This window comes from Bailinhaonella thermotolerans (assembly GCF_003594875.1).
GTDB classification, from domain to species: Bacteria; Actinomycetota; Actinomycetes; order Streptosporangiales; family Streptosporangiaceae; genus Bailinhaonella; species Bailinhaonella thermotolerans.
The window spans coordinates 1-112112 of record NZ_QZEY01000003.1 but is presented as its reverse complement, the minus strand read 5'-3'; the positions used below and the strand labels follow the sequence as shown (position 1 = coordinate 112112).

At 73.0% G+C, this 112112-nt stretch carries 109 protein-coding genes, 3 tRNA genes and 1 riboswitch (1 of these 113 running past the window's edge); of the genes, 46 read left to right on the top strand and 66 right to left on the bottom strand.

The genetic code is table 11. The annotated features are described in order from the left end of the window. From groL to D5H75_RS09765, 6 genes are all read right to left on the bottom strand, one after another. On the bottom strand, positions 1-421 hold the 5' end (the start) of the coding sequence (gene groL, locus D5H75_RS09790) for a chaperonin GroEL (protein WP_119926093.1). Its footprint begins 1205 nt before the window's first position; the window shows 421 of its 1626 coding nt (coding positions 1-421); its start codon is at positions 419-421; the stop codon falls past the left edge of the window. 296 nt (positions 422-717) lie between these two features. Then, a complete protein-coding gene (locus D5H75_RS41395; RefSeq protein ID WP_202638010.1) occupies positions 718-2391 on the bottom strand; it encodes a serine/threonine-protein kinase in 1674 nt (557 codons plus the stop codon). A 205-nt stretch (positions 2392-2596) separates the two neighbouring features. Beyond that, positions 2597-2797 (bottom strand): cold-shock protein, encoded by a 201-nt coding sequence (locus tag D5H75_RS09780; RefSeq protein ID WP_119926092.1) that lies wholly within the window; start codon positions 2795-2797, stop codon positions 2597-2599. A gap of 261 nt (positions 2798-3058) precedes the next feature. Further along, positions 3059-3334 (bottom strand): MoaD/ThiS family protein, encoded by a 276-nt coding sequence (locus D5H75_RS09775; protein ID WP_119926091.1) that lies wholly within the window; start codon positions 3332-3334, stop codon positions 3059-3061. 210 nt (positions 3335-3544) lie between these two features. Further along, the gene (thrC, locus tag D5H75_RS09770; RefSeq protein WP_119926090.1) at positions 3545-4825 is read right to left on the bottom strand and encodes a threonine synthase; all 1281 of its coding nucleotides are present in this window, start codon (positions 4823-4825) and stop codon (positions 3545-3547) included. A gap of 16 nt (positions 4826-4841) precedes the next feature. Further along, positions 4842-4984, bottom strand: a riboswitch (SAM riboswitch). Positions 4985-5090: 106 nt separating this feature from the next. Then, positions 5091-5651: an RNA polymerase sigma factor gene (locus D5H75_RS09765; protein ID WP_119926089.1), complete on the bottom strand. Its 561-nt coding sequence runs from the start codon at positions 5649-5651 to the stop codon at positions 5091-5093. 103 nt (positions 5652-5754) lie between these two features. Here D5H75_RS09765 and D5H75_RS09760 point away from each other — a divergent pair, with 103 nt between their 5' ends. Further along, entirely contained in the window at positions 5755-7203 is a 1449-nt protein-coding gene (locus tag D5H75_RS09760; RefSeq protein WP_119926088.1) for an alpha,alpha-trehalose-phosphate synthase (UDP-forming), read from the top strand. Between the two features lie 86 nt (positions 7204-7289). Here D5H75_RS09760 and D5H75_RS09755 read toward each other — a convergent pair whose 3' ends face one another. From D5H75_RS09755 to D5H75_RS09745, 3 genes are read right to left on the bottom strand one after another with little or no spacing between them, the layout of a single operon-like run. Then, positions 7290-7955: a hypothetical protein gene (locus tag D5H75_RS09755; protein ID WP_147425103.1), complete on the bottom strand. Its 666-nt coding sequence runs from the start codon at positions 7953-7955 to the stop codon at positions 7290-7292. 49 nt (positions 7956-8004) lie between these two features. Beyond that, positions 8005-8856, bottom strand: coding sequence for a trehalose-phosphatase (gene otsB, locus D5H75_RS09750; RefSeq protein ID WP_119926086.1), 852 nt, complete (start codon positions 8854-8856; stop codon positions 8005-8007). Positions 8857-8860: 4 nt separating this feature from the next. Then, positions 8861-9202: a DUF3263 domain-containing protein gene (locus D5H75_RS09745; RefSeq protein WP_119926085.1), complete on the bottom strand. Its 342-nt coding sequence runs from the start codon at positions 9200-9202 to the stop codon at positions 8861-8863. Between the two features lie 128 nt (positions 9203-9330). Between D5H75_RS09745 and D5H75_RS09740 the strand changes: the two genes are divergently transcribed. From D5H75_RS09740 to D5H75_RS09720, 5 genes are all read left to right on the top strand, one after another. Beyond that, the gene (locus D5H75_RS09740; RefSeq protein WP_119926084.1) at positions 9331-10140 is read left to right on the top strand and encodes an SAM hydrolase/SAM-dependent halogenase family protein; all 810 of its coding nucleotides are present in this window, start codon (positions 9331-9333) and stop codon (positions 10138-10140) included. 109 nt (positions 10141-10249) lie between these two features. Next, entirely contained in the window at positions 10250-10987 is a 738-nt protein-coding gene (locus D5H75_RS09735) for a hypothetical protein (protein ID WP_119926083.1), read from the top strand. Then, complete coding sequence (locus D5H75_RS09730) at positions 10981-12588, top strand: S8 family peptidase (RefSeq protein WP_119926082.1); 1608 nt, start codon at positions 10981-10983, stop codon at positions 12586-12588. The genes D5H75_RS09735 and D5H75_RS09730 overlap by 7 nt, the downstream gene beginning before the upstream one ends. Positions 12589-12733: 145 nt before the next feature. Beyond that, entirely contained in the window at positions 12734-13159 is a 426-nt protein-coding gene (locus D5H75_RS09725; protein WP_119926081.1) for a Zn-ribbon domain-containing OB-fold protein, read from the top strand. A 41-nt stretch (positions 13160-13200) separates the two neighbouring features. Then, entirely contained in the window at positions 13201-14367 is a 1167-nt protein-coding gene (locus D5H75_RS09720) for a lipid-transfer protein (protein WP_242454178.1), read from the top strand. Positions 14368-14443: 76 nt separating this feature from the next. Here D5H75_RS09720 and D5H75_RS09715 read toward each other — a convergent pair whose 3' ends face one another. The 5 genes from D5H75_RS09715 to D5H75_RS09695 form a co-directional block, all read right to left on the bottom strand. Continuing rightward, a complete protein-coding gene (locus tag D5H75_RS09715) occupies positions 14444-15463 on the bottom strand; it encodes an ABC transporter ATP-binding protein (protein WP_119926080.1) in 1020 nt (339 codons plus the stop codon). Continuing rightward, entirely contained in the window at positions 15447-16484 is a 1038-nt protein-coding gene (locus tag D5H75_RS09710; RefSeq protein ID WP_242454177.1) for an ABC transporter ATP-binding protein, read from the bottom strand. Before D5H75_RS09710 ends, D5H75_RS09715 begins: the two co-directional genes overlap by 17 nt. Before the next feature lie 21 nt (positions 16485-16505). Then, complete coding sequence (locus D5H75_RS09705; RefSeq protein WP_119926078.1) at positions 16506-17462, bottom strand: ABC transporter permease; 957 nt, start codon at positions 17460-17462, stop codon at positions 16506-16508. Further along, positions 17455-18381, bottom strand: coding sequence for an ABC transporter permease (locus tag D5H75_RS09700; RefSeq protein WP_119926077.1), 927 nt, complete (start codon positions 18379-18381; stop codon positions 17455-17457). The genes D5H75_RS09705 and D5H75_RS09700 overlap by 8 nt, the downstream gene beginning before the upstream one ends. Positions 18382-18581: 200 nt before the next feature. Continuing rightward, positions 18582-20207: a peptide ABC transporter substrate-binding protein gene (locus tag D5H75_RS09695; RefSeq protein ID WP_202638009.1), complete on the bottom strand. Its 1626-nt coding sequence runs from the start codon at positions 20205-20207 to the stop codon at positions 18582-18584. A gap of 588 nt (positions 20208-20795) precedes the next feature. Here D5H75_RS09695 and D5H75_RS09690 point away from each other — a divergent pair. The 8 genes from D5H75_RS09690 (at position 20796) to D5H75_RS09655 (ending at position 28214) form a co-directional block, all read left to right on the top strand. Beyond that, on the top strand, positions 20796-21716 hold the full coding sequence (locus D5H75_RS09690) for an ABC transporter permease (RefSeq protein ID WP_119926075.1): 921 nt from the start codon (positions 20796-20798) through the stop codon (positions 21714-21716). A 1-nt stretch (position 21717) separates the two neighbouring features. After that, on the top strand, positions 21718-22512 hold the full coding sequence (locus D5H75_RS09685; RefSeq protein WP_242454176.1) for an ABC transporter ATP-binding protein: 795 nt from the start codon (positions 21718-21720) through the stop codon (positions 22510-22512). 264 nt (positions 22513-22776) lie between these two features. Beyond that, complete coding sequence (locus D5H75_RS09680; protein WP_119926074.1) at positions 22777-23295, top strand: YbhB/YbcL family Raf kinase inhibitor-like protein; 519 nt, start codon at positions 22777-22779, stop codon at positions 23293-23295. 73 nt (positions 23296-23368) lie between these two features. Then, positions 23369-24787 (top strand): ABC transporter substrate-binding protein, encoded by a 1419-nt coding sequence (locus tag D5H75_RS09675; RefSeq protein WP_119926073.1) that lies wholly within the window; start codon positions 23369-23371, stop codon positions 24785-24787. 1 nt (position 24788) lies between these two features. Next, positions 24789-25856: an ABC transporter ATP-binding protein gene (locus D5H75_RS09670; protein WP_119926072.1), complete on the top strand. Its 1068-nt coding sequence runs from the start codon at positions 24789-24791 to the stop codon at positions 25854-25856. Between the two features lie 97 nt (positions 25857-25953). Continuing rightward, entirely contained in the window at positions 25954-26871 is a 918-nt protein-coding gene (locus D5H75_RS09665) for a carbohydrate ABC transporter permease (protein WP_119926071.1), read from the top strand. Between the two features lies 1 nt (position 26872). Further along, positions 26873-27892 carry a carbohydrate ABC transporter permease gene (locus D5H75_RS09660; protein ID WP_202638008.1) on the top strand — a complete coding sequence of 340 codons (1020 nt, stop codon included), beginning with the start codon at positions 26873-26875 and terminating at the stop codon, positions 27890-27892. 73 nt (positions 27893-27965) lie between these two features. Next, positions 27966-28214 (top strand): hypothetical protein, encoded by a 249-nt coding sequence (locus D5H75_RS09655; protein WP_119926070.1) that lies wholly within the window; start codon positions 27966-27968, stop codon positions 28212-28214. A gap of 95 nt (positions 28215-28309) precedes the next feature. Here the strand turns inward: D5H75_RS09655 and D5H75_RS09650 are convergent, their stop codons facing one another. Next, a complete protein-coding gene (locus tag D5H75_RS09650) occupies positions 28310-29638 on the bottom strand; it encodes a KamA family radical SAM protein (protein WP_119926543.1) in 1329 nt (442 codons plus the stop codon). A 321-nt stretch (positions 29639-29959) separates the two neighbouring features. On the opposite strand from D5H75_RS09650, the gene plsX reads away from it, so the two are divergent. The 4 genes from plsX to D5H75_RS09630 all read left to right on the top strand — a co-directional run bounded on the left by plsX (position 29960) and on the right by D5H75_RS09630 (position 36591). Then, positions 29960-30988, top strand: coding sequence for a phosphate acyltransferase PlsX (gene plsX, locus D5H75_RS09645; RefSeq protein ID WP_119926069.1), 1029 nt, complete (start codon positions 29960-29962; stop codon positions 30986-30988). Between the two features lie 121 nt (positions 30989-31109). Beyond that, positions 31110-33464 carry an HAD-IC family P-type ATPase gene (locus tag D5H75_RS09640; RefSeq protein ID WP_202638007.1) on the top strand — a complete coding sequence of 785 codons (2355 nt, stop codon included), beginning with the start codon at positions 31110-31112 and terminating at the stop codon, positions 33462-33464. A 10-nt stretch (positions 33465-33474) separates the two neighbouring features. Next, positions 33475-35193: an arginine--tRNA ligase gene (gene argS, locus D5H75_RS09635; protein ID WP_119926067.1), complete on the top strand. Its 1719-nt coding sequence runs from the start codon at positions 33475-33477 to the stop codon at positions 35191-35193. 75 nt (positions 35194-35268) lie between these two features. Then, entirely contained in the window at positions 35269-36591 is a 1323-nt protein-coding gene (locus tag D5H75_RS09630; RefSeq protein ID WP_119926066.1) for a hypothetical protein, read from the top strand. Positions 36592-36610: 19 nt separating this feature from the next. On the opposite strand, the gene D5H75_RS09625 is transcribed toward D5H75_RS09630, so the two are convergent. The 5 genes from D5H75_RS09625 to deoC all read right to left on the bottom strand — a co-directional run bounded on the left by D5H75_RS09625 (position 36611) and on the right by deoC (position 41622). Further along, positions 36611-37501: an LLM class flavin-dependent oxidoreductase gene (locus D5H75_RS09625; protein WP_119926065.1), complete on the bottom strand. Its 891-nt coding sequence runs from the start codon at positions 37499-37501 to the stop codon at positions 36611-36613. Between the two features lie 682 nt (positions 37502-38183). Continuing rightward, positions 38184-39044 (bottom strand): aldehyde dehydrogenase family protein, encoded by an 861-nt coding sequence (locus tag D5H75_RS09620; protein ID WP_119926064.1) that lies wholly within the window; start codon positions 39042-39044, stop codon positions 38184-38186. Further along, positions 39037-39234, bottom strand: coding sequence for a hypothetical protein (locus D5H75_RS09615; protein WP_119926063.1), 198 nt, complete (start codon positions 39232-39234; stop codon positions 39037-39039). The genes D5H75_RS09620 and D5H75_RS09615 overlap by 8 nt, the downstream gene beginning before the upstream one ends. After that, positions 39224-40654, bottom strand: coding sequence for an aldehyde dehydrogenase family protein (locus tag D5H75_RS09610; protein WP_119926062.1), 1431 nt, complete (start codon positions 40652-40654; stop codon positions 39224-39226). Before D5H75_RS09610 ends, D5H75_RS09615 begins: the two co-directional genes overlap by 11 nt. 5 nt (positions 40655-40659) lie before the next feature. Beyond that, a complete protein-coding gene (deoC, locus tag D5H75_RS09605) occupies positions 40660-41622 on the bottom strand; it encodes a deoxyribose-phosphate aldolase (RefSeq protein WP_202638006.1) in 963 nt (320 codons plus the stop codon). A 423-nt stretch (positions 41623-42045) separates the two neighbouring features. On the opposite strand from deoC, the gene D5H75_RS41390 reads away from it, so the two are divergent. The 3 genes from D5H75_RS41390 (at position 42046) to D5H75_RS09600 (ending at position 45577) form a co-directional block, all read left to right on the top strand. Continuing rightward, on the top strand, positions 42046-42183 hold the full coding sequence (locus D5H75_RS41390; protein WP_202638005.1) for a hypothetical protein: 138 nt from the start codon (positions 42046-42048) through the stop codon (positions 42181-42183). 138 nt (positions 42184-42321) lie between these two features. Continuing rightward, positions 42322-42489: a hypothetical protein gene (locus D5H75_RS41385; RefSeq protein WP_202638004.1), complete on the top strand. Its 168-nt coding sequence runs from the start codon at positions 42322-42324 to the stop codon at positions 42487-42489. A 211-nt stretch (positions 42490-42700) separates the two neighbouring features. Continuing rightward, the gene (locus D5H75_RS09600) at positions 42701-45577 is read left to right on the top strand and encodes an ATP-binding protein (protein ID WP_277949926.1); all 2877 of its coding nucleotides are present in this window, start codon (positions 42701-42703) and stop codon (positions 45575-45577) included. A gap of 97 nt (positions 45578-45674) precedes the next feature. On the opposite strand, the gene D5H75_RS09595 is transcribed toward D5H75_RS09600, so the two are convergent. From D5H75_RS09595 to D5H75_RS09560, 8 genes are all read right to left on the bottom strand, one after another. Continuing rightward, positions 45675-46241 (bottom strand): TMEM165/GDT1 family protein, encoded by a 567-nt coding sequence (locus D5H75_RS09595; RefSeq protein ID WP_202638075.1) that lies wholly within the window; start codon positions 46239-46241, stop codon positions 45675-45677. A gap of 293 nt (positions 46242-46534) precedes the next feature. Next, a complete protein-coding gene (locus tag D5H75_RS09590) occupies positions 46535-47581 on the bottom strand; it encodes a UDP-N-acetylmuramate dehydrogenase (RefSeq protein ID WP_119926060.1) in 1047 nt (348 codons plus the stop codon). Between the two features lie 21 nt (positions 47582-47602). Beyond that, the gene (locus D5H75_RS09585; protein ID WP_119926059.1) at positions 47603-48031 is read right to left on the bottom strand and encodes a MaoC family dehydratase; all 429 of its coding nucleotides are present in this window, start codon (positions 48029-48031) and stop codon (positions 47603-47605) included. Beyond that, positions 48028-48477 carry a MaoC family dehydratase N-terminal domain-containing protein gene (locus D5H75_RS09580; protein WP_119926058.1) on the bottom strand — a complete coding sequence of 150 codons (450 nt, stop codon included), beginning with the start codon at positions 48475-48477 and terminating at the stop codon, positions 48028-48030. The genes D5H75_RS09585 and D5H75_RS09580 overlap by 4 nt, the downstream gene beginning before the upstream one ends. Before the next feature lie 303 nt (positions 48478-48780). Then, positions 48781-48945, bottom strand: a complete 165-nt coding sequence (gene rpmG, locus D5H75_RS09575; RefSeq protein ID WP_119926057.1) for a 50S ribosomal protein L33 — start codon at positions 48943-48945, stop codon at positions 48781-48783. Between the two features lie 78 nt (positions 48946-49023). Then, positions 49024-49097: transfer RNA gene (locus tag D5H75_RS09570), tRNA-Met, on the bottom strand. A gap of 281 nt (positions 49098-49378) precedes the next feature. Next, positions 49379-49732, bottom strand: a complete 354-nt coding sequence (locus D5H75_RS09565) for a hypothetical protein (RefSeq protein ID WP_147425102.1) — start codon at positions 49730-49732, stop codon at positions 49379-49381. Between the two features lie 408 nt (positions 49733-50140). Continuing rightward, positions 50141-50216 (bottom strand) — tRNA-Thr (locus tag D5H75_RS09560). A 62-nt stretch (positions 50217-50278) separates the two neighbouring features. On the opposite strand from D5H75_RS09560, the gene D5H75_RS09555 reads away from it, so the two are divergent. Then, complete coding sequence (locus tag D5H75_RS09555) at positions 50279-50581, top strand: GNAT family N-acetyltransferase (protein ID WP_119926055.1); 303 nt, start codon at positions 50279-50281, stop codon at positions 50579-50581. A 169-nt stretch (positions 50582-50750) separates the two neighbouring features. Here the strand turns inward: D5H75_RS09555 and D5H75_RS09550 are convergent, their stop codons facing one another. Both D5H75_RS09550 and D5H75_RS09545 read right to left on the bottom strand, forming a co-directional pair. Continuing rightward, complete coding sequence (locus D5H75_RS09550; protein WP_119926054.1) at positions 50751-51284, bottom strand: hypothetical protein; 534 nt, start codon at positions 51282-51284, stop codon at positions 50751-50753. Between the two features lie 111 nt (positions 51285-51395). Continuing rightward, positions 51396-51680, bottom strand: coding sequence for a hypothetical protein (locus tag D5H75_RS09545; RefSeq protein WP_147425101.1), 285 nt, complete (start codon positions 51678-51680; stop codon positions 51396-51398). Positions 51681-51844: 164 nt separating this feature from the next. On the opposite strand from D5H75_RS09545, the gene D5H75_RS09540 reads away from it, so the two are divergent. Next, entirely contained in the window at positions 51845-52672 is an 828-nt protein-coding gene (locus D5H75_RS09540; RefSeq protein WP_119926052.1) for a helix-turn-helix domain-containing protein, read from the top strand. A 93-nt stretch (positions 52673-52765) separates the two neighbouring features. Here D5H75_RS09540 and merB read toward each other — a convergent pair whose 3' ends face one another. The 3 genes from merB to D5H75_RS09525 all read right to left on the bottom strand — a co-directional run bounded on the left by merB (position 52766) and on the right by D5H75_RS09525 (position 55098). Then, on the bottom strand, positions 52766-53428 hold the full coding sequence (gene merB / locus D5H75_RS09535; RefSeq protein ID WP_119926051.1) for an organomercurial lyase: 663 nt from the start codon (positions 53426-53428) through the stop codon (positions 52766-52768). Between the two features lie 19 nt (positions 53429-53447). Then, positions 53448-54317, bottom strand: a complete 870-nt coding sequence (locus tag D5H75_RS09530) for a CPBP family intramembrane glutamic endopeptidase (protein WP_119926050.1) — start codon at positions 54315-54317, stop codon at positions 53448-53450. 91 nt (positions 54318-54408) lie between these two features. After that, positions 54409-55098 carry an HAD family hydrolase gene (locus D5H75_RS09525; protein ID WP_119926049.1) on the bottom strand — a complete coding sequence of 230 codons (690 nt, stop codon included), beginning with the start codon at positions 55096-55098 and terminating at the stop codon, positions 54409-54411. A gap of 134 nt (positions 55099-55232) precedes the next feature. Here D5H75_RS09525 and D5H75_RS09520 point away from each other — a divergent pair, with 134 nt between their 5' ends. Continuing rightward, positions 55233-56453 carry a helix-turn-helix domain-containing protein gene (locus D5H75_RS09520; protein ID WP_119926048.1) on the top strand — a complete coding sequence of 407 codons (1221 nt, stop codon included), beginning with the start codon at positions 55233-55235 and terminating at the stop codon, positions 56451-56453. A 184-nt stretch (positions 56454-56637) separates the two neighbouring features. Then, positions 56638-56967, top strand: coding sequence for a hypothetical protein (locus D5H75_RS09515; protein ID WP_119926047.1), 330 nt, complete (start codon positions 56638-56640; stop codon positions 56965-56967). Positions 56968-57030: 63 nt separating this feature from the next. Here the strand turns inward: D5H75_RS09515 and D5H75_RS09510 are convergent, their stop codons facing one another. Further along, a complete protein-coding gene (locus tag D5H75_RS09510; RefSeq protein WP_202638003.1) occupies positions 57031-57807 on the bottom strand; it encodes a 3'-5' exonuclease in 777 nt (258 codons plus the stop codon). A 640-nt stretch (positions 57808-58447) separates the two neighbouring features. Here D5H75_RS09510 and erm point away from each other — a divergent pair. Beyond that, positions 58448-59206: an ErmE/ErmH/ErmO/ErmR family 23S rRNA (adenine(2058)-N(6))-methyltransferase gene (gene erm / locus D5H75_RS09505; protein WP_119926045.1), complete on the top strand. Its 759-nt coding sequence runs from the start codon at positions 58448-58450 to the stop codon at positions 59204-59206. A gap of 156 nt (positions 59207-59362) precedes the next feature. Here the strand turns inward: erm and D5H75_RS09500 are convergent, their stop codons facing one another. Next, positions 59363-60157, bottom strand: coding sequence for an APH(3') family aminoglycoside O-phosphotransferase (locus D5H75_RS09500; protein WP_119926044.1), 795 nt, complete (start codon positions 60155-60157; stop codon positions 59363-59365). A gap of 302 nt (positions 60158-60459) precedes the next feature. On the opposite strand from D5H75_RS09500, the gene D5H75_RS09495 reads away from it, so the two are divergent. Continuing rightward, complete coding sequence (locus D5H75_RS09495) at positions 60460-61077, top strand: hypothetical protein (protein WP_119926043.1); 618 nt, start codon at positions 60460-60462, stop codon at positions 61075-61077. Between the two features lie 63 nt (positions 61078-61140). On the opposite strand, the gene D5H75_RS09490 is transcribed toward D5H75_RS09495, so the two are convergent. The 5 genes from D5H75_RS09490 to D5H75_RS09475 all read right to left on the bottom strand — a co-directional run bounded on the left by D5H75_RS09490 (position 61141) and on the right by D5H75_RS09475 (position 66147). Further along, the gene (locus D5H75_RS09490; RefSeq protein WP_119926042.1) at positions 61141-63531 is read right to left on the bottom strand and encodes an ATP-binding cassette domain-containing protein; all 2391 of its coding nucleotides are present in this window, start codon (positions 63529-63531) and stop codon (positions 61141-61143) included. A 137-nt stretch (positions 63532-63668) separates the two neighbouring features. Then, complete coding sequence (locus D5H75_RS41380) at positions 63669-63827, bottom strand: hypothetical protein (RefSeq protein ID WP_202638002.1); 159 nt, start codon at positions 63825-63827, stop codon at positions 63669-63671. Positions 63828-63885: 58 nt separating this feature from the next. Continuing rightward, a complete protein-coding gene (locus D5H75_RS09485; RefSeq protein WP_119926041.1) occupies positions 63886-64242 on the bottom strand; it encodes a VOC family protein in 357 nt (118 codons plus the stop codon). A gap of 256 nt (positions 64243-64498) precedes the next feature. Next, positions 64499-64981 (bottom strand): hypothetical protein, encoded by a 483-nt coding sequence (locus tag D5H75_RS09480; protein WP_119926040.1) that lies wholly within the window; start codon positions 64979-64981, stop codon positions 64499-64501. Between the two features lie 200 nt (positions 64982-65181). Next, positions 65182-66147: an aldo/keto reductase gene (locus D5H75_RS09475; RefSeq protein ID WP_119926039.1), complete on the bottom strand. Its 966-nt coding sequence runs from the start codon at positions 66145-66147 to the stop codon at positions 65182-65184. A 284-nt stretch (positions 66148-66431) separates the two neighbouring features. Here D5H75_RS09475 and D5H75_RS09470 point away from each other — a divergent pair, with 284 nt between their 5' ends. From D5H75_RS09470 to D5H75_RS09460, 3 genes are all read left to right on the top strand, one after another. After that, the gene (locus D5H75_RS09470; protein ID WP_119926038.1) at positions 66432-66797 is read left to right on the top strand and encodes a MerR family transcriptional regulator; all 366 of its coding nucleotides are present in this window, start codon (positions 66432-66434) and stop codon (positions 66795-66797) included. A 185-nt stretch (positions 66798-66982) separates the two neighbouring features. Further along, positions 66983-67798 (top strand): MurR/RpiR family transcriptional regulator, encoded by an 816-nt coding sequence (locus D5H75_RS09465; RefSeq protein ID WP_119926037.1) that lies wholly within the window; start codon positions 66983-66985, stop codon positions 67796-67798. Next, complete coding sequence (locus D5H75_RS09460) at positions 67795-68931, top strand: MFS transporter (RefSeq protein ID WP_147425100.1); 1137 nt, start codon at positions 67795-67797, stop codon at positions 68929-68931. The genes D5H75_RS09465 and D5H75_RS09460 overlap by 4 nt, the downstream gene beginning before the upstream one ends. Before the next feature lie 132 nt (positions 68932-69063). Here the strand turns inward: D5H75_RS09460 and D5H75_RS09455 are convergent, their stop codons facing one another. Then, positions 69064-69636, bottom strand: coding sequence for a hypothetical protein (locus tag D5H75_RS09455; protein WP_147425099.1), 573 nt, complete (start codon positions 69634-69636; stop codon positions 69064-69066). A gap of 273 nt (positions 69637-69909) precedes the next feature. On the opposite strand from D5H75_RS09455, the gene D5H75_RS09450 reads away from it, so the two are divergent. Next, complete coding sequence (locus D5H75_RS09450) at positions 69910-71082, top strand: PP2C family protein-serine/threonine phosphatase (RefSeq protein WP_119926034.1); 1173 nt, start codon at positions 69910-69912, stop codon at positions 71080-71082. 42 nt (positions 71083-71124) lie between these two features. Here D5H75_RS09450 and D5H75_RS09445 read toward each other — a convergent pair whose 3' ends face one another. From D5H75_RS09445 to D5H75_RS09430, 4 genes are all read right to left on the bottom strand, one after another. Then, positions 71125-72048 carry an RNA polymerase sigma-70 factor gene (locus D5H75_RS09445; protein WP_119926033.1) on the bottom strand — a complete coding sequence of 308 codons (924 nt, stop codon included), beginning with the start codon at positions 72046-72048 and terminating at the stop codon, positions 71125-71127. 170 nt (positions 72049-72218) lie between these two features. Next, positions 72219-72962, bottom strand: a complete 744-nt coding sequence (locus D5H75_RS09440) for an SDR family NAD(P)-dependent oxidoreductase (protein WP_119926032.1) — start codon at positions 72960-72962, stop codon at positions 72219-72221. A 207-nt stretch (positions 72963-73169) separates the two neighbouring features. Further along, a complete protein-coding gene (locus D5H75_RS09435; protein WP_119926031.1) occupies positions 73170-73457 on the bottom strand; it encodes a hypothetical protein in 288 nt (95 codons plus the stop codon). 459 nt (positions 73458-73916) lie between these two features. Beyond that, positions 73917-73998 (bottom strand) — tRNA-Tyr (locus D5H75_RS09430). Positions 73999-74196: 198 nt separating this feature from the next. On the opposite strand from D5H75_RS09430, the gene D5H75_RS09425 reads away from it, so the two are divergent. Further along, entirely contained in the window at positions 74197-74691 is a 495-nt protein-coding gene (locus D5H75_RS09425) for a YajQ family cyclic di-GMP-binding protein (protein WP_202638073.1), read from the top strand. Between the two features lie 132 nt (positions 74692-74823). Here the strand turns inward: D5H75_RS09425 and D5H75_RS09420 are convergent, their stop codons facing one another. Both D5H75_RS09420 and D5H75_RS09415 read right to left on the bottom strand, forming a co-directional pair. Continuing rightward, complete coding sequence (locus D5H75_RS09420; protein ID WP_119926029.1) at positions 74824-75489, bottom strand: response regulator transcription factor; 666 nt, start codon at positions 75487-75489, stop codon at positions 74824-74826. Continuing rightward, the gene (locus D5H75_RS09415; protein ID WP_202638001.1) at positions 75477-76967 is read right to left on the bottom strand and encodes a sensor histidine kinase; all 1491 of its coding nucleotides are present in this window, start codon (positions 76965-76967) and stop codon (positions 75477-75479) included. The genes D5H75_RS09420 and D5H75_RS09415 overlap by 13 nt, the downstream gene beginning before the upstream one ends. Before the next feature lie 351 nt (positions 76968-77318). On the opposite strand from D5H75_RS09415, the gene D5H75_RS09410 reads away from it, so the two are divergent. The 4 genes from D5H75_RS09410 to D5H75_RS09395 all read left to right on the top strand — a co-directional run bounded on the left by D5H75_RS09410 (position 77319) and on the right by D5H75_RS09395 (position 81299). After that, positions 77319-77834 (top strand): hypothetical protein, encoded by a 516-nt coding sequence (locus D5H75_RS09410; RefSeq protein ID WP_119926027.1) that lies wholly within the window; start codon positions 77319-77321, stop codon positions 77832-77834. 392 nt (positions 77835-78226) lie between these two features. Further along, a complete protein-coding gene (locus tag D5H75_RS09405) occupies positions 78227-79282 on the top strand; it encodes an efflux RND transporter periplasmic adaptor subunit (RefSeq protein ID WP_119926026.1) in 1056 nt (351 codons plus the stop codon). Then, positions 79279-80103, top strand: coding sequence for an ABC transporter ATP-binding protein (locus D5H75_RS09400; RefSeq protein WP_119926025.1), 825 nt, complete (start codon positions 79279-79281; stop codon positions 80101-80103). Before D5H75_RS09405 ends, D5H75_RS09400 begins: the two co-directional genes overlap by 4 nt. After that, entirely contained in the window at positions 80100-81299 is a 1200-nt protein-coding gene (locus D5H75_RS09395) for an ABC transporter permease (protein ID WP_119926024.1), read from the top strand. Before D5H75_RS09400 ends, D5H75_RS09395 begins: the two co-directional genes overlap by 4 nt. Before the next feature lie 141 nt (positions 81300-81440). On the opposite strand, the gene D5H75_RS09390 is transcribed toward D5H75_RS09395, so the two are convergent. Further along, positions 81441-82115: a TetR/AcrR family transcriptional regulator gene (locus tag D5H75_RS09390; protein ID WP_119926023.1), complete on the bottom strand. Its 675-nt coding sequence runs from the start codon at positions 82113-82115 to the stop codon at positions 81441-81443. A gap of 169 nt (positions 82116-82284) precedes the next feature. Between D5H75_RS09390 and D5H75_RS09385 the strand changes: the two genes are divergently transcribed. Next, positions 82285-83172 (top strand): MBL fold metallo-hydrolase, encoded by an 888-nt coding sequence (locus D5H75_RS09385; RefSeq protein ID WP_119926540.1) that lies wholly within the window; start codon positions 82285-82287, stop codon positions 83170-83172. 148 nt (positions 83173-83320) lie between these two features. Here D5H75_RS09385 and htpX read toward each other — a convergent pair whose 3' ends face one another. From htpX to D5H75_RS09330, 11 genes are all read right to left on the bottom strand, one after another. Next, the gene (htpX, locus tag D5H75_RS09380; RefSeq protein ID WP_119926022.1) at positions 83321-84178 is read right to left on the bottom strand and encodes a zinc metalloprotease HtpX; all 858 of its coding nucleotides are present in this window, start codon (positions 84176-84178) and stop codon (positions 83321-83323) included. 105 nt (positions 84179-84283) lie between these two features. After that, positions 84284-85762, bottom strand: coding sequence for an NADH-quinone oxidoreductase subunit N (locus D5H75_RS09375; RefSeq protein WP_119926021.1), 1479 nt, complete (start codon positions 85760-85762; stop codon positions 84284-84286). Next, complete coding sequence (locus D5H75_RS09370; RefSeq protein WP_119926020.1) at positions 85759-87246, bottom strand: complex I subunit 4 family protein; 1488 nt, start codon at positions 87244-87246, stop codon at positions 85759-85761. The genes D5H75_RS09375 and D5H75_RS09370 overlap by 4 nt, the downstream gene beginning before the upstream one ends. Continuing rightward, entirely contained in the window at positions 87243-89051 is a 1809-nt protein-coding gene (locus D5H75_RS09365) for an NADH-quinone oxidoreductase subunit 5 family protein (RefSeq protein ID WP_119926019.1), read from the bottom strand. Before D5H75_RS09365 ends, D5H75_RS09370 begins: the two co-directional genes overlap by 4 nt. Beyond that, on the bottom strand, positions 89051-89434 hold the full coding sequence (gene nuoK / locus D5H75_RS09360) for an NADH-quinone oxidoreductase subunit NuoK (protein ID WP_119926018.1): 384 nt from the start codon (positions 89432-89434) through the stop codon (positions 89051-89053). Before nuoK ends, D5H75_RS09365 begins: the two co-directional genes overlap by 1 nt. Next, positions 89434-90375: an NADH-quinone oxidoreductase subunit J family protein gene (locus tag D5H75_RS42815; RefSeq protein ID WP_242454104.1), complete on the bottom strand. Its 942-nt coding sequence runs from the start codon at positions 90373-90375 to the stop codon at positions 89434-89436. Before D5H75_RS42815 ends, nuoK begins: the two co-directional genes overlap by 1 nt. Next, positions 90372-91685 (bottom strand): NuoI/complex I 23 kDa subunit family protein, encoded by a 1314-nt coding sequence (locus D5H75_RS42810; RefSeq protein ID WP_242454103.1) that lies wholly within the window; start codon positions 91683-91685, stop codon positions 90372-90374. Before D5H75_RS42810 ends, D5H75_RS42815 begins: the two co-directional genes overlap by 4 nt. A gap of 209 nt (positions 91686-91894) precedes the next feature. Next, entirely contained in the window at positions 91895-92851 is a 957-nt protein-coding gene (locus tag D5H75_RS09345; protein ID WP_119926017.1) for a complex I subunit 1/NuoH family protein, read from the bottom strand. A gap of 60 nt (positions 92852-92911) precedes the next feature. Continuing rightward, entirely contained in the window at positions 92912-93481 is a 570-nt protein-coding gene (locus tag D5H75_RS09340) for an NADH-quinone oxidoreductase subunit C (protein WP_119926016.1), read from the bottom strand. 23 nt (positions 93482-93504) lie between these two features. After that, positions 93505-94251: an NADH-quinone oxidoreductase subunit NuoB gene (locus D5H75_RS44735; protein ID WP_340137757.1), complete on the bottom strand. Its 747-nt coding sequence runs from the start codon at positions 94249-94251 to the stop codon at positions 93505-93507. Between the two features lie 171 nt (positions 94252-94422). Continuing rightward, on the bottom strand, positions 94423-94794 hold the full coding sequence (locus D5H75_RS09330) for an NADH-quinone oxidoreductase subunit A (protein WP_119926014.1): 372 nt from the start codon (positions 94792-94794) through the stop codon (positions 94423-94425). A 130-nt stretch (positions 94795-94924) separates the two neighbouring features. Here D5H75_RS09330 and D5H75_RS09325 point away from each other — a divergent pair, with 130 nt between their 5' ends. The 5 genes from D5H75_RS09325 (at position 94925) to D5H75_RS09310 (ending at position 100305) form a co-directional block, all read left to right on the top strand. Further along, positions 94925-96412, top strand: a complete 1488-nt coding sequence (locus tag D5H75_RS09325; protein ID WP_119926013.1) for a polysaccharide deacetylase family protein — start codon at positions 94925-94927, stop codon at positions 96410-96412. 52 nt (positions 96413-96464) lie between these two features. Further along, on the top strand, positions 96465-96545 hold the full coding sequence (locus D5H75_RS44570) for a putative leader peptide (RefSeq protein WP_422673641.1): 81 nt from the start codon (positions 96465-96467) through the stop codon (positions 96543-96545). Positions 96546-96916: 371 nt separating this feature from the next. After that, positions 96917-98764: a 2-oxoacid:acceptor oxidoreductase subunit alpha gene (locus tag D5H75_RS09320; protein ID WP_119926012.1), complete on the top strand. Its 1848-nt coding sequence runs from the start codon at positions 96917-96919 to the stop codon at positions 98762-98764. Next, positions 98757-99803, top strand: a complete 1047-nt coding sequence (locus D5H75_RS09315) for a 2-oxoacid:ferredoxin oxidoreductase subunit beta (RefSeq protein ID WP_119926011.1) — start codon at positions 98757-98759, stop codon at positions 99801-99803. Before D5H75_RS09320 ends, D5H75_RS09315 begins: the two co-directional genes overlap by 8 nt. A 148-nt stretch (positions 99804-99951) precedes the next feature. Further along, positions 99952-100305, top strand: a complete 354-nt coding sequence (locus tag D5H75_RS09310) for a hypothetical protein (RefSeq protein WP_119926010.1) — start codon at positions 99952-99954, stop codon at positions 100303-100305. Positions 100306-100344: 39 nt separating this feature from the next. On the opposite strand, the gene D5H75_RS09305 is transcribed toward D5H75_RS09310, so the two are convergent. Further along, entirely contained in the window at positions 100345-101733 is a 1389-nt protein-coding gene (locus D5H75_RS09305) for an NAD(P)H-quinone dehydrogenase (protein ID WP_119926539.1), read from the bottom strand. A 94-nt stretch (positions 101734-101827) separates the two neighbouring features. Between D5H75_RS09305 and D5H75_RS09300 the strand changes: the two genes are divergently transcribed. The 3 genes from D5H75_RS09300 (at position 101828) to D5H75_RS09290 (ending at position 104855) form a co-directional block, all read left to right on the top strand. Further along, positions 101828-102280, top strand: a complete 453-nt coding sequence (locus D5H75_RS09300; RefSeq protein ID WP_119926538.1) for a gamma-glutamylcyclotransferase family protein — start codon at positions 101828-101830, stop codon at positions 102278-102280. A 143-nt stretch (positions 102281-102423) separates the two neighbouring features. Beyond that, the gene (locus D5H75_RS09295) at positions 102424-103227 is read left to right on the top strand and encodes a purine-nucleoside phosphorylase (protein ID WP_119926009.1); all 804 of its coding nucleotides are present in this window, start codon (positions 102424-102426) and stop codon (positions 103225-103227) included. 17 nt (positions 103228-103244) lie between these two features. Beyond that, positions 103245-104855 (top strand): phospho-sugar mutase, encoded by a 1611-nt coding sequence (locus D5H75_RS09290; protein ID WP_119926008.1) that lies wholly within the window; start codon positions 103245-103247, stop codon positions 104853-104855. A 255-nt stretch (positions 104856-105110) separates the two neighbouring features. Here the strand turns inward: D5H75_RS09290 and D5H75_RS09285 are convergent, their stop codons facing one another. From D5H75_RS09285 to D5H75_RS09260, 6 genes are all read right to left on the bottom strand, one after another. After that, a complete protein-coding gene (locus D5H75_RS09285) occupies positions 105111-105686 on the bottom strand; it encodes a PH domain-containing protein (RefSeq protein WP_202638000.1) in 576 nt (191 codons plus the stop codon). Next, positions 105683-106774 (bottom strand): adenosine deaminase, encoded by a 1092-nt coding sequence (locus D5H75_RS09280; protein WP_119926006.1) that lies wholly within the window; start codon positions 106772-106774, stop codon positions 105683-105685. Before D5H75_RS09280 ends, D5H75_RS09285 begins: the two co-directional genes overlap by 4 nt. A gap of 43 nt (positions 106775-106817) precedes the next feature. Next, on the bottom strand, positions 106818-108989 hold the full coding sequence (locus tag D5H75_RS09275) for a hypothetical protein (protein ID WP_119926005.1): 2172 nt from the start codon (positions 108987-108989) through the stop codon (positions 106818-106820). Between the two features lie 69 nt (positions 108990-109058). After that, positions 109059-110726 (bottom strand): hypothetical protein, encoded by a 1668-nt coding sequence (locus D5H75_RS09270; protein ID WP_119926004.1) that lies wholly within the window; start codon positions 110724-110726, stop codon positions 109059-109061. A gap of 98 nt (positions 110727-110824) precedes the next feature. Continuing rightward, entirely contained in the window at positions 110825-111214 is a 390-nt protein-coding gene (locus D5H75_RS09265) for a cupin domain-containing protein (RefSeq protein ID WP_119926003.1), read from the bottom strand. Between the two features lie 4 nt (positions 111215-111218). Further along, positions 111219-111872, bottom strand: a complete 654-nt coding sequence (locus tag D5H75_RS09260; protein ID WP_119926002.1) for an AMIN-like domain-containing (lipo)protein — start codon at positions 111870-111872, stop codon at positions 111219-111221. 55 nt (positions 111873-111927) lie between these two features. On the opposite strand from D5H75_RS09260, the gene D5H75_RS42590 reads away from it, so the two are divergent. After that, on the top strand, positions 111928-112112 hold a 185-nt coding region (locus D5H75_RS42590), incomplete at its 3' end, for a hypothetical protein (protein WP_206781953.1).

Sequence of the window (112112 nt, the reverse complement as noted above, 5' to 3'; positions counted from 1 at the left end):
TGGTCTCCACGTCCTTCGCGATCTTCGAGAGCTCCTCGGAGACGCGCTCGACGGCGGCCTCGATGCCCTTCTTCAGGGCCATCGGGTTCGCGCCGGCGGCGACGTTCCGCAGGCCCTCGCGCACCAGCGCCTGGGCGAGCACGGTGGCGGTGGTGGTGCCGTCACCAGCGACGTCGTCGGTCTTCTTGGCGACTTCCTTGACGAGCTCGGCGCCGATCTTCTCCCACGGGTCCTCGAGCTCGATCTCCTTGGCGATGGAGACACCGTCGTTGGTGATCGTGGGGGCGCCCCACTTCTTCTCCAGGACGACGTTGCGGCCCTTGGGCCCGAGGGTCACCTTGACGGCTTCCGCGAGCTGGTTCATACCGCGCTCGAGACCGCGCCGGGCGTCCTCGTCAAACGCGATCATCTTGGCTGCCATACGGACAGACCTCCCAGATACAGGGTGGCTTGCACGGATCGAGCCGACGCCCGCGACGGCATGTAGGCCCCGCGCTCGCCCCGGCACCATTCGCCGGAGGATCGCTCAGAGGCCCCATCGCCTCGATCCCAGGTTTGTCACTCTCGCTATGAGAGTGCCAACGAACTGTTTAGCACTCTACCCCTTCGAGTGCAAGTGGGGAGCCTTCTAGCAGCGGTTTCACCCTGGGCATACCGAAAGATGGAGCCCGCCCCCATACGTCGGGGACGGGCTCTTCGACGGGGTCAGCCGCAGGGTCAGCCGCGGGCGGGATCGACCGACGGGAGGTCCGCGCCGGGCGGGTCGTCCTCCGAAGGCTCCTCCGGCTGCTGGCTGGGCGGCGGCGAAGGGGCGGGCGGGGACGGGGTGGGCTCCTCCTCCGGCGGGGAGGAGGGGTCCGGCTCGGGCGGGGCCTCCGTCTGGGGCGGCTGGGGCGTGGGGGTGGCCTCGGCCGTCGCGCCGGACTCGCCCTCGCCCGGCTGGGCCGGCTCGGGCCGCCCGTCGCTCTCGACCTGGGGGTCGGGGTCGTCCACCGGGAGCTCCGGCGCACCGCCGTTGTCGACGTGCCGCGTGTTGCCTCCGCCGCCTCCGCCGCCTCCGGACGCGCCTCCGCGCTCGCTGAAGGCGCTGAGGAGGAAGCCGGTCACGCTCACCGCCGCGATCACCAGGGCGACCGCGATCAGGCCGAGCCGCAGGACCCGGCCGCGGCCGCGGGGCGGCGGCGCCTGCGCCGGGGGGAGCGCGGGGATCGGCTCGGCCGCCGGGGGGATCGCCGGCGGCCTGGGGCCCCGGCCGCGCTTCTGGGGTCGCTTGGCCTTCAGCGCCTCCACGCCGGCCCGGGCGCCGCCGGGGTCCGCCGCCTCCTGGGGCCGGGTGTCCCCGCCTCCGGCGCTCCGGGGCGCGGTGTCCCGCGGATCGGTGTCCCGGTCCGCCGAGGGAGCCTGCCCATGCCGTACCGCAGCGGCGTCGGCCTGCGCGCCGTCGCGGGGCGGCGGCACCGGCCGTACGGCCGGCACGGGCATCGCGGCCGTGGCCGGGCCGCCCTCCCCGGCGTCGGTCAGGACGGCGGTGCGCGCGGGCGACGGACCGGCGGGCACGGCGGGCGCGGAGCGGGTGAGCGGCGAGGCGAGCGCGGCGCGGACGGCCGAGGCCATCTCGGCGGCTGAGGGGTACCGGTCCTCAGGGGCCTTGGCCATGGCGCGCTCCACGACCTCGCGCACGGGCGCGGGCAGCGTCTCCGGCAGCGGCGGGGGCTCCTCGCGCAGGTGCATGAGCGCGATCTGCACCGGGTTCTCGCCGTTGAACGGCAGCCGGCCGGTCAGGCACTCGTAGGCCAGCACGCCCAGGGAGTACACGTCGGCGACCGGGGTGATGTCGCCGCCGGTGATCTGCTCGGGCGAGCAGTACGCGGCGGTGCCCACGACCATGCCCATCGTCGTGAGCCGCGTGCCCTCCAGCGACCTGGCGATCCCGAAGTCGGTCAGGACGACCCCGCCCGACGGCCGCACGATCAGGTTGGCGGGCTTGACGTCGCGGTGGACGATCCCCCGATCGTGCGCGGCCTGCAACGCGTCGGCGGCCTGCGCGACGATCTCCATGGTGCGGCGCGGGTCCATGGGCCCGCCGTCGCCGACGACGCGGCTCAGCGACTCGCCCTCGACGTACTCCATGACGAGGTAGGGCATCTCGTCGCCGCCGTAGTCGTACACGGCCACGACGCCCGGATGGCGCACCCCGGCCATCGCGCGGGCCTCGTGGTGGAACCGCGTCTTGAACGCCTGGTCCTCCGTGAGCAGCGGCAGCAGCAGCTTGACCGCGACGACACGGCCCAGCACCAGGTCCTCGGCGCGCCAGACCTCGCCCATGCCGCCGGCGCCGACGCGCGTGTCCAGCCGGTAGCGCCCGGCCAGCACGGTCCCCTTTTCGATCACTGACCCCCGCTCAGATCGAATTCACCGGACATTAAGGGAAGCCAGTATTCCGCATATCGCCCCCGCCCCGCCGGGGCATCCCGACCTTCGGTACGGCAGCGCGGCGGCCCGCCGTACGGCCTGGCGGAGGGGCGGGCCCGGGTCGCCGAAGGGCCCGGCCCCGGGGGGAACCGGGACCGGGCCCTACGCGTGTGCGACGCGGGTCTCAGACGGCGCGAACCGCTTCCGCCTGGGGACCCTTCTGACCCTGGGTGATCTCGAACTCGACCCGCTGACCCTGCTCAAGCGAACGGTAGCCGTCCGCCAGGATTGCGGAGTAGTGGACGAACACGTCCTTACCACCGTCGACCGCGATGAAGCCGTAGCCCTTGTCCGCGTTGAACCACTTGACGGTGCCCTGCGCCACTTCACTGACTCCTCATTGCTGGGCTCCGGACCTAGCCCATGCTCCTGCCAGGCCCGTGATCGTCGCTCCCGCACGCACAGGTCTTCGCTGCGCAGGTCGAGCTACGGCGACCGCAATCGACCATACCTGGGCGTCCCCTTGACGCAATAGACCTTGTCGCAAACTCCCGGATGATCCGAACCAGACCCAACCACCCCGGTGTTTGCTCTGACTTGACCCTTTACGCAGGTCAGGAGCGAGATTCGAGCCGCGGGGAGGAGGTCAGCCGCCGGCGACCGCCGGGATCACCGAAATCTGCGACCCCGTAGGGGTTGCCGTGTCCAGGCCGTCGGCGAACCGGACGTCCTCGTCCCCGACATACACATTGACAAAACGTCGGATTTTTCCGGACTCGTCGAGAATACGAGCGCCGATCCCTGGGTAGTCGGCGTCGAGCTTCGCCAGCACCTCACGGAGCGTCGCGCCCTCGCCGGGGACCTCGGCGGCCCCTCCCGTATAGGTGCGCAGAATTGTCGGAATGCGAACTACCGTGCTCATTGTTTCTCCTCGAAGCTCACTGCTCATGATCTGGTGGGCCGCCCCCGCCCCGCCGTGCGGCGCGGGCCGCCCGGCGGGCCGTCCGGCAAGCCCTTCCGGCGGGCCGTCCGCCGGGCCGCCGCAGCGGACGGCCTCAACGCACGGCCTCAGCGGACGGCCTCGGCGGACGGCCTCGGCGGAGGCCTCAGCCGGCCGTACGGCGCGGGCGGTTCAGCCCCGGTCGTCGAAGGCCGCGCGGAACGCGTCCACGGAGGGCCGGATGACGGCCGTGGGCCTGGCGAACTCGGCGACCGCGTCCAGCGTCTTGAGGCCGTCGCCGGTGTTGAGGACGACGGTCTCGGCGTCCGGGTCGAGCACGCCGGCCTCGGTCAGCTTCCTGAGCACGCCCACGGTCACGCCGCCGGCGGTCTCGGCGAAGATGCCCTCGGTGCGGGCGAGCAGCCGCATCGCGTCCACCACCTCGGCGTCGGTGACGTCCTCCACCGCCCCGCCGGTCCGGCGCACGATGTCCAGGACGTACGGCCCGTCGGCCGGGTTGCCGATGGCGAGCGACTTGGCGATCGTGTCGGGGCGGACGGGCTGGACCACCTCGTGCCCGGCCTTGTAGGCGCTGGAGACCGGCGCGCACCCGGCGGCCTGGGCGGCGAAGATCCGGTACGGCTTCTCCTCGACCAGCCCCAGCTTGATCAGCTCACGGAAGCCCTTGTCGATCTTCGTGAGCTGGGAGCCGGAGGCCACGGGGATGACGATCTGGTCCGGCAGCCGCCACCCGAGCTGCTCGGCGATCTCGTACGCCAGGGTCTTGGAGCCCTCGGCGTAGTACGTGCGCAGGTTGACGTTGACGAAGCCCCAGCCCTCGCCCAGCGGGTCCCCGATGAGCTCCGAGCAGAAGCGGTTGACCTCGTCGTACGAGCCCTCGATGCCGACCAGGTCGCCACCGTAGACCGAGGCCATCACGATCTTGGCCTGCTCCAGGTCCGCGGGGATGAACACGCAGGCCCGGAGCCCGGCGCGGGCGGCGGCGGCCGTGACGGCGCCGGCGAGGTTGCCCGTGGACGAGCACGAGAGCGTGGTGTAGCCGAAGGTGCGCGCCGCCTCCAGCGCGATCGCCACCACGCGGTCCTTGAACGAGTGCGTGGGGTTGCCCGAGTCGTCCTTGACGTGCAGCGACCTCAGCCCCAGCTCCTTGCCGAGGTTGCGGGCGCGCACGAGCCGGGTCCACCCCGGCGCGAGGTTCGGCTTGTCCGCCACGTCGGCGGGCACGGGCAGCAGGTCGCGGTACCGCCAGATGTTGGCCGGGCCCGCCTCGATCGCCTCCCGGGAGACGCCGCCGAAGTCGTAGGACACCTCAAGCGGCCCGAAACACTCCAGACAGGCGTAGCTGGGGCCGAGGTCGTACGTCTGCCCGCATTCGCGGCAGGAGAGGCCGACGGCGGATCCGAAGGGCGCGACGGCGGCGGCGGGCTGGACGGCGGGGTTGGCTAGTGCCATGGGTGCGAGGCCTCTCTCCTCATCTTTGCCCTGCGACCACCTTGGTCACGGGCCGGAATTGGCACCTGTCCCGGCCGGCCTCGCACGTCGCGAGCCGTCATGACCGGGAGGGTTGCCGGGGCTTCGCAGGGCCGGTCCCTCCACCCCTCTGGATGAGCAATATGAAGTTGTGGAAAGTTACTTTAGCGGACCATTCCCCCCTCCGCCGCCCCCGTCCACCCCCTGAGACACCCCTCGGGCGTACGGCGGGCCGGGGCGGGCGCCGCTAGTCGCGGAAGGCGTAGGCGTCGCCGAGGGCGGCTCGGATCTGCTTTCGGGCCTGGTGGATGCGGGATTTGGCGGTGCCCAGGGGGATGGAGAGCTGGGCGGCGACCTCGTTGTAGTCGAGCTGGCAGATGTCGCGGAGGACCAGGGCCTCGGCGAGTTCGGGCTTCTCGGACTCCAGGGCCTCCAGGGCCTCCAGGAGGTCGAGGCGGCTGCCGGCGATGACGCTCACGCGGCGGGGGTCGGGGCGCAGCTCGGGGAGTTCGCCGGCCTGCTCCACGCTGCGCCGCTTGAGCGTGCGGTAGGTGGTGCGGGCGCAGTTGGCCGTCACGATGTGGAGCCAGGTGCTGAAGCGGGAGCGGCCCTCGAAACGGGAGATGTTGCGCGCCACCGCGAGGAGCACGTCCTGGCACGCCTCCTCGGCGTCCATGCGGTACGGCAGCAGCCGGGCGCAGTGACGCAGCACGTGGGGCTCGATGTCGCGGAGCAACTCGCCGAGGGCCTGGTGGTCGCCCCGGGCGGCGCGCACCGCGAGCTCTTCGGTCTGCTCGTCGAATGCCATGTGGTTTCCGCACCCTTGACTGTGACGTGGAACCGCAATCATACGGCCGTGACGCGCTGATCTCGCGGGGGCGGACGGGCTCGGCAGCCTCTACTCTTCCGGCATGAGCGCAATCCTGGTGGCGTCCAATCGGGGTCCGGTGTCGTTCAGCCTGTCCGAGGGCGGGGACCTGACCATGCGGCGCGGGGGCGGCGGACTGGTGTCGGGACTGGCCTCGGTGGCGGCCGACACGGACTTCCTCTGGGTGTGCGCGGCGCTGTCCGAGGCCGACCGGGACGCGGCGGCGCAGGCCCCGGGCGGGCGGCTGGACCGGGCCGGGCACGGCACCGGGCCCGTGCGCATGCTGGACATCCCGGCGGCGACGTTCCACCGCGCCTACAACGCGGTCGCCAACTCGACGCTGTGGTTCGTCAACCACCTGCTCTATGACACCCCGAACTCCCCGAACTTCGGCATGCGCTTCCGCCGCGAGTGGGAGTCCTACCGCGCCTACAACCGGGCCTTCGCCGAGGCGCTGGCCAAGGACGCCGCCGCCGACGCGCGCGTGCTCGTGCAGGACTACCACCTCACGCTGGTCCCGGGCATGCTGCGCGCCGTGCGGCCCGGCCTGCGGGTCGCGCACTTCTCCCACACGCCGTGGGCCCCGCCGGAGTACTTCAGCCTGCTCCCCGACGACGTGAGCGCCGAGATCCTCACCGGGATCCTGGGCGCGGACCACGCCGGGTTCCTCACCGCGCGCTGGGCCGGCGCGTTCATGGACTGCTGCGAGGCCCTGCTCGGCGCCGAGGTCGACCGCGCGAGCCGTACGGTGACCCACGAGGGGCGCACGACCCGGATCGGGGTGCACAGCCTGGGCGTGGACGGCGAGGCGATGCGGGCCCGGGCGCGCGAGGCGGACGTGGAGGCGCACCTGCGGGCGCTGCGCGACAAGGTGGGCGACCGCCGGCTGATCGTGCGCATCGACCGCACCGAACTGTCGAAGAACATCGTCCGCGGGCTGCTGGCCTACCAGGAGTTCCTGACCGCGCATCCGGAGTGGCACGGGCGGGTCGTGCACGTGGCGTTCGCCTACCCGTCGCGGCACGACCTGCCGGAGTACCGGGAGTACACCGCGGCGGTGCAGCGCTGCGCGAAGGAGATCGAGGACGAGTTCGCCACCGAGGACTGGGACCCGCTGATCCTCAACGTGCACGACGACTACCCCAGGTCGCTCGCGGCGTACCGGCTGGCCGACGTGCTGCTGGTCAACCCCATCCGCGACGGCATGAACCTGGTCGCCAAGGAGGGCCCGGTGCTGTCCGAGCGCGGCTGCGCCCTGGTCCTGTCCCGCGAGGCCGGCGCCGCCGACGAGCTGGCCCGCGACTCGCTCCTGGTCAACCCCTACGACGTCTCGGGCACGGCCGAGGCGCTGCACGCGGCGCTCGCCATGCCCGCCGAGGAGCGCGAGTTCCGCTGCCGCAAGCTCGCCGTCGCCGCCACCGCGCTCCCTCCGCGCCGCTGGTTCGCCGACCAGCTCGCCGCCCTCGACGCCCTCTCCCCGCTCCCCCGCTGAGAGCCGCTGAGAGCCGCTGAGGGCCGGGGACGCGCCCCCGCTCTCCGGGGACGCGCCCCCTCTCTCCGGAGGCCGGGCCCGCACGGCTACCAGCGGGCGCGGGCGAGGATGCCGGGAAGGGCGGGGTTCGCCCACTTGTCCACGACGAGGATCTGGGACCTGGGCAGGAACCACTCGCGCTGCGCGTACGTCAGCTTGACCTTGCCGCCGTTCGGCGTGACGCACTTGAAGCGCCACTCGCGGTGGTGGGCCTTCTTCGCGCCGATCGGGCGCAGGGCGGCGACGCGGGGCCTTTCGTCGGCCATCTCCAGGTAGCGCCGGTCCCGGGAGCACTCCATCATCCCCGAGCTGGGGTAGTAGGGCCGGGAGGGCTTGTAGGCGTTGCCCTCGTGGCCGTGCCGGATCGCCGAAGGCCCGTGCAGCCAGAACCCCGGGCACTCGTACGCCCTGGGCACGCACCGCCCGGTGATCACGTAGGCCGACCCGGCCTGCTTGACCACCCGCCACGCCGCCGGGATCGACAGCCGCATGCCCCGGTACGACACCGTCTTCGCGGCCGCCCCGCCGTACGCCGACGAAACCGGCGACGCGGACGGCGCGGACGACGACGCCGGTGACGCGGCCCGCGCGGCCGGGGCGCCGGCGGAAGCGGAGACGCCGGCGGCGGCCGGGCCGGACAGGGCCCCCGCGACCAGCGGGACCGCCGAAACGGCGATCACCAGGCCGCGTGCGCCCCCGAGAAATCGTGCCATCGTGCCAACTCCCTGATCCGATGAGAACGGTCAGGGGGACGCTAGACGGTCAGACTTGCGAACCGCTTGCCGGCGGCAGACGGCCGGCGAGCGCGCGCAGGAAGTCCACGACCCCGGCGGGGCCGTCCACGATCAGGTCGGACCGTTCGGCGAGCCTGGTGACCTCGGCGGAGCCGCTGCACACCTTCACGCCGGGGATCCCGTCCCCGCGCAGTGAGTCGATCGCGTCGAACGCGGCGAGGTCCCCCAGGTCGTCCCCGGCGAACAGCACCGACCGCGCCGACCGCTCCCTGGCGAACGCCCGCAGCGCCGCGCCCTTGTCCATCCCGGCGGGGCGCGCCTCCAGCACGAACCGGCCCGGCTCCACGATCAGCCCGGCCCGCTCGGCGAGGTCGTGCACGGCGGGCGAGACGCGCTCCAGGGCCGCCTGCGGATCCGCCGCCCGCCGCGTGTGCACGGCGAGCGAGCGGCCCTTGTCCTCGATCCAGACGCCGTCCGGCGCCCCGGCCCGCGCGAGCGCGTCCGGCAGGCCCTCGCGGACCTTCTGGACGCCGGGGGGCGGTGGCGGCGCGACGACCTCGCCGTCCTCCCAGCGTTCCTGGCCGTAGTGGCCGAGCACGATCAGGCCGGGGACGTCCTGGAAGGGGCCGTACTCCACGGCGGTGGCGGCGGGCCGGCCGGTCAGGATCACCACGGCGCACACGCGCGGGGCGAGCAGGCGCAGCGCGCCCGGCGCGGCGGGGTGGGCGCGGGCGGAGTCGGGGTCGGGCACGATCGGCGAGAGCGTTCCGTCGAAGTCCAGCCCGATCAGGGCGCCCGAGGGGTCGCCGACGATCTTCTCGAGTCCGTCCAGGCCCTGCTGGGTGCGGAGCCGGAACGAATCTCCCAGCGGAGAACCCACGGGCTCAGCCGCGGATGCCGAGGCGGCGGGCGGCCCGCTGCCGCTGCCGCGTGGCCCGCAGCCGGCGCAGCCGCTTGACCAGCATCGGGTCGTGGGCCAGCGCCGCGGGCCGGTCGATCAGGATGTTGAGAAGCTGGTAGTAGCGGGTCGCCGAGATCCCGAAGGACTCGCGGATCGCCTGCTCCTTGGCGCCCGCGTAACGCCACCACTGGCGTTCGAAGGCGAGGAGCGCGAGATCCCGCTCGGAGAGGCCGTCTCCGACGACCGGCTCTCCCGTCACGGTATCGCCCCCAAGAACGGTGGACTCGGGGACAGCGTCGTCACCCGGGGCCGACGCAATGTCCATGATTTCTCCTCCGTCGGTTTGGTCACGCGCCAGTAACATACTGGAGACTCGGCGATCGCGGAGGGCGGTCGCCGTGGTATCCGGCAGGGAAAGAGTGTTCACAGAGCTCGCGAAGCCGTACGCTCGTCATGGTGACGCCCTGTATCTCGTTTCTCACCGACTACGGCCTGGAAGACGGCTTCGTCGCCGCCTGTCACGGTGTGATCATGAGCGTGTCCCCCGGCGCCAGGGTGCTGGACATCACCCATCTCGTCCCGCCCGGTGATGTACGCCGAGGCGCCGCGGTGCTCGCCCAGACCATCCCGCACCTACCCTGCCGTGTCCACATGGCGATCGTGGACCCGGGGGTGGGCACCGCCCGGCGGGCCATCGCCGTCGAGGCCGGTGACCACGTGTTCCTGGGACCCGACAACGGCCTGCTCTCGTGGGCCGTGGCGGCGGCCGGCGGCGCCCGCGCGGCCTACGAGCTGACCAACGACCGGCTGCACCGCAGGCCGGTCTCCGCCACCTTCCACGGCCGCGACATCTTCGCGCCGGTCGCCGGGCACATCGCGGCCGGGATGGCGCTCTCCGAGGTGGGCACGCCGGTCCCGGTGGACCGGCTGATCACGCTGCCCGCGCCGACGTCCCGGCTGCGCGACGGCACGGCCGAGGGCGAGGTGCTGTGCGTGGACCGCTTCGGCAACGTGCAGACCTCGATCACCGAGGGCGACGTGAGCGCGATCGGCGCCCAGCCCGGCGTGACGCTGATCGTGACGCTCGGGCGGCGGCAGCTCAGCGTGCCGCTGCGCGAGACGTTCGCCTCGGTCCCGCCGGGCGAGCTGGTCGCGTTCGCCGACTCGGCGGGCCTGATCGCGCTCGCGGTCAACGCCGGGGACGCGGCGCAGCGGCTCGGGCTCCCCCCGGGCGCGCACGTACGCCTCGCGGTCGCGCCCTGACACCTCCGCGTGTCCGCGTTCGGAAGATCGTGTTGACTCTCCCATGGCACAATGGAGGGGCAAACCAACGCCCCCGAGCCGACCGGCCTCGCGGGAGGAGGTCGGTGTCGTGGCTGAGGCGGTGCTGCCGATCGACCCGTTCGGCCACCGGCGAGTCGGAGTCCGGTCGCGTCACGCGGTCCTGCTGATCGTGACGGTCGCCGTGATCGGGGCCCTGATCGTGCTGGCGGGCGGTTCCGACCGCGCGAGCGGCTCGGTGCGCGAGCGCTGGCGCACCTGGCCCGTCGACGCGATCTTCCCCGCCCAGGTCCCGGGCACCACCCGGTCCGGCGCGTCCACGTCCTACACCCGGCTCGGCGTCGCGTCCGAGGCGCCCTGCCGTACGGCGCTGCAGCCCGCGGCGGCGGTCGCGCTGGCCCGGATGGGCTGCGTGAGCGTGCTGCGGGCCACCTACGCCGACATCACGCAGACCTACGTCGTCACCACGGGCATCGTGGTGCTGGCCGAGGAGCCCGCCGCCCGCGCCGACCTGCTCACCGGGATGGCCGGGGCGCCGCCGGAGCGGACGGGGCCGGCGCGGCGGGCGGACCGGCGCACCACCGTGCGGCCCGCCCCGATCCCGGGGAGCGTGGCCGAGGAGTTCCGGGACGGCCGGAACGTCACCGGGGGCGTCGCCCACGGGACGCACCGCTACGTCGTGCTCACCGCCGCGGGGTACGCCGACGGCCGCGACTACTCCCCCGCCTACGCCGCCGACACGCGCCTGTCGGACCTGGCCGTCTCCGTGGCGTCCTCGTTCTACCACCGCATGACCGCGCCCGCCTGCCCCGGGGACCGCCCATGCTGACCCGCCGGGCCCGGAGCCTCCTGCTGGTCCTGCCCGCGAGCGCCTGCCTCGCACTGTCCGTGGCCGCGCCGCCCGCCTCGGCCCTGCCCGACCCCCGGCCGGGCCGTACGGCGGGGCCTCCGGCGGCGGAGGGCGGCGCCGCGCCCCGGAGCGGCGCGGGCGAGCCGACGATCTCGGCGACGACGGAGGCCGGCGGCTCCGGCGCCCCCGGAGCCGAGCGCGCGGAGGGCGCGGAGAGCGCGGAAGGCGCGAAGGGCTCGGGCGGCGCGGCGCGGTCCCGGGAGCCGGGCGCGGAGGCGCGGCGGTCCCCGGACCCCGCCTCGGCCGGGACGGGCGTGGGACGGGCGGAGCGGTCGCCGTCGCCGGGGTTCGGGGCGGAGGCCCCGGTCCGCGAGACGCCGATCCGGCCCCCCGTCCCCGAGGCCCCGGAGCCGGGCCCCGGTGAGGAGTCGCCGTCGCCGGGCGCGCCGGTCCAGGGCGGGGCGGCGGCCTCGGAGGAGGTCGCGGCCTCGATCCGGAGCCGGCAGTGGGCGCTGCGGCGGCTGGAGGTCGAGCGGGTCTGGCAGTACGCCCGGGGCGACGGCGTGACCGTGGCGGTGCTGGACACCGGCGTGGACGACCGCCACCCCGACCTGGCCGGGCGGGTGGTGACCGGGCCCGACCTGACCGGCGTGAAACGCGAGCGCGGGCCGCACTGGGGGCGGCACGGCACCTCGATGGCCAGCCTCATCGCCGGGCGCGGGCACGGGCCCGGCAACTCCCTGGGGGTGCTGGGGGTCGCGCCGTCGGCCACGATCCTGTCCATCCGGGTGACGCTGGAGAACGGCGACCCCGAGCGCGACAGCGAGGCGGTGCAGCGCGGCAGCCGGGACGCGGTGGCGCGCGGCATCCGGTACGCCGTGGACCACGGGGCGCAGGTCATCAGCATGTCGCTGGGCGGCGGGCGCAGCGTTTACGACGGGAACGCGGCCGAGGAGGAGGCCGTGCAGTACGCCCTGGCCAAGGGCGCGGTCCTGGTGGCCTCCTCAGGCAACGACGGCGCGGACGCGAACCGCCGCAACTTCCCCGCGGCGTACCCGGGAGTGATCGCGGTCGGGGCGGTGGACCGGGACCTGAAGCGGGCGCCGTTCTCCAACCGGCAGAACCACCTGTCCGTGGTGGCCCCGGGGACGCAGATCGTCAGCGCCGACGGGGCCGGCGACTACGTGGTCGGCGACGGGACCAGCTCGGCGGCGGCGCACGTCGCGGGCATCGCGGCCCTCCTGCGCGGGCGCTACCCGGACCTGACCGCGCCGCAGATCCGGCGCGCGATCGAGCAGGGCACGACCCGCCGTCCCAAGGGCGGCCACAACGCGGAGTACGGCCACGGCGTGGCGAACGCCTGGCTGGCCCTCCTCATGGCGCACAAGGCGAGCACCGGCAGGTCGATCGTCCCGTCCGCCGCCGCGCCCTCCCCCGCCCCGGTGGCCGAGTACTTCGGCGGCGGCCCCCTGGAGTACGAGCAGCCGCTGCACCGCGCCGCGGGCTTCCTCCTCATCGTCCTGGCCGTCTGCGTCGCGGTGGGCGGCGTCCTCACCCTCCGCCGCCGCCCCCACGACTGACGGCCGGCGCGGCACGCCCTCGTCGCGCCGGTCACGCTCCTGCCACCCCGCCGCGCGCCGACGGCGGCGGCGGGATCGGCGGGAGGCGGGGAAGGGGACCTGCGAGGCGAGCCAAGCAAGCGCTTGGCGTGTTATAGATGTACGCATGGATGCCGAGCACGCGGTGGACGGGTGGTTCGTCGTCGATGCGGGCGGGGACGCCCACCTGCTCGGGGCGCGGTGCGCCGCCTGCGGGAACGTCTCCTTCCCGCGCTTCGAGGGGTTCTGCCGGAACCCGGGGTGCGAGGGGACCGAGCAGGAGGAGGTACGGCTGTCGCGGCGCGGCCGCGTGTGGTCGTACACGAACGCCGGCTACCCGCCGCCCCCGCCGTACGTCGCGGCCGAGCCGTACACCCCGGTGACCCTGGCGGCCGTGGAGCTGGCCGGCGAGGGGCTGGTGGTGCTCGGGCAGGTGGTGCCGGGCATCGGGGTGGACGAGCTGCGGGTCGGCATGGAGATGGAGCTGACCTGCGGGCCCCTCGCGGACGGGCCCCTGGTGTGGATGTGGCGGCCCGCGGCGGCGGCGGCGTGAGGACGGAGGACCGGGTGAGCGTGCGCGTCATCGGGGTGGGCATGCACCCCTGGGGCAAGTGGGGCAGGCCCTTCACCGAGTACGGCGTGGCCGCGGCGCGCGCCGCCCTCGGCGACGCCGGGATCGCGTGGACCGACGTGGACTTCCTGGTCGGGGCGGACACGATCCGCAACGGCTACCCGGGGTTCGTCGCCGGGAGCACGTTCGCCCAGGCCCTCGGCTGGAGCGGCGCCCGCATCGCCTCCTGCTACGCCGCGTGCGCCTCCGGGGCCCAGGCGATCGACATCGCGCGCACCCGGATCCTGGCGGGGCTGTGCGACGTCGCGCTCGTCGTGGGGGCCGACGCCGCGCCCAAGGGGTTCTTCCGCCCCGTCGGCGGCGACCGCCCCGACGACCCCGACTGGCTCCGCTTCCGGCTGCTGGGCGCGACCAACCCGGCGTACTTCGCGCTGTACGCGCGCCGCCGCATGGCCCTGTACGGCGCGACGCCGGAGGACTTCGCCGCCGTCAAGGTCAAGAACGCCGCCGCGGGGGCGCTGAACCCCGACGCCCGGTACCGCAAGGCGGTGACCGCCGCGGAGGTCGCGGCCTCCCCCGTGGTCGCCGACCCGCTGCGGCTGCTCGACATCTGCGCCACCTCCGACGGCGGCGCGGCCGTGGTGCTCGCCTCCGAGGACTGGGCACGGCGGCACGCGGGCCGCGACCGGGGGCCCGCGGTCCGGATCGCGGCGGTGTCCACGGTGACCCCGCGCTTCCCGAACACCGTCCTGGAGATGCCGAACTTCGCCACCGACTCCTCGGCCGCCACGACGCCGCCGGAGCGGCCGTTCCGGGCCTCGATCGCGCACGCGGCCTACGAGGAGGCCGGGCTGGGGCCGGGCGACCTGTCGCTGGCCGAGGTGTACGACCTGTCCACGGCGCTGGAGCTGGACTGGTACGAGGACATCGGCCTGTGCGGCGAGGGCGAGGCCGAGAAGCTGCTGCGCGCCGGCGACACCGCGCTCGGCGGGCGCGTCCCGGTCAATCCGTCCGGCGGCCTGGCCTCCTTCGGCGAGGCCGTGCCCGCCCAGGCCATCGCCCAGGTGTGCGAGCTGACCCGGCAGCTCCGCGGCGAGGCCGGTCCCCGCCAGGTCGAAGGCGCCCGCACGGGCATCGCGGTGAACCAGGGCCTGTTCGGCCACGGCAGCGCCACCATCCTCACCCGCTGACCCCCGGGCGCCGGAAAGACGGAGACCCCGCCACCGGGCGGTGGCGGGGTCTTCGGTGCTTCTCGTCTCGCGCTCGTCAGCCGGCCGCGTGGACCACGTCGTGGGCCTCGGCGAAGTGGCAGGCGCTCGGGTGAGCCGAGCCGGGGCGGATCTGGAGCAGAGGCTCCTCCTCGGCGCAGATGTCCTGCGCCTTCCAGCACCGCGTCCGGAACCGGCAGCCCGACGGCGGGTTGGCCGGGGACGGCGGGTCGCCGGCGAGCACGATGCGCTCGCGGCTGTCCCGCTCCTCGGGGTTGGGCACGGGCACCGCGGACAGCAGCGCCTGGGTGTACGGGTGGGTCGGGCCGTCGTAGATCTCGTTGTCCCGGCCCAGCTCGACGATCTTGCCCAGGTACATCACGGCGACGCGGTCGGAGATGTGGCGGACCACCGACAGGTCGTGCGCGATGAAGATGTAGGACAGGTTGAACTCGTTCTGCAGCCGCTCCAGCAGGTTGATGACCTGCGCCTGGATCGACACGTCCAGCGCCGACACCGGCTCGTCGCAGACGATGATGTCGGGGCGCAGGGCCAGGCCGCGGGCGATGCCGATGCGCTGGCGCTGACCGCCGGAGAACTGGTGCGGGTAGCGGTTGATGTGGTCGGGGTCCAGGCCCACGACCTCCAGCAGCTCCTGCACCTTCTTGCGGCGGTCGCCCTTCGGGGCCACCTCCGAGTGGATCTCGTACGGCTCGCCGATGATGTCACCGACGGTCATACGCGGGTTCAGCGAGGTGTACGGGTCCTGCATGACCATCTGGATGTTGCGGCGCATGGCCTTGAGCTCCTTGCCCCGCAACTTGGACATGTCCTGGCCGTTGATCTTCACCGAGCCCGAGGTCGGCCGCTCCAGCGCCATGAGCAGCTTGGCCAGCGTGGACTTGCCACAGCCGGACTCGCCCACGATGCCGAGCGTCTCGCCCCGGCGCAGCTCGAAGTTCACGCCGTCCACGGCCTTGATGGCCCCGACCTGGCGCTTGACCACCACGCCCTGGGTCAGCGGGAAGTGCTTGACCAGGTCGCGGACCTCCAGCACGACGTCACCCTGCGGTGCCATCGAGGACCTCCCTCCAGTAGTGGCAGGCGCTGCGGCGCGAGCCGTCCACCTCGTAGAGCGGCGGAACGTCCGTCACGCAGTTGTCCCTGCGGTACGGGCACCGGGGGTGGAACGCGCAACCCGACGGCATGCGGAGCAGGTTGGGCGGGGTGCCCTTGATCGCGTAGAGCTCCTGGCCCTTCTGGTCGACCCGGGGGATCGACTCCAGCAGGCCCTTGGCGTACGGATGCGCGGGGTTCGCGTAGAGCTCGTGCACCGAGGCGTGCTCCACGATGCGCCCGCCGTACATGACCGCGATCTTGTCGGCGACGTCGGCGACGACGCCGAGGTCGTGGGTGATCAGGATCAGGCCCATGTTGCTCTCGCGCTGGAGCTCGGCGAGCAGCTCCATGATCTGGGCCTGCACGGTCACGTCGAGCGCGGTGGTCGGCTCGTCCGCGATCAGGATCTCCGGGTCCAGCGCGATCGCCATCGCGATCATGATGCGCTGGCGCATACCGCCGGAGAACTGGTGCGGGTAGTCGTTCACGCGCTGCTTGGCGGCCGGGATCCGGACCTTGTCCATCAGCTCGATGGCCTTCTTCTTGGCCTCGGCCCGGGAGGTCCCGCGGTGCACGCGGAACATCTCGCCGATCTGCCAGCCCACCGGGAACACCGGGTTCAGCGCGGAGAGCGCGTCCTGGAAGATCATCGAGATGCCGGCGCCGCGGATCTTGCGGCGCTCGGCCTCGGGCAGCTTGAGCAGGTCCACACCGCGGAAGCGGATCTCGCCGCCGGTGATGCGCCCCGGGGGCATGTCGAGGATGCCCATGATGGTCTGGGCCGTCACGCTCTTGCCGGAGCCGGACTCGCCGAGCACCGCGAGGGTCTCCCCGGCGTCGACGCTGTAGGTGACGCCGTTGACGGCCTTGGCCACGCCCTGGCGGGTGTGGAACTCGACCAGCAGGTTGTCCACCTCGAGCAGGGAGCCGGAGTAGTTCCGACCGGCCTCCCCCGCCGGCCGGGACTGCGTGGAAATCATCTCAGTCATGTGGTTCCCGTCCTACCGGAGCTTCGGGTCCAGCGCGTCGCGAACGGCGTCGCCCAGCATCACGAACGTCAGCACGGTGGCGCTGAGGAACGCGGCCGGGAAGAGCAGCGCGTGCGGTGCGGTGCGCAGGTAGTTCGCGTGCTCGGAGATCGCCAGACCCCACGAGATGACCGGCGAGCGCAGGCCCACGCCGAGGAACGACAGGGTCGCCTCGACGCCGATGTAGCTGCCGACCGTGATCGTGGCGACCACGATGATCGGGGCGAGCGCGTTGGGCAGCAGGTGCCGGAACACGATGCGCATCGGGCTGGCGCCCAGGCCGCGGGCGGCCATCACGTAGTCGGAGTGCTTGACCGCGAGGATCGCCGACCGCGAGATGCGCATCAGGATCGGCCAGCCGAGCAGCGCCATGACCAGGATGACGATGACCATGATGCGGAGGCGGCTGGGGTCGCTGCTGACGGGCGCGAGGGTGGACAGCACGATGATGGCGCCGAGGACGTAGGGCAGGCCCAGGAAGATCTCGGCGAACCGCGAGATCAGGGTGTCGGCCCAGCGGCCCAGGTAACCGGCGACGATGCCGAAGAGGCCGCCGATGAGGGTGGACGCCAGCGTGGCGAGCACGCCGACCAGGATCGAGGTCCGCGCGCCGTAGATGGTGCGGGCGAAGACGTCACGGCCCTGGATGTCGATGCCGAAGATGTGCTCCGAGCTCGGCGGCTGGAGGCTCTTCTTCAGGTCGGCCCACTCGGGGTTCACCGAGGTGAAGAGCTGCGGGAACGCGGCCATCACCAAGATGACCAGCAGCAGCACCGACGAGATGATGAACAGCGGCTTGCGGCGCAGTTCGTGCCAGGCGTCGGACCACAGGCTGCTCGGCTTGCCGACGGGCGCGGTGGCCTGACTCTCGGTGGTCGCCTGGGCGTCCGTCGTGACGGGTCCCGGCTGGAGGGCGGTCGGGTCACTCATAGCGGATCCTCGGGTCGAGCACGGCGTACAGCAGGTCCACGAGCAGGGTGGCGAGCAGGTACACCAGCACCAGCACCGTCACCATGGGCACCACGGCCGTGGCATCGTGCGTGATGATGCCGCGGTAGATCGTCTGGCCCACACCGTTGATGTTGAAGATGCCCTCGGTCACGATCGCGCCGGCCATGAGGGCGCCGACCTCGGTGCCGAGGAAGGTCACCGCGGGGATCAGCGAGTTGCGCAGCAGGTGCACCCCGACGACCCGGCGGCGCGGGAGGCCCTTGGCGACGGCCGTACGGACGTAGTCCGCGCGCATGTTCTCGGCGATGCTCGCGCGGGTGAGCCGGGCCGTGAAGGCCACCTGGAGGCTCGCCAGCACGAATCCTGGGACTATCAGCTCGCTCCATGGCATCTCTGGCGACACCGTGGGCCGGATGATCCCGAGCTGGAGGCCGAGCGTGAGCTGGAGCAGGTAGCCGATGACGAAGACCGGCAGCGACATCAGGAACAACGTCGAGATCATGACGAGGTTGTCCAGGAAGCCGCCCCGCTTGAGACCGGTCAGCACACCGGCGCCGATGCCGATGATGATCTCAATGGACAGTGCCACGACCGCGAGCTTGACCGTGTTGGGCCAGACCTCGGCCATGGTCTCCGCGACGGGCACGCCGCGGAAGTCCTCCCCGAAATTCCCTTGCAGGAGGTTGAGGAGGTACTTACCGTACTGAATGATCAGCGGGTCATTCAGGTTGTAGAGCTCCGTCATCCGCTCGATGTAAGCGGGGTTGCAGGGACGTTCGCCACAGCGGCCGGCGAAGGGGTCGCCTGGGAGATTCCACACCAGGAAGTGGATGAGGAACGTTGTCCCGAGGATGACGGGGATGAGCTGCAACAAGCGCCGTAAGGTGTATCGGCCCATGTGCATCCTCCTGTAGACGACATCGGTGTCGTGAGCAGGCCCCTCACGGCTCCCGGTGCGCTCAAGGTACGCCTCGGGAACGGGTTGGGGTAATGGACTGAAGCGGGGCGTAGGGCCGCGGCGGCGATCGGCCGCCAACAGCCCTGAGGCCGGTCCCCCGTAGAGGGACCGGCCTCTGGGTTATTTCACGTTACCGGTCGTCAGGACTTGTTCAGCTCGACCGACGTGACGTCCAGCTCACCGAACGGCGTGACCTTGACGTTCTTCACGTTCGGGGAGTGGCCGGCCTGGAGGCCGTAGTACCAGAGCGGGATGGCGTTCATGTCCTCGGCGAGCATCGCCTCGGCCTCCTGGTAGAGGGCCTGCGACTTGGCCGGGTCGACCTCCTTGTCCGCATCCTTCAGCTTGGCGTCGAGCTTCTTGTTCGAGTACAGACCGTCGTTGGAGGACGCGCCGGTCTTGTACAGCGGGTTCAGGAAGTTCTCGATGTGCGGGTAGTCCGCCTGCCAGCCGGTCCGGTAGATGCCCTCCATCTTGTGGTCGTTGATGGCGGCCCGGAACTCGTCGAAGGTCGGGTACGGCGTGGCGACCATCTTCACCTCGCCGCCGAAGGTCTGCGTCACCGAGTTGGCGACGGCCTCGGTCCACTCCTTGTGACCACCGCGGTCGGCGTTGTAGAAGAGCTTGAGCTCGGCCGGCGGGGTGAAGCCCTTCTGCTTCGCCTCGGCGAGGAGCTGCTTGGCCTTCTCCGGGTTGTACGTGCAGAACTCACCGCACGCGCCGTCCTTGGCGCCGGTCACGCCCGGGGCGACCCAGCCCTTGATGGGCAGGCGGCCCTTGTTGAAGATCTTGTCGGTGATCGTGTCCCGGTCGATCGCCATGGAGATGGCCTTGCGCCACTCGGCGTTGCCCCAGATCTTCTTGTTGTACATGGGGAAGGTCACCGACTGGAAGACCATCTGCTGGCCGCTGATCGCGCGCTCGCCGAGGTCGGTCTTCCACTTGTCACCCGAGAGGGCGGACGGCGGGATCGACTCCATGAAGTCCAGCTTGCCGGACACGAGGTCGGCGTAGGCCGAGTCCTCGTTCTGGTAGATCTTCCAGTTGAGCTTGTTCACCTTGGCGGCACGGGCGCCCTTGTACTCGGCGAACTTCTCCTCGTGGATGTACTGCTGGTTCTTCCGGTCCACGAACTTGAACGGACCGTTGCCGATCGGCTTCTTCTTGAACGCCTCGGGGTCCTTGAAGAAGGAGTCGGGGAGCGGCGAGAAGGTCGTGTAGCCCAGCTTGACGGGGAACACCGACACCGGGTGCGACAACGTCACCTCGAAGGTGTAGTCGTCGATGACCTTCAGGCCCTTCATCGTGGAGGACTTGGGCTCGGGCGCCTTCTGCGGGCCGTCGCCGTCCGGGTCCTCGGTGAAGACGTCGGAGAAGCCCTCGATGTCCGCGAACCAGGAGCCGTTCTGCATGCCGTTCTTCGAGTGGGCGCTCCAGTTCCAGGCGTCCACGAAGTTCTTGGCCTTGACCTCGGTCCCGTCGTGGAACTTCCAGCCCTGGTTGAGCTTGATCGTCCAGACCTTGGAGTCCTTGGACTCGATCGCGGAGGCCACGGCGTTCACGGGCTCGCCGTTGCGGTCCGGGTCGTACTCGACCAGACCGGTGAAGAGCGAGTCGAGCACCTTGCCGCCACAGACCTCGTTGGCGTCGGCGGGGATGAGCGGGTTCTCCGGCTCACAGCCGAGGACGTTGATCGCGTCGGCAGCCGCCTTGCCACCGCCGCCACTCGCGCCGCCGCCACCACCGCACGCGGCGACAGCGGTCATCAGCACTGCGGCGCCGGCGAGGTACCGAGCACCTCTGGAAACGCGCATTGTGGGTTTTCCTCCCTCTAAGGTGGGCATTGGCGCTGTACAGCGGTCGCCCGATGCATCCCCTGCGAGGCCCCCGATCGGTCGGCCCCCCAAGTCATGCACGATGGTTTGACCGGCTGGCGCCAGGCCAGTCGATCGCAACTGTCCCTCACCGCGTCTCACACCGTAGTCTCCGGCATGTTGCAGTTCGGTCACGCGTGCGTCGTTGGGGCGTCACACGCATACCCCCGGCTATGCCGGAAAGTTGCACAAACTGTACATAAGGCACGAAATGCCCCGACACAGGGTCCACGTGACTTGCGTCACTCTCGCCTGACTCCGCCGCGCGTCGATCTCGCGGCACAGTCCATGCTTACGGCTCCGGCCCCCCTTTGGCGTGCCGTACACGCGGGTGGTGGGCTACCGTTGACCGGACCATTCCGGGCCGCCGGAAACCCCGGTGCCGCCGGGGGAACCGGTGTTGTGCCGAGCCGTTCACGGCTGGCTCACCGAGGGCCGGGAAAACTAGCCCATTAACCTGGATCCAATAGAGTCAACGCCATGAGCCAGCCGGAATCCGCGGTCGCGGACGCCCAGGCGGGCGGCGCCTCCCCGCTACCGGAGGAGCCGCTGGCCGAACTAGCCGCGCGCTACGGCCTGCGCCGCGCCATCGCACGGCCGCCCCTTGGACAGTACCTCCGCCAGTTGTGGGAGCGCCGTCACTTCATCCGCACGTACGCGACCTCGCGAAACGTGTCGAAGTACAGCAACTCGGCGCTCGGCCAGCTATGGCAGGTGCTGACCCCGCTCCTGAACGCCGGCGTCTACTACGTGATGTTCGGCGTGATCCTCGGAGCGCAGAACGGCATCCCGAACTACCCGGCGTTCCTCATCACCGGGATCTTCGTCTTCACCTACACCCAGCGCTCGGTGCTCGGCGGCTCCCGCTCGATCTCCAGCAATCTGGGCCTGGTGCGGGCCCTGCACTTCCCCAGGGGCGCGCTGCCCATCGCCTACACGGTCCAGGAGCTCCAGCAGCTCGCCGTCTCCATGTGCGTGCTCATGGTGCTCGTCGTGGCCATCCCGCCGCACGAGACGATCACGATCGCGTGGCTGCTCATCCCGGTCGTGCTGCTGCTCCAGACGATGTTCAACATCGGCGCGGCGATGGCCATGGCCCGGGTGGGCGCGATGGTCCGCGACACCAGCCAGCTCCTGCCGTTCGTGATGCGCTTCTGGCTGTACGCCTCGGGCGTCTTCTTCAGCATCCCGCAGAAGCTGGAGAAGTTCCCGGAGTGGATCCAGGTCGTGATGCAGTTCAACCCGGCCGCGACCTACATCGAGCTGATGCGCGACATCCTCATCGAGTCGCACCGGCCGGCGCCGTACATCTGGCCCTTCGCGATCTTCTGGGCCGTGTTCGGGCTGGCGGCGGGCTTCTGGTACTTCTGGCGCGCCGAGGAGAGGTACGGCCGTGGCTGACGTGAAGGTGGCCCCGTTGACCGAGCAGGAGAAGCAGGAGCGGAAGGCCGAGCGCAGGCCGACTGTCATCGTCGACGACCTGCACATCGTCTACCGCGTGTACGGCGCCGCGAGCGAGCACGAGAAGGGCAACGCCGCCAGCGCGCTCATGCGCATCGTGCGCCGCCAGGGCCGCCCGCAGATGACCGAGGTCCACGCGGTCAAGGGCGTCTCGTTCGTGGCCTACCACGGCGACGCGATCGGCGTGATCGGCCGCAACGGCTCGGGCAAGTCCACCCTGCTCCGCGCCATCGCCGGCCTGCTGCCCCCGCACAGCGGCGCGGTCTACACCGACGGCCAGCCCTCGCTGGTGGGCGTCAACGCCGCGCTCATGCGCGACCTGACCGGCGAGCGCAACATCGTCCTCGGCTGCTACGCCATGGGCCTGACCCAGCAGCAGGTCAAGGAGAAGTACGACGACATCGTGGACTTCTCCGGCATCGGCAAGTTCATCAACCTCCCGATGCGGACCTACTCCTCGGGCATGGGCGCGCGGCTGCGCTTCGCGATCGCCTCGGCCAAGAGCCACGACGTCATGCTGATCGACGAGGCCCTGGCCACCGGCGACCGCGAGTTCAAGCGCAAGAGCCAGAAGCGGATCAAGCAGATGCGCGAGGAGGCGGGCACGGTCTTCCTCGTCGCCCACAACCTCGACGTCATCGAGGAGACCTGCAACCGCGTCATCTGGCTCCACGACGGCAAGATCCGGATGGACGGCGACCCCCACACGGTCATCGAGGCCTACAACAACGCCTGACGAGGACTCCCGTACGGCGAGACGCCCGCGCCCACCGCGACGCACCGCGGAGGACGCGGGCGTTCGCCGTACCGGGGATTCCCGCGGTCGCGCGCGAGGGCGAACCTCAGCGTGATCGCCGTCCAGGCTCGGGGAAAGGGTCTCGATCTCGGCTTCGGCGTCGTGCTCACACGGCCGTACAAGGGGGGAAGCTGGCCTCCGCACGGCCCGGGGCGCGATGATTGGGGGGATCATTCGCCGTACCCGAGCCAACGGAGGTTCACCGTGTCCGCGCGGCCGCCCATTCCCTATGAGTTCCTGCCCCAGGTGCCCTCGCTCACCGTCGAGAGCGACGACGTGCGCGACGGGGCGAGGCTGAACGACGCGCAGGTGTACGAGTTCGGCAACACCTCGCCGCACCTGCGGTGGTCGGGGGCTCCGGAGGGGACGCTGAGCTACGCGGTGACCTGCTACGACCCCGACGCGCCCACGGGCAGCGGGTTCTGGCACTGGGTGCTGTTCGACATCCCCGCGAGCGTGACCGAGCTGCCGGCCGGGGCCGGGAGCGGTGACATGAAGGGGCTGCCCGAGGGCGCGATCCACGCGCGCAACGACTACGGCGCCAAGGAGTTCGGCGGGGCCGCCCCGCCGCCCGGGCCGGCGCACCGGTACATCTTCGCGGTGCACGCGCTGAGCGTGGAGAAGCTGGGCCCCGACTCCGACACCTCCCCCGCGGCCGTCGGGTTCAACATCACCGCGAAGACCCTCGCCCGGGGTTACGTCGTCGGCGAGTGGGGCCGTTAGAGCGTTATCGCACAAGGTCTTTTTGCGGCCGGGGTTCCGTCCTACCGTCGAAGGGGACTAGTGGAGGTCCCCCATGAACCCTGCGCCCCCACCTCCGTCCCGCCGGCACGTCCTCCAGGCCGGCGGCCTGACCGCCGCCGGGCTCGCGCTCGCCGCCTGCGCCAGTGAGACCGAGGGTCCGCAGGCGCGGCGGACCGGCGCGGCGGGCACCCCGGCGCCGCGGACCACGTTCACCGAGCCGCGCACGAAGCTGTCGGGCACGCTGTCGATCCTGTTGTGGTCGCACTTCGTGCCCAGCCACGACAAGTGGTTCGACGGCTTCGTGCGCGACTGGGGCCGGCGCGTCGGCGTCAACGTGCGCGTCGACCACATATCGGTCAACGACCTGCCCGCCCGCATCGCCGCCGAGATGCAGGCCAGGCAGGGGCACGACCTGCTGCAGGACATCAGCACCCTGTCGCGGTACGAACCCGGCGTCACGGACCTCTCGGACCTGGTCCAGGAGGCCGACCGCCGCTGGGGCAAGCAGCTCGACCTCTGCCGCAGGTCGAGCTTCAACCCCAACACCGGCAAGTTCTACGCCTACTCCCCCGGCTGGTCGCCCGACCCCGGCGACTACCGCGTCTCGCTCTGGCAGCCCGCGGGCTTCCCGAACGGTCCCGAGACCTGGGACGACCTGCTCAAGGGCGGGTCGGAGATCAAGAAGTCCAAGAACATCCAGCTCGGCCTGGGCATGTCCCAGGAGATCGACTCCAACATGGCCGCGCGGGCGCTCCTGTGGTCGTACGGCGCGAGCGAGCAGGACGCCCAGGAACGCGTCGTGCTGAACAGCGACGAGGCGGTCGCCGCGGTCGAGTTCATGACGCGGCTGTTCAAGGGGAGCATGACCAACGAGGTCTTCTCCTGGAACGCCTCCTCCAACAACCAGGGCCTGGTCGCCGGGCGCCTGTCGTACATCCTGAACTCGATCTCCGCCTGGCGCACGGCCCAGGGCGCCAACCCCAAGGTGGCCGACGACATCGGGTTCGTGCCGGCGCTGCGCGGGCCGAAGGCGGCGCTGGCGGCGCAGCACGTCATGTACAACTGGATCGTCCCGAGCCACGCGAAGGCGATCGACGCGGCGAAGGAGTTCCTCCTCCACTACACGGCGAACTTCGCGTCCGTGACGTACCACTCGAAGCTGTACGACCTGCCGGGCTGGCCCTCGCTGGTGCCCCAGCTCTCCGGCTGGCTGGACGCCGACCCGTTCGGGGCCCGGCCGGCGAACAAGCTCGCGCTGCTCAAGAACGCCGTGGACTGGAGCGTCAACATCGGCTACCCCGGACCCGCGAACCCCGCGGTGGGCGAGGTGCTGGGCACGTTCGTGATCCCGAACATGATGGCGCGGGCGGCGCGCGGGGAGGCGACGCCCAAGCAGGCGGTGGCCGAGGCGGACCGGCGGATAAGACAGATCTTCGAACGCTGGCGCTCGCGCGGCCTGGTCGGCGGGTGAGATGGCGAACCCCACCGGCAAGGCCGCTGCCGTCGAGGTCAGGAACCTCGTGAAGGAGTACGACGGGGGCCGGGTGCGGGCGGTGGACGGGGTGAGCCTGCGCAGCGAGGAGGGCGAGTACCTCGTGCTGCTCGGCCCCAGCGGGTGCGGCAAGACCACGCTGCTGCGCACGATCGCGGGGCTGGAGCAGCCCACCGGGGGCGAGGTGCTGATCGGCGGCAACGTGGTCAACGGCCTGCCGCCGCGCGCCCGCAAGATCGCGATGGTGTTCCAGTCCTACGCGCTCTACCCGCACAAGACCGTCGAGGCCAACATCGTGTTCCCGCTCAAGGCCGAGGGCATGAAGCGGGCGCGGCGGGCCGAGCGCGCGCGCTGGGCGGCGGAGCTGCTGGGCATCGGCGGGCTGCTGGACCGCAAGCCCCGGCAGCTCTCCGGCGGCGAGCGCCAGCGGGTCGCCCTGGCCCGCGCGCTGGTGCGCCAGCCGCTGGTCTTCCTGCTCGACGAGCCGCTGTCCAACCTGGACGCCAAGCTCCGCGCCACCGCCCGGGACGAGCTCAAGCGCTTCCAGCAGGAGGTCGGGACGACCACGGTCTACGTCACGCACGACCAGACCGAGGCGATGGGGCTCGGCGACCGCATCGCCGTGCTCGACAAGGGCCGGCTCCGGCAGGTGGGCAGGCCCATGGACGTCTACGACGATCCCGCCGACACGTTCGTGGCGACCTTCATCGGGTCGCCGCCGATGAACCTGGTGCCGCGTGACGGCCGCCTGGTCGGGTTCCGGCCCGAGCACCTGCTGCCCGCCGAGGTGGTGCCGGCCGCCGACCGCGTCGGCGTGCGGCTCGCGGTGGACCGGCTGGAGTACCTGTCGGGCGACCGGCACGTGTACGGCACCGCGAGCGGGATCGGCGAGCCCACGCGGGTGATCGCGCGGCTCCCGGCGACGGTGCTGACGCCGATCGAGGCCGGGCGGACGTACGGCTTCGCCGTGCGCGGGGAGAAGCTGCGGTTCTTCGACGCCGCCTCGGGCGAGCGCGCCGAGCCCGAGCGCATCGAGAGCCCGTCATGAGGGGCGCGACGAGGGCCGGTGGAGGCGCGGCGCGGGCCGGTGGAGGCGCGGGGACGGCCGGTGCGGGACGGGCCGGTGGAGGCGGGGTGAGGGCGGGATGAGCGCGGCGAGCGGGTCGCACCGGGCGGGCCGCCGTACGCTCGCGGACCGGGACGGGTTCCTGGCCTGGGTGTTCCTGCTGCCGTCGGTGGTCTACATCGTGGCGCTGGTGGCGGTGCCGTTCGGACTGGCGATCGCGCTGGCGTTCTCGGACGTGACCGTGGGCGACCCGTCGTACGACTGGGTGGGCTGGCAGAACTTCGAGCGGAACCTCGGCGACCCGGTGTTCTGGCGGGCGCTGGGGAACACGTTCCTGTTCACGGGCGTGTCGATGCTGCTGATCGTGGTGTTCGGGAAGGTCCTGGCGAACATCCTGGTCGCGGACTTCCGGGGCAAGTGGCTCGTGCGCTTCCTGGTGCTGCTGCCGTGGACGACGCCGGTCGCGCTGTCCACGATCGCGTGGCTGTGGCTGCTGGACTCGATCTACTCGCCGATCGACTGGACGCTGCGGCGGCTCGGGCTGATCGACGCGAACCTGAACTGGCTCGGGGAGCCGACGCTGGAGATGGTGTCGGTGATCGCCGTGCACGTGTGGCGGCTGACGCCGCTGGCGGCCGTGATCGTGATGGCCGGGCTCGTGGCGATCCCCCGGGACCTGGACGAGGCGGCGCGGGTGGACGGGGCCGGGTTCTGGCGGCGCATGTTCGAGATCACGGTGCCGCTGACGCTGCCGGTGATCGCGGTGGCGGCGCTGTTCGGCGCGATCTTGACCTTCACCGACATGACGGTGGTGTACGTGCTGACCCGGGGCGGGGCGACGCACTCCTCGGAGGTGCTCGCGAGCTGGGCGTACGTCCGGGGGATCGGCGGCGGCGACGTCGGGCAGGGCGCCTCGATCGCGTTGTTCCTCTTCCCGATCCTGCTCGCGGCCGCGATCGCGATCCTGCGGTCCGTCCGCCGCATGGAGGTGCTCTGAGATGGCCGGCGCTGATCTGCCCGGTAAGGCCGGCGGCGAAGGGGGCCCCGGCGCGAGCCGTACGGCGGGCGCCGCCGCGAACGCCGACGGGGGCGGGGGCGGGGGCGACGGCGCGGGCCGTGTGGCGACGGTGGAGGCGCGGGGGCGGGTGGCCCCGGACGGGCGGTCCGCGCGGCGGTACGCGGTGCGGCACGTGTTCGCCCGGATCGGGGTGTACGCGCTGGCGGTGGTCGCGGCGCTGTTCTGCGCGACGCCGTTCCTGTGGAGCGTGATCACCGCGTTCAAGCTGAACCGGGACCTGGTGGACACGGAGAACAACCCGTTCGTCTACAACCTGCCGCCGACCGCGGACCACGTGCTGTACCTGTTCACGGACACCTCGTTCACGCGGTTCGTGCTGAACACGCTGTGGGTGGGGGCGCTGGTCGTGGCGATCACGCTGGCGCTCGCGCTGCCTGCGGCGTACTCGCTGGCGCGGCTGGACCGGCCGTGGGCGGGGTGGATGGGGGTGACGATCTTCTTCGTCTACCTGGTGCCGCCGTCGCTGCTGTTCCTGTCGCTGTCGCGGCTCGTCGTGGAGCTGGGGCTGCAGGACTCCACATGGTCGCTGGTGCTGGTCTACCCGACGATCACCGTGCCGGTGTCGGTGTGGCTGCTGATGGGGTTCCTCAAGGCGATCCCGCGCGACATCGAGGAGCAGGCGATGGTGGACGGGTACAGCCGCGTGGGGGCGTTCCTGCGGGCGGTCGCGCCGCTGGCGTTCCCGGGGATCGTGGCCGTGGTGGTGTTCGCGTTCACGCTGACGGCCAGCGAGTTCATCTACGCGCTGGCGTTCGTCTCCCCCACGGCGCAGAAGGTCATCAGCACGGGCGTGCCGACCGAGCTGGTACGCGGGGACGTGTTCTTCTGGCAGTCGCTCCAGGCGGCGACGGTGATCGTGGCGGTGCCGATCGCGTTCGTGTTCAACCTGTTCCTGGACCGTTTCATCGCCGGGTTCACGATGGGCGCGGTGAAGTCCTAGGAGTCCCCTGGGACACGGGACGAACGAGGCGGAAATCGATGCGTCTCGAACACGTGTGCACTATGATTCGAACGTGGATTCGACCCGCCGGGGGAGCGACGGGACGGCTCACGTAGCCGCCGACGAGGGCAGCGAGGAGGGGACCGCCAAGATGATCACACAGGAACTCGAGAGCGCGATCGACCTGCTGGCCGCCGAGGATCCGGGCGAGGTGCCCATGCCCGTCCTCGCCGAACAGGTCATCGAGCTCCACCGCCAGATGGCCCGCCTGCAGGCCCAGATCGCCCGCCGTTCCGCCGTCCGCTGGAAGCCCCGCCCCTGATGTGCCCGAGGGCCCGGTGAGGCGTCTCCGGGTAGGGGAGACGCCTCACCGGGACTCGAAACGCGGGGTGCTTCGGGCGAGCCGCCGGGGCCCGCTCACGCCTCGTGGGGGAAGGCGTCGGCGAAGGCCGGCTTGAGGTCGGTCAGCCAGACCGCCGACGGGTCGTACTCCGCGAAGAAGGGCCGCCCCACGAGGGCGGGGTCGCGGGCCTGGATGAAGTGGAGGACGAAGACCCTGCGGCCCATGACCTCGGCCACGCCGTCCACGCAGACCTTGCCGGGTGTGGCCGACATGGACGGCCCCCTGACCGTCCGGCACAGCCCCGACACCTGGGCGTACGCATCGCGGAAGATCTCGTACGCCCGGGCCAGCGGGACCGCGAAGTAGTCCTGGGGCCCGGTGTCCCGCTCGACGAACATGTAGTACGGCACCATGCCCATCGCGTGCTGACGCCGCCACATCGACGCCCAGGTCGCGGGGTCGTCGTTGATCGTGCGGATCAGCGGGGCCTGGGTGCGGACGACCGCGCCGGTGCCGTTGATCCGGGAGACCGCCCGCCGCACCATCTCGGGCTCCATCTCGCGCGGGTGCGAGAAGTGCGCCTGGAAGGCGAGGTTCTTGCCCGCGGCGACGACCCGCTCGAACAGCCGCAGCGTGTCGTCGGCGTCGGGGTCGGTGACGAAGCGCTGCGGCCACCAGGCGAGGGACTTGGTGCCGACGCGGATCGACTCGATGTGCTCGATCTCCAGCAGCGGCTCGACGTACCGCCGCAGCACCGGCTCACCCATGATCATCGCGTCGCCGCCGGTGATGAGCACGCTGCTGACCTCGGGGTGGTCGCGCAGGTAGGCGGTGAGGCGGGCCACGTCGTCACCGGCCATCTTCAGGTCCGGCTCGCCCACGAACTGCGCCCAGCGGAAGCAGTACGTGCAGTAGGCGTGGCAGGTCTGCCCCTGCTTGGGGAAGAAGAGCACGGTCTCGGGGTACTTGTGCTGCACGCCCGGCATCGGCTCCTCGCCGAGCTTGACGGTGTTGAGTTCGAGCTGCCCGGCCGGGTGGGGGTTGAGGCGCATCCGCACCTCGCGCACCAGCGCGTTGATCTCCGCGGCGGGGGCGTCCCGGCGGAGCAGGTCGGCGATGCGCGCCACGTCGGCGGCCGGGAGCATGTCCCGCTGGGGGAAGACGAGGCGGTAGATGGGGTCGTCGGGGGCGGCGGACCAGTCGATCAGCTCGTCCACGACGTAGGAGTTGGCGCGGAACGGCAGTACGGTCGCCACCGCGCGGATCGCCAGCCGCTCCTCGGCGTCGAACCCGGCGCGGGCCACCAGGTCGTCCAGATGTTTCGTCGTATAGGCCCGGAACTTCCGGCTGCTCGGGCCGCTTTCGGGGGCCGGCCGGTTTCCGGGCGCGCGTTCGAAGAGCAAGGTCACTAGGCGTCTCCTCGGGGGGTCCGATGGGGTCCTGAGCACGGGCGGGGTGCGTTCCCGCCCGGACGGCGCGGCCCGGCGGCGCACTCGGGTAAACCGACCGGGGCCGACGAGCGTCCTTCTACTCCATATACCCCAGACGTCCTTTTCGGCTGACTGGTTCCACCGATCCGGAGATTTCCGAAACGAACCGAAATCCAGGTGAGATGGAGCTGTAATCGATCTTGCGGTGGTTTTCACGGCTTTCCGGGAGGTTTCCAGGGGGTTTCCGGGTTCCCGTCGCGCATACCATTCGGTGACGTTCTGAAGAGGTGGTCGATGGACTGGAGCCCGACGAGCCTCCCTATCGCCGTGGACGCCATGGGCGGCGACCACGGCCCGGGCGAGGTCGTGGCGGGAGCCGTGCTGGCGGCGCGGGAGCACGGCCTGCCGATCGTGCTGGTCGGCGCCCCCGGCCCGGTCTCCGCCGAACTGGCCAGGCACGGCGCGTCGTCGGAGATCCCGATCGTGCGCGCGGAGGAGGCCCTGGAGATGGACGAGGGCGCGCTGGCGAGCCTGCGCCGCCCCCGCTCCAGCATCGCCGTCGCCTGCCACCTCGTACGCCGGGGGGACGCCGGCGCCGTGGTCTCGGCGGGCTCGACGGGCGGCGTGGTCGCCACCGGCCGCCTGCGCCTGCGCGGCCAGCCCGGGGTGCTGCGCCCGGCCATCGCGGTGGTCCTGCCGACCCGGCCGCGCGGCACGGTCCTCGTGGACGCGGGCGCGAACGCCGACGTCAAGCCCGAGATGCTGGTCCAGTTCGCCCACCTGGGCGCGGCCTACGCCGACGTCGCCCTGGGCGTACGGCGGCCGCGCGTGGGGCTGCTGACGATCGGGTCCGAGCCGGGCAAGGGCAACAAGCTGATCCGGCGGGCGCACGAGCTGCTGTCGGCGGCGAACGTGGACTTCGCCGGGAACGTCGAGGGCACCGACGTGATGGCGGGCTCCGTGGACGTGATCGTCACCGACGGGTTCACCGGGAACATCGTGCTCAAGACCCTGGAGGGCGGGGTCAGGTACGCCTTCGGAGAGCTGCGCGACACCCTCTCCGAGGGACGGCTGTCCCGGCTCGGCGCGGCGCTCCAGCGCAGGCGGCTGCGGGAGCTGACCCGGCGGCTCGACCCCGAGGAGCACGGCGGCGCCGCCCTGCTCGGCCTGAACGGGACCGTGGTGATCGCGCACGGCTCGTCCTCCGCGGCGGGGATCGCGGCGGCGTGCCGGCTGGCCGGGCGGCTGGTGGAGAAGCGGATCGTCGAGCGCATCGGGGAGCGGGTCTCGGCCGACGCGCGTAGTCATCGCCGGTGGTCATGAGACTCAAGGACCAGTCGCGGATGGTCCTTGCGAGTGACGCGCGGGCCGGGCTCCTCTCGTTACGCTGAGCTACCCGGGGATCGCCGAAGTCCCGGGGAACAGCGGATCTGTCGGGGGGCACGTGAGCACGGTCACCGAGCGCGATGTCGGTCTGAGCGGGGCGGAGGCCGCCCGCCGGGCCGCGGCCGGGCAGGCCAACGAGGTGCCCCGGCGCACCAGCCGGTCGCTGGGCGCGATCGTGCGGGCCAACGTCTGCACCCTGTTCAACGCGGTGATCGGCGCGCTGTGGGTGCTGATCCTGATCTTCGGGGACTGGAAGGACGGCCTGTTCGGGCTGATCGTCATCGTCAACACCGCGATCGGCGTCGTGCAGGAGCTGCGCGCCAAGCGCACCCTAGACCGGCTCGCGGTGGTCAACGAGGCCCCGGTCCGGGTGCGCCGCGACGGCGCGGAGCGCGAGATCCGGCCCAGGGAGGTCGTGCTGGGCGACCTGATCCTGCTCGGCCCCGGAGACCGGCTGCTCGTGGACGGCGAGGTCGCGGGCGCCGACGGCCTGGAGGTCGACGAGTCGCTGCTCACGGGCGAGGCCGACCCGGTGCACAAGCGGCCCGGCGACGAGGTGCTCTCGGGCAGCTTCGTCGTGGCCGGCGGCGGGTCCTACGTCGCGACGCGCGTGGGCCGCGACGCCTACGCCGCGAAGCTGACCGAGGAGGCGAGCACGTTCTCGCTGGCCCACTCGGAGCTGCGCGACGGGGTCGCCAACTTCATCAAGTACATCACCTGGCTCGTCATCCCGATCGGCGCGCTCCTGACGCACAGCCAGATGCGCCGGGACACCACGTTCTCCGACGCGATCACGAGCACGGTCGCCGGGGTCGTGACGATGATCCCCGAGGGCCTGGTGCTGATCACCAGCATCGCGTTCGCCGTCGGCGTCGTGCGCCTCGGCCGCCGCCGCTGCCTGGTCCAGGAGCTCCCGGCGATCGAGGGGCTGGCCCGCGTGGACGTGCTCTGCGTGGACAAGACGGGCACGCTCACGGCCCCCGGCATGGACCTGGGCGAGGTGCGGCCGCTGCGCGACGACGTGGACGTGAAGGCCGTGCTCGCCGCGCTCGCCGCCGCCGACCCCCGCCCCAACGCGACCCTCCAGGCCGTCCGGGACGCGTTCCCCGACGGCCCCGGCTGGGTCTCGGTGGCGAACGTGCCGTTCTCCTCGGCCCGCAAGTGGAGCGGGGCCGAGTTCGAGGGCCACGGCGCGTGGCTGCTGGGCGCGCCCGACGTGCTGCTGGACCGGGGCGACCCCGGCTACGACGAGGCCGCCGCGCTCGCCCGCACCGGCCTGCGCGTGCTCGCGCTCCGCGAGGCCGCGCCGGGAAGCCTGTCCGCCGACACCCCCAGGGCCGCCCGGCCCGCCGCCCTCGTGGTCCTCAAGCAGCGCGTACGGCCCGAGGCCGCCGACACCCTGCGCTACTTCTCCAGGCAGGGCGTCACGGTGAAGGTCATCTCCGGCGACAACCCCGAGTCGGTCGCGGCCATCGCCGGGTCGCTGGGGCTGCCCGGGGCGGACCGGCCGATCGACGCGCGCTCCCTGCCCGAGGGCGACCCGGAGGCGTACGCCGAGGTCCTGGACACCCACTCGGTGTTCGGCCGGGTCACGCCGCGGCAGAAGCGCGAGTTCGTCCAGGCGCTGAAGTCCCGCGGCCACACCGTCGCGATGACCGGCGACGGGGTCAACGACGTCCTCGCGCTCAAGGACGCCGACCTGGGCGTCGCGATGGGCACGGGCAGCGGGGCGACCAAGTCGGTGGCCCAGGTGGTGCTGCTCGACGACAGCTTCGCGACCCTGCCCCACGTGGTGGCCGAGGGGCGGCGGGTGCTGTCCAACATCGAGCGGGTGTCCGGCCTGTTCCTCACCAAGACCTTCTACGCCATCGCGCTGTCGCTGATGACCGGGGTGGCCGGGCTGGCGTTCCCGTTCGTGCCGCGCCAGTCCACGCTGGTCAACGCGCTGACGATCGGGATCCCCGCGTTCTTCCTGGCGCTGGCCCCGAGCGACGAGCGCTCCCGCCCCGGGTTCGTGCGCCGGGTGCTGCGCTTCGCCGTGCCCGCCGGGCTGATCTCGGCGGCGGCGATGTTCCTGGCGTTCACGTTCGCGCACAACGGCGAGCGCTCCCTCGCGCAGGACCGGACCGCCGCCGTGATCGCGCTGTTCATCGTCACGTGGTGGGTGCTGGTCCTCATCGCGCGGCCGTACAACTGGTGGCGGCTGACGCTGCTGGGGTCGATGGCCGGGCTGTTCGCGGTGACCATGGCGATCCCGGGCATCCACGAGTTCTTCGCGCTCTACACCGACGACCGTGGGAACGACCTGGTCGCCCTGGGGTTCGGGGTGCTCGGGGCGGCTCTGCTCACCGCCGTGGTGAAGATCGCGCAATGGGCCGGGATACGGGTGCTTCCAGGTTCCGCGACGAAATAGGCTTGGGCGCATGTCTGACCCGCAGCTCGTTCTCACCGAGCGGGTCCAGCGCGCGCTGGGCGCCGCCTTCGGCGAGGAGTACTCTTCCGCAGATCCGCTCATCCGGCCGTCGCAGTTCGCCGACTACCAGGCGAACGTGGCGCTGAGCCTGGGCAAGCGGCTGCGACGGGCGCCGCGGGAGGTCGCCGACGAGATCGTGTCCCACCTCGACGTCGCCGACGTGTGCGCGAACGTCGAGATCAGCGGCCCCGGCTTCCTCAACCTGACGCTGCGCGACGACTGGATCGCCGGCGAGGCGACCCGCGAGCTGCGCGAGGGCCTCCGGGCCGGGGGCGAGCGGCGGACCGTCGTGATCGACTACTCCGCGCCCAACATCGCCAAGGAGATGCACGTCGGCCACCTGCGCACGACGATCGTGGGCGACGCGCTGGCGCGGATCCACGAGCGCCTCGGCGACCGGGTCATCCGGCAGAACCACCTCGGCGACTGGGGCACCCAGTTCGGCATGCTCATCGAGTACATGCTGGAGATCGGCGAGGACGTCGCCCGCGCCCAGCTCGCGTCCGGGGAGATCAACGAGTTCTACCAGGCCGCCCGCAGCCGCTTCGACGCCGACAAGGAGTTCGCCGACCGGTCCCGCCGCCGCGTGGTCCTGCTGCAGGGCGGCGACGAGACGACGCTCGCCCTGTGGCGGGAGTTCGTGGACGACTCCCTGGCGTACATCAACCGGGTCTACGACAAGCTCGGCGTGACGCTGACCGACGCGGACCTCGCGGGCGAGAGCAAGTACAACCCGATGCTCGCCGACACGATCGAGGAGCTGGAGGCCAAGGGCGTCGCCGTCGAGAGCGAGGGCGCGATCTGCGTCTTCCCGCCCGGCTTCACCGGCCGCGACGACCAGCCGCTGCCGCTGATCGTCCGCAAGAGCGACGGCGGGTACGGCTACGCCACGACCGACCTGGCCGCGATCCGGCACCGCGTCCGCGACCTGCGCGCCGACCAGATGCTCTACGTCGTCGGGGCGGACCAGTCGCTGCACTTCCAGATGGTCTTCGCCGCCGCCCGCGAGGCCGGCTGGCTGACCGGGCAGCGGGCCGAGCACATCCAGATCGGCATGGTGCTGGGCCGGGACGGCAAGCGGTTCCGCACCCGTAGCGGCGAGTCGGTCAAGCTGATGGACCTGCTCGACGAGGCCGTCGAGCGCGCCGGCAAGGTGCTGGCCGACCGCGACTACGACGAGGAGACCCGCAACGAGATCGCGCAGGCGGTCGGCATCGGCGCGGTGAAGTACGCCGACCTGTCGGTGAACCACGCCAGCGAGTACATCTTCGACTTCGACCGGATGCTGGCGCTGACCGGCAACACCGCGCCCTACCTCATGTACGCCGCGGTGCGGGTGCGCTCGATCTTCCGCCGGGGCGGCTTCACCCCGGAGGACGCCCGCGGCCCGATCGTGGTCGGGGCCCCGGCCGAGCGCGCGCTGGCCAAGCAGCTCCTGGCGTTCGGCTCGGTGCTCACGCAGGTCGCCGAGACGAGCGAGCCGCACCGGCTGTGCGCCTACCTGTTCGACGTGGCCCAGGCGTTCGCGACGTTCTTCGAGGAGTGCCCGGTCCTCAAGGCCCCCGACGAGGCGACCCGCGACTCGCGGCTGGCGCTGTCGGCGCTGACGCTGGACGTCCTCGTCACCGGCCTCGGCCTGCTCGGCATCACGGTCCCCGAGCGCATGTGATCGGCGCGCCGTCCGGGCACCCGGACGGCGCGTTATCACTGTGTCGCGCCAAGTCCTGGTTAAGCTTGCAGGTCAATGGAACTCATCGCGCCCGCGGGCGTCGCCGGGGTACGGCGTCACGCGGAGATCGTGCTGTCGGACCTCGGCCGTGACCACGGCATGCCTCCCGAGGTGCCCGGATTCTGGCTCGGCCCCGCGATCGAGGCTCTCCAGGCGCTGATCAACGGCGGCGACGCCGCTGAACCGCTCCGGGAGGCCCTGGAGCTGGACGAGCGCCGCAGCGTGCTGCTGCTCTGCCTGGGCCTGGCCGTCGCCGGGAAGGGCGAGCGCATCCGCGCGTCCTGGCTGGGCACCGCGTTCGGGGAGCTGTCGGCCGACGCTCCCGTCACCCGCGCCCAGCGGGCGATCTGGCTCGCCTGCGCGCGCGGGGCGTACGGCCCGGCCGGCAAGGCGTTCATCTTCAAGCGGCTCACCGCGGCGACGGCGGACCTGCCGACTCCACTCGGCGCGGGCCCCGCCCGGTGGCTGGCCGCGCTCGCGCCGTACCAGCCGGGCGAGGGCATGGTCAACGTGCCCCCGGAGCTCCGCGGGGTGCCCGCGATCACCGAGCAGGCCGGGGCCGCGCTGCGCCTGGCCCGCATGCGCGCCCAGTGCGAGCGCCTGCACGCCCTGAACCACCCCCGGGCCGGCGTCACGCCTCCCGCGCCCGACGAGCCCGCCACCCCGGTCATCCGGGAGCTGGGCGTGGAACGGATGGAGGCCGAGCCCGCGGACGTCGTGCGCATGCTGGTCTCGGCGCGGGAGGGCTGGGACGAGCCCCTGAAGCCGCTGGCCGACCTGCTCCTGGACGACACGGTCTCCGGCGAGGGCCTGCGCCACGACCCGCAGACCGCGAGCCTGGCCATGAAGATCGCCGCCCCGGCCGTGGACACCGTCGCCGAGGCCCTGGCCACCGCCGCGACCGCCCCTCCCCCGCGCGAGGTGACGGTCTCCATCTCCGGCTACCCGATCACGATCCGCCCCGGCGGGCCCGACCCGGAGGAACTGGCCGACGCGCAGAACCAGTACCTCGCCGAGCGCGTCTCCGGGCAGCACCCGCCGGTCCTGCCCATCGCGCTCACGGCGGCCGGCGCCCTCGTGGTCCTGGTCGCGATCCTGCTGGTCAACTGGATCGGCATCGTCGCCGGCGTCGCGCTGGCGGCGACCGGCGGCCTGCTGATCTGGCGTCACACGGCCCAGGAGCGCACCCGGGCGGACCACGTGGCGGCCGAGCTGGCCGACATGCGGGAACAGGCGCACGCGGCCGCCGAGGCCCTGGACTCCTACGCCTGGCACGCCCAGGACCGCACCGAGAAGGCCCAGGCCGACCGCGCCGCCATCAAGTCGCTCCACCCCTGACCGGCTCGCGCGGCCCGGGTCAGGCGGCGCGTTCGGCGGCCACCCGGGCGCGGACCTCGGGGACGACCTCTTCGGCGAAGCGGCGGAGCTGGGTCTCCTGGTCGCCCTCGGCCCACAGGACGAAGGTGTCCATGCCGTACGCCACGGCCAGGTCGGTCAGCTCGTCGGCCCACTGCTCGGCGGGCCCGTTGAGGAAGCCGCCGCCCGGGCCGTCGGTGATGGTCCCGTTGACGTTGTAGACGCGCCGGATGTCCGCGGGCTCGCGGCCCGCCGCCCGGGCCGCCTCGTCGATGACCGCGTTGAGCCCGGGCAGGCGCTCGGGCGGGGCCCAGGACGAGGACGGGACCCAGCCGTCGGCGGCGCGGCCGGTGAGCTCCAGCGTCTTGGGACCACCGGCGCCGAGCCAGATGCCGATCGGGTGGGCGGGCCGGGGCCCGGGCTGGGCTCCGGCGAGGCGGTAGTGCTCGCCCTCGAAGCGGAGACCGCGCTCGGCGCCCCAGATCCGGCGGATGACCTCGATGGCCTCCGCGAGGGCCCTTCGCGCCTCCCCGGGGGTGCGGCGCGGCCCGCCGTACGCCTCGATCGCGTCCCAGAACGCGCCCGCGCCGAGGCCGAGCTCGAACCGGCCGCCGCTGAGCAGGTCGAGGGAGGCGGCGGTCTTGGCCAGCACGGCAGGCTGGCGCAGCGGCAGGTTGGCCACGTCGGGGAAGACCCGCACGCGCTCGGTGGCCGCCAGGATCATGGGCATCAGCGCCCACGTGTCGACGTACCGCCGCTGGTACGGATGGTCCTGCACCCCGATCAGGTCGATCCCCAGCCGGTCGGCCAGCCGCGCCGTCGCGAGCAAGGGGTCCGCCGCGTTGGGAACGAGGAAGTACCCGAACTCGATGTCCCTGCCGTAGTCGCCCATCGTGAGCTCACCTGTCCTCTCCCCCCGCACAACCCCGCCCCCACCCCGCCTCTTCCCACCGCCCCCACCCCGCCTCTTCCCACGCCCCTCCTCGCCGCTCGCTTTACCCCCGTTCTCTCGCGACACCTCTGCCCGGCCTCCCCACGGCACGCTCCCCGCGACGCCTCACCGCGTGCCCTCTCCCCGCGGCCCTCCCCTCGCCGTGATCTTGCACTTTTGAGCACAAGGTGTGCGCAAAACCGCATGATCACCATGAGAGGCGGTGCCCGTCGTCCCGGGAGGGCTTGCCGTACGGCTGGCGCCGGGCTGGACGGCAGAGTCACTGGTGTCCGCGCGGACCCCTCGCGGGCAGTCCGCGCCGACATGGAGCAGCCCCGGCGTGCCTGGCTCCCCGTCACCCGCGCCAGGCACCGACCCTCGGGACCGGCGCGCCAGAACACCCCCGAAGACCGCCCCGCCCCACACCCTCACCGTGATCATGCGGTTTTAAGCGCAACGTGTGCGCAAAACCGCATGATCACGGCGAGGAGGGCGCGGGGAACGGGAGGGCGCGGGGAACGGGGGGCTGAGGCCGGGAAGGGCTGAGGCCGGGAAGGGCTGAGGCCGGGAAGGGCTGAGGCCGGGAAGGGCTGAGGAATGGGAACGGGCCGTGGAGGTTTCTCCACGGCCCGTGTCCGGGGGCTTACATGCCTACCGGGTGCCAGACGGTCTTCGTCTCCAGGAAGGCCATGAGGCGCTTGGTGTCGGGGGTGGCCAGCCAGTCGGTGGCCGGCGGGAGGGGGCGGAAGACCCGCTTGAGGTTCTCCGCGGCGGCCTCCTCGCAGGCCGCGGCCAGGTGCTCCGGGACGCCGGTGAGGTCGATGGCGTTGACGTCCATGTGGGACGCGAGCCACGGGGCCAGCTCGGCGGCCTGCCCGGTGAGGATGTTGACCACGCCGCCGGGCAGGTCGGACGTCGCCAGGACCTCGGCCAGGGTGACCGCGGGCAGCGCCGTACGGCCGTCGGCCACGACGACGCAGGTGTTGCCGGTGACGATCACCGGGGCGATCACCGAGACCAGGCCGAGCAGGCCCTGCGGCGCCATGACCGCGACGACGCCGGTCGGCTCGGGGGTGGAGAAGTTGAAGTAAGGCCCCGCGACCGGGTTCGACGAGCCGGCGACGGCCGAGACCTTGTCCGACCACCCGGCGTACCAGACGAGGCGGTCGATCGCGGCGTCCACCAGCTCACCGGCGCGCTCGGCCGAGACGCCCTCGGCGGCGACGGTCTCCGCGACGAACTGCGCGTGCCGCCCCTCCAGCATCTCGGCGATCCGGTAGAGGATCTGGCCCCGGTTGTACGCCGTGGCGCCGGACCAGCCCCCGAAGGCCTTGCGGGCCGCGGAGACGGCGTCGCGGGCGTCCTTGCGCGAGGCGTGCGCCGCGTTGGCGAGGAAGTCGCCGGTCGAGGAGGTCACGACATAGGACCTTCCGCTCTCGGAACGGGGAAATTTCCCGCCGATGTACAGCTTGTACGTCTTGCGTACGGCCAGGCGCTCACTCATCCCCGGCCCCCTTCCAGTAGATCGAGCCGGGTGACGTCACGGGAGCGTCGGCCGGGTCCGTGCAGCGCCGGGTGCTGATGCCGTACGGCACCGCCCGCATCCGCCGCGGGCGCGGGTAGCCGGCCGGGCGCGGCGGGAGCGTCGCCCGGGCGTAGCCCACGCGGCGGACGCGCCAGAGGTCACACGTCAAGGTAGGCCTCCAGCCCGTGACGGCCGCCCTCGCGCCCGAACCCGGACTCCTTGTAGCCGCCGAACGGCGAGGCCGGGTCGAAGCGGTTGAACGTGTTGGCCCAGACGACCCCGGCGCGCAGGCGCTGCGCCATCCACAGGATGCGCGAGCCCTTCTCGGTCCACACGCCCGCGGACAGGCCGAACGGGGTGTTGTTGGCCTTCTCGATCGCCTCGGCGGGCGTGCGGAAGGTCAGCACGGACAGGACCGGCCCGAAGATCTCCTCGCGGGCGATGCGGTGCGACTGCGCCACGCCGGTGAACAGCGTCGGCGGGAACCAGTAGCCGCGGTCGGGCAGCTCGCAGGGCGGCGACCAGCGCTCGGCGCCCTCCTCCTCGCCGGCGCGGGACAGCTCGCGGATCTTGTCGAGCTGCGCGGCGGAGTTGATCGCGCCGATGTCGGTGTTCTTGTCGAGCGGGTCGCCCAGGCGCAGCGTGGCCAGCCGGCGCTTGAGGGCGTCCAGCAGCTCGTCCTGGATCGACTCCTGGACCAGCAGGCGGGAGCCGGCGCAGCAGACGTGGCCCTGGTTGAAGAAGATGCCGTTGACGATGCCCTCGACGGCCTGGTCCAGCGGCGCGTCCTCGAACACGATGTTGGCGGCCTTGCCGCCCAGCTCCAGCGTGAGCTTCTTGCCGGTGCCGGCGAGCGTGCGGGCGATCTGCTTGCCCACCTCCGTCGAGCCGGTGAACGCGACCTTGTCCACGCCCTCGCGCCCGACGAGCATGCGGCCGGTCTCGCCCGCGCCGGTGATGATGTTGACGACGCCCGGGGGCAGCTCGGCCTGGCGGCAGACGTCGGCGAACAGCAGCGCGGTCAGCGGCGTGGTCTCGGCCGGCTTGAGCACGACGGTGTTGCCGCAGGCCAGCGCGGGAGCGATCTTCCACGCCAGCATGAGCAGCGGGAAGTTCCACGGGATGACCTGGCCGGCCACGCCCAGCGGGCGCGGGTTCGCGCCGAAGCCGGCGTGCTCCAGCTTGTCGGCCCAGCCCGCGTAGTAGAAGAAGTGGGCGGCGACCAGCGGCACGTCCACGTCGCGGGACTCGCGGATGGGCTTGCCGTTGTCGAGGGACTCCAGTACGGCGAACTCGCGGGCGCGCTCCTGGATGATCCGGGCGATGCGGAAGAGGTACTTCGCGCGCTCGCGGCCGGGCATGCGGCCCCAGACCCCGTCGTAGGCGTCCTGGGCGGCGCGGACCGCGCGGTCCACGTCGGCCTGGCCGGCGTACGAGATCTCGGCCAGGACCTCCTCGGTGGCGGGGTTGACGGTCTTGGCCCGCTCCTCGCCCTGGGCCTCGACGAACTCGCCGTTGATGAACAGGCCGTACGACGGCTGGATGTCGACGATGTCGCGCGACTCGGGCGCGGGTGCGTATTCGAACATGTCGATCAGTCCAGGGTGAAGTGGTCGGGGCCCGCGTAGCGGCCGGTGGTCATCTTCTGCCGCTGCATCAGCAGGTCGTTGAGCAGGCTGGACGCGCCCAGGCGATACCACTCGGGGGTGAGCCAGTCGTCGCCGGCGACCTCGTTGACCAGCACCAGGTGCTTGATCGCGTCCTTGGTGGTGCGGATGCCCCCGGCGGGCTTCACGCCCACCATCTCGCCCGTGGCGGCGCGGAAGTCGCGCACGGCCTCCAGCATGATCATGGTCACCGGCAGGGTCGCGGCGGGCGAGATCTTGCCGGTGGAGGTCTTGATGAAGTCCGCCCCGGCCATCATGGCCAGCCAGGACGCGCGGCGCACGTTGTCGTAGGTGACGAGTTCGCCGGTCTCCAGGATGACCTTCAGGTGGGCGTCGCCGCACGCGGCCTTGATGCGCGCGATCTCCTCGAACACCCGCATGTAGCGCCCGGACAGGAACGCGCCGCGGTCGATCACCATGTCGATCTCGTCGGCCCCGGCCTCGACGGCCAGCTTCGTGTCCTGGACCTTGACGTCGAGGGAGGACCGGCCGCTGGGGAAGGCGGTCGCCACGCTGGCGACCCTCACCCCGGTCCCCTTGAGGGCCCGGACGGCCTGCGCGACGAGGTCGGGGTAGACGCAGACCGCCGCCACCTTGGGCACGGACGGGTCGGCCGGGTCGGGCCGCACGGCCTTGGCGCACATCGCGCGCACCTTGCCGGGCGTGTCCGCCCCTTCGAGCGTGGTCAGGTCGACCATGGAGATGGCCAGGTCGATGGCCTGAGCCTTGGCTGAGGTCTTGATGGACCGAGACGCGAGCGTGGCCGCCCGCTGCTCGGCGCCCACCTGGTCGACGCCGGGGAGACCGTGGAGGAACGCGCGGAGCGACGTGTCCGTGATCTCGGCGTCGGCAAGGGGCGAGGTCGTCGTGGTTGACACGTTCACCAGCATCGCCGACGCGACCCCCTCAAGCCAAACGAAGGCACCCCCGTTCCGCCCCGGACCTGCCCGTTTCGCGGTCGGCGTACCTCCTTCGGGAGGGCCCGGCGGGCTCCGCCGTACCCGCTCCGATCCGGGGCCCGAGCCACGGGACGGAGGGGCGTCCGCGCCAGGGTCCGAGCCGGGTCCGAGCCGGGTCTGAGTCAGCGTCTGAGCCGGGTCTGAGCCGGGTCTGAGCCGGGTCTCAGGGGCGCTCGGTGCGGATGCTTAGACGCCGGCGGGGGTCCTGAGCCGGGTGCTTAGGCGGGGAGGGTCCGCCGGGGCCTCATGAGGCGGCGCAGATAAGGCATCCGCCCAATGTGGGGGCGGGGGTCTTAGCAGCACTCTTGAGGGTGTCGGCAGAGAGCCGGCGAGAACCTCCAAGGGAGACACCAGATGAACCCCGAGCTCGACTACCTCGCGTCGAAGAACCGCGTCGAGGACCTCCGCCGCGAGGCGGCGCAGTACCGCAAGGCGGAGAGCGGCCGCGACGGCCGCCGCCGCGGAGTCGTACGGCGGCTGCTCGGCCGCTGACCCGCCGCCCGAGCCGCGGGCAGGCGGGCAGGCGGGCAGGCGGGCAGGCACAGCGCAAGCGCCGGCCGGCACCACAGGCGGCACCCACCCGAAGCACTGAAGAACCGCCCAAGAGGCACTGACAAGAAGGAGGACGCCATGTCACCGGAATTCCACCTCAGTCTCATCTCCGAGCGGTCGGACCGCCTCGTCCGCGAGGCGGCCCACCACCGGCTCGTCACCGAGGCCCGTTCTCACAGCGGGAGCACGCGTCCGGCCAGGAAGGTCTCCCTGCGCGCCCTGCTGCGGCGCCCGTCGGCGATGTGACCCGGGCCATGAACCCGCAGTACGGAAAACCACGGAATCCCTGTCACCGCCGCCGTGCCCGGCTATAGGGGCGCACCTGGCGCGCATCCTCCCTCGCGCGCGAGGTGTTCCCCTATAACCGGGCACGGCGGTCGGCCGTCGTACGGCGCCCGCCTCGTCCCGGCCAGAAATCAGGCGAATCCAGGACAAGGTGCATGACATGCTGGAAGGCGTGATTGCGCGACGTGCGATAAGTCCCGTCTTCGTGGGTCGTGAGGCCGAGCTGAGCGTGCTCGACGAGACCTTCGAGCGCGCCTGCGAGGAGGGCGCGGCGGCCGTGCTGCTCGGCGGCGAGGCCGGGGTCGGCAAGACGCGCGCCATCGGCCGGTTCGCCGAGGCCGCGACCACGCGCGACGCCCTCGTCCTCACCGGCAACTGCGTCGAGCTGTCCACCGAGGGCCTGGCCTACGCCCCCTTCACCGCCGCGCTTCGCCAGCTCGTGCGCGACGTGGGCGTGGAGGACGTGGCCGCGCTGCTGCCCGAGGGCGCCAGCCGCGACCTGGCGCGGCTGCTGCCGGAGTTCGGCCGCCCCGACGACGACGGCGAGACCGACACGGCCCGCGCGCGCCTGTTCGAGCAGATGCTCACGCTGCTGGAACGGCTGGCCGAGAAGCGCCCCGTCGTGCTGGTGATCGAGGACGTCCACTGGGCCGACCGGTCCAGCCGCGACCTGATCGTCTTCCTCACGCGCAACCTGCGCACCGCCCCCGTGATGCTGATCGCGTCCTTCCGCTCCGACGAGCTGCACCGCGCCCACCCGCTGCGGCCCGTGCTGGCCGAGCTGGGCCGGCTGGACACCGTCGTACGCGTGGACCTGCCCCGCCTCAGCCGCGACGAGGTGGCCCAGCAGATGGCCGCGATCCTCGAACGCGCCCCCGCCAGGTCCCAGGTGGACTCGGTGTACAGCAGGAGCGAGGGCATCCCGCTGTTCGTCGAGGCGCTGATGGAGGCCGACGAGGACTGCCTGCCGGCCTCGCTCCAGGACCTCATCATCGGCTCGATCGAGAAGCTGCCCGAGCCCGCCCAGCACGTCCTGCGACACGTCTCGGCCGCCAAGAGCAGCAAGGTCGGCCACCGGCTGCTCGCCGCCGTCACCGGCCTGGCCGGGCCCGACCTGGACAACGCCCTGCGCGCCGCCGTCACCGCGAACGTGCTGGTGGCCGACGCCGAGGGGTACGCCTTCCGGCACGCCCTCATGCGCGAGGCCGTCCACGACGAGCTGCTCCCCGGCGAGCGCGCGCGCCTGCACGCGAGGTTCGCCGAGGAGATCGCCAAGGACCGGAGCCTGGTGCCGCACGGCCGGGGCTCGATCGAGATCGCGCACCACTGGTACCACGCGCGCAACGACGAGCGCGCCCTCGTCTCGGCCTGGGAGGCGGCGGAGAAGGCCGCCCACGCCCTGGCGTACAACGAGCAGGTCCAGCTCCTGGAGCGGGTGCTGGAGCTGTGGGAGAAGGTGCCGGACGCGGCCGAGCGGCTGAACGTGGACCACACGGCGGTGGTGCTGGAGGCGCTGGAGGCGGCGTTCGCGGTGGGCGAGGTGGAGCAGGGCCTGAAGTTCGCCAAGGGCGCGCTGGCCGAGCTGGACCCCGAGCGCGACCCCGAGCGGGTGGCGCAGGCGCTGGTACGGCGGGCCACGCTGAGGAGCTTCAAGGGCAGGCCCGGCGAACTGGAGGACCTGCGGCGGGCCGAGAGCCTGGTGCCCGAGCCGACGCCGCCGCGGGCGTTCGTGCTCTCCCGGCTCAGCACGTTCCTGTTCCTGGCCAGCAAGGACATCGAGGAGGGGCAGGCCCTCAACGACGAGGCGCTGCGGATCGCGCGGGCGCACGGGGACCGGCAGCTCGAGGCCGAGCTGCGGATCAACGAGGCGCTCGCCGAGTCCTACCTCGGGGACCTGGAGGCATCCCTGCGGATCCTCCGCGAGGTGCAGGCCATCGCCCTGGCCAACGACTTCCACCGGGCGACCCTGCGCGCCATGCTCAACATGACCGACGCCCTCAACCACCTCGGCCGCTCCGAGGAGGCCATCGCGCTCGGTGAGGAGGCGGTCGCCCTCGCCCGCCGGTACGGCCGCTTCCGGCACCAGGGCGTGTGGCTCCTGGGCAACATCGCCGAGGCGTACGACGCGCTGGGCCGCTGGGACGAGGCCCTGGAGCTGACGCGGTCGGCGCTGGCCACCGTCCCCATGCGCGCGGTGCGCGGGCACATGCACCTGCTCCAGGCGGACATCGCCCTCAAGCGGGGCGACGACGAGACCGCCGAGCGCATCCTCCAGGAGGTCGGGACCGTCCTCGGCAAGGCCGACTCGGCGGCGCAGGAGATCATCCCGCACGCGCGGATGCAGATCACCCTGCACCTGCTACGCCGCGAGCTCGACGCCGCGCTGGAGATCGCCCGGGAGGTCCTGAGCATTCCTCATCTCACCGCCAAGGCCGCCCTGACCTGGCCCCTCCTGCTGGTGTCCGAGCGCGCCTGCGACGTGGCGGGGGACCACCCCGCGGTGCCCGCCGTACGCGAGCGCATCGCCCACCTGGCCCCGCGCATGTTCATCCAGGGCCCGGCGGCCGAGGCGTACCGCCTCCACCACGCGGGCGCGCACGACGAGGCCGCCGCCGCGTGGGAGGCCATGAAGCGCCCGTACCCGCAGGCCAAGTCGCTGCTCGCGGCGGCGGCCACCGCCGCCCGCGCCGGGGACAGGGAGGGCGTCCTCGTGCGGCTGCGCGCCGCGTGCCGCCTCGCCGAGCCCCTGCGGGCCCGGCCCCTGCTGGACGAGATCGAGGACCTGGCCCGCCGTACCGGCGTCACCCTCGCGGACCCCGAGGGCGCGGACCGGGCGGACCGGTTCGGCCTGACCCCGCGCGAGCTGGAGGTGCTCCGCCTGGTCACCGAGGGGCGCACCAACCGCGAGATCGCCGAGGAGCTGTTCATCTCCGCGAAGACCGCGAGCGTGCACGTCTCCAACATCCTCACCAAGCTCGGCGTCTCCACCCGGGTCGAGGCCGCCGCGGCGGCCCACCGGGGACGCCTGTTCCCCGCGCCCGCCGCGTAGCCCGCCGCACGGCCCGGTCGCGCGGGGCTCTGCTCAGGCCGTACGGCTCAGGCCGTACGGCTCAGGCCGCGAGGCGCGGGCCGTACGGCGGCGCGGGTCAGATGAGGGCCTCGGCCAGGATGAGGACGCCGAAGACCGCGAAGCCGACGGCGGCGCCGATCTTGATGGTGCGCTCGGGGAGGCGCTTGCCGAGGTAGCGGCCGACCACGATGGCCAGGGCGTCGGCGGCGACCATGCCCACGGTGGAGCCGAGCCAGGTGCCGAACGCCTCCTCGCGGGCGGCGAGGGTGATGGTGGCGAGCATGGTCTTGTCGCCCAGTTCGGCCAGGAAGAACGCGATCGTGACGGCGATCAGCGCGGACCGGGTGGCGCGCTGGGCCTTCTTGCTCTCGTCGTCGTCGAGCGAGTCGCCGCGCAGGGTCCAGGCGGCGAACCCGAGGAACGCCAGCCCGGCCGCGATGGCCACCGGCTTCTCGGGGATGAACCCGCCCACCGCGCCGCCCAGGGCGACGCTCACGGCGTGGACGACGGCCGTGGCGATCGTGATGCCGGCGAGCACCGGCAGCGCCCGGAACCGGGTCGCGAACGTCATCGCCATGAGCTGGCTCTTGTCGCCCAGCTCGGCAACGAAGATCACGCCCAGGCTCAACCAGAAGGCCTGCAAGATTCCCACTCCCGTCCGGGCCGGCCGGACCGGAAGCGGTGGCGCCCAGACGGCATGCTCCGGCCCGGCGACCCACGCAAAACACATGGTCACCAGGCCGAAGGTCTCGTCCGCCACGGCGGGCTCACGCGGCCGGGCGCCGAAGCGCCAGTATGTCGACCACGCGATCGGGGACTACTCCCCCTCGGTCTCTGAAATCCTAACGCCCCCGGGCGGCGGCTTCTTCCCCCGATCCCCACCGATCTCCGGCGTTTCAGGCAGGGGCGCCGTGACGCGGATGGCGGCGCCAGGGGTCAGAGGGAGGCGCCGATCATGATGGGCTCGTTGACCAGGGTCACGCCGAACTTCTTGGCGACGCCGTCCCTGACCTCCCGGGCCAGGGCCAGGATGTCGTCCGCCGTCGCCTCGCCGGTGGGGTTCGTCAGGGCGAGGGTGTGCTTGGTGGAGATGCGAGCCTTGCCGCGTTCGTAGCCCTTGGGGAAGCCGGACTGCTCGATCAGCCAGGCGGCGGGGACCTTGATCTGGCCGCCGGGCAGCTCCCAGCGGGGATGGCCGGGGGCCCGGAGCTCCAGGTCGGCCGCCTCGGCGGCGGACAGGACCGGGTTGGTGAAGAAGGACCCCGCGCTCCGCGTGTCCGGGTCCGCCGGGTCCAGGACCATGCCCTTGCGCCGCCGTACGGCCAGCACGGCCTCGCGGGCCGCCGCCAGCGGGACCCGGTCGCCCAGCTCGACCCCCAGGTGCCCGGCCAGCTCCGCGTAGGCGATGGGCTGGGACGCGGCGCCGGGGGTGAGGGCGTAGGTCACCGAGAGGACGGTGTAGCGGTCGGAGCCCTTGAAGACGCTGTCGCGGTAGGTGAAGCGGCACTCCTCGGCGGTCATGCGCAGGACCTCGCGGGCCCGCCGGTCCACGACCTCCACGCTCTCGATGGTCTGGGAGACCTCCTGGCCGTAGGCCCCGACGTTCTGGATCGGGGTCGCGCCCACGCGGCCGGGGATGCCCGACAGGCACTCCACGCCGGCCAGGCCCTCGCTCACGCAGCGGGCCACGAAGGCGTCCCAGTCCTCGCCCGCCTGCGCCGTCACGAGGACCGCGCCGTCGCGCTCCTGCGACGTGATTCCCCGGGTCGAGACGTGGATCACGGTGCCGGGGAATCCGGTGTCGGAGATGACGAGGTTGCTGCCTCCGCCGAGGATGAGCACGGACTCGCCCGCGTCGTCGGCCTCGCCCACCGCGCGGACCACCTCGTCGGGGGTGGTCACCTCGACGAAGCGGCGCGCGGGGCCGCCGACCCGCATGGTGGTGTACGGCGCGAGCCGTACCCGATCCGAGAGAACAGCCATTGTCGCAGCGTATCTGGACGCTCAGGCGAGCTTGACGACCGCCCGGGCCTTGGACAGGACGCGCGAGTCGCCGGAGTACGCCTTGAGGGCGACGACGACCTTGTTGTCGCCGAGCTTCTCCTCGACCACGCCGCTGATGGTGATCACCGCGCCCTGGTCGTCGTCGGGCACGACCACGGGAGCCGAGAAGCGCACGCCGTAGTCCACGACCGCGCCGGGGTCTCCGGCCCAGTCGGTGACGAACCGGCCGCCCTGGGCCATGGTGAACATGCCGTGCGCGATCACGTCGGGCAGGCCCACGGACTTGGCGATGCGCTCGTTCCAGTGGATGACGTTGAAGTCGCCGGACGCGCCGGCGTACATCACCAGGCTGAGGCGGCTCACCGGGAAGTCGCGGGCGGGGATCTCCTGGCCGGCCTCGACCTCGTCGTACTTCACCGTGGCGGTCACGCGGCGCCTCCCCGCTCGACGATCGTGTTGAAGGCGGTGCAGACGAGCTCGCCCGCCTCGTCCCGGACCTCGCTCCGCAGCGTGAGGAACTCGTTGCGGCCCACGCTGCGGATCTCGACGACCTCGGAGCTGGAGCTGAGGACGTCACCGGCGTGGATGGGACGGGTGTACTCGAAGCGCTGCTCGCCGTGGACGACCATGGCGAAGTTCAGGCCCAGGTCGGGGTCGGCGAGCACGGCTGCCGCGCTGTTCATGCTGAACACGATGGGGAAGGTGGGCGGGGCGATCACGTCGGGGTGCCCGGCGGCCTTGGCGGCCTCGCGGTCACGGTAGATCGGGTTGTCGTCGCCGATCGCCGCCGCGAACTCGCGGATCTTGACGCGGCTGACCTCGTAGGGCTCGGACGGAGGGAATTTCCGCCCGATGAAGTCGCGGTTGAGTGCCATCGTCCCCGCGCACTCCTTCCGGGTCGAGAGGGGGTGACGGGGCGACGGTAACAGAGCGGCCCGGCCACGCCGCGCCCGCCCCCGCCGAGGTGAGACGCGAGTCACAGCGCGCGGGCGGCGGAGACGGCCAAGGGCCGCGGGTGAGGCGCCCGGCAGACGGCGGGTGAAGCGGCCGGCGGGCCGTGCCGGAAACGGCAACAGAGCGCGGGCCTGTGGCCACGCGCTCTTGTATTGCCAGGTCCGGGGGTACGGCTCGCGCGCCGAGTGCGGGGCGCGCCGGGGAGCCGGGCCGGACCGGAGGTGCTAGCGGGTCTCGCGGTGGGGCTGGTGCGTACGGCAGTTCGGGCAGTACTTCTTCAGCTCCAGGCGGTCCGGGTCGTTGCGCCGGTTCTTCCGCGTGATGTAGTTGCGGTGCTTGCACTCCTGGCAGGCCAGCGTGATCTTCGGCCTAACGTCGGTGGCAGCCACGTGGGAGTGCCTTTCTGACTTGGGACTGATGGACACACCCAGCCGCGACCGCCGCACTGGGCGGTCGGGCGTGGGTAGTAGCGGAGGCCGGACTTGAACCGGCGACACAGCGATTATGAGCCGCTTGCTCTGCCTGACTGAGCTACTCCGCCATTACACGGCCGATAAGAAGACCGGCCAAGTAAGGATACCGGACTGCGGTGAGTGCCCTCGCACGCGCGGGCACCGGGCCTCCGGTACGGATGCGCTCACCAGTATGCCTGATCCGAGCAAAGTAAACGAAACCAGCGCCCGCCCCATTCCCGTCCCACCGCGATCACGCCTCCGGCACGCGCCGGCGCCGCATCGGCGGGACCGATCGCGGCGGCCAGGTCATCGCGCGTCCGACCTGGCACGCCCCCGGGCCAGGGCACCGGGGGCGTGTCACGGGCGGTCAGCAGTTCTTGAACCCACGGGGGTAGAACGGGCTCTTGCGCAGGGCCCGGTAGTTCCAGGTCCGCGAGGATCCTCCGGGGATGTACTTGCAGGCCATGTCAGGCTTGTTGCGGATGTCGATCTTCTTGCGCGACCCTCGCGAGCCGCAGTTGGTCCAGGTGTACTTCCAGTACCGCCACGCGCCGCTCGTCCAGGTCTTGACGCTTCCCCCGCAGTCCGCGGCGACCGCCGAGACCCTCGCGGGTGAGGCCGCGCCCGCGGCTCCCGCCTCCGCGGCCGTGCCCGTCAAGAGTGTCAGGCCGCCGGCCACCGCGGCGACCATGGCGGCTCCCCGCCTACGCCCCGTCCGCATGACTTCTCCTCTCCTCTTGGCCGCCTGGCCGGATGCCCGCCGGCCAGGTGCTTCGAGGATGCGGGGAGACGACGGCCCCGCGCATCCGACGCCCCGCTGATCTTCATCCGCCTCGGCGCGTAAAACGGATCCGCCTCAAGGAGTAACCGGCGCCCGAGATCGGCACCGGGCCACCGCGACATCGCCCGCACCGGCGGGCGCGAGCGGCGGGCACCGATTCCGGCGTCGCGGCCGCGCCGGGATCGATCACTTCGCTGATGCGCCCGGCATCGGAGCGGGGTCAGGAGTCGCCGGCCCCCGCGTGATCTTCCTTCCAGCGGGTTCCCAAAGGCGGCGGGGACTGTCTCCCGAATATCTCCCGATCAAGCGAGAAGGCCGGTCCGATAAGATCGGAACCGGCCTTTGAAGTGGAGCCCCGTTACGGAATCGAACCGTAGACCTTCTCCTTACCATGGAGACGCTCTGCCGACTGAGCTAACGGGGCGGGCGTTTTTCAGCGCGCTCCATGAGCATACACGGGCCAGGGCACAGAGCGGTAATCGATCTATGGAGCAGGGGGAACCGGTGGAGCTGGACGTCAGGGACGATCCTTCCCGCTTCCGATACGAGGGGTGCGTCGGCCCGGATCTGGCCGGATTCATCCAGTACGCGGGCATGCAGGGGGCCCGGGTGTTCATCCACACGGAGGTGGACCCGGCCTTCGAGGGCAAGGGCGTGGGCGGCCGGCTGGTCCAGGGCTCGCTGGACGACCTGCGGGCGCGCGGCCTCGGCGTGGTGCCGCGCTGCCCGTTCGTGAAGTCGTGGATCGAGCGCCACCCGGAGTACGCCGACCTCGTGCGCGAGGGCTGAGACCGCCGCGCGGGGCCGGGGCCCCGACCGGAACGCACCGGGCGGCCGCCGGGGGCCCACAGCCGAGGGCCACGGCCGAGGGGCGCCGCCCGGGACCGGGGCCCGTTCAGGGTGTGCCGCCCGGGGCCCGTTCAGGGTGTGCCGCCCGGGACCGGCGCCCGGGGCTCGTTCAGGGTGTGGGGAGGGTGCCGGCGAGGTCGTCGGCGCCCTCGCCGTACTGCGACGGCAGGTTCGAGCGGATCTGGTAGCGCGTGAAGTAGTAGCCGTCGCGGCCCGGGCGGGGCTCGGTGAGCCGGACCTCGGCGGGGAAGCCCTCGGAGGGGCAGTCGGGCACGCACCAGGTGCCGCTGAGCCTTCCGGTGCCCTCGGCCTCGTCCGGGCCCCACACGCGCCAGGTGATGTGGTTGAGCGTGCTGAACTCCGAGACGACGAGGCTGGACGGCGAGGCGTCGGCCCGCCCCGACTCGTTGTCGTGCAGGTTGAAGACGCGGACGGTCCCCGTCGCGGTGACCGAAGGGCTCGCGGTCGGCCCCGCGCCGCCGGTCGGGACGGGGGCGGCCGAGGTCGCGGACATGGTGGCGGACGCCGTCGGCGTCGCCTCCGGGACCCCCTCGCCCCCCGACCCCGGGCGCCCCGATCCGCAGGCCACCAGGCCCGCGAGGCAGAGGCCCGCCCCCGCGATCGCCGTGCGCTTGTCGAACATCTGGCTCCCCCCGTGGTTGCCTGTTCCAGGAGCAGTGGTTGCCTGTTCCAGGAGCAGTGTCCCCGGTCCAGAGCCCCGGGGTCGGGGTATTTCCGCAGGTCGCGGCGGCGCTCAGAGGTTGTTGACCTGTTTGGTCCTGATGGTTCCGTACACCGGCAGGCCCTCGGTGAGCACGCGCTCGGACGACTCGGCCATGCGCCCGTCCACCGCGCCCACCGCCTCGGCGATCGCGAGTGAGGCGCAGACCTGGGCGATGTCGGTGTAGATGCGCGCGACCTCCAGCGGGGAGGCGTCCCCGGCCTTCTGCACCTTCTCGATCGCGCGCGCCACGTAGGACTTGGCGAGCACTCGCAGGTCTTCGTCCTCGCCGCCGTGCCTCGCCATCATCTCCCCCATCGCCCACGTGAACGCCGGAAGGCGGGCCGCCGTACCCGCCGATTCCGAGGGTATAAGGGGCATGCCTCGACTTGTCAGTGGTTTCCGGGGCGCGTGGTGCGTTTCCGGAAGATGATCGCGAATGACGGCTTGGCGGCGCCGCCTGGTGGTAGAACTCCCTATGTATGGAGGACCGTCGCGAACTTCTGCTGGAGCTCGGCGGGCTGATCCGGCGGCTGCGCAAGGACGCCCGGCTGACCGGTAAGGAGCTGGCCCACCGGGCGGGTGTGGCGCAACCGACCATCTCCAAGATCGAGACCGGCCGGATGCTGCCGAGCCCGGAGACCGTCACCCAGGTGTCCGAGGCGCTGCGGCTCGGCGACGACGAACGCCGCAGGCTGGCCCGGGTGCTGGCGCGCGTGCAGCAGGAGGTGGCCAACCTCGGGACCGGCCTGGCGGGACGCGAGCGGGCCCTCGGCGTGCGCGCGGCGGCCGCGTCGCTCCTGCGGTCCTTCCAGCCCACGGTCGTGCCCGACCTGCTCCAGACCGCCGAGTACGCCCGCCACGCGCTCACCGCCGTACGGCCGGCCGACGACGAGGACCTGGCCCGCGCCGTCGCCGCCCGGGTCGAGCGCCAGAGCGTGCTGTACGAACCCCGGCACGAGTTCCACTTCGTGCTGGCCGAGTCCGCGCTGCGCGCCGGTCCGCCCGGGGCCATGGTGTCCCAGCTCCACCGCCTGGCCACGCTGGCGTCCCTGGACCACGTGCGTCTGGGCGTGCTCCCCTGGGACGCCCGCGTGCCCGCCGTGCCGCTGCACGGGTTCACCCTGTACGACTCGTCGGCGGTGCTCCTGGAGACCTTCACCGGCGACGCCACCCTCACCGCCGAGGACGAGGTCAGGGCCTACGGCGAGGTGTTCACCGCCTTCGCCGCGGCCGCCCGCTACGGCGACGAGGCCCGCCCCCTCCTGGACCGCATCGACCACCACCACCGCGCCCTCCTCGGCCGCTGAGAGCCCCCGGCCGCCGACCCAGAAGCCCTGCCGCTCGCCGACCCCGGAGCCGGCCGCTCGCGGGGCCCGGGGCCGGTCACTCCTCGGGGCCGGTCACTCCTCGGGGAGCCCCCAGAACCGGCCGCGCAGGCCCGCCTCCCGGAGGTACTCGGCCGCCTGGGTCGGTTCCCGGCGGCGGTAACCGCGGTCGAGGCGACCGGCGTACCAGCCCCGGGCGAGCCGCCACAGCGTGGACACGTCCATGACGTACCCGCGATCGTTCCCGGTGCGGGCGAGCCACTCGTCCACGCACGCCTCGCCGCAGAACAGCCGCTGGTTCCCGCAGGTGCGGACCACGTCGTCCCACATCCGGGACACGGGCACGAGGAAGTGGGCGACCTGGTTCCCCGAGGGCGGGGCGTCCCGGCCCACCGACCACGCGTGCGGCGCCCCGCAGCCGGGGCAGCGCGTCGAGACCAGCACCTCGGGGTCGCCGGGCAGCAGGTGGGGCATGGCGAACGAGTCCCAGGCGCATCCGCCCCACCACAGCGTCCAGGCCCCCATGACCGCGAAGCCCAGCGGGACGGACGAGAACGGATGCGCCATGACCACCTCGTCGCCCGGCCCCAGCACGAGGTGCCGCCCCTCGTGCAGCGCCCGCAGCCCGCTCCGCGCCTCCCCGGCCCCGAACCGCTCCGCGAGCACGGAGAACTCCGGCGCCCTGCCCGTCAGGGCGAAGGAGGTGTAGACGGCCAGGCGGAGGTCCTCGGTATCCATGCCGCCATTGTCGGACGAATCACCAGCGGCCCTGAATCAGCATGTCCACATAGACGAGATTGACCACGACGTGGACGAGGATGACCGCCCAGATGTTGCGGTAGCGGGCCCAGAGGTAGCCCTGCATGAGACCGAAGACGCCCTGCACCGCGACCATGCTCGCCAGGCCGAAGCCCACGTCCGACCAGTCCAGGCGCGTCGTGTGCATGAGGGCGAACAGCAGGGACGAGCCGAGGATCGCGGGCCACCGGCCGTACAGCGTCTCCAGGCGGGTCTGCAGCCAGCCCCGGTAGAAGATCTCCTCCAGCACGCTCGCCGTCAGCAGCGTGACCAGGGAGGCCACGGCGAGCGTGACGGGGTCGGGCAGGTCCTGGGTCAGCGGCGTGGCCAGCGGGCCGAAGTGCGACAGGACGAACCAGGCCGCCATCGCCGGCAGCGGCGCGAGCCACACGACGGGCCGGGGGATCGCCCGGGCGCGCGGGCCGCCGCCGCGCGACAGGCGGAGGACGACCAGCGGCACGACCAGCAGGAGCAGCAGCTTGGCCAGGGGGTACCAGTCCTGGCCCGGCCGGCCCGCGACGACCGCCGAGAACACCGCGGCGGCGCCCACGAGCGCCCAGGCCTCCCGCGCGATCCGTTGCCTGGGCAGGCCGGCCAGCGGGAGCGGCGGCTCGGCGCGCGGCGGCACGAGCCGGGTGAGCACGATCGCCGCCAGCGGGGGCAGGATCGCGGCCAGGAGCGGCACTCCGGCGGCCCCCGGGTCCGCCGAAGGCTTGATCTCGGTGTGCCCCGTCGCGAGCAGCCAGGCGTAGGCGGCGGCGAACGCCGCGAGCCCGGCCGCCACCGCGACGGGCCTCCCCCGGCCCGTGCGCACGTCCATCACGGTCATGCGACCATCCTCGGCCGCGGCCCGGCCCGTCGCATCGGCCTGCCGGAGGGACCCCGGATCAGTCTTTCGATGTACGGCCCCGGGGGCCGGGTCAGACCGAGATCGCCGCGAGGAGCGCGTCGGGGTCGGTCAGGTCGGGCAGCACGACGTCCGGGTGGGCCAGCGTGAGCTCTTCCACGTCGCTCTTGCCCGAGGCCACCGCCACGACCTTCGCCCCGCCGTCCCGTCCCGCCCGCACGTCCGCCGGGGTGTCCCCGATCAGGACGGTGGTCGTGCGGTCGAAGACGCGGCCGAGGCGTTCCCTGGCCCGGCGCTGGGCCACCCCGACGAGGTTCGCGCGGACCCGGTCGTCGTCGCCGTAGGCCCCGACGTCGAAGTCGATGTGCCGCTCCAGGCCGAAGGTGCGCAGCTTGATCTGCGCCGCGACGCGCGGGTTGCCGGTCAGGACGGACTGCACCACCCCCGGCATGCCGTCGAACGCCGTGAGCGCCTCGGCCGCGCCCGGCAGCACCCGGCCGCGGGCGCGCATCTCGTCGGCGCGGGCGGTGTATCCCTCCGCCTGCGCCACCACGAACCGCTGGAAATAGTCGCCCGGGTCGTCCAGGCCGTACATCTCCAGGGTCTCCAGGAAGATCTCGGGCTCGGTCCGGCCCGAGACCGGTGCGATTTTCTCCACCTCCGTTCCGGTGATCTGTTCGAACGCCGATCGGAAGACGTCGCTTCCGACCCCTCCCGTCTCGATCAGCGTGCGGTCGATGTCCCAGAGAATGAGCCGATTCATCGTTACGTACCGTCTCCGCCGAGAGGATCTCTCTTCAAGACTCGCACAGCCGGGGGCGTATCCCTTTACTGTGGTTGGGGCAGCCCGGAGCCGACCCCCCCTTTGTGCTGGAGGAGCGGACGGAGCGAAATCACATGACCACCACGGCCACCGAGATCCCGATCGGCGAGCGCGTCAGGTTCTATCGGCAGGCCCAGCAGAAGAAACAGGCGGTGGTGGCCGGCCTCGCGGGCATCACCGAGGACTACCTGTCGCAGATCGAGCGGGGTGTCCGCACCCCCACCGTGCCGTTGCTCCACCGGCTGTCCCGCATCCTCGACGTGCCCGTCGCCGCGCTGTTCGGCGAGCCGTCGTTCGAGCCCGACAGCACCGTCCACCCCATCGGGGCGGTCCTCCAGCGCACACTCACGTCGTACCACGCGGTCAACGGCGACCACGACGCGGCCGAGCTCGGGCTGCTGCGGACCCGCCTCGGGGAGGCCTGGACCACCTGGCAGACCTCGCGGGCCAGGTTCAGCGAGACCGCCGCCCTCATCCCCGAGCTGGTGGCCGACGTCCAGTCCGCGACCCGGTCCTTACGCCGGCACGACGACGCGGGCGTGCGCCGGGAGGCGTGCCGGCTGGCCGCCGACATGTACTTCCTGCTGCGCACGTTCACCAAGCGGATCGGCCGCCCCGACCTGGCGCTGCTGGTCGCCGACCGGGGGGTGTCGGCCGCCGAGGACGCCGACGACCCGCTGCGGGTGGCCGCGGCCAAGTGGAACCTGGGCCAGATCCTGCTCTCGCGCAACGAGCCGGAGAGCGCCGAGGAGCTGGCCATCTGCGGCGTGCGGGAGCTGCGGCGGGCGCTGCCCGAGCAGACCCCGGACCGGGCCGCGCTCGAAGGGGCCCTCTGGCTGGTCGCCGCGGTCGCCGCCGCCCGCAACGGCGACTGCTGGACCGCCCGCGACCGGTTGCGCGACCAGGCCATGCCGGCCGCCGAGGTCTCCGGGGACGGCAACGTCTTCTGGACGGTGTTCGGGCCGACCAACGTCATGCTGCACTCGGTCAGCGTGGAGATGGAGGCCGGGGAGACCGCCGAGGCGCTCCGGCTGGCCGACCGGGTGGACCTGGCCTCCTCCCCCTCGCTCGAACGCCGCACGACCTTCGCGATCGAGGTCGCCCGCTGCTACGAACTCCGCCGCGAGGACGCCGCGGTGTTCCTCCACCTCCTCAACGCCGAGTCGACCGGGCCCGAGGACCTGCGTTACAACGTGATGGCGCGCGATCTCGTCCGGGGTCTGCTCAAGAGGGCCCGCCCCACCTACGCTTCGCAGGTCAACGGCCTGGCCGGGCGGATCGGCCTCTACGCCTGAGCCTGTCCGGGACCCGCCCGAGCCCACCGCTCGGGCGGTTCCGGAGGGTGGGAGCCCCTCGACCACCCGAGCTGACAGCACGGGTCGCCGGGCCGGACCTCCCGTAGCGTCTTCCCTGGAACGCCGCACCGTTCCCCCCGTAAGCGCACGACGGCATCTAGCGAGGGACGGACCTCCGTACGGTATGACTGACGGAAAAGAGGACCAGATCACGGCCGCGGCCGTGAACGAGGTCTACGAGTGGGAAGTCCTGGTGTCGCGCGGCCCGGGTCCGGAGGAGCTGGGCCCCTGCGGGACCAGCCGATTTCAGGCGATAGCGGTCGCCCAGGTCACAGGCCAGCTCCGGGACCTGCCCGCGGGGACCCGGGCGCGGGCCCGGATCAGGCGGCGGCTGTTCACGTTCGCGGTGCCACCGCGCGAGGAGCCCACCCGCGAGATCCTCACGGCGGAGCTGGGCGCGGACGGCATCGTCATCTGGACCCAGGTGCCGCCCCCGTCCCCGCCCGCGGACTAGACCGCCGCACTGGGCTCCGAGCGTACGGCCGGGGCCGGGCTCGGGCCGTACGGCTGGGCGGGGTCACGCGGTGTCCTCGGGCAGGGGGTCGTCGGTGGCGATGCGCTGGAGCAGGGCGAGCGTGGCCCGGCAGTCGCCGAGTGCGGTGTGGTCGCCGGCCGGGAGCCGGTGGCGGCGCCAGTCTCCGAGCTCGTCGTCCCACTCGCCCTGGTAGCGGGACCAGGCGCCCATCGCGCAGCGCCAGGCGGCGACCTGCTGCTTGGCCCAGGTGACCCCGGTGCCCTCGCCGCGCACCCGGTCGATCTCGGCGATCAGCAGCGGCCTGTCGTAGTCGCGGTTGTAGACGACCACGCCGCGCCGCCGCCCGGCCAGGGCCTTGGTCACGGCGGGCAGCACCTTGGCGAACGGCGGGGCGCCCGCCACCGTGTCGTCGGTGATGCCGTGCAGGGCGGTCGTCTCGGGCGGGATCGGCACGCCGGGATCGACGAGGGTGTCGAGCAGCACCTCGCCGCGCATGTCGATCGCGGCGATCTGCACGACGCGTGAGGTCGAGGTGTCCAGGCCGGTCGTCTCGGTGTCGAGTATCACGGCGTCGGAGTACAGCAGCCGGTCTGCCCAGCGAATCGCTTCGCGGCGGGCCCTTTCCGGATCGCGATAACCGTCGGCCGGGAAAAGCCAGGCGGTCTTGAGCACGCCCCCGGTGCGCCATTCGACGACGCCCGCGGCCGGGCCGGAGGCCTGCAGGCCTTCGTCGGTGAGCTCTTTCCGGGTTCGCAGGTGGGCGGGCCTGCTTTTGAAGGTGTACCGCGGAAGTCCGGACGGATCCGACGAGATGATCATGGAGCCGGATATAACACCGGGCACTGACATTTTCGCTCCGCCCCCGCCGTCTTTTTCCGCTTTCCCGACCGTTCCGCGACCCCTTCGTCAACGCGCGGAATATCCGATCCGGCGGAGCGGGCCGGGGCCGAGCGGGGGCACCTGGGGCCGTTCCGGCCGAAAACCGTTTGGGGCGCGGCTGGGCGCGGCCTAGCATCGGGGGCATGGCAGCCATGTGCGCGTCGGCCTCCGGCGCCGCCTTCATCCGCATCCGCGAGGTTCCCGCCCTGGTCCGGGCCGGCCTCGCCTGACCGCCGTCCGCGCGCTGATCGCGTCTTCACATCGCGCGGCGTGCTGATCGCGTCTTCGCCGCGCGTGGAGCGCTGATCGCGTCCTCACGGCGCGTGGAGCGCTGATCGCGTCCTCACGGCGCGTGCCGTGCTGATCGCGTCTTCGCCGCGCGTCGAGCGCCTTCACCCGCGTGTGGTCGCGCTCTGAGCGCGTCTTCGCCGCGTGTGTGGCCGCGCCTCCCGTCCAGGGCCTTCGAGTGAGTTGTCCCAGACCTCCTCGGACGGGCCGCGGCGTGCCTTTCCCGTGCTCACGGCGAGCCCCCGCCGCCCGTCCGCCCACCGGCCCCGGCCGGACGCGAAGGACGGACCCAGTGAACCGGCGCTCTCTGTCGCAGAACTTCCTCAACGACCGCAGGACCATCCACCATCTCGTGCGCGTCGCCGCCCCCGCCCCCACCGGCCTCGTCGTCGAGGTGGGCGCGGGCGACGGCCGCGTCACCGCCGTGCTCGCCGCCCGCGCGGGCCGCGTCGTGGCCCACGAGCTCGACCCGGCCCTCGCCGTACGGCTGCGCGAGCGCTTCCGCGGTCACCCCAACGTGCGCACGGTCCAGGGTGACTTCCTGCGCTCCCGGCCGCCCCGGGAGCCGTTCGCGGTGGTCGGCAACATCCCCTACGCGTCCACCTCGGCCATCGTCCGCTGGTGTCTCGCGGCGCGGTCGATGACCTCCGCCACCCTGATCACGCAGGCGGAGTACGCCCGGAAGCGCACGGGGGCCTACGGCCGCTGGACCAAGGTCACGGTGGAGAGCTGGCCGTTGTTCTCCTGGCGTACGGCGGGGCGCGTCTCCCGCCACCTGTTCACCCCGGTCCCCCGGGTGGACTCCGCCATCCTGCGGCTGGACCGCCGCGCCGCGCCCCTCCTGCCCGCGTCCGGCATGGCGGCGTACCTCCGCCTGGTGGCCCTGGGCTTCACCGGCCGGGGCGGCTCCCTCCACGCCTCCCTGCGGGAACTCCACCCCCGCCCGGCCCTGGACCTCGCGTTCCGCCGCGCGGGAGTGCCCAGGAACGCCCTCGTGGCCCACGTCCACCCCGACCAGTGGATCACCCTCCACCGCTCCCTTCACGGCTGACCCCCGTCGCCTTCTGCGAGAGGCACGGCGGCGGGGGTCGCCGGGAGTCCGTCGAGCGCTTCCCCACCGGGTTCGCGCTGCCGGTGCTGGAGTACGCCTGGGACGCCGGGGCCGTGCGCGACCGGGCCGCCTCCGCCGTCCTCAGCCGGAACTCGCCTAGAAGAACTCGTCCAGGAGGCGGTAGAACGCGATCTTGGACGGGTCCGGCGCGACGCCGTAGCGGGCGAGGAAGCGGTCCGCGCACGCCGGGCCGTACTGGGGGTTGAGCTCGCCGGACGTGAGGCTCCTGGTCATCAGGGCGAGGTCCTGGCAGCGGTCGGCCACGCCCGCCCGGCCCACGTCCACGACGCCCGTCACCCGCAGCGTCTCCGGGTCGAGGAGGACGTTGGGCAGGCAGAGGTCGCCGTGGCAGACCACGAGGTCCTCACTCGCGGGCGTCGTCGCGGCGAGCTCGGCGACAAGCCTGTCCGCGCTCCAGCCCGCGCGTTCGTCGTCGAGGTCGTCCAGGTCCACGAGGCCGGCCTCGGCGATCTCGCGCGCCTCGGGGACGGTCACCGCGAGGGTGCGGTCGAACGGGCACGTTCCGGCCGGGATCGTGTGGAGGTCGCGGGTAAAGCCGGCCAGCGCGTCCACCAGCGCCCCGTGCCGCTCGCGGGGCCAGTCGTCGGCGGCGGTACGGCCCGGCACCACGGTCGTGACCAGCCACGCCACGTCGTCGTCGGCGTCCTGCTCGACCACCTCGGGCACAGGAACGCCGCTCGCCCGCAGCCAGGCCAGCCGCTCGGCCTCGCCCCGCAGCGACAGCCCGGCGTGGTCCCGGTTCCCGTCGGCCTTCACGAAGTACGACGGGGTTCCCGTGAGCCGCCACACCCCCGCCCCGGACCTCCCGGCCTCGACCGGCTCCCACTCGTGCCCCGAGTACCGCCGCCGCAGCCGCTCAATGTGGATCATGGTCCCACCGTACGCCGGGACCGGGACGGGCCTCCCACGACCGCGTGGCCCGGCGCGGCGGGCTGAGGCCGTACGGCGGGCTCCGGCCGTACGGGGGGCGGGGGTGCTTTCGGGGAGCGGTGTCATCGCCGGAGGTCATCGCTCGGGCATGGGCGCGCGACACGGCGCGCGACGGGGGCGGTGCGTGACGTTCGGTGGCGTAGGGTGACCAAAGTTCCCATCACCGCCGGTCCCGGGGCAGTCGCGTCCGCCGCCCGTGCCGGGCCTGTCCGTCCTGCCCTCAGCGAGGAGTGCTTTCGCCCGTGCCCGTCGTCGCCCTCCGCGGAATCCGGCCCTACACACCTCCCCGCGGCCCCGTCCACGTGCCCGGGTGGCCCGGCTGGGCCTACCGCCTGGACACCCCCAGCCTGTGGCGCGTCGCCGCGCCGGGGACGGCGGCCCCCTGTCACCTGTTCCAGGCCCTCGCCTGGTGCCCCCGCGTCGAGGAGCTCCTGCTCGAACGCTGGCCCGAAGGCACCCGCGACCAGCGTGGCGCCGGCCTCGGGGGCCGGCTGAAGGAGGCGCGGGCCCGGGTGCGCGTGGGCGACGACTCCCTGGTGGTCCCGCTGGCCGCCCTGGCCGAGGCCGCGACCTGGGACGCCTTCCCGGCCGCCGTCGGCCACCGCCGCCGCGTCCCGGCGCCGGCCGCCGCCCATCGCGGGGTTCCGCTGAGCCCGCGGATCGGGCACATCCTCGGCGCCGTGGTCCTCCACCAGGCCGTGAACCTGCCCGGCGCGGAGGCCCACGCGCACGACCTCGCCGCGACGACGCCCCGGCCGGCCGAGCCCGCCCCGCACCTGGCCCGCCGCCTCACGGCCAGGTTCGCCGGGATCCGCCGCCACGACCGCCCGGTCCCGGCCCTCGGCCGCTCCCTCCACTGAACCGGGGGGAACGCGAGGCCGGGGCAGGGGCCGGGGACGCCGGGGGCCGGGCGGGAGGCGGGGTCAGGCCTTCACGTAGGCGGCGAGGTGCTCGCCGGTGAGGGTGGGACGGGTGGCCACCAGCTCGGCCGGGGTGCCCTCGAAGACGATCTTCCCGCCGTCGTGGCCGGCACCCGGGCCGAGGTCGATGATCCAGTCGGCGTGGGCCATGACCGCCTGGTGGTGCTCGACGACGATGACCGACTTGCCCGAGTCGACGAGGCGGTCCAGCAGCCCGAGCAACTGCTCGACGTCCGCCAGGTGGAGACCGGTCGTCGGCTCGTCCAGGACGTAGATCCCGCCCTTCTCCGCCATGTGGGTGGCCAGCTTGAGGCGCTGGCGCTCACCGCCGGACAGGGTGGTGAGGGGCTGGCCGAGGCTGAGGTAGCCGAGGCCGACGTCGGCGAGCCGGTCGAGGATGGCGTGCGCCGCCGGGGTCCGCGCCTCGCCGGAGCCGAAGAACTCCAGGGCCTCGGTCACCGGCATCGCGAGCACCTCGCTGATGTCGCGCCCGCCGAGGCGGTACTCCAGCACCGACGCCTGGAACCGCTTGCCCTCGCACTCCTCACACGTGGTGGCGACCCCGGCCATCATCGCCAGGTCCATGTAGATGACACCGGCCCCGTTGCAGGCCGGGCAGGCGCCCTCGGAGTTGGCGCTGAACAGCGCCGGCTTCACCCCGTTGGCCTTCGCGAACGCCTTGCGGATCGGGTCGAGCAGGCCGGTGTAGGTCGCCGGGTTGCTCCGCCGCGACCCGCGGATCGGGCTCTGGTCGATCGACACCACGCCCGCGCCGGGCGGGATCGAGCCGTGCACGAGCGAGCTCTTGCCCGAGCCCGCGACGCCGGTGACGACGACGAGGACCCCGAGCGGGATGTCCACGTCCACGTCGCGCAGGTTGTTCGCCGACGCGCCGCGGATCTCCAGGGTGCCGGTGGGCTTCCGCACGGTCTCCTTGACGGAGGCCCGGTCGTCGAAGTGCCGCCCGGTGATCGTGCCGCTGTTCCGCAACCCCTCGACGGTGCCCTCGAAGCAGACGGTGCCGCCCGCCGTACCCGCGCCGGGGCCCAGATCGACGACGTGGTCGGCGATCATGATCGTCTCAGGCTTGTGCTCCACGACGAGCACCGTGTTGCCCTGGTCCCGCAGGCGCAGAAGCAGGTCGTTCATCCGCTGGATGTCGTGGGGGTGCAGGCCGATGGTGGGCTCGTCGAAGACGTACGTGACGTCGGTGAGCGCGGAGCCGAGGTGGCGGATCAGCTTGGTGCGCTGCGCCTCGCCGCCCGAGAGCGTGCCCGCGGGCCGGTCGAGCGAGAGGTAGCCCAGCCCGATCTCCACGAACGAGTCGAGCGTGTGGCGCAGCTTCGCCAGCAGCGGCGCGACCGACGGCTCGTCGAGGCCGCGCACCCACTCGGCGAGGTCGCTGATCTGCATCGCGCAGGCGTCCGCGATGCTGATCCCGTTGATCTTGGAGGAGCGGGCCGTCTCGTTGAGCCGGGTGCCGCCGCAGTCGGGGCAGGCGGTGAACGTGACCGCGCGCTCCACGAAGGCGCGGATGTGCGGCTGCATCGCCTCCTTGTCCTTGGCCAGCATCGACTTCTGGATCTTCGGGATCAGACCCTCGTACGTGATGTTGATGCCCTCGACCTTGATCTTGGTCGGTTCCTTGTACAGCAGGTCACGCAGCTCGGTCTCGGTGAACTCCCGGATCGGCTTGTCCGGGTCGAAGAACCCGCAGCCCGAGAAGATCCGGCCGTACCAGCCGTCCATGCTGTAACCGGGGATCGTGAGCGCGCCCTCGTTCAGCGACTTGCTGTCGTCGTAGAGCTGCGTCAGGTCGAAGTCGGTGACCCGGCCCATGCCCTCACAGCGCGGGCACATGCCGCCGGTGATGGTGAACTCGCGCTTCTCCTTCACCTTCTTGTCGCCGCGCTCGATCGTCACGGCGCCCGCGCCGCTTACCGAGGCGACGTTGAAGGAGAACGCCTGCGCCGAGCCGATGTGCGGCCTGCCGAGGCGGCTGAACAGGATGCGCAGCATCGCGTTGGCGTCGGTGGCCGTGCCGACCGTGGAGCGGGGGTTGGCCCCCATCCGCTCCTGGTCCACGATGATCGCGGTGGTCAGCCCTTCGAGCACGTCCACCTCGGGCCGCGACAGCGAGGGCATGAAACCCTGGACGAAGGCGCTGTACGTCTCGTTGATCATGCGCTGCGACTCGGCGGCGATCGTGCCGAACACCAGCGAGCTCTTGCCCGAGCCGGAGACCCCGGTGAACACCGTCAGCCGGCGCTTGGGGATCTCGACGCTGACGTTCTTGAGATTGTTCTCTCGCGCGCCGTGCACGCGGATCGTGTCGTGAGTGTCGGCGGGGTGCGGCTCAAGCGACCGGTTGTCGGTCCCCGGGGCCATGCTCATCGTGTCTCCATCGGTAGGGGGCCGCCTTCACGGCGTCTTCGGCGTCGCCCGGCTCGATATGACCGGCTTCGAGAGTATGTCCGATTCACCCCCACCCCGTCCCGCGAACCGCCCCCGCCCGCCGTACGGCACGCGCCTCATCCGCGCCCGTCACCCGCCGCGCGGCACGCCACGCCGCCCCGCGCGCCCGCCGTACGGCCTGAGCCGGAGACCTCGCGCGCCGCCGTACGGCGGGCCCCCGGCGCGCCGTACGGCATGACCTCGCGCGCCGCACGGTGGGACCTCGCGCGTCGCACGGTGGGACCTCGCGCGCCGTACGGCCTGAGCCGGGGCGGCCGAGCGGGAGGCCGGCGGTCAACTGTCCTGGATCAGCCCGAGGACGTTGCCGTCGGGGTCGGTGAAGGTGGCCACGCGGCGGCCCGGGGAGACCTCGCGGGGGGCCTCCTTCACCTTGGCTCCGGCGGCGGTGACCTCGGCGAGCTTGGCGTCGATGTCGGCGACGTGCCAGTACGCCACGGGCGAGTCCATGTCCTGGCCGACGCCGCTCGGCACCAGCCCGATCTGCTGGCCCGCGGCCTCGAAGCCGACGTAGTAGGGCGAGTCGGCCTGCGGCTCGACGCCGAGCAGCGCCTGGTACACCGCCTTGGCCCTGGCGAGGTCGGACACGGGGTGCAGCACGGTCAGGATGCCCTGCGTGGAAGAGGTGCTCATCGTCACTCCTGAGGTCGTGGGCCTCAGCGGCCCGTCCACTTCACGCTAGGCGCGGCCCGGGAGCCGGCGCTTCTCGATTCCTGATCGGTTGTCCCCATATTTCGGTCAACCGTTCCGGCCTGATTCATGTGACCGAAAACGCCGGGCATCGAGGGGCCCATGGCGGAGGCGGACACGCGGGGCGGCCATGGGCGTTCCGAGGCAACCCCCGCCTCCGTGTCTTATCGGGAGGGGCCTCCGGTTCCGGAGGAGGCCGTCATCCCTCGCCGCGACCCGGCCCCCAGCCCTGGTGCGGAGGCTGCGGCATCGTCCGGGGGTCGTACTGCTGCGGCGGGTACGCGTGCTGCGGGGCCGCGCCCATCGCCGGCGCGGGCTGCGGCTGCGGCCCCGCGGCGTGCGGGGTGTGGACGGCGGGGCCGGCCTGGGCGTTTCCTGCCCGAGCCGGCTCCGGGCGCTGGAACTGCCCGAGCGCGATCGCGGCGCCGATGAATCCCAGCCCGAGCATCCCGCCCGTGGTCGCGACCGCGAATTCGTTGAGGTCGGGCCCGCCGCCGTTGATCCCGCCGCTCAGTTCGCAGACCGACCGGCCGCCCGACCCCGCCGGCTCACATCGCATTCGGACGTTGCCGGTATTGAGCTGGATATCGTTGTCGACGTCGTCCATCGACCAGAGCGTCACCACCGTCAGCAGGCCGAGTCCGACAACGACGAAGAACCCCCGCAGGACTTTCAAAAACATGCGGCGACTGTAACCCGCGCCGTCGACCTCACAAAGCCTCACGCCCGCCCTCGGCACAAACCATTCCGGGGTCTTCGACTTCGAATTCCATTTGTCAGCGAATTCGCCGGCCAATTGTCAGGCCGGGCCGGGGGCGGGGTGAGGCAGGACGGCTCCGTCCAGGTGGGCGAGGCCTGGCCGGTTCACCCAGATGGGCGAGGTCAGACCGGTTCGTCCAGGTGGGCGCGGAGGGCGGGGTCCAGGGTGAGGGCGGTGGCCGCGAGCACCTCGTCGAGCTGGGCGACCGTGCTCACGCCGACGATGGGGACGATGGGGATCTCGCCGGTCATGAGCCAGGCGAGGACGACCTGGTTGGGGGTCGCGCCGAGCTCGGCCGCGACCTCCCGGAGGCGGGCGAGACGGGCGGTCGTGCCCGGGTGGTCGTAGTAGCCGGCGAGGGGCCGGTCGGGGTTGGTGTACGCCCCGGCGAGCAGGCTGTTGTAGACGAAGAGGGTCAGTCCCTCGGCGGCCACGTAGTCCAGGACCTCCTCGGTGACCTGCTGGTGGCCGCCCTCGATCAGCCGCGCCCCCGGGCGGGGGCGCAGGTAGGAGTGGCGGAGCTGGAGGCAGGACGGCCTGGCGTGGGCCGGGGCGAGGGCCCGCGCCCGCTCGGCGCGCCAGGTCCGGTGGTTGCTCAGGCCGACGGCCTTCACCGTGCCCGCGTCCACGAGCTCGGTGAACGCGCCCACCGTCTCCTCCAGCGGTACGGACCTGTCCTCGACGTGCGCCCAGTAGACGTCGATCCGGTCGGTGCCGAGCCGCCGCAGCGACCCCTCCGCGCCCTTCCTGATGGCGGCCGCCGACAGGCCCTCGATGTGGTCGAGCGTCCGATCGCCGGGGATCGTGGGCCGCGCCCCCACCTTCGTGCTGATCACCATGCGGTCGCGCGCTCCCCGGCTCGCGAGCCAGCGCCCGACCACGGTCTCGCTCTCGTCTCCCGTGGCCCCGTCCAACCAGAAGGCGTAGTTGTTCGAGGTGTCGATGACCGTGCCGCCGGCCTCGGCGAACCTGTCGAGGATGGCGAACGACGTCTCCTCGTCCACCCGCGTCCCGAACGGGAGCGCGCCCAGGGCCAGGACCCCGCCGGTGACGGACTTCTCGCTGTTGCCGATCGTGATCTGTCGCATGGACGGAAATCCTGCGACCTGGAGCGCGCTCCAGGTCAAGCGCCCGGTCCCGCCCGGTTCTCCGCGTTCCCCGATTCGAGCCCGGGCACGCGGCGGGCGCGTCGCGGCGAGGGCTCCCGGCAGGCGATCACGGCGCGGGCCGCGGCAGGGGTTCGGCAGGGGTGGGGCGGGAGGCGCGGCGGATGTCGCGGCGAGGGGGTAGGCCGGACGCGCGGGGCGAGGGCGACGGATCACCGGGGCCGGCCGCTTGACCTGGAGTGCGCTCCAGGTGACATCCTTCCGTCGTGAGCGTCTACACCCCCGCGCAGGTCGCCGACGAGACCGGGTTCAGCATCGACACGCTGCGCTACTACGAGCGCATCGGCCTGCTGGAGCCGGTGTCCAGGACCGCGTCCGGCCGGCGGAGGTTCAGCGAGGACGACGTCGCCTGGCTGGGCTGGCTCCGCTGCCTGCGCGACACCGGCATGCCCATCGCCGACATGCTCCGCTTCGCCGAACTCGCGCGCGGCGACGACTCCACCATCCCCGAGCGCGTCGCCCTCCTGGAGGCCCACGAGCGCCGCGTCGAGGAGCACATCGCCGACCTGCGGGCCAAGCGCTCCCGCATCCGCGACAAGATCGCCTACTACCGCTCCCTCGGCCCCGCCTGACCCACTCAGGCACGGCCCCGCCTGACCCCCTCAGGCACGGCCCGCGCCGCCGTACCCCTCCGGCGGCCGGCGCACGGCCGGACCCGCCGCCGGACGCGCTCTCCCCGCCACCCTGACCCCGGTCACGACCGCCCGGGAGACCCTTGCGCGTTCCTGGAATTACGTTCCATATATATTCATTCCTTATGGAAGAGAATTCCCTTGAGGCGCGGCTGCGGGCGGCCGGGGCCGGGATGCGGGCCAGTGAGCGGCGGGTCGCGGAGCTGATGGTGCGCCTCGCGGCGGAACTCCCGGAGCTGGGGATCGGCGAGGTGGCCGAGCGCGCGGGCGTCTCGCCCTCGACGGTCGTGCGGGCCTGCCAGGCCCTGGGGTACGCCGGGTTCCAGGGGGTCCGGCTGGCGGCGGCACGGGCGAGGCCGCGGCCGGCCGCCCCCGACGGGCACCTGGCGACGGCGGCGCAGGTGGCGCGGGCCGCCGTGGACGCGCTCGGGGCCACTGTGGACGAGGCGGCCGTCCAGGCCGTGGCCGGGGCGCTGGCCGGGGCGCGGCGCGTGCTGGTGTCCGGGGCGGGCCTGTCCTGGCCGGTCGCCCAGGACGCGGGGCTGCGGCTCAGCGCCATCGGGGTGGACGCCGTGGCCCCGGCCGATCCCCTGGCCGCCGGGGTGCTGGCCCGCCGCTTCGGCCCCGAGGACGCGTGCCTGCTGGTCAGCCACACCGGCGGCACCCGGTCCGTGGTGGACGCGGCGCGTGCGGCGCGTGAGCGCGGGGTCACCGTGGTGGCGCTGGTGGGCTTCCGCGCGACGCCGCTGGCCGGGCACGCCGACCACGTCCTGGTCACCGGAGGCCACGACCCGGCGTTCCGGCTGGAGTCCACGGCCTCGCGGGTCGGGCAGTTCGTGGTGTTCGACGCCGTCTGCCTGGCGCTGATCGACCGGCTCGGCGAGCGCGCCCGCGAGGCGCTGGACGCGTTCGCCGCCACCTCCGCCGAGGCCGCCTGGTGAGAGATCCGGCGCGACGCCTGATGGTCCTCGGCGCGCTCTCCCGCGCCGGATCGGTCGCGCCCGCGTTCCTGCTGCTCCTGGCGCTGCGCCGGTTCGGCCCCGGTACGACGACGTCGCTGCTGCTGGTCGCCGTGGGCGCGGGCACGGTCGCCGCCGGGTGGGCGGCCGGGCTGCTGGCCGATCGGGCGGGGCCCCGGCGGACCGTCATGCTCGCCTGTGGGGGCACCGCCCTGCTGTCGGCCGCGGCCGCCGCCTGCCCCTGGCCCGCCGCGTTCGTGGCGCTGGCCGCGGCGGCCTCGTTCACCGGCGGATGCGTCCGCCCCGCCGTGATGACCTGGCTGATGGAGGCCGTGGAGCCGGAGCGGCGGATGAGTGCGGCCGGCTGGGCCTACTGGGCGCACAACGTGGCCGCGGCCGTCGCCCCGGCCGCCTCCGGGCTGCTGCTGGCCGCCGGCACGGCCGTGCCGCTGGTGGTCCAGGCCGTGGCCGCGCTGGGCTGCCTGGCGCTGGCCCGCGCCGTGCCCGTGCCGTCCGGCGTGCGGCCCGGGCGCGCGGGCTCCGCCGTACCGGACGGGCGGACGCGGGGGCTGGCTCCGTTCCTGCTGGCGGCGTTCCTCGTCGCCGTCGTCTACCTGCAGAAACAGGGCGCCCTGCCGCTGGCCCTGACCGGCGCGGGCTGGGACAGCGCCGCGATCGGGGCGCTGCTGGCCGTCAACGGCGTGGTCGTGGTGGCGGTGCAGCCGCTGGCCGGGCGCCTGGTGCCCCGCGTGGGCACGACGGCCGCGTTCGTGGCGGCGGCCCTGCTCGTGGGGGCCGGGTTCGCCGCCCACGGGCTGCCCGGCGGCTTCGCCGTCCAGGCCGCCGCCGTGGTCGTGTGGTCGCTGGGCGAGGTGCTCCAGGCTCCCACCGCCGTCGCCCACCTGGCCAAGATCGCCCCCGCGGGCCGCGCCGGCGCCGCGCAGGGCGCCTACAGCAGCACCTGGAACCTCGGCCTCGTCCTGGGCGCCCCCGCGGGCCAGGCCCTCCTGGCCGCCGCCCCCGCACACCTGTGGACGGCCTGCCTGGCCTGCGGCGTGACCGCCGCCGCCCTCCACCTCCGCACCGCCCGCTCGGCCTCACCCGACCCGCCCTGACCGCGTGCCCGCCCCGGCGGCCCGGCGGTGCGGGCCGAACCGCCGCCGCGTCAGCCGTACGGCGAGCGCGGCCGTACGGCGGTGGTGCGGCCGTACGGCGGGGCGGGGCGGGGCCGGGGGGTGGGACGCGGGTCAGCCGTAGAGGAAGATCTTGCCGTACTGGTACTTGGTGTCGCCGTTCTCGTTGCCGGAGTGGATCCGGCCGGTCATGATCTGGCGCTGGTCAACGTCGGCGTGGCTGGCGTGGGAGCTCTCCCGCATCGGCCCCGTCCACGTGTGCATGTCGATGTAGACCTGCCTCCCCCGCCAGGTCATCGTGCCGGGGCGGTACCGGGTGATCCCCTTCTCGTCCCCGGTGTGCCACCGGCCGACCAGGACGTGGTTCCACGGCGCCTGGTACGTCGAGTAGTCCTCCCGCTGGCCGAGGCTCCAGTCCCCCACCGTCACCTGCGCCTCCTCCCCGTTGAAGAGGACGCGGCTGCAGTAGTACGTCGTGTAACCGTTCTCGTCCCCCTTGTGCGCCCGCCCGGTCAGCACCTGGTTCCACGGGCACGTGAAGTCCACCCCCGCCGACTCCTTGAACGTCGAGGTCGTCGCGAGCCGGATCGTCAACGTCACCGACGCCGCCGCGGGCCCCGCCGGCAGCAGTCCCGCCAGCACCACCCCCGCCATCAGGGCCGAACCCTTCTTCCCCCACCCACTCATGCTCATCGCCCTCCATCCGCGCGGGTATCTCGTCCTCGGCCCATGTTGATCGCTACGGCCCCACCCCCTCGTCCCCCTCCGGGCCGAACCCCCGTCCCCCGCGAGGCGTACGCCGCCGACCCGGCACCTCGGCGGCGAGTGCGTGGACGGCGGCCCGCCCGGCTCGCCCGGCTCGCCCTGATCGTCCGCGGGCGCCTTCCTCCAGGTCGCGCCGCGATCTGGTGAAGGCCGCGCGGCGTGGGGAAGGACTGTCCCCGAGCGAAGGAGACGGATGTGGCCGGGGAGTCGTTCGGGCTGGGTGAGGTGCTGGTGGCGGCCGAGAACGCCTCGCCGGTGCAGTCGGTCGCGGTGGTCGCCCGCAACCTGCGGGACCGCTTCGACGCGAGCGACGTCTCCTTCCTCTTCGTCGATCTGATCGGCCAGGAAGTGGTCCGGCTGGCCGATCAGCGTGGGTCCGAAAGCGGGCACACCGCGGAGCGGTTCCGGCTGCGCGGCAGCGTGTACGACGATGTGCTGCGCAGCCAGCGGCTGTACCGGGAGAGCCGGCGCGACGGCCAGGAGCGCGTGCTCGCCCCGGTCACCAACCGGGGCGACGTGATCGGCCTGCTGGAGCTGACCGTGCCGCACACCGACGAGGCCGTGCGGCGGCAGATCGGGGAGGCCGCGCACGCCCTGGCGTACATCATCGTCACGGACCGCCGCTTCACCGACCTCTATCACTCGGGCCAGCGCACCACCCGGATGGGCCTGGGCTCGGAGATCCAGCACCAACTGCTGCCGTCGGCCTCCTGCTGCGAAGCCGCCGAGTTCACGGTCGCCTGCGGGCTGGTGCCGGCCGACAACGTGGGCGGGGACACCTACGACTACGCCCTGGACCGGAACACCCTGCACCTGTCGATCACCGACGCGATGGGGCACGACGTCGATTCGGCGATCCTGGCCACGCTCCTGGTCGGCGCCCTGCGCCGGGCCCGGCGGGAGCGGGGCGACGTGCTCGAACAGGCCCGCCAGGCCCACCAGGCCCTGTCCCACTACAACCGCGGTTTCGCCACCGGGCAGCTCTTCCGGGTCGACCTCGAACAGGGCATGGTCCAGGTCGTCAACGCCGGCCATCCGCGCCCGCTCCTCCTGCGCGACGGCGAGGTGCGGGAGGTCCACCTCGACGCCGATCTGCCGTTCGGCGTCCCCATGACCTGGCCCTATTCCATCCAGAAGCTGGAGCTGCGCCTCGGCGACCGGCTGATCCTGATCACCGACGGCATGCGCGAGCGTGAGGCCGCGGCCCTCGACCTGCCCGCCCTCATCCGCGAGGGCCGGGACCTCCATCCCCGCGAGGCCGTCCGCGCGCTCACCAGCGCGGTGAACGACGTCGCCCACGGCGACCTGCAGGACGACGCCACCGTCCTCTGCTTCGACTGGAACGGCCCCGCCACGACCCCGAGCTGACGCCGGCGTGAAGACGGCGGTCGCGGGCCGGCCGAGGCGGGGTCAGCCGGTGGCGCGCATCGCCTGGCGCGCCAGCCGGTCGACGCTCCAGGCGTCCGCCACCGGGCCCAGGTGGCGGAGTTTGTCCGGGTTGATCACCGCCAGGATCGTCTGGACGCGCCCGTCGTAGATTTCGAGCGCCAGGGTGTTGATGATCTTTCCCTCCGGGTCCAGGAAGACGGCCCCGGGCTGGCCGTTCACCTCGCGCGCCTCGATCCGGCCGCCGATCGCGAGCAGCGCGGGCGCCATGGCGCCGAGCAGCCGGGCGACCCTGTCGGCGCCGGTGACGGCGCGCGCGAAGGCGGGGGCCTTGCCGCCGCCGTCGCCCGCGCTCCGCACGCCGGGTGCGAGCACCTTGCGCAGCGCGCCGACGTCGCCCCCGCGCAGCGCGTCCAGGAAACGGCCGGCGAGTTCCTCGCGCTCGCGCCGGTCCACGCGGAACCGGGGGCGGCCCTCGGTCATGTGCCGGCGGGCGCGCACCGCGAGCTGCCGGCACGCCGCCTCCGACCGTCCCACCGCGGCGGCGACCTCCGCGAAGCCGAAACCGAACCCGTCGTGGAGCACGAACACCGCGCGTTCGAGGGGGCTCAGCCGTTCGAGCATCAGGAGCGCCGTCATCGAGATCGAGTCGGCCAGTTCCGCCGAGCGCGCCGGGTCGTCGTAGGGATCCTCCAGCAGCGGCTCGGGGAACCACTCCCCGACGTACGCCTCCCGGCGCACCCGGGCCGCGCGGAGCGCGTCGATCGCGACCCGGGTCACGGTGGTCGTCAGGTACGCCTGGACCGAGACTGGCTCGGCCTCGGCGGTGACGTACCGCAGCCACGCCTCCTGGACCGTGTCCTCGGCGTCCTCCACGCTCCCGAGGATCCGGTAGGCGATCGAGAACAGCAGCGGCCGGAAGCGCTCGAAGTCGTCGGTCCGGCCCATCGCGCTCTCCTCCCGCCCCCGGAACCCCGGCGCGCGGTGGCGGCTCTCCGCCGTTCCGCCGCGCCGCTCCCCGCCCCGGGGATGCCGCCGCCCAACCTATCGAAAAGGGACACAAGGGTCATCGCGGGCACTCCGGTGCGGGGACGGGGCGGGAGGGGCTCACGAAGGCGTCACCACGCCACGGGGCCGAGGCGGTCGATGAAGGTCGCGGTCGGCCCGTCGGCGCCGAGCGTCGCGAGCTTCACGATCGGGTCGCTGCCCTCGGCGGCCGTGAGCTGGCCCCGGTGGTTGTTCATGTCGGTGGCGGCGAACTTGTGGTTCGCGACCTCGCCGGGGGTCAGGGCGTTGAACTTGATCTCCGGGAACGCCTGGGCGTACCGGATGGTGATCATGTTCAGCGCGGTCTTGGACGAGGAGTAGGCGAGCTCGTGCATCTTCGCGGTGGGCTGCGCCGGATCGGTCTGGACTCCGAAGGAACCGACGGCGCTGGACACCATCACCACCCGCGGATTGTCCGCCGCCCGCAGCAGGGGGAGGAACGCCTGGGTGACCCGGACCGGCCCGTACACGTTGGTGTCGTAGACGGAATGGAGCTCCTCGGCCGTCGCGTCCGCGGGGTGGACCCCCCTCCCAGGCGCGCCCGCGTTGTTGACCAGCACGTCCAGCCGGTCGGTGTGCTCCCGCACGAGCCGCAGGGCCCCGGCCACCGACGCGTCGGAGGTCACGTCCAGCGGGACCACCACCACATCCACGCCGCCGGCGGCCAGCTTGCCGGCGGCCGCCCGCCCCCGGCCCTCGTCACGCGACCCCAGGAAGATCGTCCAGCCCAGCTCGCCGAGGCGGCGGGCCGTCTCGAAGCCGAGTCCCTTGTTGGCGCCGGTGATCAGTGCGAGGGTCTTTCCGTTGTTCGTCATGCACTAGTAGACGGAACGCCGCCCCCTCACGTGACACAAGTGACCGACCTCACACCGACCAGGTGCCGATGGCCACCAGGGCCGCCGCCGGGGCCCCCGGAGCCTCCCCCACTCCAGATGGTCCGCCAGTCAACGATCGCGGAGGCGACCGCCAGTGCCCGCGTCAGTCATCTGAAGGATCAGGCTTTGACGCGCCCTCGAAACGGCTCATTTCACCTCTCGGTGGCTTCGAGGTGACGACCGCACGAGTGTCACGACTCCCCCGCCCAAGCCGGTGAGCAACGACAGCGCGGCGACCCAGAACGCGGGGCTTCCGAGTGTCGTGTCGCCATCCACCGACGCCACGAACACCGACGCCACCCACAGGCCGAAGGCGACGAGAAGCACCGCCCCGGCAACGCGGTCACCGCGGCTCCGCCAGCGACGGAACATCACCATCATGCCGCCGGCGCCCATGAAGAACGCGACCGCGCTCAGCAGAAAAATCCAGTCCATCAGCCCTCGCACAGCCCGCAGCCACTCCGATCAATCTCTGCGGCATCGAAAGCGCTGTCAATCACCCGAAACACCTCAGCCGCCCATGAAAGATCACGGACTAGGCGCCCCAGCCACTCCCTCCCCGCCGACAAGGCTCCTCGCCGCCGTACGCTCCGAAGCCGCGCGAGGCGAACGCACGAAGGCGTCCTTCGGCACGACGCACTACGCGGCCCCGCACCCCGAACAGGCCACGGACCTCCGCGCAGCTCAGTCGACCCGCCCGACACAGCCGCGCGGAGGAAGGGAGCACGCGCCGTCGATCGCCTTCGGCAATCCGCGACGGCCAAGGTGTGGAGCTGCTCCGGGATTTCTCCGTGGCCACCCGTGTCCGGCCGGACTCGCGGCACTAGACCGGATGCTCAAAACGAATCGGCCCCTGACCGCTTTTCGCTGGTCAGGGGCCGATTCCTGCTGGTGTGGCAGGTGCAAGGTTCGAACTTGCGTAGGCTGAGCCGACGGTTTTACAGACCGCTCCCTTTGGCCACTCGGGCAACCTGCCTCCGCCGGGAGGCTTTCGCTTCCCGGCACAGTGAAGGATAGCGGACTTCGGGCGGGGACGTGACATCGGCGGCGTCCGGGGCTCGGTCCGTCGTTTGGGTGGGTTGGATCGCTAAGGTCGTAGGGGGCGACGTGGGGAGAGGCCGGGCCCGCCGGACGCCCGCGCCCCGGCCCGTTTAGTTGAGAGAGGACACGCGTACTGATGGCCGACTCATCGTTCGACGTCGTGAGCAAGATCGATCGGCAGGAGGTCGACAACGCGCTGAACCAGACGGTGAAGGAGATCGGGCACCGGTTCGACTTCAAGGGCACCGGGGCCTCGATCTCGTGGTCGGGGCAGGACGCGATCGAGATCAAGGCGAACAGCGAGGAACGCGCGAAGGCCGTGCTCGATGTGTTCAAGGAGAAGCTGGTCAAGCGCAACCTGAGCCTGAAGGTGCTGGACGCCGGGGAGCCGCGGATCTCCGGCAAGGAGTACCGGATGATGGTGAACCTCAAGGAGGGCATCGACCAGGAGAACGCGAAGAAGCTCTCCAAGATCATCCGGGATGAGGGCCCGAAGGGCGTCAAGGCCCAGATCCAGGGCGACGAGCTCCGCGTCAGCTCCAAGAAGAAGGACGACCTCCAGGAGGTCATCGCCCTCCTCAAGGGCAAGGACCTGGACATCGCCCTCCAGTTCGTCAACTACCGCTAGCCGGCGCCGTACGGCCGGCGCCCGCGCGCCCCGTCCGGGTACGGCCGGCGCCCCGGCACCCGCTTTCCCTCCGGCGAACGCCCGCTCCGCCCTGTCTGTGACGGGGGAGGCGCGGGCGTTCGCCGTACCCGGTCAGGACGGGGTGGCGATGCGGTAGCCGACCGTGGGGGTGGTCTCGATGATCGGGGGGTCGCCGAGCTTCCGGCGGAGGCGGCCGATCGTGACCGTGACGGTGTTGGTGAAGGGGTCGGCGTTCTCGTCCCAGGCCTGTTCCAGCAGGGCCTCGGCGCTCAGGTGGGCGGGATGGGCGCGGAGCAGGGCCGCGAGGACCGCGAACTCCTTCACCGAGAGGTTGAGGGGACGGGAGTCGCGGGTCACGGTACGCCGTATGGGGTCGAGCTCTATCCCCGCGGCGCGCAGGATCCTCGGGCGGGCGGAGGGGCGGCGGCGCGCGAGGGCCTGGATCCGCAGGACCAGTTCGGGGAAGTGGAAGGGCTTGGCCAGGTAGTCGTCGGCGCCGAGGCCGAGGCCGGAAACGCGGTCGCCCGGGGTCCCGGCGGCGGTGAGCATGAGGACCATGGCGCGGTCGCCGCGATCGGTGATCATCTGGCAGAGGGTGTCGCCGTGGATGCCCGGGATGTCGCGGTCGAGCACCACGACGTCGTACGACGTGGAGTCCAGCTTGGCGGCCGCCGCCAGGCCGTCGTGCGCCGCGTCCACGGCCATGCCCTGGTCCCGCAGGCCCTCCACGAGCACGTCGGCCAGCGACCGGGCGTCCTCCACCACTAGGACTCGCACTGCCGTTCCTCCCTCTCGGATCTGACCCTTGGACGTTCCTCCCTCTCGGATCTGACCTTCGGAGTCGGAGCGGGATCCGATGCCGAAGCGGGATCTGATGTCGGAGCGGGATCTGATGTCGGAGCGGGATCTGATGTCGGAGCGGGATCTGATGTCGGAGCGGGATGTGATGTCGCCGGGGGCAGGTCCACTTCCGCCCGGAGGCCGCCCTCCTCGCGGGCGTGCAGGTTCAGCCGTCCGCCGTGGGCCGCCGCCACCGCCTCGACGATCGACAGGCCCAGCCCGGAGCCCCGGTCCGACCCCGTCCGGTCCGCGCCGAGCCGGCGGAACGGCCTGGCCAGGTCCTTCACCTCGTCCTGGGCGAGCCGCCGCCCGCCGCTCTCCACGACCAGCCGCCACCCCTCCGCGCCGCCCTCCCCCAGAACCGCGCCCGCCCCGCCGTACGGCCCCGCCCCGCCGTACGGCTTCGCGCCGACGGGTGCGGCGGGGGCGTTCCGGGGCGGGGAAGGGAGGTGGGCCGGGGTGCGGGGCTCCACGCGGACGTGGAGGTGGCCGCCCGGCTCGTTGTGGACGATCGCGTTGTGGACGAGGTTGTCGATCATGCGGCGGAGCAGGGGCTCGCTGCCGCGCACGACGCCGCCGCCGGACGGGGGCGTCTCGGCGCGCACCGTCAGGTCCCGCGCCCCCGCGTCCGCCTCATGGTCGGCCAGGGAGGCGCTGACCAGGTCGGACAGGCTGACGGGGCCTTCGGCGGGCAGGCCGGCGTGCTGGGCCCTGGCGAGCGTGAGCAGGGCCTCCAGGAGGCCGTCCATGCGGTCGAGCTCCGCGCGGAGACGTCCGGCCAGGGCGACGGTCTGGGGCGGGACGGGACCCGGCTTGGCGAGGGCGACGTCCAAGGACGCTCGCATCGTGGTGAGCGGCGTACGCAGCTCGTGGGAGGCGTTCGCCACGAAGCGCCGCTGAGCCGTGAAGGAGTCCTCCAAGCGGCCCAGGAGATCGTCGATCGTGTCGGCGAGGTCCTTCAGCTCGTCCGCCGGGCCGGGTACGGCCAGGCGTTCGTGCAGGTTGTCGGCGGTGATGCGGCGCGTCGCGGCGGTCACGGCCCGGAGCGGGCGCAGGACGCGGCCGGCGGCGATCCGGCCCAGGGGGACCGCCGCGACCGCCATCACGCCGAGCGCGACCGCCGAGCCGGTGAGGAGACGGCCGGCGCTGTCGGCCTCCGCCTGGTCCAGGTCCGCCCGCAGCCGGGCGATCACGCGCCGCGCCTCGGCCAGGGACGCCGACTCCGCCCGGACCTCCGCCGGCGACGCCGGAACGGCCTGGGACACGCGCGCCTGCCCGTTCGTCACGGCGACGGCGATGACCAGCAGCGTGACCCCGGACACCAGGAACAACGCGACATACAGGACGGTGAACCGCACCCGGACGGTACGGCGGCGCAGGGCCAGGCGGCGGACGAGATCGCCGGGCACTCCCATCGGTCCTCCCCCTCGCCCGTACGGCCCGGGCCCGGCGCCCCGGCCGCCCGGTGCTCCGGCCAGCATGCCCGGAACCGCCTAACAGCGACATAACGGCCCGCGTTCGACCCCCGTTAGGCCCTCCCTCCCACTCTTGACCCGTCCAGGTCCAACCAGGACCACCGCACAGCCGACCCCGTACGGCGGGCCCGCCGACGGAACGGCGATGCCCCCGCGCACCGCCGCGCCCGGAACACCGGCGCCGTGCCCGGAACGGCGGCACCGCGCCCGGAACACCGGCGCCGTGCCCGCGCGGTCCGCCGTACTCCGGGACCTGGGCGTCGCAGCGCCGTACAGGAAAGGACGGGAACCATGTGGAATCGCCTGTCGCGCAAGGCCGGGAGCGTCCGCGCGCCGGCCCTGGCGATCGCCGCCGCCGCGCTGATCGCCGCCGGGTGCTCCCCGGACACCGAGCCGGGCGGGGGGAAGCAGCAGGCCACGGGGAAGACCCCCTACGAGCAGTCGCTCGCCTTCGCCAAGTGCATGCGGGCGAACGGGCACCCGGGCTTCCTCGACCCGGGACCTGACGGGGCGTTCCCGAACGAGAACGGCAGCCTCGGGCGGGACACCCCGCAGTTCAAGAAGGCGTCCGCCGCGTGCGGGCACGTCACGCCGGGACGGCCGCAGGCCGGGGACTTCAAGAAGGAGTACCAGGGCCTCCTCAAGTACGCCGCGTGCATGCGCCGGAACGGCGTGAGCGCCTTCCCCGACCCGGTCCTGGAGGAGCACGGCGTCGGCTTCACCGGCGAGCCGGTGGACGAGAACAGCCCCGCGTTCAAGGCCGCGCACCAGACCTGCCGCTCCCTCGCCCCCGGCGGCGTCAAGTGACCCCGCCCCCGCCCTTCCCCGGCGCCGCCCCCGGCACCGGCGTCCCCGCCGCGTCCGGAGCGAGCGTCCCCGGCCCTCGCGACGCGGACGCCCCCGGGACTCCGGGCGCGAACGCCTCCACGACCTCCGGCCCGGATGCCCCCGGCGCCGGCGTCCCCACGACTCCCGCCACGGACGGCCCCGCGACTCCCGCCACGGACGGCCCCGCGACTCCCGGCACGGACGGCCCCGCGACTCCCGGCACGGATGTCTCCACCGCTCCCGGCACGGATGTCTCCACCGCTCCCGGTGCGGATGTCCCCGCTCCCGGTTCCGCCGCTCCCGGTTCCGCCGATTCCGGTGCGGCGGTCCTCGCCGCGTACGCCGCCGGTCCCCGGCCGAGGCGGCGGTGGGTGGTGGGGGTGCTCGTGGTGGCCGTCGTCGCGGCGGTGGCGGGAGCCGGTGTCGCGCGGCTGGGGCCGGGCACGCCCCGGGAGGCCGGACCCGGTTCCGGCACGGCGTACCGGCCCTCGACCGCCCCCGTCGAGCGGCGCACGCTGACCGCGCGGACGCAGGTCCCCGCGACCCTCGGCTACGCCGGTGCCCGGCACGTGGTCAACCGTGCCGCCGGCACGTTCACCCGGCTTCCCGCCGTCGGCGCCGTCATCCGCGAGGGCCGCGCGCTCTACCGGGTGGACGGCCGCCCGGTGATCCTCCTGTACGGCCCGGTCCCCGCCTACCGGACCCTGTCGTACGGCATGCGCGGCCGCGACGTTGCGGCGCTCAACAAGGCGCTGGGCCGGCTCGGGTACGCCGAGGACCCCGTGTCCAAGTCCCGATACTTCGGGCTCGGGACGCGATACGCCCTCAAGAGGCTCCAGGACGCCACCGGCCTCCCGGAAACCGGCGAACTGCCCCTGGGCCAGGCCGCCTTCCTGCCCTCGGCCCTGCGCGTGACGTCCGTGGCCGCGGTGCCCGGCGCTCCCGCCCAGCCCGGGCAGAAGGTCCTCGCCGGGACCTCCACCACCCCCGTGGTCACCGTGGACCTGCCCGCGTCCCAGCAGACCGAGGTACGGCGGGGCGACCGGGTCACGATCACGCTCCCCGACGGGAAGACCACCCCGGGGAGGGTCACCTCGGTCGGGACCGTCGCCACCGCGCTCAAGCCGGAGGCCGCCGCCACGATCCCCGTCACGGTCACCCCCGCCAGGCCGCGCGCCCTCGGCCGCCTCGACCGGGCCCCGGCGCAGGTGGGCATCGTGACGGGCAAGGCGGAGAACGCCCTGGTCGTGCCGGTCACCGCACTGCTCGCCCAGGCGGGCGGGCGGTACTCCGTGGAGGTCGCCACCGCGCGGGGCCGCCATCTGGTCCCGGTCACGCCGGGCCTGTTCGACACGGCGGGCGGGCTCGTCCAGGTCACCGCGCCGGGCCTGTCCCCCGGTCAGCACGTCGTGGTCCCCGCCGCATGAGCGCCGCCGTACCCGCCCAGGGGATCACCCCCGCACCCGGCCAGCCGGCCGCCGCCGCACCCGGCCACCCGGCGGTCGCCGCACCCGGCCGGGCGAGCGTCGCCGCGTCGGCTCAGCCGGGCCCGCCCGTCCTCGAACTCGACGCCGTGACCAAGACCTACCCCGGTCACCCGCCCGTTGCGGCGCTGCGCGGGGTGAGCTTCACCGTCGCGCCGGGCGAGCTGGTCGCGATCACCGGCCCCTCCGGCTCCGGCAAGACCACGCTCCTGCAGCTCATGGGCACGCTGGCGCGGCCCACCACCGGGACCGTCCGCGTCACCGGCCTCGACGTCGCCGCCCTGCCCGACCGCCGCCTGTCCGCGCTGCGCGCCACCCGCGTCGGCTTCGTGTTCCAGCAGTTCTTCCTCACCGAGCACGCGACCGTCCTGGACAACGTCGCCAACGGCCTCCTGTACGGCGGCGCCCCGCTCCCCGAGCGCCGGAGCCGCGCCGCCGAGGCCCTCGCGCGGGTCGGCCTGGCCCACAAGCTCGCCGTACGGCCGACGGCCCTGTCCGGCGGTGAACGCCAGCGGGTCGCCATCGCCCGCGCCCTCGCCGGACGCCCCGCGATCGTGCTGGCCGACGAGCCGACGGGCAACCTCGACAGCGCGACCGGGCGGACGATCCTCGGCCTGCTGACCGAGCTGAACGCCACCGGCACGACGATCGTCGTCATCACCCACGACCAGGACATCGCCCGCCGCCTCCCCCGCCGCATCCGCATCCTCGACGGCCGGATCATCGCCGACGAGGCCCAGCCCGCCCGCCTGGAGGGACCATGACCGCCCCCGCACCGCGCGAGCTGCGGCCCGCCGACCTGTTCCGGCTGGCGGTCGAGGGCCTGCGCGCCCGGCGGCTGCGGGCCGGGCTGTCCGCGCTCGGGATCTCCATCGGCGTCGCGGCGATCGTGGCCGTGCTGGGGCTGTCGGCGTCCTCGCAGGCGGCGCTGCTCGCGGAGATCGCGCGGCTCGGGACGAACCTGCTCACCGTGTCCACCGGCCAGAAGGCCGGCGGCGGCGTGGCGCGCCTGCCCGCCGCCGCCCCCGCGATGATCTCCCGGCTGCCGGGCGTCACCGACGTGCAGCACCTCGGGACCGTCCCGGACGCGAAGGTCTACCGGTCCCCGCACGTGCCCGCGATCAACACCAACGGGCTGGCGGTCAACGCGGCCAGCCTCGGCCTGCCCGCCGCCGTGGGCGCGAAGCTCGCGAGGGGCGCGTACCTCAACGCCGCCACCGAGCGCGAGCCGGTCGTGGTCCTCGGGGCCGGGGCCGCGCAGCTCCTCGGCATCGACCGCGCCTGGCCCGGGCAGCGGATCTGGCTGGGCGGGCGGTGGTTCTACGTCGCCGGGATCCTCGCGCCCTCGGTGCTCATCCCGACCGTGGACGCGTCGGTGTTCGTCGGGTACCCGGCCGCGCGGCGGTACCTCGGCTTCGACGGCCACCCCACGACCGTCTACCTGCGCACCCGGTCCGACCGGGTCACCGGCGTCCACGCCCTCCTCGCCGCGCAGGCGAACCCGGAGAACCCCGGCCAGGTCTCCGTGGGCCGGCCCTCGGCCGCGCTCGTCGCCCAGGCCGCGGCCGAGAGCGCCATGAACGGCCTCTTCCTCGGCCTCGGCGCGGTGGCGCTGCTGGTCGGGGCGATCGGCGTCGCCAACATCATGGTCATCTCGGTCCTGGAACGCCGGGGCGAGATCGGCCTGCGCCGCGCCCTGGGGGCCACGCGGGGGCACATCCGCACCCAGTTCCTGGCCGAGGCGGTCCTGCTCGCCCTCGCCGGCGGGGCGGCCGGGGTGTCGGCCGGCGCCCTGACCACCGCGGTCTACGCGACCACGCGGGGCTGGGCCGTGGTGATCCCCCCGCTCGCGTGGGCCGGGGGCCTGGGCGCCGCCCTCCTCATAGGCGCCGCCGCCGGCCTCCTGCCCGCCCTCCGCGCCGCCCGCCTCTCCCCCGTGGAAGCCCTCTGGTCCGTCTGACGGTCCATCTGATGGCCCGGCAGAACGGCCCCGGCTGAACGGCCTGGCAGAACGGCCCGGCAGAACGGCCCGGCCTGCCCCGCGGCCTCCGGGGCCCGCCCGCTTCCCCGCGGCGGGCCCCCACGGCGTACGCCTCCGCGGTCAGGCCGGGCGGCGGAGGGACCGCGACAGGGTCTCGACGGTGGCGGGGTCGAGGGGGGCCTCGCCCGTGAGGGTGCCCACCAGGGCCTGGGCCAGGACGGTGGCCGGGGCGATCCGGGTGTCCTCCCGCTCGTCGCCGGTGACCTTGCCGATCACGGCGTCGCGGACCGACTGGGAGATGTCGAGCGCCCCGAACAGGTCGGGGAAGGACAGCGCCATCAGGCACACGCCGACGTTCGCGGCGAGGATCGACTGCCCGGCGAGCTCGGGGCTCATGCGCAGCCGCCCGGCGTCGCGGCAGCGCTCCACGGCGGCCAGGAGCAGGGCCTGCGCCTCCTTGATCCCCTGCGGCCCGGGCTCCCCGGCGGGGGTGAACATCAGGCGGTAGAGGTGCGGGTTGCGGATCGCGAACGCGACGTGGCTGTCCCAGGCCGTGCGCAGGTCGGCCACCGGGTCGTCGGTGAGCGGGTTGCGCCGCTTGTTGGCGAGGAAGCGCTCGAAGCCGAGGTCGGCCACCGCGGTGAGCAGCCCCTGCTTGTCGCCGAACTGCCGGTAGATCTCCGGCATGCCGACCTTGGCCCGGTCGCAGATGGCCCGGGTCGAGATCGCCAGCGCGTCCTTGGTGGCGAGCAGCTCAGCGGTCGCTTCCAGGATGCGCTCTCGTGCCGTCGACATGCCTCCCATGATAGCAGCGCTAACACTGACTACCTGGGCGTATCGCCCACACCCCTCGGGCAACCGGCCTGATTGTTATCACCGCTTACGATGTGTGTTAGCGTTGCATACATCTTGGAGGCCGGCCCGCTACGAGCCCGGCCGTTCACTGTGAGAGCTGGTGTTCCTCATGAACCGTTCGACGTTCCTCCGCGCGGCCGCGGTCACCGTCGCCGCCGCGACCACGACCGTCTTCGCCGCCGGCGGCGCCAACGCGGCCGCCGACCACCGCCCCTCCCGCGCGTTCACCGTCACGCACGTCGGCGGGCCGACCACGATCCTGGAGATCGCCGGGGCCCGCATCCTCCTCGACCCGACCTTCGACCAGCCGCAGAAGTACCCGAGCGGCCTGGAGAAGACCCAGGGCCCGGCGCTGAGCGTGGACCAGATCGGCAAGATCGACGCCGTGCTGCTCTCGCACGACCAGCACGACGACAACCTCGACACCAAGGGCCGCGAGCTCCTCGCGAAGGTGCCCGTCGTGCTCTCCACGCCCGGCGCGCGCAAGCGGCTCGGCGCGCACATCACGCCCATGAAGAGCTGGGAGTCCACGACGCTGAAGACGGCCCGGGGCGGCATCAGGGTCACGGCGCTGCCCGCCCTGCACGGCCCCGACGGCGTGGACCGCGGCGAGGACGGCGAGGTGACCGGCTTCCTCCTCAGCGGCAAGGGCGTACCCACCACCTACGTCTCCGGCGACAACGCCTCGGTCAAGCTGGCCAAGTCCGTCGGCGACCGGATCAGGAGGCAGTACGGCCGGATCGACACGGCCATCCTCTTCGCCGGCGCCGCCCGCACCCCGGCGATCCTCGACAACGCCCCCCTCACGCTCACCTCGCAGGGCGCGGCCGAGGTGGCCGAGCACCTCAACCCCCGCAAGGTCGTGGCCGTCCACACCGATAGCTGGAACATCTACTCCGAGGACCTGAAGTCCCTGGTCATGGCCTTCTGGGAGAAGGGCATCGCCGACAAGGTCGTGGACGTCCGTCCCGCCGGCACCAAGAAGTCCCTCTCCTAGGAGAGCCCCGTTCCGAGGTCCCCGGCCCACCTCCCGGCGGCCCTCGTACGGCGAACGCCCGCGCCTCACGAAGGCGCGGGCGTTCCGCCGTACTCCCACGAAGTCCCCCGGGGCCCCGGATCGGAGGCGCCGCCGTACGGCAGGAAGGTCAGCGGCGGTAGCCCGCCAGGCGCTCCAGGCGGGCGACGCGGGCGGCGGTGGGGGGATGGGTGGAGAAGAGGCGGGTTATGCCCTCGCCCCTGAAGGGATTGGCGATCATGAGGTGGCTGGCGGAGGCGAGACGGCCGTCCTCGGGGAGCGGCATGGCGCGGGTGCCCATCTCGATCTTGCGGAGGGCCAGGGCCAGGCCGAGGGGATCCCCGGTCAGACGGGCGGCGGACTCGTCGGCGGCGTACTCCCGGGACCGGGACACGGCCATCTGGATCATGCCGGCGGCCACCGGGCCCAGGACCATCATGAGCAGGACGCCCAGCCAGCCGGGCCCGTCCTCGTCGTCGTTGCCGCCGATCGGGAGGAACCAGGCGACGTAGGTCAGCCAGGTGACCATGGACGCCAGCGCACCCGCGACCGAGGAGATCAGGATGTCCCGGTTGTAGACGTGGGACAGCTCGTGCCCGATCACGCCCCGCAGTTCGCGCTCGTCCAGCAACCCCAGGATGCCGTACGTCACGCAGACCGCGGCGTTGCGCGGGTTGCGGCCGGTGGCGAACGCGTTCGGCTGCATGGTGGGCGAGACGTAGAGGCGGGGCATGGGCTGGCGCGCGGACACCGACAGCTCCCGCACCACGCGGTAGAGGACGGGGTTCTCGACCTCGCTGACGGGCCTGGCCCGCATGGCGCGCAGGGCGATCCGGTCGGAGAAGAAGTACGCGATCCCGTTCACGACCAGCGCGAGAACGAGCGCGACCTGGACGCCGGAACCGCCGCCGAGCCACGCGCCCATCGCCAGGATGAGCGCGGACAGGCCGCCGAGCAGCACCGCGGTGCGCAGACCGTTGTGGCGCAACTCAACCTCCTTCCCGTGCCGGTTCCACTAGCCAAACGTCTGCAACCTGCGCATACGTTCCCGTTCCCGCCGAGTCCCGCCGTACGGCCGCGGCGGCGGGCGGTCTCAGCCGAGGGCGGAGATCGCCAGTTGCGGCAGCGCGGAGAAGACTCCGGTCGCGACCAGGGCGATCGCGACGGCCACGCCCGCCGGCGCCGTCACGGGTACGGCGCGGCCGGGTCGTACGGCCGCGAACAAGCGTCCCGCCCAGGCGATGTAGTAGTAAAGCCCGATCACGGTATTGATCGCCATCACGATCGCCAGCCACCCCAGCCCGCCCGCGACGACCTCCCGGAAGACGACGATCTTCGCGAACAGCCCCGCGAGCCCCGGCGGCAGCCCGGCCAGGCACACGAGGAAGAACCCCAGCGCCGCGGCCGACCAGGGGCTGACGGCCCACAGCCCCCGGTAGTCGTCCAGCTCGTTGCCCGCCCGCGTGCGCGCGACCACCGCCACCACCGCGAACGCGCCCATGTTCATCGCCGCGTAGAGCGCGAGGTACGCCACGGACGCCGGCACCGCGCCGCGGTCGGCGGACGCGAGCGGCGCCAGGATGTACCCCGACTGCGCCACGGACGACCACGCGAGCAGCCGTACGGCGTGGCGCTGCCGCAGGGCCAGGAGGTTGCCGACGGTCATGGTGGCCGCCGCCAGCACGGCGACGAGCGGCCCCCACACGCCGCGCAGCGCGGGGAAGGCCAGCGTGAACAGCAGGATCAGCCCGGCGAACCCGGCCGCCTTGGAGATCACCGACAGCAGCGCGGCGACCGGCACCGGCGCGCCCCGGTAGACGTCGCCCGCCCAGAAGTGGAACGGCACGGCGGCCACCTTGAACGCGAACCCGGCCAGCACCAGCACGACCCCGGCGACCGCGACCGGGGCCCCGGCGCCGGGCGCGGGCACCGCGTCGGTGAACCGCGCGCCGGCGAGCACCGCCGCGATCCGCTCCAGATGGATCTCCCCGGTCACGCCGTACACCAGCGAGGCCCCGAACAGCATCACGGCCGTGGACACCACGGAGACCAGGAACAGCTTCAGCGCGGCCTCCCCCGCGCGCCCGTCGTACCGGCGCAGCGCGGCGAGCACGAACACCGGCAGCGAGACCAGCTCCAGCGACACGACCAGCATCACCAGGTCCCGCGAGGCAGGCAGCGCCACGGCCCCGGCGAACGCGCACAGCAGCAGGAAGTACCACTCCCCCGCGGGCACGTCGCCGCGCGCCAGCTCGGTCATCGACAGCAGCACGACCACCACGGCCGCGCCCAGCATCACCGCCGAGATCACCAGCGTGAACCGGTCCGCGACGTACGAGCACGAGGCGGGCCCGCCGCCGCGCAGTTCGCCCGGGATGCAGAAGGTGGCACGCCCGGCCCCTTCCACCGCGAGCCACGCCACCGCCGCCGTCGAAAGGAGCACCCCGCCGAGCGCCGCGAACCCCGGCGCGCGGGGCCGGCCGAGGAACGCGTCGAGCAGCAGCACCAGCCCCGCGGCCAGCGCGAGGATCAGCGGCGGCGCGATCGCGGCGTAGTCGATGGACTGGATCACGGCACCACCCCCAGCAGGACGCGGACCGCCGGATCGGTCACCAGCAGCAGCGACTTCGGCCACAGCCCGATCACGAGCGTCAGCGCGACCAGCGGCGACCACGCGGCCAGCTCGTATCCGGTCACGTCGGGCAGCCGCGCGTCCCGCCACCGCGCGTCCGGCCGGCCGTGCGTCACGCGGGAGAGCATGACCAGGAAGTACGCCGCCGTCAGCACCGTCCCCAGCCCGCCGATCGCCATGAACACCAGGTACAGCGGCCGCGACAGCCCCGCCCCCGGCGAGAACGCGCCGAGCAGCGCCAGCATCTCGCCCCAGAACCCGGCCAGCCCGGGCAGCCCCAGCGACGCCACCGCCGCGAAGGTCAGCAGCGAGCCGAGGTACGGCAGCCGCCCCAGCATCCCGCCGCCCAGCCGGGTCATGTCGCTCGTGCCGTACCGGTCCTTGACGCCTCCGGCGAGGAAGAACAGCAGCCCGGTGATCAGCCCGTGGGCGACGTTCCCGAACAGCGCCGCGTTCATCCCGACCGGCGTGAGCGTGGCGAAGCCCAGCAGCACGAACCCCATGTGCCCGACCGAGGAGAACGCGATCATGCGCTTGAGGTCGCGCTGCGCGAGGCACGCGAGCGATCCGTACACGATCCCGATCACCGCGAACGCCCCGAGCCACGGCGCGACGGCCTCGGCCCCCTGCGGCAGGACGGGTACGGCCACGCGGGCGAGGCCGTACGTGCCCATCTTGAGCAGGACCCCGGCGAGCAGCACCGATCCCACGGTCGGGGCCTCGGTGTGCGCGTCCGGCAGCCACGTGTGCAGCGGCCACATCGGGGCCTTGACCGCCAGCCCGCCCGCGACCGCGACGAACGCCAGGATCTGCGCGCCGCGCGACATCCCCGACCCGTGCGTGCGCGCCAGGTCCACCATGTCCAGTGTCCCGGTCTGCGCCCAGATGAGCAGCAGCCCCAGCAGCAGCACGGCGGAGCCGAGCAGCGTGTAGAGGATGAACTTGACGGCCGCCGCCCGCCGCCCGGGCCCGCCCCAGACGGCGATCACGAAGTACATCGGGACGAGCACGACCTCGAAGAACACGAAGAACAGCAGCAGGTCGAGCGCGACGAACGTGCCGAGCATGCCCGCTTCCAGCACCAGCAGCGCGACCGTGAGCGCGCGCATGCGCCGGGACGGCCGCCCGGCCAGGTACACGAAGCACAGGGCCGTGAGCAGCGCCGTCAGCACCACCAGCGGCAGCGAGATCCCGTCCACGCCGAGGTGGAACCGCAGGTCCAGCCCCGGCGTCCAGGCGACGTCCACCTCGGCCTGGACCGCGGCGGGCCGGGCGTAGTCGAACGTCGCCGCGAGCGCGATCGACAGCCCCAGCACCAGCCCGGACACCGCCAGGCCGTACCCGCGGACCACCCGCCGGGCCGCCGGCACGAGCAGCCCGGCCGCCGCGAGCAGCGGGACGGTCACCAGGAGCACCGGGATCATCGCAGCACCACCACCCCGACCGTGATGATCAGCACCCCCGCGAGCACGCCCGTCACGTAGGCCTGCGCGTTCCCCGCCTGCAGCCGCCGCAGCAGCCCGCCCGCGCCCACCGCCGTACGGCCCGAGCCCCGCACCGCGCCGTCCACCACGCGGTCGTCGGCGCGCACGGTGAGCCGGGCGAGCGCGGCCACCGGGCGCACGAACAGGGCGTGGTAGGCCCGGTCGACGTAGAACGCCTGCTCGGCGGCCGGGCGCAGCGGCCCCAGCACCCGCGCCGGGTCGGACTCGGGGTCGCGGCGCCAGGCCGTCCACACGACCACCGCGCCGGCCAGCGACGCGCCCACGCTGAGCAGGCTGGACGGCAGGTCGGGGCGCAGGCCGGCGAACGGCAGCCCGGCGAAGCCCAGCAGCAGCGCGGGGACGGCGAGCACGGCGATCGGCACGACCATGCTCGCCGGGCCCTCGTGCGCCGCCAGGTCCGGGCGGCGCACCCCGAAGAACGTGCGCAGCCAGGCCCGGGTGGAGTACGCCGCCGTGACCGCGACGGTGACCAGCGCGACGCCGTACACCAGCCAGGCGATCCAGATCGTCAGCGGCGCGCCCTCGCCCCCCGCGGTGTGCTCGGTGACGGCGATGATCACGTCCTTGCTGAAGAACCCGCTGGCCGGGGGCAGGCCCATGAGGGCCGCGAAGCCGATGGTCATGGCCGGGAACGTGACCGGCAGCCCGCGCCGGAGCCCGCCCATGTCGGTCATCAGGTTGGAGCCGACGGCGTGGATCACCGCGCCCGCGCACAGGAACAGCAGCGCCTTGAACGCGCCGTGGGTGAGCAGGTGGAAGACCGCCCCGTCGCGGGTCCCGGCGGCGAGCCCGGCCGCCATGTAGGCGAGCTGGCTGACCGTGGAGTACGCGAGCACGCGTTTGAGGTCGTCGGCGGCCAGCGCGGCCAGGGCGGCGCCGAGCATCCCGAGCGCGGCGAGGACGGCGAGCAGGTCGAGCGTGGGCGGGGCCGCGACGAACGCCGGGTAGAGCCGCGCCACGATGAAGATCCCGGCGGCGACCATGGTGGCGGCGTGGATGAGCGCGCTGATCGGGGTGGGACCCGCCATCGCGTCCGGCAGCCAGGTGTGCAGCGGGACCTGCGCGCTCTTGCCCGCGACCCCCGCGACCAGCAGCAACGTGGCCGCGACGAGCGTGCCCGGGGACATCGCGGGCACCGCCGCGAGCACGTCGCCGATCCGGAAGCTCCCGGCCGAGATCCCCAGCACGAAGATCCCGAACAGGAAGCCGACGTCGCCCAGCCGGGTGACCAGGAACGCCTTGATCGCCGCGCGGGAGTTCGCGCGGTCCTCCCAGAAGTGGCCGATCAGGGCGTACGAGCAGAAGCCCATCACCTCCCAGCCGACGTACAGGACGAGCAGGTCGGCGGCGTGGACGACCAGCAGCATCGCCGAGGTGAAGAGGGAGATGAAGGCGGCGTAGCTCGCGTACCGGGGCTCCTGGCGCATGTAGCCGATCGAGTACGTCTGGACGGCGGTCGCCACGACGGTCACGAGCACGCCGACCAGCGCCGACAGCCCGTCCAGCCCCAGGCTCACCGAGATCGGCACCGAGCCGGTCTCGACCAGCGTCAGCGTCGCCTCCCGGGGCCCGGCGGCGGCCTGGGCGTACGCCAGCCAGGCCGAGATCAGCAGCGCGGCCCCGGTGGGGATCACCGCGAGGTACGGCGCCGCCCGCCGCCCCGCGAAGATCCCGATCAGGGCCCCGGCGAACGGCAGCCCGACGACGAGCGCGACCAGGCCCATCACGCGGCGTCTCCCGCCCGCCCGTCCGGGCCGCCGCCCACGGGCTCGGGCTCACCCGGCGAGGCTCCCACCGGCTCGGGCTCGCCCAGGTCGCGCAGCCGGTCGACGTCCACGGTGCGCCGGTTCCTGAACACCGCGAGCACGATCGCCAGCCCCACGCCCACCTCGGCCGCCGCGATCACGATCACGAACAGCGTGAGCACCTGCCCGCCGTGCAACCGGTCCCGCAGCCACACGTCGAACGCCACCAGGTTGAGGTTGACGGCGTTGAGCATCAGCTCCACCGACATCAGCACGAGGATCGCGTTCCGCCGCGCGAGCACGCCGTACACCCCGACCGAGAACAACAGCGCCGCGACCACGGCCGGATAGACCACGTGCATCAGGAGCCACCGCCTTCGGAGTCCCCGGCCGCGCCGGGACCGGACACGGAGCGGGACCCCGATCCTGGGCCGGGGCCGGGCGCGGACCCCGATCCTGGGCCGGGGCCGGACGCGGCCCCCGATCCTGGGCCGGGGCCGGACGCGGACCCGGGATCGGAGGCGGAGCGGGATCCGGGGTCCGGGGTGGGGTCAGGGGCAGGGCGGGCGTCCGCCGGGGCGGGGGCGGGCCGGGCCTCTCCCGTACGGGGCTCGCCCGGCGCGGCGGCGGAGCCCGGCGCGGCGGAGCCCGAGGGGTCGGCGGGGGGCCGCGCGGGGGGCTGGGCCGGAGGCGGGGCGGGGCGGGGGCCGTTGGGGGAGGTCGCGGCGGGGACGCCGGTGGCCGGCCGGACGCGTAGCGGGTCCGAGCGGGGGCGGGCGATGTCCGTGCGGCTGAGCACGATCGCGCCGATGAGCGCGGCGAGGAGGAGGACCGACAGGGCCTCGAAGGGGAGCACCCAGGCCCGGAAGATGCTCGCGCCGATGGGCTTGACCGCGCCCGCCGCGGCCGGGCCGAGCGGGGCGTACGCCGTACGGAAGCCCTCGACGACCACGGTGACCAGCAGGGCGGCGGTCGCGAGCGCGACGAGGGCGGCCAGCCGGCGGTTCCCCGAGTCGAGGTTCTCCGAGGGGCCGACCGGGGCGCGGGTGAGCATGATCCCGAAGAGCAGCAGGACCACGACCGCGCCGACGTAGATGAGCACCTGCACCCAGGCCACGAACTCGGCCGTGAGCACGAGATAGCACCCGGCGAGACCGCCGAGCGAGACCACCAGCCACAGCGCCGCGTGCACGAGCCGCCTGGTGGTGACAACGAGAAGCGCCGATCCGACCACGACCGCGCCGAGCAGCAGGAACACGATCTCCTGACCACTCGGCGACAGGTAGGACGGCGCTTCCCTCACGTCCCGTCCCCCGGCTCCGCGGGCGATGTCCCCCGCCCTCCCGGCGGGTCTCCCCGGGATTCCGCCCCATCAGGCGGATCGGACTCACCGGACGACTCCGGCCTTTCCGGTGGATCGCCCCCGCCGGGCCGTGACTCGCCTGGCGGTCCGGCCTTCTCCGGCGGTTCAGGCTTGCCCGGCGACTGGGACTTGCCCGGCGGTTCGGGCTTGCCCGGCGACTGGGACTTGCCCGGCGGTTCGGGCTTGCCGGTCGGTTCGCCCTGGCCCGGTGGTTCGCTCGCGCCGGACGGCCCGGGCTTCCCGGGCAGCGACCCCGGTGGCCTGATCGCCCGCACGGCGCTGGCCGACAGGCCCTGCCGGGGCTTCCTCGGCGGCCGTTCCCCGGCCCTCCGGTCCTCTCCCCCGGCCCGCGGCTCCACCCCGGGACCCGCGGTGGAGGCGGGCGGGGAGGCGGGCGGCGTCCCGGGCGCGGCGGAGGGCGTCGCGGGAGTCCCCTCGGCCGGAGGCTCGGTCTTCTTCGGCAGCGAGCCCGGCGGCCTGATCGCGCGCACCGACCGCGCCGACAGCGACTGCCGCGGCCGCCTGGCCGTACCCTCCACGTCAGGCCCCTCCCCGGCGCCCGTACGGCTCTCGCCCGCCGCGCGGCCCTCGCCTCCGGTACGGCTCTCGCCCGCCGCGCGGCCCTCGCCTCCGGTACGGCTCTCGCCCGCCGTGGCGTCACTCGCGGGCGGCTCCGCCGTACCGGCGTCTCCGGAGGACGCGGCGGGACGGGACGCGGGCGCGGGACCGGTGGCCGGATCGGCCGGGCGGACCTCGGCGGGCGGCCGCGACGCGGCGCGCGCGGGACGGCCGGGCACGGCGGCGCGGGCGGGCCGGGAGGCGGCGGCGACCTCCTTGGGCGGCTCGGCGCGCTCGTCGTGGAGCTGCGGCGCGGGCACGCTCTCCATCCAGCCCCGAAGCCGGTCCTTCTCGTGAAGGAGGTCCCGGATGTCGTATTCGGCGTACTCGAAGTCCGGCGCCCAGAACAGCGCGTCGAACGGGCACACCTCGACGCAGATGCCGCAGTACATGCACAGCGAGAAGTCGATGGCGAACCGGTCGAGGACGTTGTGCGCCCGGGGCCGCCCGCCCTCGGGCGCGGGGGCGGTCTCCTTGTGCGAGTCGATGTAGATGCACCAGTCGGGGCACTCGCGGGCGCACAGCATGCAGACCGTGCAGTTCTCCTCCAGGAGCCCGATCACCCCGCGGCTGCGCGGCGGCAGCTCCGGCCGGACCTCCGGGTACTGCTCGGTCACCGCACGCCGGGTCATCCGCCCCAACGTGACGGCCAGCCCCTTCGCCAGTCCCGATCCCGGTATACGCGCCACGATCCACATCATCCCGCACCCGGGCCCCATGTAAATGACCCCGGCCCACATCGGGCCCCCCACCGTCCGCCCCACCGGCCCTCGCCGTCCGCCCCACCGGCCCTCGCCGGCGGCCCGGGTGGCGGCCCCACGGGCGGCGGCCTCACCGGCGGTCAGGCCGCGAGGAGGACCTTGACGACGCCGGTGAGGGCGAGCTGGAGGAGCGCCAGCGGGACCAGGCCGACCCACGCGAGCTTCTGGAGCTGGTCCTCGCGCAGCCGGGGATAGGACACTCGGACCCAGATCACCACGAACGCCAGGAGGAAGATCTTGATGAGGGTCCACAGCACGCCCGGCAGCAGGGGCCCGTGCCAGCCGCCGAGGAACAGGACGGTCGTCAGCGCGCAGAGGACCACGATCCCGGCGTACTCCGCGAGGATGAACAGGGCGAAGCGCAGCCCGGCGTACTCCGTGTAGGGCCCGAAGATGATCTCGGAGTCGGCGACCGGCATGTCGAACGGCGGGCGCTGGAGCTCCGCGAGGCCCGCGACGAAGAACACCACCGCGCCGATCGCCTGCCAGGGCAGCCACCACCACCGCCACTCCTCGACGATCCCGGGCAGCGACAGCGTGCCCGCCGCCATCGCGACCGAGGAGGCCGCGAGCACCAGCGGCAGTTCGTACGCCATGAGCTGGGCGGCGACCCGCATGCCGCCGAGCAGGGAGTACTTGTTGGCCGAGGCCCACCCGGCCATGATCGAGCCGAGCACGCCGACGCCCAGCACCGCGAGCACGAAGAACAGCCCCACGTCGAGGTCGCGCCCCACGAGCCCGGGCCCGACCGGCACCACGACCAGGATCACGAGGTACGGCACCAGCGCCACGGCGGGCGCGATCCCGAAGATCCGGCGGTCGGCGGCGGCCGGGATCACGTCCTCCTTCTGCGCGAACTTCACGCCGTCCGCGAGGAGCTGGGCCCACCCGTGGAACCGCCCGGCGTACATCGGGCCCAGGCGGCCCTGCATGTGGGCCATGACCTTGTGCTCGGTCTGCCCCACGATGAGCGGGAGCAGCAGGAACGCGCCGGTGATCACGACCAGCCGGAGCGCGGTGTCGAGCAGCGCGTTCATTCGCCCTCCCGGTGGGTCTCCCGGTGGTCCCGCCAGGCCGGCCGCCTGGACGGCGTCGGTCTACAACGGCTTGGCCCAGTCCTGCGGCACGCCGGGGGGCACCACCCGCCGCCGGCTGGGCGCGCCCGCCGCCGACTCGCCGGGCTCCTTCGCGCCGGGCCACGCCTTGGCCACCCGCGCGGCCAGCACGAAGTCCTTGCGCAGCGGATGCCCCTCGAACCCGTCGGGCAGCAGCAGCGGCTCCAGCCGGGGGTGCCCGGCGAACTCCACCCCGAACATCTCGTACGTCTCGCGCTCGTGCCACTCCGCGCCCCGGTAGACCGCGGTGACCGAGGCCAGCACCGGCCGCTCCCTGGGCACGGAGGTGCGCAGCAGCAGGTGCAGCCGGGCGGTCTGGGAGTACACGTGCGCGACCACGGCGAACGCGTCCGGCGGCTCGTCCACGCCGGTCAGCCAGTCGAAGAACGCGCACCCCAGGGAGTCCCGGGCGAACTCCGCGGCCGCCGTCCACAGGGCCGCGGGCACGTCCACGGTGAGCTGTCCGTAAGCGTCGGAGATGACCGCTTCGTCGCCGAACCGGCCCCGGATCGCCTCCTCCGCGTCCTCCCGGGACGGGCCGGAGTTTTCCACAGCCTGTGGATGATTCTCGCGCGTCACGCGGCGCCCCCGTCCCCGTCCCCGGAACCGCCCCGGCCCGCCGCGCCGCCGCTCACGCCCCCGTCTTCCGAGGCCGCGCCGGGCGCCGAACCGGGCGCCGCGCCCGGCGTCGCACCGGACGCCGTGCCGTACGGCGGGGCGGCGGCCTCGGGCGGCGCGCCCGGGGAGGGTGCCCGCAGGAGGGGGCGGCGCAGGGCGTCGGCCGACGGCGGGCGGCTGCGGGACCACACGTAACGCTCGCGCAGCGCCTCGGCGGCGATCTTCTCCTGGAGCCGCATGATGCCGTGCAGCAGCCCCTCGGGACGCGGCGGGCACCCGGGCACGTACACGTCCACCGGGACGATCTGGTCCACGCCCTTGGTCACGGAGTACGAGTCCCAGTAGGGCCCGCCGCAGTTGGAGCACGCCCCGAACGAGATGACGTACTTCGGCTCGGGCATCTGCTCGTACAGCCGCCGGATCGCGGGCGCCATCTTGTCGGTGACCGTCCCCGACACCACCATCAGGTCGGCCTGGCGCGGCCCGGGCGCGAACGGGATCACCCCGAACCGGATGAAGTCGTGCCTGCTCATCGACGTCGCGATGAACTCGATCGCGCAGCAGGCGAGCCCGAAGTTGAAGACCCAGAGCGAGTAGCGCCGTCCCCAGTTGAGGATGAACCGCATGGGCTTGGGCGCGAGCCGGGACAGCGCCCCGACCCCCGGCGGCCCGGAGGCGGGCATGGGCAGATCAGTCGCGGCCATGACCGGCATTCTCCCGCGTCCGCGCGCCGATATCCACAAGCCCCCACCCCGCCGCGCGGTTGTCCACAGGCGGGGGAGCGAGGTTTTCCACAGACGGCGGCGCCGGGATGTCCACAGGACCGGCCCGTCGTACGGCACGGCGCCCGCGGGCCGGGAGGTCGTCCACAGGTCTCACGTCCAGCCCAGGACGTTCTTGCGCCAGGCGTATACGATCCCCAGGGCGATGAACCCGAGGAAGACGAACATCTCGACGAGCGTCGCCACGCCGAAGCCCGGCGCCGCGAAGACGGTCGCCCACGGGAAGAGGAACACCGCGTCCACCGCGAAGACGACGTAGAGATACGCGAAGACGTAGTAGCGCACGTGGCTCTGCGCCCACCCCTCGCCGACCGGGTCCACGCCGCACTCATAGGTCAGCAGCTTCTCGGGGGTCGGGCGGTGCGGCCGCAGCAGCCGGTTCGCCGTCATGGCCCCCGCGAAGATCCCCACGCCGATGAGCAGCAGCGCCCCGACCACCGCGTAGGACCCGAAGTAGCCGTCCATGCCGCCTCCCAGCCGTCCGCCACGGTCAGCGTAACCCGCCCTCACCGGGGGTGACCAAGACCCAAAGTCTCTATGGACATAAACCCAAAGGAGCCTAAAACCAGGACATTCCTCCCCTAGCCTGTCCGGCATGCCCCGGAAGCCTGGACTGTCCCGAACGCAGCATCTCGCGGGAGGCGCCGCCCTCGCCGCGCTGGCCGCCGCCTGCGGCCCGGCCGGTGGAGGCGCGCACGCCCTCGGCGCCCCGTCGCCCCGTGTCACCCAGGTCCCGTCCAACCCCACCTACGTGCCCGCGCTCGACCCGGGAAGCGTCGGCGGGCTCACCACGCGCACGGTCTCCGCCGACTCCCCCGGCCGCAACGTCCACGCCACCTACCCCGAGGTCTCGTGGGCCCCCGCGCTGGGGACGGAGCTCGGCGAGATCGTGGCCGACCGCGTGCGCGAGTTCGAGAAGACCACCCCGCCCGCCACGAGCGCGCCCAGCCCCGAGCTGAACATCGACTGGCAGCTCGTGGCCCACGGTGACGACGTGCTCGCCGTACGCCTGCGGACCAGCGTCTTCAGCGGCGCGGGCGGGGCCGAGAGCTCCACGACCGTCTGGTACGACGCCCGCGACGGCAGGGCGCACCCCTCGGCGGCCCTGCTCGCGGGCGAGGCGGGCCTTGCGGGACTGACCTCCCTGGTCCGGGCCGACCTGACCCGGCCGGACTCCGGGGCCGACCGGGAGCTGGTGGACGACGCCCTGCAGCCGGACCCGGAGGTGTTCGACTCCCTGGCGTTCAACGTGCGCGGCGACCTGGTGGCCGAGTTCGACGAGTACCAGTTCGGCCCCGGCTCGGCGGGCGAGCTCGCGACGGCCGTGCCCCGCCTGCAGGCCGAGCCGCTGCTGTCCCCGCTGGGCAGGCGCGCCCTGAAGGCCGCCGCCGGGGACCGCTCCGCCGGCGTCCCCGCGCCCACCCCCGCCGCCGCGACGCCGCGCGCCGCGGCGACGGCCTCGGCGACCCCTTCCGGGGCGTCCGCGCCCGACTGCGCGGCGCTCAAGTGCGTCGCGCTCACGTTCGACGACGGCCCCGGCCCCGACACCCCCCGGCTGCTCGACACCCTCAGGTCCCGGGGCGTGCGCGCCACGTTCTTCACCGTCGGCACGAACGCCGCGGCCGAGCCCGAGACCCTGCGGCGCATGCGCGACGAGGGCCACGTCATCGGGAACCACTCCTGGTCCCACCGCAACCTCGCCCAGCTCTCCCGCGTCAAGATCGCCGACCAGCTCGAACGCACGCAGAACGCCGTACGGCGGGCCACCGGCGAGGCCCCGTCGCTCATGCGCCCGCCGTACGGCGCGACGGACGCCGACGTGACGGCCGTGAACCGCAGGCTCGGGCTCACCTCCGTGCTGTGGACGGTGGACCCGATGGACTGGCGCGACCGGGACGCGGCCACCGTCGCCCGCCGCGTGGTCCGGGACACCCGGCGCGGCTCGATCGTCCTGCTGCACGACATCCACCGCGGTTCCGTGGACGCCGTGCCCGGGATCATCGACCGGCTGGCGGCCCGGGGGTTCACCTTCGTCACCGTCCCCGAGCTGGGCGCCGCCCCCGGCCGGAATGTGGCGCGGTGACTTTCCGGGGTCCGCGGGGCCGGAACCGGGCGGGGCCATATAGTTGACGGCTGTGACCAGAAACGTGCTCTTCGCCCGCCTGCACGTGGACCTGTGTCGGCTGGCCTCGGGGCTGTGTCGCCGGAGCCCATGACGTCGTCCGCCCCCGGAGGACGCCCCGCGCCCCGACGTCGTCCGCACCCCTGACGACCCGCGGCCCCCGGCACCACGATTTCTGGCCCCCTGCGGTCCCCCGCTCGCGCACACCCCCGTGAACCCCCGTCCGTCCTCGGACGTCCTCATTCATGGGCGTGGGCCCGGGCCCCCGCGGCGGCAGCCGGATCCGCCGTGAAATCAACAGCGGCGGTCTCTTGTTGTCGAGATGTAAGTCACACCGTACGCCCGAGCGCTTCGCGCGAGAATACGCATGTCCCCGAGGGACCTAGCATGAAAATGACAACGACCGCGCCTACCGAACTGGGCAACCGACCAAAGGCGCCCTGGCGCGTCGAGGAGGACTGATCTGTGACCAAGCAGGTCCAGCAACTCGACCGCGTGATCATCCGTTTCGCCGGCGACTCCGGTGACGGTATGCAGCTCACGGGGGATCGATTCACGGCGGAGACCGCGGAGTTCGGAAACGACATCTCCACCCTCCCCAACTTCCCCGCCGAGATCCGCGCACCCGCGGGCACCCTGCCCGGCGTGTCGAGTTTCCAGCTTCACTTCGCCGACCACGACATCCTGACCCCCGGTGACGCCCCCAACGTGCTCGTCGCCATGAACCCCGCAGCGCTCAAGGCCAACCTCGCCGACCTGCCGCGCGGGGCGGACATCATCGCCAACACCGATGAGTTCACCAAGCGCAACCTGCAGAAGGTCGGCTACGCCGACAACCCCCTGGAGGACGGCTCCCTCGACGAGTGGCGGCTGCACAAGGTGCCGCTGACCTCGATGACCGTCCAGGCGCTCGAAGGCTCGGGGCTGTCCAAGAAGGACGCCGAGCGGGCCAAGAACATGTTCGCGCTCGGCCTGCTCTCGTGGCTCTACCACCGCCCGACCGAGGCGACGATCAAGTTCCTCGAGCAGAAGTTCGCCAAGAAGCCCGACATCGCCAAGGCCAACATCGCCGCCTTCCAGGCGGGGTGGAACTTCGGCGAGACGACCGAGTCCTTCTCGGTGTCCTACGAGATCAAGCCGGCGAAGCTGGAGTCCGGGGTCTACCGGAACATCTCCGGCAACGTCGCCCTGGCGTACGGCCTGATCGCGGCCTCGAAGCAGAGCGGCCTGCCGCTGTTCCTCGGGTCGTACCCCATCACGCCGGCCTCGGACATCCTGCACGAGCTGTCCAAGCACAAGCGGTTCGGCGTGCGCACGTTCCAGGCCGAGGACGAGATCGCCGGGGTGGGGGCCGCACTCGGCGCGTCGTTCGGCGGCGCCCTCGGCGTGACCACCACCTCCGGGCCTGGCGTCGCGCTCAAGGCCGAGACCGTGGGCCTGGCCGTCGCCACCGAGCTGCCGCTGATCATCGTGGACGTGCAGCGCGCGGGCCCCTCCACCGGCATGCCCACCAAGACCGAGCAGACGGACCTGCTGATGGCCATGTTCGGCCGCAACGGCGAGTCCCCGCTGCCGATCGTGGCCCCGGCCAGCCCGTCCGACTGCTTCGACGCGGCGATCGAGGCCGCCCGGCTGGCCACGAAGTACCGCACCCCGGTCATGCTGCTCTCGGACGGCTACCTCGCCAACGGCTCGGAGCCGTGGCGGCTGCCGAACGTCGCGGACCTGCCCGACCTGCGGGTGGAGTTCGCGACCGAGACCAACGACGAGTCGGGGTTCCAGCCGTTCAAGCGCGACCCCGAGACGCTCGCCCGGCCCTGGGCCGTACCCGGCACCGAGGGGCTGGAGCACCGCATCGGCGGCCTGGAGAAGTCCGACGGCGCGGGCAACATCTCCTACGACCCGGCCAACCACGACCTGATGGTCCGGCTGCGCCAGGCCAAGATCGACGGCATCGCCAAGGACATCCCGCCGCTGGCGGTCGACGACCCGACCGGCGACGCGCGGGTGCTCGTGCTCGGCTGGGGCTCGACCTACGGCCCGATCGCGGCGGCCGTCCGCCGCGTGCGCGCCGCCGGCGGCAAGGTCGCCCAGGCCCACCTGCGGCACCTGAACCCGCTGCCGGCCAACACCGGCGAGGTCCTGAAGGCGTACGACAGGGTCCTGCTCCCCGAGATCAACCTGGGCCAGCTCTCGCTGCTGCTCCGGGCGCGGTTCCTGGTGGACATCATCGGCTACAACAAGGTGCGCGGTCTGCCGTTCAAGGCCGAGGAGCTCGCGGGCGTTATCCAGGAAGTGATCGACAGTGAGTGAGTTCAAGGCGCTTTCGCTGGTCCCCAAGGCCGAGGCGAAGCAGACGCTCAAAGACTTCAAGAGCGACCAGGAGGTCCGCTGGTGCCCGGGCTGCGGTGACTACGCGATCCTGGCGGCGGTCCAGAGCTTCCTGCCGGAGCTGGGGCTGCGCCGCGAGAACATCGTGTTCGTCTCCGGCATCGGCTGCTCGTCGCGGTTCCCGTACTACATGAACACCTACGGGTTCCACTCGATCCACGGGCGCGCCCCGGCGATCGCGACGGGCCTGGCGGCGTCCCGGCCCGACCTGTCGGTGTGGGTCGTGACCGGCGACGGCGACGCGCTGTCGATCGGCGGCAACCACCTGATCCACGCGCTGCGCCGCAACGTCAACCTGAACATCCTGCTGTTCAACAACCGGATCTACGGCCTGACCAAGGGGCAGTACTCCCCGACGTCCGAGATCGGCAAGATCACCAAGTCGACGCCGATGGGGTCGCTGGACAAGCCGTTCAACCCGATCTCGCTGGCGGTCGGCGCCGAGGCCACGTTCGTGGCGCGCACGATCGACTCCGACCGCAAGCACCTCCAGTCGGTGCTGCGCGAGGCGGCGGCGCACCAGGGCACGTCCCTGGTGGAGATCTACCAGAACTGCAACATCTTCAACGACAACGCCTTCGAGCCCCTGAAGGACCCGGACACGCGCGGCGAGGTCACCGTCCCGCTCGTGCACGGCCAGCCGATCGTCTTCGGCGCCGAGGGCTCCAAGGCCGTGCGCCGCGCGCCCGGCGGCGGCGTGGAGGTCGTCCCCACGGCGTCGATCGCGCCGGAGGAGATCCTCGTCCACGACGCGCGCAACCCCGACCCGTCGCTGGCGTTCGCGCTGTCCCGCCTGGACGAGCCGGCGTTCGAGCACGTGCCGATCGGCATCTTCCGGCAGATCGAGCGGCCATCCTACGACTCCCTCATGGCCGCGCAGCTCGACGAGGCGGTCGCGGCGAAGGGCGAGGGCGACCTGGGCGAGCTGCTGATGTCCGGGGACACCTGGCGCATCGGCTGACGCCGTACAGCGGAGCGGACAAACGGGCGGTGGATCTACTTCCACCGCCCTTTTCCGTCATCGGACAAGCCGCCCATTTCGCCTAAAGCCGGTAAGCCCCCATGGCAACGCTTGCCGAGAACACCCTCGGGTCGTCACAATCGCGGCCATGCGCGGAGACGCGGAGCCCGACTCCTACGTGTACGTCACCGACGAGGGCGTGACCCGTCACTACTCCGACGGGAGCGTGGACGCGCTCGCGTGGGAGGACGTGGTGGAGGTCCAGCTCGCCCCGTCGGGCGACGACGTCCTCTTCGTCCTGCTGGACCGCGAGGGGCAGTCCTGCGTCGTGCCGCACTCCGCCACCGACGCCACGTTCTTCGACCATCTCCGCCATCTGCCGGAGTTCGACCTGGAGGCGCTCCCGTCCCTCCTGCGGCCGAACGCCGGCCCGCCGGGCCCGCGCGTGATCTGGCGCATCCCTGAGCCCTTCATAGCCCCGCCGGAGCTGGACCTCGACTGATCCCGGCCGCCCCGGCCCCGGGAGGGGAGGGTCAGAGGGTCAGAGGGTCACCAGGGGCTGCATGAGGCGGCGGGCGGCCTCGGTGATGGAGCCGGAAAGGGACGGGTAGACGGAGAAGGTGTGGGCCATCTGGTCCACCGTCAGACGCTGCTGGACGGCCAGCGACACCGCGAGGATGAGCTCGCTGGCGCGCGGGGCCACGATGACGCCGCCGAGGATGATGCCGGTGTGGGGGCGGCAGAAGAGCTTGATGAAGCCGTCCTCGAAGCCGTGCATCTTGGCGCGGGGGTTGGTGTTCAGCGGGAGCTTGACGACGTTCGCCGGGACCTCGCCGGACATGACCTGGTTGTGGCTCACGCCGACGGCGGCGATCTCGGGGTCGGTGAACACCGTGGAGGCGACCGTGGGCAGCCGCAGCGGCTGCACGGCCTCGCCCATGGCGTGCCAGACGGCGATGCGGCCCTGCATGGCGGCGACCGAGGCGAGCATCAGGACCCCGGTGCAGTCGCCCGCCGCGTAGACGCCGGGGGCGGAGGTGCGGGAGACCTTGTCCACCTGGATGAAGCCGTGCTTGTCGAGGTGGACTCCGGCCTCCTCCAGGCCGATCCCGTGGGTGTTGGGGATCATGCCGACGGTCATGAGGCAGTGGGTGCCCTCGGCGACGCGGCCGTCCTCCAGGGTGACGCGGACGCCGTCGGCCGTGCGCTCGACCGACTTGGCGCGGGAGCGGCCCATGACCTTCATGCCGCGGCGGCGGTAGACCTCCTCCAGGACCTCGGCCCCGTCGGCGTCCTCGTTGGGCATCATGCGGTCGCGGCTGCTGACCAGCGTGACGTCGGAGCCGAGGGACCGGTAGGCGCCGGCGAACTCCGCGCCGGTGACGCCGGAGCCGACGACGATGAGGCGCTCGGGCAGCTCCTCCAGGTCGTAGAGCTGGCGCCAGGTCAGGATGCGCTCGCCGTCCGGCTCGGCGCCGGGCAGGATGCGCGGGGTGGCGCCGGTCGCGACGATCACCACGTCGGCGCGGATGGTGCGGTCCCCGGCGCGGACCACCTGCGGGTCCACCAGGCGGCCCGCCGCGCGGACCACCTCGACGCCCTCGGCCGCCAGGCGCGCCGCGATGTCGGCGGACTGGGCGCGGGCGAGCTCCTTCACGCGCTTGTTGACCAGCGGCAGGTCCACCTGGATGCCGCCGACGTCGCCGTCGGGGCCGCCGGTGTAGTGGACGCCGAGCCCCTGGGCGTCCACGAGCGCCTGGCGGCGCACGGACGTGGCGATGAGGGTCTTGGAGGGCACGCAGTCGGTGAGCACGCACGCGCCGCCCGGCCCGTCCTGCTCGACGACCGTGACCTGAGCTCCGAGCTGCGCGGCCATGAGCGCCGCCTCATAGCCGCCTGGTCCGCCACCGATGATCACGATCCTGCTCACGTATTCCATTCTCCCGCACGTCGGTAGATGCTCGGACTTCGGCCCGCGCGCCTGCGCGCCCCGGGGGCCCCACTCTGGACTAACCTTGTTCACCGTGCCTGTGTACGCGGCGTACGCCAGCAACATGGACCCCAAGCAGATGGCCGAGCGGGCCCCGCACTCCCCCATGCGCGGGACGGGCTGGCTGGTCGGCTGGCGGCTGACCTTCGGCGGCGAGGACGTCGGCTGGGACGGCGCCCTGGCCACGATCGTCGAGGACCCCGGGTCGAGCGTCTTCGTCGTCCTGTACGACGTACCCGAGTGGGACGAGCCCTCACTCGACCGCTGGGAAGGCGCGTCCCTGGGCATCTACCACAAGGTCCGGCTGCGCGTGGAGACCCTCGACGGCGCCGTCCTGTCCTGGCTCTACGTCCTCGACGACTACGAGGGCGGCCTGCCCTCGGCCCGCTACCTCGGCATCCTCGCCGACGCGGCCGAGAAGGCCGGGGCCCCGGACGACTACGTCCGCGACCTGCGCGGCCGCCCCTGCAAGTCCCTCGGCGGCTGACCGGCGGCTGACCGGCGCCGGGCGGAGGCCGTACGGCCTCCGGCGGCGCCGAGCGGCGGGTGCCGTCGCGACCTGCGGCGACGTCGCGAGGGCCGCGCACCGGCGCGGACTAACGGGGACCGGTACGGGTAACCTGGGCCAACGTGAGCAATGACGCGTATTCCCTCGCCCGCCGGGCCGCCGAGGACCTCCGGTCCCGCACGGGCATCGACTCTTTCGACGTCGCCCTGGTCATGGGCTCCGGCTGGGTCCCGGCCGCCGCGGCGCTCGGCGCCCCCGCGGCCGAGATCCCCCTCGCCGAGCTGACCGGGTTCGCCCCTCCGGCCGTCGCGGGGCACGGCGGCACCGTCCGCGCCCTCACCACGGAGAGCGGCAAGAACGTCCTGATCTTCCTCGGGCGCACCCACCTCTACGAGGGCCGCGGCGTGGACCCGGTCGTGCACGGCGTCCGCACGGCCGCCGCCGCCGGGGTGCGCACGCTGGTGCTCACCAACGCCGCCGGCGGGCTCCGCCCCGAGACCCAGAAGGTCGGCGACGCGGTCCTGATCAGCGACCACATCAACATGACCGGCGCGAACCCGATCACGGGCACGACGTTCATCGACCTGACCGAGGTGTACTCCAAGCGGCTGCGGGCGCTGGCCAAGGAGATCGACCCCTCGCTCCAGGAGGGCGTCTACGTCGCCTTCCGCGGCCCGACGTACGAGACGCCCGCCGAGATCCGCATGCTCCGCACCCTGGGCGGCGACATGGTCGGCATGTCCACCGTCCTGGAGGCCGTGGCGGCCCGCGAGGCCGGCCTCGACGTCCTCGGCATCTCGCTGGTCACCAACCCCGGCGCCGGCCTGGCCGGGGAGCCCCTCAACCACGAGGAGGTCCTGGAGGTGGGCCGGGCGACCGCCGAGCGCATGGGCGTCCTCCTGGCCCAGTTGGTCACCAAGCTTTGAGCGGGGGGCGAGAGGCTGTGAACCTGGCGGCGCGGGCCCGGGACTGGATCGCCCAGGACCCGGACCCGGAGACCCGGGCCGAGCTGGAGGCGCTGCTCGGCGACGAGGCGGCGCTGGCCGAGCGCTTCGGCGCCAAGCTGGAGTTCGGTACGGCGGGCCTGCGCGGCGAGCTGGGCGCGGGGCCGAACCGCATGAACCGCGTCACGGTCATGCGGGCGGCGGCCGGCCTGGCGCGCGTCCTCGGCCCCGGCAGGCACGTCGTGATCGGGTTCGACGCCCGGCACAACTCCGACGTGTTCGCGCGGGACACCGCGGCCGTGCTGACCGGCGCCGGACTCAAGGCGTCGATCATGCCGGCCACGTTCCCCACCCCGCTGCTGGCGTTCGCCGTACGCCACCTGGACGCGGACGCGGGGGTCATGGTCACCGCGTCGCACAACCCCCCGCGCGACAACGGCTACAAGGTCTACTGGGGCGACGGGGCGCAGATCGTGCCGCCGATCGACGCGGAAATCTCGGCCGCCATCGACCAGGTGGGCCGGGTGGACGAGCTGCCGCTCGGCACCGAGTGGACCACGCTGGACCGCTCGGTCCTGGACGCCTACCTCGACGCGGTCACGGCCATCCCGATCGGCCCCGAGCGCGAGGTGCGCGTGGCGTACACCCCGATGCACGGGGTGGGCGGCTCGACCCTGCTGGAGGCGTTCGAGCGGGCCGGGTTCCCCGCTCCCGAGGTCGTCGCGGCACAGGCCGAGCCCGACCCGGACTTCTCCACCGTCTCCTTCCCGAACCCGGAGGAGCCCGGCGCGATGGACCTCGTGCTGGAGCTCGCCGAGGCGGCCGGGGCCGATCTGGTGATCGCCAACGACCCCGACGCCGACCGCTGCGCCGTCGCCGTGCCCGGCGGGCGCCAGCTCACGGGCGACGAGGTCGGGGCGCTGCTGGCCGAGCACGTGCTGCGCGGCACCAAGGGCGACGACCGCCTGGTCGTGACCACGATCGTGTCGTCGTCGCTGCTGGGCAAGATCGCGTCGGCGTACGGCGTGCACTACGCCGAATCCCTCACCGGCTTCAAGTGGATCATGAAGGCGAACGGCGGCCGGATGGTCTTCGGCTACGAGGAGGCCCTGGGCTACAGCGTCGGCGGCGACGCCGGCCTGCCGGTCCACGACAAGGACGGCATCGGCGCCGCCCTGGCCGTGGCCGGGCTCGCGGCGGCGGCCAAGCGGGACGGCAGGACCCTGCTCGACCTGCTCGACGACCAGGCGCGGCGGTACGGCCTGCACGCCACCGCGCCGCTGTCGATCCGCGTGTCCGACATCTCGCTGATCGCCGAGGCGATGGAGCGGCTGCGCGCCCACCCGCCGCGCGAGCTGGGCGGCCGCGAAGTGGTCCGGGCCGAGGACCTCAGCGCGGGCGCGGGCGGCCTGCCGCCCACCGACGGCGTGCGCTACCGCCTGGCCGGCGACGCGCGCGTGGTCATCCGCCCCTCGGGCACCGAGCCCAAGCTCAAGGCCTACCTGGAGGTCGTGGTCCCGGTGACGGGCGAGGTCGCCGAGGCCCGCGCCCAGGCCGAGCGCGACCTCGACGCCCTGCGCACCGACCTGGCCACCGTCCTGGCCCTGTGACCGGCGGCCGGACGGCCCTTCAAACGGCCCTGTAAACGGCCCTGTAAACGGCCCTGTGAGCGGCCCTGAAGGCCGCCCGGGGCCCACCCGAGCCCGGAGCCGTACGGCCCGCGTCACGCACGACGTGGCGCCCGCCGTACGGCCCCCGGCGACGACCGCCGGCGAGCATCCCCACGCCAGGCGTGATCGCCACCGCGCGCGGTACGGCCCGGCCCACGACGCCGGGGCCGTACCGCGTCACCGCGGCGGCCGGAACTAGCCCAGGACGATCGCGAGGATCACCAGGAGCGCCGCGGCGGCCATGGCGCCGACCGAGGTGGGCGCCCAGCTCACCGTGGCGGGCGTCTCCGCCGACCTGCCCGCGCGCTGCTCGGCCATCTCCTCGAGCTGCGCCGCCACGTAGTCGGCGTGCGTGCGCCCGCGGAACGCCTCACGGGCGTCCGGCTTGAGCTCCGCGCTCTGCTCGGGCCCCTTCCGCACGGCCTGGGCCCGCTCCTTCGCGGAGGTCTGCGGGGTCCAGGAGCGCACGACCAGATCCCCGGACTTGAACACGATCGCGTGGGCGACCGCGATCTCGTCGATCGCGCGCCAGGGCAGGAAGGCCGTGCGCAGCGGGTTGCGGACGAGCACGCCGTCCTCGCGCGCCACGATCCCCGGGCGCAGGCACGTCACGTAGACGACCGCGGTGATGGCGAGCAGGACGGCGCTCGCGGCCAGGCCCTCGGCGTTCCGGCCCCGGATCGCGATGTCGACCAGGTTGAAGAGCACGAAGGCGAGCCAGACGAAGCCGAACGCCAGCGCGAGCCTCGACCGGAAGACCTGCGGTTTCACGGACGGCCCACTGCCCACTTGAGCTGCGCGAACCCGGGCTTGATGACGCCGTTGATCAGCGCGAGGCGCTCGTCGAACGGGATGAACGCGGACTTCATGGCGTTCACCGTAAACCACTGGAGGTCGTCCCAGCCGTACCCGAAGGCCTCGACCAGCTTGGCGAACTCCTGCGAGACCGAGGTGCCGCTCATCAGGCGGTTGTCGGTGTTGACGGTGACGCGGAAGTTCAGCTTGCGCAGCAGGCCGATCGGATGCTCGGAGATCGACTTGGCGGCGCCGGTCTGGAGGTTCGACGTCGGGCACATCTCCAGCGGGATGCGCTTGTCCCGGACGTACGCCGCCAGCCGGCCCAGCCTGATCGGCTCGCCGCCGCCGGGCACCTCGATGTCGTCGATGATGCGCACGCCGTGGCCGAGCCGGTCCGCGCCGCACCACTGGATCGCCTGCCAGATCGACGGGAGGCCGAACGCCTCACCCGCGTGGATCGTGAAGTGGGAGTTCTCGCGCTGGAGGTACTCGAACGCGTCCAGGTGGCGGGTGGGGGGGTACCCCGCCTCGGCGCCGGCGATGTCGAAGCCGACGACGCCCTGGTCGCGGTAGCGGATCGCCAGCTCGGCGATCTCCTGGGAGCGGGCCGCGTGGCGCATCGCGGTGAGCAGGGTGCCGACGCGGATGCCGTACTTCGCCTCGGCGTCGCGGAAGCCCTCCAGCACCGCCTCGACGACCTGGTCCAGGGTGAGCCCGCCCTCGGTGTGCTGCTCGGGGGCGTAGCGGATCTCGGCGTAGACCACGCCGTCGAGCGCGAGGTCCTCGCCCGCCTCGAACGCCACCCGGCGCAGCGCCTCCGGCGTCTGCATCACGGCCACGGTGTGGTCGAAGGTCTCGAGGTAGCGCTCCAGCGACCCGGAGTCCGACGCCTCCTGGAACCACTGGCGGAGGTTGTCGGTGTCGGTCGAGGGCAGCCCCGAGTACCCGGTCTCCCGGGCGATATCGATGATCGTCGAGGGGCGGAGCCCGCCGTCGAGATGATCGTGCAGCAGCACCTTGGGGGCACGGCGGATTTCGTCGAGAGAGGGCAGGTTAGTCACAGTGCCAAGGTACCCGCGCCGACCACCTGCGGCGTAGGCGCCGTCACCCGCGCCGGCGCGCGGCGGCGAGGGGCAGCAGCAGCACCCCGACGATCAGGGCGCCCGTCATGTGCCACGAGTCCTGCGCGGAGATCACGGCCGGCGCCGAGAGCTGCTGCGCCGCCACCGGAGCCGCCAGGGCCAGGAGCGCGAGCCTGCGCCGCCGTACGGCGAGCAGCGCCACGGCCGCGCAGGAGGCGTACGCGCACAGCGCGCCCCGCCACAACGACGGGTGGTGCGGGATCCCCGTTCCGGGCGCGGCCGCCGCGCTCGCCCACGGCGCCCACGCCACCGCGCTCCGGCACAGCCCGGCGCGCAGGACCGTCCACGGGGCGCGCTTCGCGATCCGCGTCCAGAGTCCCGCGAGCCGCCCGCCCAGCCGGTCCCCCGCGCCCCGGTCGTACCCCTTCGCGAGGATCAGCCGGTTCACCGCGGAGCACGAGTCACCGACTCCGCGCCACACCTCCAGCGGCGCGACCCGCCGCAGCAGCCCCACGTCCTCGGCCCGGAACACCCCGGGCCGCCTGGCGTAGGCGACGGCGAGGTCGTGCGGCACCGCCGAGTACGCGTGCGCCGCCGCCGGGGTCGCCCCCACCCGGTAGCCGGTCAGGAGCAGCCCGGCCCACAGCGCGACGGCCACCGTCCCCGCGGCCACCGCCCGCCACCGCATCCCCCGCCACACCACGGCCAGCAGCAGCGTCAGCGCCGCCGCCGTGAGGAACCCGTCGCCGCGGAACAGCACCACCCCGCCCAGCGCCACCGAGAACCCCGCCAGCAGACGCCGCCGCCGCCGGGCCTCCCGGGCGCGCGTTCGCGCCGTGATCCGCGCCCCCGGCCCGCGCCGCGCCTGCCTGACGGGCACCGCCTCGGCGGCGGGGACGGTTTCCCCCGGGCCGCCCGCGCAGATCACCAGCCCTCCGGCCGGGCACCCCGGCCCCTCGGCGACCGCGACCTCCGTCCCGGCCCCCGTCCCGGCCCCCGTCGCGGCCTCCGTCCCGGTCCCCCTCGCGACCTCCGTCGCGATCTCCGTCCCGGCTCCCGTCGCGACCTCTGTCCCGGTCTCCGTTTCGGCTCCCGATTCGCCGGCCGAGCCCGCCGAGTCCGCCGGTTCGGCTCTGTGCGGCCCCGCGCCCTCGTCCGGGCCGGTCCCGCGCGGTCCGGTGGCGGTGGCGGGCTCGGCGACCGCCCGCCCGGCCAGTCCGCTGTTGGGCAGCACCCAGAGCCGGGGCCCGGCGGACGCACCGTCCCCCGCCGCCTCCTGGCCGCCGTCCCCGGCCCGGTCCGAGGCGATCGCGCTCCCCTCGCGCGGGCCCGCGGGCGCGTCCTCACCACGCGCGGTCGCGTCCGCGGGCTCCCACCGCCCGCCGGAAGCGCCGACGCCCGCCGACCGCGGACCGCCGCCGGGCAGCGGGCGAACACCCGCCGCGACGTACGCCGCGTTCGGCGGCGTGAAGAACCCGCCCCGCCCGCTCCAGGGACCGTCGGTGAGCCCCTCGCGGCGGCCGCTCCCCAGGGCGTACGGCGAGGCGGCCGGGCCGGGCGCGACCGGTGCGACGCCGCCGGGCCGTACCGGCGGGCCGTCGATCGGGACGCCCTCGGAAGGGCGTGGCAGGAGGACCACCATGGGCGGCCTGTCGATGGGCCCGGCGTCGTCCGCGACCTTCGCGTCCGGCTTCGTGGCGCCCGGTCCGGCGGGCGCGGCATCCGGGGACCTTCGGGGCCCGGGCGCGCGGCGGAGGGCGAGGAGTCCGGCGACGGCGGCCGCCACGAGGATCAGGCAGACGGTGTACGGCACGTCCTGCCACCTGGTCACCGGGAAGGAGCCCGTCGGGGGGAGGATCGCGAGGAGGACGGCGGCGGGGACCGCCGCCCAGGCGGGGGCGCCCAGGCGGACGACGGCGGCGCAGAGCCAGGCGATCGCCGCGGCCAGGGCGGCCGTCTGCGCGAGGACGAGCGGGCCCAGGTCGCCCGTGAGCCCGAGGGACACGTCGATCAGGGCGTCGTGGAGGACCGAGTGGCCGCTCTCCCGGGGATCGGCGGTCCCGTGCCGGGCGTGCGGCGCCGGGTCGCCGCTCATCGTGCCCGGCCGGGTACCGATGCCGGGGTGGAACACCAGCCACCACAGGAAGTAGATCGCCTGGTTCACGGCGTACACGCCGATGCCGATCCGCCACATGACCGTCGTCCTCCCCCGCCCCGGTCCCGCCCGGGTCACCGCCCGTCGCGGAGGCCCCCCGGCTCCGCGTCAGCGCCTCGCCACGTCATCGCAGGTAGACGAGCCGCACGGCGATGATTTCAGGGCGAAGGCCGCAGGCGACAGCACCACGCCGAGGATCAGGCACGGCATCATGTACCGGGCGTCCTGGGCGGGTATCAGGACGAGCACCGAGAGCTGCTGCGCCGCGACGGCCGCCGCGAGGGCGAGGAGTGCCGGGGCGCGCCGCCGTACGGCGAGCACGATCACCGACAGGTACCCCAGGTAGGCCCACAGCGCGCCACGCCACAGGACCGAGTGCTCCGCGCTCCAGGGCAGGGCGGCCGTCCCGATCCGGTGGAGATCGGCGGAGAGCGGGCGCGTGCTCACGAGGTGCGTGTGGGCGGCGTCCCGGGGCTCCAGCCGGGGCGCGGCCTTGGGGTACTTGTAGGACGCGCCCGCCGCCGCCGGGTCCCGGTCCACCGGCCACCACGCGATCGAGCCCCGGCACGCCTGGACGCCCGCGATCCGGCCGGGCTCCCGCCGCAGCAGGTCCGCCCAGAGCCCGAGCACCCGCCCGTGGACCCGGCTCTCGGCGTCCCAGTCGAACCTCTTCGCGAAGAGCAGCCGGTTGATGGTGAAGCACGTCGAACCGCCCCGCCGCCACACCTCCAGCGGCGCCACCCGCTCCATGAGCGCCAGGTCCTCCGCGCGGAAGCTCCCCGGGCGTTCGGCGTAGACGACGGCGATGTCGTGCAGCACGGTCCCGAACGTGTGCGCGGAGGGCCCGCGCTCGATCCCGGCCGCCCGGTACCCCGCGAGGAACACCGCCGCCCACACGACCAGCGCCGCGACCCCCGCCGCCAGCACCCGCAGGCGTACCCCGGGAAGCAGGATCACCAGCAGGGCGACCAACGGCACCACCGTGACGAACCCGTTGTTCCTGAACAGCGTCAGCGCCAGCAGCTCCGCCCCGAGCGCCGCGACGAGCACGCGCTCCCCGCGCCCGCCCACACGGGAGCCCCGGTCCTCAGGCCCCTCCGCGCCCGTGGGGCTGCCGGTCGGCGCGCCCGCGCGATGATCCGGTACGGCGGGGCCGGCGTGTTCCCGCCCGCTCACCGAGCCGGCGTCCTTGGTGGGGTCCGCGTCCTCACGCGTGCCCGCGTCCTTGGTGGGGTCCGCGCCTTCGGCCGTGTCCGCGGCCTGAAGGGTGTCCGCGTCCCCGTCCGGGCCGGTGCCCGTGCTCGCGCTCGGGTCGCCGCCCGGCGGGTCCGTGTACGGCCGGCGCGTGCGGCGGCGGGCGAGGAGTTCGGCGACCGTGGCGGTGACCAGGATGAGGCAGATCGTGTACGGGATGTCCTTCCACATGGTCACGGCGAAGGAGCCGGAGGAGGGAAGGAGCGCGAGCAGCAGGGCCGCGCCGGCCGTAGCCCAGCGCGGCACGCCGAGCCTGGCGAGGGCGACGCAGAGCCAGGCGAGCGCCGCCGCGAGGCCGGCGGTCTGCGCGAGGGTGAGCGCGCCGAGGTCGCCGGTCAGCTTGAGCGAGGCGCCGATCAGCAGATCATAGAGGACGGAGTGGCGGCTGTCCCAGGGCCCGGTGGTGACGTGCCGGATCGATGACACCGTGTCCAGGCTGAGCATGCCCGGGTAGAAGGCGAGCCACCAGAGCAGCCCGATCCCCTGAAGCACGGCGTAGACGGCCACGCCGAAGCGCCACATCGTCTCCGGCCCCTCTCGCCCGCGTACGTGATCTCCCGCTCATCCCATTCTGCGGCCGTTTCGGCGGCCGTCGATCGCGGGCGGGACCGGGTCGTGCGTCAGACGACGAGTTCGCCCGGGCTGGTGTCCGGGGGCTCCTGGTCGCGGTGGGCGAGTTCCTCCGCGAACGCGGGCAGGCAGATCGCGATGTAGTCGGCCCCGTCGGGACCCGAGGTGTAGCGCAAGCGCTCGTCGGGCTCGGTGACGATGGCCTGGCCGGCGTTCACGTCCAGCGTCTCGCCGCCGGTCTCGACGACCAGGGAGCCGCGGAGCACGATGGTGTACTCGGTGAACTCCGGCGTCTGCGCGGGCTCCTCCCAGCCCGGCGGGGCCTGCATGACGGCGATCGAGACATCGCCGTCCCCGCTGCTGACGTTGCCGACGTACTCATCAATGATCTTGCCGCCGGGGACCGGGATCCGGGCCGGGGCCTCTATTCGACGTACCACGTGATCAGTGTGCCACGTCGACTACCAGCCGATTCGGATTCGACAGGCTCGACACCCGGAACGGCGCGCGCCGGGTCAGCACCAGGCCCGCGCTCACGGTGCCCTCGAAGTCGCCGGTGAAGACGACGAACCTCAGGTTCGGCTGTGACACCGTGAGGACGCGGGGGCTGGTCCAGGCGTTGTTCCCGTCCTGGGAATGGGCGGCCGCGGGGCTCAGCGCCACGCGGAGGTACGCGCCGCCGCGCTGGGGCACCGGTTCGCCGGACCCTTCCTGGAGGAGCTGGGAGACGTACTCCACCCGGTGTCCGGTCTGTGGGCCGTCCAGGTTGAACACGACGCGGTCGAAGCCGGTGTGTCGTCCGACGCGCACGCCGGTGACCAGCGGGGCCGGCTCCGGTGTGAGCCGTACGACCACGCGCTCGGTGCGGGTCGGGGCGGGCTCCGGCCGTACCGGGCCAGGCGAACCAGGCGAGCCCGGCGCACCTGGCGAGCCCGGTGTGCTCGGCGGCGCGGGGGCGGCGGTGGTCGAGGGCGGCGGCACGGGGATGGGGGTCCCGCCTCCCTCCAGCTTCTCGCCCCGGTTCTGCGGCGAGCCGGTGCAGGCCGCGAGGGCGAGTGTCAGCGCCGCCGCGCCGGCGGCCAGGCGGGAGGACCGCATGTTCCCGTACGTCCCCGGACGGCGCGGAGTTCATGCCGTACCGATCACAACGGGCATGGAAGAGACACGCGGCGGCGCAGGCGGTTCCGATGCGCCGGCGGGCGGGCGCTTCTTCGGGAGATGCGCCGGCGGGCGGGCGCTTCTTCGGGAATGCCGAACAGCCGGCGAACAGCTCCGGAAAATGGGTCCGGAAATGCCGGAAGGGCCATCCCATACCGGGATGGCCCTTCCGTTCAAAGA

Excerpts from the sequence above, each read along its gene's own strand:
- D5H75_RS09775 (WP_119926091.1), bottom strand. The coding sequence starts at position 3,334 with ATGAGCACGGTAGTTCGCATTCCGACAATTCTGCGCACCTATACGGGA.
- D5H75_RS09490 (WP_119926042.1), bottom strand. The coding sequence starts at position 63,531 with ATGAGCATGGCCCCGGGGACCGACAACCGGTCGCTTGAGCCGCACCCC.
- D5H75_RS09260 (WP_119926002.1), bottom strand. The coding sequence starts at position 111,872 with ATGCGGTCCTCCCGCCTGGCCGCCGGCGCGGCGGCGCTGACACTCGCC.
- D5H75_RS09670 (WP_119926072.1), top strand. The coding sequence starts at position 24,789 with ATGGCGAACCCCACCGGCAAGGCCGCTGCCGTCGAGGTCAGGAACCTC.
- D5H75_RS09370 (WP_119926020.1), bottom strand. The coding sequence starts at position 87,246 with ATGATCCCGGTGCTCCTGGTGACCGTCCCGCTGCTCGCGGCGGCCGGG.
- D5H75_RS09715 (WP_119926080.1), bottom strand. The coding sequence starts at position 15,463 with ATGGCACCGCAGGGTGACGTCGTGCTGGAGGTCCGCGACCTGGTCAAG.
- deoC (WP_202638006.1), bottom strand. The coding sequence starts at position 41,622 with ATGCTGGTGAACGTGTCAACCACGACGACCTCGCCCCTTGCCGACGCC.
- D5H75_RS09625 (WP_119926065.1), bottom strand. The coding sequence starts at position 37,501 with ATGGGCGACTACGGCAGGGACATCGAGTTCGGGTACTTCCTCGTTCCC.
- thrC (WP_119926090.1), bottom strand. The coding sequence starts at position 4,825 with ATGGCACTAGCCAACCCCGCCGTCCAGCCCGCCGCCGCCGTCGCGCCC.
- D5H75_RS09485 (WP_119926041.1), bottom strand. The coding sequence starts at position 64,242 with ATGAGCACCTCTTCCACGCAGGGCATCCTGACCGTGCTGCACCCCGTG.
- D5H75_RS09465 (WP_119926037.1), top strand. The coding sequence starts at position 66,983 with ATGGAAGAGAATTCCCTTGAGGCGCGGCTGCGGGCGGCCGGGGCCGGG.
- D5H75_RS09665 (WP_119926071.1), top strand. The coding sequence starts at position 25,954 with ATGAGCGCGGCGAGCGGGTCGCACCGGGCGGGCCGCCGTACGCTCGCG.
- D5H75_RS09400 (WP_119926025.1), top strand. The coding sequence starts at position 79,279 with ATGAGCGCCGCCGTACCCGCCCAGGGGATCACCCCCGCACCCGGCCAG.
- D5H75_RS09710 (WP_242454177.1), bottom strand. The coding sequence starts at position 16,484 with ATGATTTCCACGCAGTCCCGGCCGGCGGGGGAGGCCGGTCGGAACTAC.
- D5H75_RS42810 (WP_242454103.1), bottom strand. The coding sequence starts at position 91,685 with ATGACCCGGCGTGCGGTGACCGAGCAGTACCCGGAGGTCCGGCCGGAG.
- D5H75_RS09500 (WP_119926044.1), bottom strand. The coding sequence starts at position 60,157 with ATGATCCACATTGAGCGGCTGCGGCGGCGGTACTCGGGGCACGAGTGG.
- D5H75_RS09765 (WP_119926089.1), bottom strand. The coding sequence starts at position 5,651 with ATGGCATTCGACGAGCAGACCGAAGAGCTCGCGGTGCGCGCCGCCCGG.
- D5H75_RS09520 (WP_119926048.1), top strand. The coding sequence starts at position 55,233 with ATGACCACCACGGCCACCGAGATCCCGATCGGCGAGCGCGTCAGGTTC.
- D5H75_RS44735 (WP_340137757.1), bottom strand. The coding sequence starts at position 94,251 with ATGGCCGCGACTGATCTGCCCATGCCCGCCTCCGGGCCGCCGGGGGTC.
- D5H75_RS09330 (WP_119926014.1), bottom strand. The coding sequence starts at position 94,794 with ATGGACGGCTACTTCGGGTCCTACGCGGTGGTCGGGGCGCTGCTGCTC.
- D5H75_RS09660 (WP_202638008.1), top strand. The coding sequence starts at position 26,873 with ATGGCCGGCGCTGATCTGCCCGGTAAGGCCGGCGGCGAAGGGGGCCCC.
- D5H75_RS09755 (WP_147425103.1), bottom strand. The coding sequence starts at position 7,955 with ATGGCACGATTTCTCGGGGGCGCACGCGGCCTGGTGATCGCCGTTTCG.
- D5H75_RS09345 (WP_119926017.1), bottom strand. The coding sequence starts at position 92,851 with ATGAACGCGCTGCTCGACACCGCGCTCCGGCTGGTCGTGATCACCGGC.
- D5H75_RS09515 (WP_119926047.1), top strand. The coding sequence starts at position 56,638 with ATGACTGACGGAAAAGAGGACCAGATCACGGCCGCGGCCGTGAACGAG.
- D5H75_RS09455 (WP_147425099.1), bottom strand. The coding sequence starts at position 69,636 with ATGAGTGGGTGGGGGAAGAAGGGTTCGGCCCTGATGGCGGGGGTGGTG.
- D5H75_RS09545 (WP_147425101.1), bottom strand. The coding sequence starts at position 51,680 with ATGGGGGAGATGATGGCGAGGCACGGCGGCGAGGACGAAGACCTGCGA.
- D5H75_RS09410 (WP_119926027.1), top strand. The coding sequence starts at position 77,319 with ATGTGGAATCGCCTGTCGCGCAAGGCCGGGAGCGTCCGCGCGCCGGCC.
- D5H75_RS09480 (WP_119926040.1), bottom strand. The coding sequence starts at position 64,981 with ATGTTTTTGAAAGTCCTGCGGGGGTTCTTCGTCGTTGTCGGACTCGGC.
- D5H75_RS09610 (WP_119926062.1), bottom strand. The coding sequence starts at position 40,654 with ATGTTCGAATACGCACCCGCGCCCGAGTCGCGCGACATCGTCGACATC.
- nuoK (WP_119926018.1), bottom strand. The coding sequence starts at position 89,434 with ATGCACGTGGTCTATCCGGCCGTGGTCGCGGCGCTGTTGTTCTCGGTC.
- D5H75_RS09590 (WP_119926060.1), bottom strand. The coding sequence starts at position 47,581 with ATGGCTGTTCTCTCGGATCGGGTACGGCTCGCGCCGTACACCACCATG.
- D5H75_RS09475 (WP_119926039.1), bottom strand. The coding sequence starts at position 66,147 with ATGCGACAGATCACGATCGGCAACAGCGAGAAGTCCGTCACCGGCGGG.
- D5H75_RS09510 (WP_202638003.1), bottom strand. The coding sequence starts at position 57,807 with ATGATCATCTCGTCGGATCCGTCCGGACTTCCGCGGTACACCTTCAAA.
- D5H75_RS09275 (WP_119926005.1), bottom strand. The coding sequence starts at position 108,989 with ATGTGGCGGATCGGCATCGGCGTGTACGCCGTGAACCAGGCGATCTAC.
- D5H75_RS09565 (WP_147425102.1), bottom strand. The coding sequence starts at position 49,732 with ATGCGGACGGGGCGTAGGCGGGGAGCCGCCATGGTCGCCGCGGTGGCC.
- D5H75_RS09540 (WP_119926052.1), top strand. The coding sequence starts at position 51,845 with ATGGAGGACCGTCGCGAACTTCTGCTGGAGCTCGGCGGGCTGATCCGG.
- D5H75_RS09550 (WP_119926054.1), bottom strand. The coding sequence starts at position 51,284 with ATGTTCGACAAGCGCACGGCGATCGCGGGGGCGGGCCTCTGCCTCGCG.
- D5H75_RS09695 (WP_202638009.1), bottom strand. The coding sequence starts at position 20,207 with ATGACCGCTGTCGCCGCGTGCGGTGGTGGCGGCGGCGCGAGTGGCGGC.
- D5H75_RS09435 (WP_119926031.1), bottom strand. The coding sequence starts at position 73,457 with ATGGACTGGATTTTTCTGCTGAGCGCGGTCGCGTTCTTCATGGGCGCC.
- D5H75_RS09620 (WP_119926064.1), bottom strand. The coding sequence starts at position 39,044 with ATGAGTGAGCGCCTGGCCGTACGCAAGACGTACAAGCTGTACATCGGC.
- D5H75_RS09525 (WP_119926049.1), bottom strand. The coding sequence starts at position 55,098 with ATGAATCGGCTCATTCTCTGGGACATCGACCGCACGCTGATCGAGACG.
- D5H75_RS09760 (WP_119926088.1), top strand. The coding sequence starts at position 5,755 with ATGAGCGCAATCCTGGTGGCGTCCAATCGGGGTCCGGTGTCGTTCAGC.
- D5H75_RS09270 (WP_119926004.1), bottom strand. The coding sequence starts at position 110,726 with ATGTGGCGCTTCGGCGTGGCCGTCTACGCCGTGCTTCAGGGGATCGGG.
- D5H75_RS09745 (WP_119926085.1), bottom strand. The coding sequence starts at position 9,202 with ATGGACATTGCGTCGGCCCCGGGTGACGACGCTGTCCCCGAGTCCACC.
- D5H75_RS09325 (WP_119926013.1), top strand. The coding sequence starts at position 94,925 with ATGCCCCGGAAGCCTGGACTGTCCCGAACGCAGCATCTCGCGGGAGGC.
- D5H75_RS09700 (WP_119926077.1), bottom strand. The coding sequence starts at position 18,381 with ATGGGCCGATACACCTTACGGCGCTTGTTGCAGCTCATCCCCGTCATC.
- D5H75_RS09725 (WP_119926081.1), top strand. The coding sequence starts at position 12,734 with ATGGATGCCGAGCACGCGGTGGACGGGTGGTTCGTCGTCGATGCGGGC.
- D5H75_RS09365 (WP_119926019.1), bottom strand. The coding sequence starts at position 89,051 with ATGGGCCTGGTCGCGCTCGTCGTCGGGCTGCCGTTCGCCGGGGCCCTG.
- D5H75_RS09310 (WP_119926010.1), top strand. The coding sequence starts at position 99,952 with ATGCGCGGAGACGCGGAGCCCGACTCCTACGTGTACGTCACCGACGAG.
- D5H75_RS09630 (WP_119926066.1), top strand. The coding sequence starts at position 35,269 with ATGGAACTCATCGCGCCCGCGGGCGTCGCCGGGGTACGGCGTCACGCG.
- argS (WP_119926067.1), top strand. The coding sequence starts at position 33,475 with ATGTCTGACCCGCAGCTCGTTCTCACCGAGCGGGTCCAGCGCGCGCTG.
- D5H75_RS09690 (WP_119926075.1), top strand. The coding sequence starts at position 20,796 with ATGAGCCAGCCGGAATCCGCGGTCGCGGACGCCCAGGCGGGCGGCGCC.
- D5H75_RS41385 (WP_202638004.1), top strand. The coding sequence starts at position 42,322 with ATGTCACCGGAATTCCACCTCAGTCTCATCTCCGAGCGGTCGGACCGC.
- D5H75_RS41390 (WP_202638005.1), top strand. The coding sequence starts at position 42,046 with ATGAACCCCGAGCTCGACTACCTCGCGTCGAAGAACCGCGTCGAGGAC.
- D5H75_RS09390 (WP_119926023.1), bottom strand. The coding sequence starts at position 82,115 with ATGTCGACGGCACGAGAGCGCATCCTGGAAGCGACCGCTGAGCTGCTC.
- D5H75_RS09445 (WP_119926033.1), bottom strand. The coding sequence starts at position 72,048 with ATGGGCCGGACCGACGACTTCGAGCGCTTCCGGCCGCTGCTGTTCTCG.
- D5H75_RS09385 (WP_119926540.1), top strand. The coding sequence starts at position 82,285 with ATGAACCGTTCGACGTTCCTCCGCGCGGCCGCGGTCACCGTCGCCGCC.
- D5H75_RS09395 (WP_119926024.1), top strand. The coding sequence starts at position 80,100 with ATGACCGCCCCCGCACCGCGCGAGCTGCGGCCCGCCGACCTGTTCCGG.
- D5H75_RS09675 (WP_119926073.1), top strand. The coding sequence starts at position 23,369 with ATGAACCCTGCGCCCCCACCTCCGTCCCGCCGGCACGTCCTCCAGGCC.
- D5H75_RS09730 (WP_119926082.1), top strand. The coding sequence starts at position 10,981 with ATGCTGACCCGCCGGGCCCGGAGCCTCCTGCTGGTCCTGCCCGCGAGC.
- D5H75_RS09720 (WP_242454178.1), top strand. The coding sequence starts at position 13,201 with ATGCACCCCTGGGGCAAGTGGGGCAGGCCCTTCACCGAGTACGGCGTG.
- merB (WP_119926051.1), bottom strand. The coding sequence starts at position 53,428 with ATGGATACCGAGGACCTCCGCCTGGCCGTCTACACCTCCTTCGCCCTG.
- plsX (WP_119926069.1), top strand. The coding sequence starts at position 29,960 with ATGGACTGGAGCCCGACGAGCCTCCCTATCGCCGTGGACGCCATGGGC.
- D5H75_RS09705 (WP_119926078.1), bottom strand. The coding sequence starts at position 17,462 with ATGAGTGACCCGACCGCCCTCCAGCCGGGACCCGTCACGACGGACGCC.
- D5H75_RS09580 (WP_119926058.1), bottom strand. The coding sequence starts at position 48,477 with ATGGCACTCAACCGCGACTTCATCGGGCGGAAATTCCCTCCGTCCGAG.
- D5H75_RS09740 (WP_119926084.1), top strand. The coding sequence starts at position 9,331 with ATGGTGACGCCCTGTATCTCGTTTCTCACCGACTACGGCCTGGAAGAC.
- D5H75_RS09440 (WP_119926032.1), bottom strand. The coding sequence starts at position 72,962 with ATGACGAACAACGGAAAGACCCTCGCACTGATCACCGGCGCCAACAAG.
- D5H75_RS09530 (WP_119926050.1), bottom strand. The coding sequence starts at position 54,317 with ATGACCGTGATGGACGTGCGCACGGGCCGGGGGAGGCCCGTCGCGGTG.
- D5H75_RS09415 (WP_202638001.1), bottom strand. The coding sequence starts at position 76,967 with ATGGGAGTGCCCGGCGATCTCGTCCGCCGCCTGGCCCTGCGCCGCCGT.
- D5H75_RS09555 (WP_119926055.1), top strand. The coding sequence starts at position 50,279 with ATGGAGCAGGGGGAACCGGTGGAGCTGGACGTCAGGGACGATCCTTCC.